The following is a 115343-nucleotide window of genomic DNA, read 5'->3' on the forward strand; positions in this document are numbered from 1 at the left end:
AGCTTGCGGAAAGATATGATGCAGTATGTGTGGAAGATCTGAATCTGAAGGGAATGTCCGGAGGGCTGCACCTTGGGAAAGGTGTGCAGGATAACGGGTACGGGCAGTTTCTGTTCATGTTGGGATACAAGCTGGAAGAATATGGAAAACATCTTATAAAAGTAGACCGTTATTTTGCATCCAGTAAGATCTGCAGTGTATGCGGACATAAGAAAAAGGAACTGGCATTGTCGGACAGAATGTATGTTTGTGAATGTGGAAATAGGATAGACCGGGATGTGAATGCAGCAGTCAACATCCGTGAAGAAGGAAAAAGAATCTATAAAGAATGTGCCTGACGGCACAAGAAAAAAATCCGTAACCGGATAAACATAAAAAACAAAACCGCGGGACACGCGGGGATAGCCTGTTTTAGCTTTGCCCTAAAGGGTAATCGAGCAGGAAGCCCCCACTTCAAAATCGTAAGATTTAAGTGGTGGGAGCATGTCACTTGCTTTGTGGAACAGATTGATATTTACAGGGAGGAATCGTATTTCAGATTCTTCAAGTACATAAGAGTTCACTTTTCGTTGTATTTTAAAGAAAGAGAGACATGGAAACTTTGGAACAACAGCGAAAGTATCTTTGAAAAAGATCAAGGGATTACAATAAAATGATATGTAAATGAAGAGTAAGGGGAAAAATGCTGATTACGGATATTATTAACATTTTGGGGAATGAGTTTAGTAGTATATATTGCGTAAATCGTCAAGATCAGTACATTCAGATTTATAGACATCTAAATGAAAACACAGAGTTAGATGAATTAATGAACGAGAAGAAAACATATGAAACCGTAATACAAAAGTATATAGAGACCAATGTATTTGAAGAAGACAGAAATAAAATGCTGGTTGCTACGGATTTTAATAATATATGCAAACAACTGCAACTGGTCTCACAGTTCACAATACATTACAGGATAAAAAATGGTAATGATATTTTGCGTTATCGTATGAAATGTGCAAGAATTGGAAATGCAGATACATTCGAAAAAATAGTGTTTGCGTTTGCAAGTGAGGATTCAGATATAAGATTAGATGAGTTAGGCATTATGAACTTGAGCAGCACCGGTGAGAAAAGAAAAAGCATCTTTTCTCTGCTTATTAAGTGATGATTGTGAGCTGGATCATCGGAGAATGGACAATGTTATTAATGAGTTTGTAGAGAATGCTCCGATTAAAGGAATAAAGATTAAATATGGTATTTACAAAAATATAGATAAGAATCTTTCAATAGCTACCATATATGATTATGCATCTATGGCGGCAGAAACAGTTATGGAAGATTATAATCATGACTATGCGTATTATACAGATGAACTGGCGCAGAAGAGACTTTATAACCAAATGATAGAAAACGATTTTACAGATGCTTTGAAAAATAAGGAGAGATTGGTATAGACGATATTATTTGGATTATTAATCGGCAGGGATAGTCACTTTCCCTTTATATTCCTGCAGGTTTTACATAAGAAGATGGATTTCGGTCAGCAAAGGCAGCTCCCACAATGCCTTTTGGATATCCGCTTCTGCAAGTTGTAGTAAGTAATTGCTTCCCATCAAAATCATGGGGAAAGCGAACTGGTCTGAAAGACCGCCAGTTAGTGTGATGATGATAAGGAGATTTTGAAACTGATGACAGACAGAGATTATGCAATTAAATCAGTGAAAGAAATTACCTTCCATATGGCAAGTCATGCACAGGATTAAGACATTATACTGATATTAAAGAACTGATGACAAGCTACCAGAAACTGATTTTAGAAAACCAGTTGTATTGGAAGAACTGGATATGGAGTGCCAGGAGAAAATCAATGAAGATATGGCATATGCATTGAGTTATCTGAGCATTTATAACAATCAGCTGAATGTGCCAAAGATGCACCGGGAAATGAATAACCTGATGATCATTTATGGCTTGTCTGATATGATCTATCGTGGAATGACACTGGTGAAGTTCTATGCACCGAATGGTGTGATGCTCAGTGAAATCCTTCATTCCTGTTTTTGCAGTCATTATAATAAGACAGATGTGGAAGTACAGCAGGAGCTAGGAATAGGCAGGACTTCTTTTTATAAAATGAAGAAGCAGGCACTTGGATATTTAGGATTTTATTTTTACGAGATCGTGGTACCGCAGGCAAAGGATAAAAGATTTAAACCGTCACTGGGCGTTGAGGAAGAGTAGGTGAGTAATATGAGATACGAAGATTCGATGAAAGGTGTAGCTGATCAAATAATCAAAGAACAGCAGCGAGCCAGTAAAATTAAAAACAATCCAGAAGAGTTCCATTGGCATGACGAATATGCAACGTTGAATTTCTTTCGGTTTATCTGCAAAAATATCGGTAACTTGAGAAATGGAGAAATTGAAAAAATGGTCACACGTTTAAAGTACATAGATCAGAAAGCAGTGGAAAACCATGTGAATGGTGCTGTTTGGGCATTTGATTATGATAAGATGTTCTGTGTATTGATGGAAAATGAAATTTGTCGAAAGGTGTGTGAAAAGAATAAATATAACAGTTGGATGAATCTGATGGGACAGTATTGTGTTTCAAGGACTTAAAGACGAAGAAAGTTGTTGGAGAGAAATAATTTCCAGCAACTCTGTCTTTAATGAATAGAGTTCATTTTTTTATTCAACTATTCCCATGATATATACAATATGTAAATGTGCAATTCAAATATCAGTTTATGCTAAGTGCAAAAATAATAATAATTACTATTATTGACAAAAGAATAATTATCATGTATAATACAGATATACAAGAAACAAAGTGTTAGAAAAATTGCTAGGAACTTGGTAACAAAAATAAATCGACATTGAAAATGGAAAATGACTATGAAAAAATATGAATGTGAACCATGTGGATATATTTATGATCCGGCAGTAGGAGATCCAGACGCCGGTATCGCTCCAGAAACTGCATTTGAGGATATTCCAGATGACTGGACATGCCCAATCTGCGGATTAGGAAAAGATGTTTTCGTTCCTGTAGAAGACTAAGCAGAAAATGCAGGTACGAAACTGCCAGACATTAAAAGAGCCTAAGAGAACATATAAAAGAAATGGAGGTCAAATTATGACTTACGATTTAAACATTACCTTTGATGACAATTTAGTAACAGGAAATAAAACAATCGATACACAGCACAAAGAATTGATTGACCGTATCCAGAACTTTGTAACTGCCTGTCAAAATGGCGACAGCAAAGTAAAAGCAATCAAAATGCTGGATTATCTGGATGAATATACTGACTTTCATTTCAAAGAAGAGGAAAAGCTTCAGGAAAAATCCGGTTATCCAGAGCGTGAAAAACATTATGAAAAACATGAAGAGTTTAAAAAGACAATTCAAGAACTGTATGAATACCTTCAGGAGTATGAAGGACCAACAGATCGGTTCAGTGAACTTGTACAGAAAAATGTAATCGACTGGCTGTTTGGACACATTAAAACATACGACCGCTCTGTGGCAAAATTTATCTTTATGAAACAAAATCCAGACCGATGCTAAAATAAACCAGGGAACGAGTTCACTCAGAATGTAGACAACGTGATGAAGTAAATTAGGGGCTGTCACAATGCAGCCCCTTTCCTGTTATAGCGATATTCTAGGTAATATATTGCGCTGGCATGACATATTATTTTACTACTACTATATGGGAAGAGCAAGCAGCTCTTCTTTTTTTTGTCCTTTTTATCCAATTTTAAGTTGTAAAGTCTCTTTTCATTCGACAAAATTCTCCACAGACAGAGGATATGCGACGAGCATTGATATGAACATCTATTTATGGAAAGAGGATATTGAAGACGGGGAATCGGTAATGACAGCCGAATATAGACCTGTAGAATACGGAAAGGACTATGATGTTGTCAATAATCCTGATAAATTTCAACTATATATAGATGGAAAAGAGATTAAATAGTAATCTCCTGAAAGCAAGCTTTTTGTCAATTATTTCAAAGAAAAATTAAAGGATAACAATACATAGTTTTGACAATGATATTTTGAAAAAATTTATAGGAATGCTCTATTATCAAATTGACATAGGAATATGGTAGCGTATAATTAGAATTGAATACACTGAAAAAATGGAGGAATTACATGAAAGCACATAAATATTGGTCAGTAGGAGCATTGATCACAATGCTTGGGACTTTTTACACTGGATATAAAAAGCAAAAATCAAGTCACAAATACTTTGCTTTAAGTTCTATGTTATGTATGGTAATGGCGATATATACAGGTCATAAAATGATTACCGGGAATAGGAAGAAAAAGGCGAATAAAGAGAAAGATACAGAAAGGGAGGGATAAATAATGTTGGAAGTAGGGGTTAAGGCACCGGATTTTGAGTTGCCAGATCAAAATGGGAAAATACATAGATTATCGGATTATACAGGAAAAAAAGTGATTTTATATTTCTATCCCAAGGATAATACAGCGGGATGCACGAAACAGGCATGTGGGTTTTCTGAGCGATACCCTCAGTTTACCGAAAAAGGAGCAGTTATTCTTGGAGTCAGTAAGGATTCTGTATCCTCTCATAAGAGATTTGAGGAAAAATATGGATTGACATTTACACTTTTAGCAGATCCAGAGCGGAAAGTTATTGAAGCATATGATGTATGGAAAGAAAAGAAAAATTATGGCAAAGTCTCTATGGGAGTAGTAAGAACCACATATCTTATTGATGAACAGGGGATTATTATAAAGGCAAATGATAAAGTCAAGGCTGCAGATGATCCTGAAAATATGCTCAAGGAATTAGATTAATGAAGATAATATTATCCCCTGCTAAAAAGATGATTACAGATACTGACAGCATAGCGCCGGATGGATTGCCTGAATTTATTGAAAAGACGACAGAGATACAAAGTTGGTTGAAAAGTAAGTCAAAAGAAGAACTGAAGACTATCTGGAAATGTAATGACAAAATTACAGAACAGAACTTCAATAGATTGGAAAACATGGATCTTTATCATTTACTTACCCCAGCTGTCTTATCATATGAAGGAATTGCTTTTCAATATATGGCTCCATCCGTGTTTGAGGACAGTCAATTCGAGTATGTACAAAATCATTTGAGAATAATATCTGCATTTTATGGTGTGCTAAAACCAAGGGATGGTGTGACACCTTATCGTTTGGAAATGCAGGCGAAGGTTGGAATAGGAGAAACAAAAAATCTGTATGAGTACTGGGGAGATTTATTATACCGCTCAGTGATTGATAACAGCAGGATTATAATCAATCTGGCATCGAAAGAATACTCTAAGTGCATAGAAAAATATCTGACACGACAGGATAGATACATTACGATTACATTTTGTGAGTTATCAGGAGATAAACTGGTGACAAAAGGTACATATGCTAAGATGGCCCGTGGTGAAATGGTTAGGTTCATGGCTGAAAACAGAATTGAAAATCCTGAGGATATTAAGAAATTTGATAGACTAGGCTATTCATTCCGCTCTGATTTATCATCAGATGCAGAATATGTTTTTGAACGGAAAAAATGATGATTGAATGATTATTTTAAATAAAAGGTAATCAGTAATATTGATTATTATAATAATAGTAATTATTACTATTATCTATTGACAATAAACAGATTGAGATGCACCACGAAGAGAGATATCGTGCACTTCTTAAGAATATTGAAACTGCACAGGTGTTTGAAAAGAGTGAAGTTAAGGTATGGGAATGCCGTAACTGTGGACATGTTGTGGTAGGAACAAAGGCACCTGAGATATGTCCAGTATGTAACCATCCACAGAGTTATTTCGAAATACGTGAAGAGAACTATTAAAGAGAAGGAGATTATTACAAAGAAGAAAGTGATTATTAAAAAAAGCAGTAATGATAGGCTGTGGCTTTGTTGGTTCTGCATCGGTTGGTAAAGAAGCATTAAAGTTTAAGAATCGACGGATGCTTTGAAGAAAGTTATAGAAACAATTGGATTTTAAATTTTAAACATAGGAAGATAAAAAAGATGGAAGTAAAATATTATGTATGCAATCATTGTGGAAACATTATTGAAATGTTAAAGGATCAAGGCGTACCAGTAATGTGTTGCGGAGAGGCTATGCATGAGTTAAAAGCTGGAGTGACAGATGCTGCTGTTGAGAAGCATGTACCTGTATATACAGTGGACAAACAGCATGTACATGTTGTGGTCGGTGAAATAAAACATCCAATGCTTGATAATCATTTCATTGAATGGATTACACTAAATACAAATCAGGGTATTTATAGAAAACAGCTAATTCCAGGACAGGAACCTATTGCGGATTTCTGCCTCTGTGATGGAGAATATGTAGAAGAAGTATACGCATACTGCAATCTTCATGGACTCTGGAAATGCTAAAAACACTTGACTTTCGTGCTAAGATTACAAAATAATTCAGATACAACAGTAATATATGCTGTGTATTAATATATTTATAAGGAGGAATAAACTAATGAAATATGTATGTGACGTTTGCGGATGGGAATATGATGAAGAGGAAGGTTATCCTGAAGGTGGTATTGCACCAGGAACAAAGTGGGAGGATGTTCCAGAAGATTTTGAATGCCCATTATGTAATGTTGGAAAAGATCAGTTTTCAGAAGTTGAATAGAAGCCTAATCTTGTGTTAAATACAGATGGATAAACCAAAACCCTGGTGCGTGAGCAACAGGGTTTTTTATTGCGATATTTTGTGATGATATCACAGAAAATAATCTACCTTTTGCTTATAATGTAGTTAGAAACTAAGTAAGGAGGTAGTCTAAATGAGATTAAAAGATAAAGTTGCAATCATTACGGGTGGAAGCCGTGGTATAGGATTTGCTACAGCTGATAAATTCTTGAAGGAAGGTGCTTCAGTTGTGTTGGCAGCAAGTTCACAGGAATCGGCAGATGTTGCTGTAGATAAATTAAAAGAAAAATATCCCAATGCAATAGTTGCTGGAATTAGTCCAAATCTGGCAAGCATGGAGTCTGTCAGAAAGGCTTTTAAAGAGGCAACTGAAAAATATGGATGTGTCGACATACTGGTAAATAATGCAGGGATTTCAGAAAACACCTCATTTATGGATTATACAGAGGAGACTTTTGATAAAGTCATGGATCTAAATGTAAAAGGAGTATTTAATACTACTCGTGTAGCAGCAGAATGTATGGTGGCAAGAGGCAAGGGGGTCATTCTCTCAACTTCTTCCATGGTGAGTATTTCGGGACAGCCAAGTGGGTTTGCTTATCCGGCATCGAAGTTTGCAGTAAACGGATTGACTGTATCATTAGCAAGAGAACTAGGACCTAAAGGTATTCGTGTTAATGCTGTTGCACCTGGAATTACAGAAACTGATATGATGAAGGCCGTGCCAAAGGAAGTTATCGAACCTATGATTGAAAGAATTCCATTGCGTCGTCTTGGACAGCCAGAAGATATTGCCAACGCGTTTGTGTTTCTTGCTTCAGATGAGGCGAGTTACATTACAGGTGTTATATTAAGTGTAGATGGTATGGCAAGAAGTTAAGTTAATGAGGTATGGTGATGTAATCACGGAAAATAAATGAAATTAAGACTATAATAAATCTACAAAAAGAGAAAGATAAGGAGGACTGTAAAATGTCTGCTATTAATATCAATAAAAATAATTTTCAGAACGAAGTACTGAATTCCGATAAACCCGTTCTTTTAGATTTTTGGGCATCTTGGTGTGCGCCTTGCCGTATGGTAGTACCTATTGTAGAGGAGATTGCAAGTGAGCGTAGAGATATTAAAGTTGGAAAGATTAATGTAGATGAAGAGCCTGAACTGGCAAATAAGTTCAGTATTATGAGCATTCCAACTTTAGTGGTTATGAAGAATGGGAAGATTGTACAGCAGGTTTCAGGGGCGAGACCTAAGAATGCGATTTTAGAAATGCTTTAGGGGGGGTGTGCTAATGGGATTTTTTGATCTCTTTAAACAGTCGAATATTAATCAAGGCATAGAAGAATATAAAAGGACTGATGATGCAGTTCTGCTGGATGTACGTACACCGCAGGAATATCAGGAAGGACATATACCAGAAAGTAAAAATGTGCCGTTGCAGCAACTTGACAATATTGCTTCTGTAGCGAAGAATAAGGATATCCCACTGTTTGTATACTGTTATTCCGGTTCACGAAGCCGCCAGGCAACTGGGATACTGCAACGAATGGGATATTCTAAAGTAAATAATATCGGTGGCATTGTAGCTTACTCAGGAAAGGTGGAAAAATAAGATGAAGGTAATAATTGTAGGAGGTGTAGCCGGAGGAGCTACAGCCGCAGCAAGAATACGCAGACTGAATGAACATGCTGAAATTACTGTGTTTGAAAGATTCGGATACATATCCTATGCAAATTGTGGACTTCCATATTATATTGGAGACGTGATCACAGACCCGGAAGAACTTACACTACAGACACCAGAGAGTTTTTTTAAACGCTTCCGTATTAACATGAAAATTCATCATGAAGTTATCTCCATACATCCGGAACGTAAAACGGTTTCAGTGAAAAATTTAGAGAATGGTGAGATATTTGAAGAAAAATATGATAAGCTGATCCTCTCTCCAGGTGCAAAGCCAACACAGCCGAGACTTCCCGGAGTAGGTATTGATAAACTTTTTACACTTCGTACTGTAGAAGACACTTTTCGGATAAAGGAATATATAAATAAGAATCATCCAAAATCGGCTGTATTGGCAGGTGGTGGTTTTATTGGTCTGGAACTGGCAGAAAATTTGAGGGAGCTTGGCATGGATGTTACGATTGTCCAGCGGCCTAAGCAGCTGATGAACCCTTTTGACCCGGATATGGCATCCATGATCCATAATGAAATGAGAAAACATGGGATAAAACTGGTACTGGGCTATACAGTAGAAGGATTTAAAGAAAAAGACACCGGAGTGGAGGTCCTGTTGAAAGATAATCCATCCCTTCAGGCTGATATGGTAGTTCTGGCAATCGGAGTCACACCAGACACAGTATTAGCAAAAGAAGCCGGTCTGGAACTTGGCATCAAGGAAAGTATTGTAGTGAATGACAGAATGGAAACCTCTGTACCGGATATTTATGCTGCAGGTGATGCAGTTCAGGTAAAACATTATGTTACGGGTAATGATGCGCTGATTTCTTTGGCAGGACCAGCCAATAAACAGGGCAGAATCATCGCTGATAATATTTGTGGCGGTGATAGTCGTTACCTGGGCAGTCAGGGAAGCTCCGTTATAAAAGTGTTTGATATGACAGCAGCCACTACAGGTATCAATGAAACCAATGCCAAAAAGTCAGGATTAGAGGTAGATACAGTAATTCTTTCTCCTATGAGTCATGCCGGTTACTATCCTGGTGGAAAAGTGATGACCATGAAGGTGGTTTTTGAAAAAGAGACCTATCGTTTGCTTGGTGCTCAGATTATTGGATATGAAGGAGTTGATAAACGTATTGATGTGCTGGCAACAGCAATTCATGCAGGGCTGAAGGCAACCCAGCTGAAGGATTTGGATCTCGCATATGCACCGCCTTATTCCTCTGCCAAGGATCCTGTAAATATGGCAGGATTCATGATAGACAATATAGCAAAAGGTACCTTAAAACAATGGCATCTGGAAGATATGGATAAGATTTCTAGAGATAAAAGTGTTGTGTTGCTGGATGTGAGAACTGTAGGTGAATTTAACAGGGGGCATATGGATGGATTCAAAAACATTCCTGTAGATGAACTGAGGGAACGTATCAATGAAGTTGAGAAGGGAAAGCCTGTTTACCTGATATGCCAGAGTGGGCTACGCAGTTATATTGCAAGCCGTATTTTGGAAGGAAATGGATATGAAACATACAACTTTTCAGGTGGATTCCGCTTTTATGATGCAGTGGCTAATGACCATGCACTGATTGAAAGATCATATGCATGTGGTATGGATTATTAGAAATAAATAAAATATTTTTATAGTTTGATTGTAATATAAAAAGATCCCCCATTTATTAGAATGACTTCCATAATTCTGATAAATGGAGGATTCTTCTTTATATGTTACAGAAAAACAATTTTATGACCTTTGGAGTGTTTCCAGTCTTTTTGGATCAAGGATTGTGATTTTGCCGCGGGAGAGTTTGACGAGACCCTCGCCTTGAAAGTATCGAAGCATTCGAGTGATAACTTCCCTGTGGGAACCAAGATGATTAGCAATCGTCTCATGAGTGATTTTCAGCTCGTTTGTTCCTTCGATAGAGGTCTCTTCTAAAAGAAATGAAGCAACACGCTTATCCAAACTCTTCCACATGATTTGTTCAATCAGCCACATGACATCAGAAAAACGGGTGGCCATTAACTCATTGGTATAGTTTGCGACGGGAGCAGATTCCTTCATAATGTCCTTATAGATTTCAGCAGGGATGATCCAAAGATCAGTATCTTTTTCTGCTTCAATGGTTACTTCAAATTGAATGGAGCGTATGATACATGAGGCGGATAAAAGACACATATCCATATCGAACAGACGGTAAAGTGTAATCTCCCGTCCTTCATCTGAAAGTATGTAAGTTCGAAGCTGCCCGGATTTAACCAGTAATAATCCAGTACAGTCCAGGTTTCCATTGTGAATGATTGTCCCTTTTTTTACATACTGTGTGATTAAATTGTCTGAAATTATTTTTTTCTGTGTTGTATTTAAGTCATTCCATAGTGGAAAACAATTTTCGAAGTTCATAACCGTTATCTCCTTTACGAACATAGTATACTTGCTTTTTTTAGATGCGTCAATTATGTAACTGGCATATGCCATAAATAGAAATAAAAAGAAGTGTAATAAAGTAAATTATCTTTTCTGTGATATCATCACAGAAGCAAGATCTTTTATGCGATATATTAAGTTCAAATAGGAGAAGGAGTTGAAAAATATGACATCTATAAATATAAATAAAGAAAAGTTTGGACAATTAATTCATAAGGAAAAACCGGTTTTGGTTGATTTCTGGGCACCGTGGTGTGGTTATTGCCGTAGAATTGGAGCGGCTTATGAAAAAATAAGTGAAGAATACAGCGATATTCTTATTGCTGGAAAAGTAAATATTGATGAAGAACCACAGATTGCAGAAGCTGAAAAGATTGAGATAATTCCTACGCTGGTTTTATATCGGGATGGAAAGGCAATAGATTCTATTGTTGCACCTGAATCAAAAATAATGATAGAGAATTTTATTAATGAAGCATTGGAAAAATAAAAGGAGGACTGCTGTATGAATGAAAATCATGTTTACGATATGATTATCGTGGGTGGAGGACCTGGAGGGTATACTTCAGCATTATACGCAGCCAGAGCAGGACTTGATACAATTGTTATAGAAAAATTATCTGCAGGTGGTCAGATGTCATTGACCTGGCAGATTGATAACTATCCTGGTTTTGAAAATGGAATTGACGGATTTTCATTGGCAGAGAAAATGCAAAAACAGGCGGAAAAATTTGGCGCTAAAAGTGAATATGCTGAAGTTTATAATATGGATTTAACAGGAAAGCTTAAGAGAGTAGAAACTAGTTCGGGAATTTATATTGGGAAAACAGTAGTGATTGCTACTGGAGCAAATCCAAGAGAACTTGGTCTTGCTAAAGAAAAAGAATTGATAGGTCATGGGGTTGCTTATTGTGCCTCCTGTGATGGTATGTTTTATAAAGATAAGATCGTGGTGGTTGTTGGTGGTGGAAATTCTGCTGTATCAGATGCTGTTCTTTTAAGTCGAATTGCTAAGAAAGTCATCATTGTTCATCGAAGAGATACATTACGTGCAACGAAAATCTACCATGACCAGCTGATGAAAACTGAAAATATAGAGTTTCGATGGAACAATACAGTAAATGAACTGATTTATGGAGAACGATTGACTGGTGTGCGGTTGAAAGATACAGTTACAGGAGAAGAAAACATTATAGAATGTGACGGCCTGTTTGTGAGTATAGGAAGAAAACCGACAACAGATTTTTTAGATAATCAGATAGAACTGGATAATAAAGGATATATTGTGGCAGGTGAAAACACTGAAACGAGTATTCCGGGTGTTTATGCTGTAGGAGATGTCAGAACAAAGTTACTTCGTCAGATAGTAACAGCAGTGGCAGATGGTGCTATGGCAGTACATATGGCAGAAGAGTATGTGGAGAAATAACAATCAGAATTTAATTGTTTAAGAAATTGTTCTTTGGTTAATGGCATTTTTATGTATCCTCTAGTTTTACTAAAATTCAATATGTATTATGTATATAAATAACAGATAATCAGGTATTATCCTTCAGCTATTTGAAAAAATATATATCTACTGCAACTGTTCCGTAATATCTATAGTTTAAAAATGTACAAGAAGCTCGGTTGTCTTATTGGGGACGATTAAGAGGAAGAAATAAACACTATATAATGAAACAATTACATATGAGATGGAATTTTCTATAAGGACACAGGAATCTGGCAGTTCTTAGTGTTACCAAATCCTTCTGTCGTACAGGCTTCATAAAAGGAACTAATATGCGACACTATTGCAATCGAGGTAATATTGACATAGAATTCCATGTATTATAGAATGGTATCTGTAAAAAGAAGGCATGAAGAAAGCAGCTTTAAACGGGCTGCTTTTTTTGTGTCTTCTTTTGTCTTTCCTGAGTACCGGAGGAAAAGGAGTTTTCTGGATGGAGCAGAGAAGACAAAAATAAATAAGAACAGGAGGAAGTATATGGAGGATACCAAAAAAACAGTTTTGGCGGGAAACGGGGAAAAAGATGTTCCGCGTGCGGTCTACGATGGTGTTTTGACAATCGATGTAGACGCGCAGGTTGAAAGCATGGAGGAACAGGAAGAAGCCAGATGGCATCAGCTTTTGAATGCACATCGTACCAGAAAGATCCTGACGGGCCAGCTCGGGGGCATTGAAAAACTGGAGAGTGGATGGATGGTTGCTGTTACATACTTTAATGGTTTCCGGATCATTATCCCAATGAATGAAATGATGATCAACCTTCAGGGAGACGGGCGTGAAAACGCGGATACCTTAAACCGTCAGGTCCGTATTGCTAACAACATGCTCGGCTGTGATATTGATTTCATCATCAAAGATCTGGATAACAAGAGCCGGAGCGTTGTAGCATCCAGAAAAGATGCAATGCTTAAAAAGAGACAGACTTTTTACCTTGGGGAAGATACAGAAAAACCAATGCTCTATGAAGGCAGGATCGTAGAAGCAAGGGTGATCGCGGTAGCTCCCAAAGCAGTCCGCCTGGAAGTCTTTGGTGTAGAAGTATCTGTCCGGGCCAGGGACATGGCCTGGGAGTGGATGGTAGATGCCGGAGAAAAATTCCAGGTAGGTGATCTGGTGCTGGTCATGGTCAATAAGGTGGAAGCAAGCTCTGTTGACCAGATCATTATAGAAGTGGATGCAAAGAGTCCGACAGCCAATATCAATAAAGATAACCTCCGGAAATGCCATAAACAGGGAAAATATACAGGGATCATTACGGAAGTCTATAAGGGAACCTATTTTATCCGCCTTGATATCGGAGTCAATGCCGTGGCACATTCCTGCAATATGTCCGCACTTCCGGGAAAGAAAGATAAGATTGGATTTGTGGTGACCCGCATCAACGACAACTATGAAGTGGCAGAAGGCATTATCACAAGGCTTATCAAAAGAGCTTCCTGAAAATGTTTTTATGATTTTCAAAGAATTCTGTTGACACAGAAAAAGGGATTTCTTTAACATCGGAGATAAAGATGGAAAGGAGTGACGTCAGATGGCAAAAAAGAAGAAAAAACAGATACGGGAAACCTTGTACTGCCCATATTGCAAAAGACCCGGGGTACTTAGGCCTGCAGCTTATGTCTATGGAGATAACAACCTGGATCCGGAGAAATACCTGTATGTATGCAGCGGCTATCCTTCCTGTGATTCATACATTGGGGCACACAAAAAAAGTATGCGTCCCATGGGAACCATGGCTGACAGCAATCTGCGTAATAAGCGGATCGAAGCACACAGAGCTTTGGATGCAATCTGGAAAAATGGTTATATGACCAAACATAGCACGTATATCTGGCTTCAGAACCGTTTGAATCTCCGGGAAAAGGACACACATATCGGGAAATTTTCTTATTACCTGTGTGAACAGACCATCCGGGAATGTACAGACTATATAAAAAGCCGAGAGGAGAAAAAGAAATCCCCGGATAAAATAAGCGTGGCATGACGGAAAGGATGGATGCCCTTGAGACTACAGGCGACAGAAGATGATGTATATCATCTGATGGACCTTAAAGAACAGTATTTTATTATGACAGCAATATGCAGTGTGGCAGAGGGAATCAGCGCATACTTTTTCATATACCAGAAAAGATGCTGGGATCTTGTATATTTGTGTACTGCACTGGCGCTTGCGATAATCCTGCTTCTTCGTCAGGCCATAAAAATCAGCCGGAGGATCATGGAGGCAGAAAACTGTTATATGGCACTTGAAGAGGACAGCCTGGCAGTCTGCCAGCCGGAAAAGAACGGAAAATATGAGTCCTGCAGGATCTTTTACGATGAGATGGACAAGATCGTAGAAGGAACCAGGCGGGGAGTTCCGGAATTTTATATCGTGATCCGAAAAGAAGGGAAAGAACAGAAAAGCTTTTTCCTTTTGGATGAAGAAGAACAGGAACGGGATGTTTTCTGTGTACGATCCTTTGGCTTTGACAATCAGGGATTCATGGAGTTTTATCGGAAACTCAGGTGGATCGTACCGGGAAGAACAAGGATTATCGGGACCAAAACACAGGAAGTATGGAAACTGCGGCGGCCGAATATCGGAATCTGTACGGCAGCAGGCATGCTTTTGGGGTATGTACTTCCAAAACTCCTGGAAATGATGTATGGGTAACAAGTTATATGAAAGAAAACAGATCAGAAGCAGAGATTAGAAAGAGTGAAAATGACAAGGAGGAAATGTCATGAGATGGTATACAGCAATCGGAATGAAAAAAGATGATGCAGATGGAAGGTTTTGTGTCTGGGTAGATGGGGAAGAAAAAGTACTTACAGAAATGGAAACTATTTTGTGGGCTGCGCTCACCTGGTCTTTCTGTGAAGAGGATAAGGTCCATTCCCAGATGCATCGTCTTCTTGTATTTAGCCTTGGAGAAAAACAGGCACAGGAATGGGCGGACAAAGAGGATTTTCAGTTTTGCCTGAACCGTCTGGTAAAGCGGGGCCTGGTTGTGCTGACAGAAGGATGTACCAGAGAGGAAGCTGTATACAGCATTATCAGCCGGTCAGTCATGGCTCCCATGATCTTTTCACCGGCGGAACGCATGAAACATTTTATGGAATCCCTTTCCATGGGAAAAGGACTGAAGTTTTCACTGAGGGCCTTTAAAAAGCCGCTGCTTACAGAAGAGGAATACCAGCTACTTTCCTATCTTCAAAGAGAAGGGGATGTTTCCTGCCACCTGAAATGTTTAAAGGAAGAGGCAAAAAGCAGGGAACCCCATTTAGCAGATTCCCTCCAGGAACAGATACAACGGGAATTTATAAGCCGCGTAGCGCAGCTTTACTATAAGAAACAGCTTGTGATCGACAACATAAGAAGGGAGGACTGCCTTGAAGCAAACGGAACATCCGTATTGGCACAGGCTGTATAGATGCTTGGAAGATTTTGGCACACGTTATCAGAATATACCGGATTTTTTTAAGGACAGGATCCAGCGATATGGTATCCTGTCTCTTTTTATCCTGCTTTTCGGATCATTTATGGGAACATGGATGAAAGATAAAACTTTTATTTTCTGGTCTTTCCTGCTTGGGATTATCGGATTTATAAGAACATATCTTATTTTCCGCACCGCGGATAAAAAGACCTATGAAATCGTGGAAGGGCTGGTAACCGGGATAGACGGGAAAAATCCCTTTGCAAGATTACGGAAGATCCGGGTAAGTGATCCGGCCGGACGGCAGAGTGAACTTTTGCTGGATAAAAACGTAAAAGTTTTGGAGGGAAAACGTTACCGGTTTTATTTTGGCATAAATGAAAAGAAGCTGGTAGGAATTCGCCGGGTGGATGCAGCACTCAATAACGGTACTTTTTTGGGAAACGAAGAAATATAAGAGGAAGAGATTCCTTTTATAGCAGGGAGGGGAGCACCAGGCATGGTTCGATTCCATGCTGCCCTGTTTCCGCAAAAGACTATTGCGGGAAATACAGCAAAGGAGAGAAGGATATGTCAGAAACACTACAGGGAACCGTGAAATGGTTCAGCGCACAGAAAGGATACGGCTTTATCACCGGTGAAGACGGGATTGATTATTTCGCCCACTTTTCGGAGATCCAGATGGATGGATACCGGAAATTAAGCGGTGGCCAGCCGGTCCTTTTTGAAGCAGGGACGGATGCCAATGGGCGAAGCCTTGCCAAAAATATTTCCCCGGCGGATCCAAACGCTGAGTAAGACGTTTTCATAGTGCATGCACAGATTACCTATTCCCCTCAGATACATGCACTTATGCAGACGGATGAAAAGACAGGCGGTATCATGCCGCCTGTCACAACATGTAGCAGAATAATAAAGATAACTCACACAATAACACAATATATAGTTAAAATTAATTGACAACCACAAAATGTTGTGGTAGTCTTTAAATGAAAAATAATTTAACAGTCTATAAAAGACTGTGGTTATTCTTTAGTTCCGGACATTCCGGAAGAAACACTTTGGGGCGGTCTTGCCCTTAATGAGAAAAAATGGATATGCAAAATATAAGGAAGATGCAAGAAGGAAAGAAGATTCTTTTTGTGTCTTTTTTTATTGCATAAAAAGCAGAAAGGAGGAGCACGAATGAAACTGGCAGTTAAGGAAACTGCAAAAAGAAATACCTTAAAAACATCAAAAAAAGAAAACACATTGTAAAATCAGGAGGGTCGATTATGGAGACAATTAAATGGGAAAACGCAAATGCACTGGAAATTGGAATGCTTATGGAGATGGCAGAAGACGGCTATGTGTTTTGCATCGAAGATGGAAAGATACAGGCTGTTGAAGTCCGGATTTTCAGCTAGCGTGGAAAGGCGGACATTATGTATTATAAAGATGACTTTTATAAGGAGTTCCGGACAGAAAAGGAACTGTGCGAGTATCTGGAAGAGATAGACAGCCGGGCAGAATGGATCCGGATCACCAGTAAGAAATTAAAGGTGGCAGCAGCAGGAGAGGAAACCTGCACAGAGGTTCCGGGCATTTCCCTGGAAGCACTGGAAAAAGATACTTTATCTCATTCCAGGCTGGTTCTTATCCTGCCCGAGAGGATCTGTTATATAGGAAATTCAGCAATCAAATCGTTGAAAGGACGGGCCAGGATTGATGGCAAAGCCCTGGCAGATGTCGATAAGAAAACACTGGCAGAGATCTTGAATAAATGCCTGAAGGTTGCAAGAGGAAGAGCACTGATCCGTTTCTGTGAAGGAAAAATAAGGGCAGTCCTGTCTGGTGATGAAAAAGATTATGCCATCATATCCATGCCGGATATGTACATGGTTACCTCGGCATATATCCATGGGGACTATGAGAAGGCAACGTTTTTAAACGGCTATGCAGATCATTATTCTGTTACGGCGTCCTGGCAGCTGGAAGATACGAAACTTACAGATGTTTATAAGGAACTGATGCAGAATTATGGAAGAAAGACCGATAAGGACATAAAAGCAGTTGTACGGATCACTACGTCAGACGTTGGTGTGTCCGGAGCGAATATTTTTTATTCCCTGCAGGAGCCGACAAGAAATGTGATCCTTGGCAATGCCCTGAAGGTTACGCACAAAAACTGTAAAGGAATGGAAGATTTCACGGAAAACATAGAGTCGATCTTTGATTACTACCGGGAAGTCTTAAAAGGGGTCATGCGGCTGTGTGATATCTGGATCGAGCATCCGGCAAATGCCATGGCTGGGATCATGAAGCAGGCGGGATTTGGAAAAAAACTGCTTGCAGAAACCGTGGAGCAGTTTAAGGCTACTACCGGGAATGAGCCATGCAGCGCATACGAGATCTACTGCGGGATCTGTGAATCCATTATCATTGCAAGGCAGGAAAAGACGAATGAGAGAGGACTTTTAGCTCTGGAAGAAAAAATTGCCGGCTGTGTGTCAAAACGCTGGCATGAATATGATATTCCTGGCACTGTAAAATACTAACAGGATTTAAAAGAATGGAGACAGCATGGACTGTCTTTTTTTGATGGGAGGAAAACATGAAGGTTACGAATGGAAAAGATGTGGCAAGGCTGCTGGTAGATGAATACTTGAACTGCCATCCCACCGGACACAAAAAATTTATGGAGTCCATGGCAAAAGAGCAGCAGGAAATAAAAGACAATTACACGTATCTTGGCTTTGCCTGGCTAAAAGGTCTTTCAGAGGTCAGATATTACGACCTTCGAAACGAAGCATCGAAACTGATGGCCGATGATCTGTGTCTGCATGTAAAGGAACAGCCAGAAAGGGTGCGCCTGGTGTATGAAGGTGCAGAGGAAATGGAAATCAATCCTTCAGATGAAGAGCAGATGGCAAAAATGTTTACCTGCTACCTGCTTGCAGGAAGTATGGACGGATATGGGGAATTTGTGGATTATGCCCTTGATACCCACCGGACACTGCAGCAGAACCTGACACGGTTTTTCGTGGAATGGTTTGCAAAGGCAGAAAAAGGCTCTGCATTTTTAAAACAGGCAAAGATGGTGTATTCCAGGTATTCCCTGCCATATATCTAAATTACGGAGGTATGTGATGGATAGAAAACTTCCGGACTGGTTAAAAGAGAGCAGGGAGGCAGAAAAACTGATCGCATGGCTGAAATCGCCGGATTGTGAAGTAAAAGAATTTTCCGGACAGCTGTTTATAAAGGCAAGATATGGAAACTGTTTCTTTTTCTTTGACTGTTTAAAGGAAAACAGAAAAACAGACCGGAACTGGTGTGCCGTGATCCACATGCCGGAGTATTCCCTTTATGAAGCAGAAGATCTTTTTCTGAAGCCGATCGGGATACCGGATGATTTTGGTTTTCCTGTGCGTGAGGATCTGATCCCGAAACTGGAAACACAGATAAGCCGCATTGGAAAGAAACTTATCCGGGAACAATGGGATGAACTTTTGTTAAAAGGCGGGTATGCAGCTGCACAGATGATCCCGGAGATCAGCAGGGTTTATATCCAGCTAAATGCAGACCGTTTTATTAAAAAAGGAAAGCGGCCGGAGGATCTGATCTATCAGCCGCAGTTTCATTTTGCGGATATGAAGTGGGAATTTTCTGACTGGATGTTTCTGGAATATTTAAGCAACCCACAGCGGGCAGCAGAGCTTTTCGCCCAGAAGTGGCTGCTTGAAAAACTTCCGGAGATTTCAAAAAAGAAGATCTGTATCGGATGTATCCGGGAGGAAATGGAAGAAATGTTAAAAAAGACTGGGACAGGGCCAGAGGTAAGCCTTCCGCGTTCTGCTTAGTATAAAAAATGAAAAAATCAGGAGGAAACGAATAATATGGGTAAATACAATTACATGAATCTGAACCAGAAGATGATCAGGATTAGAAGAAAGGTGCCGAAGCTGATCCGCAAACGGTACAGTGAGGACGTTACTTATGATTTTGTAAAACTGGATGATATCTATGAATGCCTGACACCGGCCCTTAATAAATACGGGGTCGATTTTGACATCTTAAGTGAAAGGCCGACACAGATGGACGAACAGGGCAATTCCGTGTTTTTAAAGGAAATGGGAGCACTCTGGAGATATGAGGCTGACCTGGAGCTGTGCTGGACCAATGCTGACCGTCCGGGAGACAAGGTACGGAGCTTTTTGCATGTCATTGGAACCAATGAAGCACCGGATAAAGCAAAAGGTGCGGCATGGACGTATGGCCTGAAGTATTATTTCTTAAATAAATTCAACATCATGCAGGCATCTGGAATAGACGATCCGGACATGCGTGGGACGGAAAAAGAAGAAATGCCGAAGCAGGAAGCTTCCGTAAAACCGGAAAAGCCGAAAAAGAAACAGGAAAAGACAGAAAGAAAAGAAACCACAGCAAAGCAGGAGCAAACGGAATCGGTCAGGGAAAAGAAAACGGACCGTAAAAAACTGCGTGATGGAAATGCCATATCAGAAGGTACTGTAAAAGTGGAATATGCAGTGACGGATACAGAAGAAAACCTTCCTGGACAGATGACTTTTGGAATGGAAGAAAGTGAAAGCGGACTGGAAGAATTTTCCGCTGAAGAAACCAAAGCGGAAAATCCGGTTCAGACCGAGGAAATCTCCGTAGATGAGGAAATTACTGCCGAGACGGATGCAGACGGTTTCCGTGCAGTAGAAGAAACGGATGAAGTTCCATTTGACGAAGATGATGAGATTTCTTTTGATGCAGAAGAAGAGGAAGAAACACCAGAAGAGACTGCAGAGGAAGTGTTGGAGGATATGGCTCACGAAGAGGATGCAGAGGATGAAGTGAAATGGGCAGAAAAGGTTATCTGCAATTTTGGTGTCTATGCCGGGACCCCTCTTGGGGAAATGATGCAGGATGCCAGAGGTTACCAGACGATCAAATGGCTGGTACAGCGTTACAAAGGCCAGAATCAGGAAATACAGAAAGCTGCGAAGATTCTTTTGGATCATGAAAAGGAAATGCAAAAAGCAGCCTGAAAACAGAGAAATAGTTTGAGGTGGCTCCGGGAACGGGGCCATCTTTTATGAAGAGGAGGAAGGCATGTATGCCAGAGAATCGTTTACGATCGCAGAAGTAGCAGATCTTTTGTCAATCCGAAGACTGAGTGATTCTTACCAGGACGAATTTCCGGTGGAATGTCCTTTTTGCGGGGATTTAAGAGGAAAATGCAGTTTTTGCATCCGCAAAAATGGAGAACTGAAGAATGTTTACCATTGCTATCATTGCGGGGCAGCCGGAAACATGCTGACACTGTATGCGGAACTATCCGGCATTTACGGGAGAAACCGGTATAAAGAAGCCTACCGGGAGATAAAGCAGGCACTTTCTTTTTCTGGAACGGATAAAAGACAGCAGTCCACGACACGAAATGGGTTCGCTTCTATCGTTTCTAAAAAGAAACGCATTTCCCTTACGGAAGAGGAATGGGATTACCGGGACCATGTATATAAGGAAATGCTCACTTTTCTTAAGCTTAAGGAAACACACCGGAGGAACCTTCTCCTGCGTGGGCTGACGTTAAATGAGGTCAGACAGATGGAAGAACGAGGTTTTTTAAGTACGGATGAGGAGAATTCCGTGGCCATTGCCAGAAAGCTCTTAAAAAAGGGATTTCGCCTGGATGGGGTTCCTGGATTTTTCATCAACCGGGATGGTGACTGGGAAGCTGCTTTTTATAGGAAGAATAACGGGTATCTTTGCCCGGTCCGGGATGGGAAGGAACGGATCATAGGATTCCAGATCCGGCTGGATGTTCCTTTAAAAGAACGGAAGTACCTCTGGTTTACCAGCAGCGGCTTAGAAAAAGGCACATCAAGCGGCAGCCCGGCAGGAATGTTTGGGAAAATAAAGGATGGCACGGTTTACGTAACGGAAGGTATCTTAAAGGCAGAGATCGCATGGATGTGTACAGGAAATCCTTATATCGGAGTCCCTGGAGTCTCCAATCATAAAGGACTGGAAACTGTCTTGCGAAACCTGAAAGAGCAGGGGTTAAAAAGAGTTTACGAATGTTACGACATGGATAAAATGATGGAATTGTCCTGTAAGCACGATGAAAAAAGTGCGTGCCGGCAATGTGAACATGGAATTTATCTGTATCATGGAGAATGCCCCAAAAAGCGCAGAAAGCGGGACATGATCCGAAAAGGCTGTATAAAACTATATGAGATCTGTGAGGAACTGAATGTATCCTGCAAAAGAGTCACCTGGGATACCGATGCATCCGGTACCTGGATGGAACACTACAAAGGCGTGGATGACTGGATCCTTCAAAAAGAGGAAAAAGAACACAGGAAGACGGCATAAAATGTTTGGTCAGATAAAAGGGAAACTGGAATTTTTTTCAGTTTCCTTTTTATCTGGCTGAAAAAGCCGGAAGAAAGGAGAAAGCGATGCAAATAAGAGACGGACCAAAAGAAAACTGCAGGGAAAAAAGCGATCATGAAAGGAGAACGTGCACTTGGAAAAAAACTGGAAGAAAAGATGGATGGCGGGTGCGATGGCTTTTGCTCTGTGCTGCACTACGCTCTTGCAGACGGGAGCTTCTGCAGTATCCGCCGCTGAGGTGGGAGGCGTTTCCGCACAGAGCGAGACGCAGATCGAGGTACAGACAGAAACACGGCCAGAAACGCAGACGGAGAAAAACGAGGAGGAACTGATAGAGGAAACCGTTGCTGATCCGGAACTTGCGCTTATGGTTACCGAAGGGGAAGCCTTTGATATCCAGAATGATTTTACAGGACTGAAACTCTCTGACGGAGACCATGTGGAACTGAAAAAAGCAGCAATGGAAGACGGGACTGTATTTGATTATAACCATGCGGGAACCTATAAATGCGTATATCTTGTTACACCCGCATCCGGGGAAGCCTATCTGGTTGCCAGAAACATTACGGTGACACCAAGGGAAGCAGAAACAGACGGATCCAATGGCGGTCAGGAACAGGAAAGCGGCGATGACGAACCGGAGGCAGACCCCGTCCTCCCGACCATAAGCCCGGAAGATGCCCCGGAAACCCTGGAAGAGCCGGAAGAAACGGAGGAGCCAGAAGAAGAGGAAGCAGAAGAATTTTCCGATGAGGAACCAGAGGATGGAAGCCATCAGGTTGGCATCGTACAGGGAAATGAATTCAATATTGAACTGGACCACGAGGACGGACGTTACCAGACGGGGGAGACGGTCAACTTTTCCGGTGATATCCCGCAGGGAAGCCTGATCGCAGTGGGAACAAGTCTTGTCGAAGCAAACCAGACAGAGAATACCGAAGATCTTCTGTATGCAGAAGTAAGCTACGATGAGGGAACAAATTCCTTCAGCTTTGAGATGCCGGAAGATGATGTTGCATTAAGTGTGGTATATGACCAGGCTGAGGGCGGTATTAGTACCATGGCAGCTTCCGATGGAGACTTGTGGGATGATTCAACAGACATTGAAGCTAATACCTATTACTATTATTCAGATGGAAAACTGCATCCTTTTGATTCTGTTATGGGACAGGGCGGAAATGATTCCTATAAGTATATCCGTTACAAAGCAGGCGGAAAGACTTATACCGTCTATGCATACTGCATGCAGCACAGTAAACAGTCCCCGCCAAGTGGAACGACTTATAAAAATATGGTCGAACTGGATGAGGGCGGCGATGACCGTTATTTAAGGAAGGCCATGTTTTACGGATATGGCGGTCCCGGATGGGGCGGCACATTCAACGGCTATAATATCAAATCCATCATGGAAAAATACGGCTGTTCCTCCGAGACCCGTGCAATGCAGCATTATCTGGTCGATTATTTATATGACGGGGAATCCGGATTTGGAGGATCCCTTTCGACAACTGCCAAAAACATGTTAAAAGAGATCAAGGCAGCCCTTGCAAAGATGCCGGATCCAACGACCATGGAGCTGACACCTGGGCTCAGTGCTTCTGCAAATGGAAACCAGAGCCCGACCTTCACATGGAAGGCAAACGCAGCTTTTGTGATCACGATCCATCTGGAAAACGGGGTCTCCCTTGTAAATGAGACGACAGGAAAAACCGGGACCGGAAATGTGAGCGTAAAGGGCGGTGAAAAATTCCATCTGGAAGCAACCACCCAGAATATTGGAAGCCTGAAAGGAAAATATGCGATCACATCCAACTATCCGCTTAATTTCCATGCCATGCTCTTAAAGCTGGCGAACAGCCAGGATATCGGCTTTGGATATTATACCGATACACTGGAGCTGAATCTGGAGGTAGACTGGCCGGATGAAGCAACGGTCAAGATCATCAAAAAAGATAAGGGAAGCAACGCGCTCCTTGCAGGTGCCGTTTACGGCATCTATGCAGATGAAGCCTGCACGAAACTTATCAAAAAAATGCCGGCAACAAATGCAAAAGGGGAATCCGAAGTAAAGATCACCAAAACACAGGATACCGTTTACCTTCGTGAAATCTCAGGCCCATCCGGATATGTGCTGGATACGAAAGCCTATGGGGTAAAACTGGTCGTGGGGCAGACCGCTTCCAAGAACTTAACGGATAAAGAGCAAAAAGGTGCACTCACCATTTATAAAGAAGGAGAAGTGCTTACTGGAGCGACCGTCACGGAAGATGGTGTGACCTTTGCCTACGAAAAACGGAAATTGAAAGGAGCCGTTTACAGTGTTTATGCAGGTGCAGATATCAAGGCGGCAGATGGCACCCTCATCTATAAAAAAGGTGCACTTGTCAAGGATAATCTGGTTACCGGAGATGACGGAAGCGTTACGTTAAAGGATCTCTATCTTGGCACCTACACAGTAACCGAGACGAAAGCTCCGGATAATTATGTATGCAAAGGAGAGTCTAAGACTGTTGAGCTTGTGTATGCAGGCCAGACCGTAGAAGTGCAGACTGTCAGTGCAACATTTTTAAATGAACGCCAGAAGGCTGCAGTCCGTGTGGAAAAGCAGGACGAAGAGACAAAAAATCCGCTCTCCGGAGGCATCTACGGGCTGTATGCAGCAGAAGATATCAAAGTTGATGGTAAGACCGTTGTTCCCAAAGGAACCCTGATCGAAAAAGCAACGACCGGAGCCGATGGAAAAGCTTCTTATAAAGCGGAACTTCCGATTAATTACAGCTACAGCATCCGGGAGATCCAGGCACCGGAACTTTACCTTAGAAACAGTGAGGATACTTACACCTTCACTTTTAAGTTCACCAATGATAAGGAAGAAAAGGTAAACTTTAGCCATACCTTTACAAATAAGCGTGTAAATGCAACAATCGACCTGGTAAAAGAAGACAGCGAGACAGGAAACAGCGCACAGGGAGATGCCGTATTTGAAGGAGCCATTTACGGGCTCTATGCAAGGGAAGACATTAACCATCCGGATGGCAGGAGCGGAGTCCTTTATAAAAAGGACGAACAGGTAGCTACCCTGACGACCGATAAAGAGGGAAAAGCAAGCGTAAGCAATCTGTATCTTGGAAAGTATTATTTGAAGGAGATCACGCCTCCAGTAGGTTATCTTCTGGACGAAGAGGAGCATGATGTAAACTGTAACTACGAAGGAGACCAGGTAGAGACGGTAAAACGAAATACCGTTTCCAAAGAAGACGTGATCAAACAGCCATTCCAGTTGATTAAAGCAGCGGATAATGATAAGACCGATGCGGACCTTTTAAAAGGTGCCGGATTCTCTGCTTATCTGATCAGCAGCCTGACTGTAAAGGACGATGGAAGCTATGACTTTACAAATGCGACCCCGATCGTTCTTACGGAAGATGGAAAAACAGAAATGTTTACCGATGAACGCGGCTATGCGTGCAGCATCCCGATTCCTTATGGACGCTACATTGTCCGTGAGACCACAACACCGCATAATTTCATGCCGGTAGATGATTTTATCGTAACCGTAACCGAGAACAGCAGCACACCGCAGGTATGGAGAGTCCTTTTGGACGATGAGTTCAAAGCAAAGCTTAAGATCGTGAAACAGGATGATGAGACCAAACAGCCGGTCCTCCTTGCCAATACAGAATTCAAAGTGTACGACCTGGATGCGAAAAAGTACGTGGAACAGGTAACGACCTATCCAAATACGGTTGTCCATAAATCCTATTTTACGGACGAAAATGGTTACCTGATTCTTCCGGAATCCTTAAAATGCGGAAATTACAGGATTGAGGAAGTGAGAGCGCCTGATGGCTACACCCAGAATACCCAGTATGTGGAGATCAAAGTTGATAAGAATACAGCTTATCAGATGGATTCCGTCAGCGGGGATGCCATCATTACCGTGACCTATGAAAACCATCCGGTCAAGGGCAAACTGGTGATCCATAAATCCGGTGAAACCTTAAAATCCTTTAAAAAGGATTTTGTATACGAAGAAGCTTCCCTGGAAGGGGCAGAATTTGAAATCTACGCAGCAGAAGATATTTTCACACCGGATCATCAGGTGGACGAGCAGGGAAACCGTCACGTGATCTATGCAAAGGATACCCTGGTAAAAACAGTGACCACTAATAAAAATGGGGAAGCTGTTATCAAAGACCTTCCGCTTGGAAAATACCGTGTGAAAGAAACAAAAGCACCGGCCGGATTTGTCTTAAATCCAGACAGTCAGGAAGTAGCCTTTATCTATAAGGATCAGAACACACCGGAGATCGAAGAAAAACTGGAATTTTCCAATGAACGCCAGAAAGTAGAGCTGAGTGTGGAAAAACGGGATGCTGAGACCGGAAAGGCTTTAAAAGGTGCAACCTTTGGATTATACAATAAAGAAGCAATTTCTTCCGGCGACAAGGTGATTGTAAAAGCAGATACACTGCTTCAGGAGATCACAAGCAACGAAAAAGGTAAGGCAGCGTTTACGCTGGATCTTCCGCTTGGCAGATACTATGTGAAAGAGCTGCAGGCACCGGCGGGTTATGTATCTTCTGATGAGATCCTGGAATTTGATGCCACATACCAGGGCCAGGACGTAAAAACGATCAAATTAAAATCCGTGAAGAAAAACCAGCCGACAACGGTAGAAGTAACAAAAGCAGATATCACGACCGGAACAGAACTTGACGGGGCTTCCATGAGTGTACTGGATAAGGATGGCAACGTGATCGATTCCTGGACATCCGTAAAGGATTCCCCACATGTGATCAAGAGACTTCAGGTTGGAAAAACTTACATTCTGCGTGAAGAGCTTGCACCATATGGCTACTTACGTGCAACAGACGTAGAGTTTACGATCTCTGATACTGCAGAAGTACAGAAAGTCAAAATGGAAGATGAAGTCCCGGTAGCAAGACTTCTGGTAAACAAGAAAGGGGAATTCTTAGACAGCGTATCCCTTCTTGACAATGCAAAAGGCATGATCGAGCACCTGTTCAACTATGTGACCGGAAACCTGACTGATGTAACCTTCAATGTTTACGCGGCAGAAGCCATCCGTGCAGCAGACGGGGTAAGTGCAGATTATTATGCGGCAGATGAACTGGTCGGCTCCATTACAACAGATGGAAATGGTATCGCCCAGATGGATAACCTCCCGCTTGGACGTTATTACATCGTGGAAAAAGAGACCGCACATGGCTACGTTCTGGATAATGAACCAAGATATGTGGATCTTACATACCGTGACCAGGATACACCTCTGGTTACTTATAGTGCCGACTGGCAGAATGCGCGCCAGAGGGTACAGGTGGAAGTCCTGAAAAAAGAAAAGGACAGTGACAAAGTACTTTCCGGGGCAATCTTTGGCCTCTATGCAGCAGACGACATCGTATCTTCAAAAGGAAAAGTACTCCTTGCGAAAGACACTCTGATCGAACTGAAGACCACAGATGAGGATGGAAAGATCCAGTTTGTTGCAGATCTCCCGATTGACAGCAGGTACTACATTAAGGAACTTGCCGCCCCGGATGGCTATGTGACAGACCAGGAACCGCAGGAATTCACTTTTGAGTACCAGGGCAGTGGAACCAGTGTTGCAGAGTATGCGTTCACCTTTGAAGATGAACAGACTACGGTAGAACTTTCCAAAGCAGACCTGACGGACAAAAAAGAACTTCCGGGAGCATCCTTAAAGGTAACAGATGAGGATGGAAATACGGTGGATGAATGGGTATCCAAAGAGGAAGCACATATCATCAAGGGCCTTATCGTAGGAAAGAAATACAAGATGACAGAAACAAAGCCGGCAGATGGTTATGTGACTGCGGAAAGTATTGAATTTACCGTCGAAAACACAAAAGAAGTACAGAAACACCAGATGCTTGATGATGTGACCAAAGTGGAAATCAGCAAGAAAGACATTACGGATTCCAGTGAGGTACCGGGAGCAAAACTGATCATCCTGGATAAAGATGGAAAGAAAGTTGAAAGCTGGACGTCCACGGATAAACCGCATATGGTCGAAAAACTTCCGGTAGGCGAATATACCCTTCGTGAAGAGCAGGCTCCGGATGGATACCTCATTGCGGAAGATGTGAAATTTACGGTAAAAGATACCGGAAAAGTCCAGAAAGTCAAAATGAAGGACGCACATCCATATGGAAAACTGGTCATCAAAAAGACCGATTCCACCAGTAAGGCAGCCCTTTCAGGAGCAGAATTTGAACTGCGTGAAAAGGAAAGCGGAAAAGTCGTAGAAAAACTGGTAACGGATAAGACCGGAACAGCGACAAGCGGCAAGCTTCCGATTGCTACTTATAAAAATGGAAAAGTAGAGAAAACCGTGGAATATATCCTGGTAGAGACCAAAGCACCAAATGGTTATGAATTAAGCAGCAAAAAAGAAGAGATCCGCTTTGAATACAAAGACGGAAAAACCAAGGTGATCGAGATCGTAAAAGAGATCAAAAACACCAAATCCCCTTCCGGTAGCACACCGACAGGAAACAGCCCGAAAACAGGGGACAGCACCAACATCTGGCTTCCGATCCTTCTGGCAGTCCTTTCTGCCTGCGGCATTGGCGGCGTGATCTGGTATAAGAAGAAAAAAGGAAATTAAGGAATACGGTTCAGGGCTGCTCGATTTACCGGCAGCCCTTTTTCCAGGAAGAATAATCGGAGGTTTGTATGAGATACATAAAAGAAATCATGATCGTGGCAGTCTGCCTGATGGTACTCAGTTTTTGCGTATGTACCGGTTTTGGCATTTACTTTATGTACCGGGAAGGTGTGCAGGAATATGAAGACCTGCGTACATACGTCAAGGAAACAGATGAGGATGACCACACAGAAGGAACAGACGGAAGCGATGGGAAACAGACCGTGGTTGATTTTAAGGCATTAAAAAAGATCAATCCGGATATCGTTGCATGGATCCGGATCCCAGATACCAGCATTGATTACCCGGTAGTTCAGGGAAACGATGACTCCTATTACCTGACACATACTTTTAAGAAGACAGAACATGTGGCAGGGGCCATTTTCCTGGATTCCGATAACAATGCCGATTTTTCTGATGACAAGAACATCATTTATGGTCACAATATGAAAGATGGCAGCATGTTCCGCGGACTTCGAAATTTCCTTGGCGATAAATTTTTAAAAGAACACCATATCCTCTATCTGTATCTTCCGGATGAAGGGGTATGGATCTTTGTGATCGTAAAATGCGAGTATACACCGGCAGATGGAGATGCTTTTTTACTTGGAACGCAGGAAGAAGTCCCGACGCTTCTGCTTTCCACCTGTGGAACAGATGCCTCCAAACGTCTGGTCATATGGTGTGAAAGGCAGGAAGAGAAAGGTGGGCAGATAGAATATTCTGACGAGGAAGCAGAAGTACAGGAAGCTACGGATGATCTTGCTTTCTTAGATGGGGAGTTTGTAGAAAACGAAACCCATGATTTTATTTAAATGTTTGCAGAAATTTAATGGATAATTTCTAAAAAATATAACATTTTAATTTTCAGGTCTTTCTGGATGGACAGGAACAATAATAGTCTATCCGGGAGGACCTTTTTTTTATTGCAAGAATGGCGTAAAATGGCACTTTTGATGGAAATACGATTGCAGAAAAATGAAAAAAGAAATATTAGTTCTGACTATCATGTCCAGTATGCCGCAAATCATTTGGAGAAGGCGAAGGACGTGTTTATGAAAGCGATGAAGATCCTCTGGATTTATATAGCCCAGTGGAAGGAAAAATAGAAATTAAACTGAGATGATAAAAAAATATAGAAAAAAGAATTGACAATTGTATTCTACAGTTGTAGAATACAATTAACTTCTACAGATGTAGAAAATAAAATTCTAGGAGAATCCACGATGAAGACAAAATTTATGACACTTATGACGGTAGCAACACTTGGGATTTTTTCAGCTGCAACGGTTATGGCAGCAGGAAATAACGATTTCTATACACAGCCGCCGGCTGGATCTGAATGGGAAAAAGCAGATACGGAAGGTACCTATGCAAGCTATACGAACGGAAATGATTATGTAAATATCTATAAATATTCACTGGAGGATGTCAAAACAGGGATTGCCAAATGCAATGACACATACGATGCCTGCTATCAGACAATTTATTCAGAGGGAAACAGCCTGTATATGGCAGTGGGATATGCAAAAGATGCAGATGACATCAGTGACGTCAGAAAATTTGTAGAATATATTTCGTATCCTGGAAATCCTTCACTTACCAGACAGGAGAATGAAAACCAGACCGATGATTCTTCTGATGATTCTGATAAGGCAACTACAGATACTGCCAGTCAGAAGTCAGGAGGAGATTCAGATTCCTCCGATACAGAAGAAAATGCTTCTGCAAAATCCTCGGACAGCAATGATGATTCCGATATCCTTTCTACCTCACCAATGACATTAGTTGACAGTGATGGAAATACCATTGAGATTAATTACATTCTTCACAAAGATTATTCTTGTGAATATCGTGGAGATGATGGAATGAACTATACCGATAATGGGGATGAGACTTATACCGACGAAAATGGAAATACCTACTCAGCTCTGAATGATGATACTCATCATCTGGGACATACGTTGGAACAGCATGACCTTCAGGATGCAAACGGTAATACTGTGACGGTTACGGAAACTACAAATGGTGATTATTATTTCCAGGACGAAAATGGTACAGGATTTACGGACAATGGAGACGGGACATGGAGTGATGAAAATGGCAGCAGTTATACAGAAATAGACTGATAGTGGTCAGTAGCTGCAGGAATGGCAAGGGCATTTGCAAATTGTGCAAAAGCCCTTGCCATTTCCGTGAACCGTGGTAAAATAGAGTTATTCCTACATTTGTAGAAAATATGTAACAGGAGGTATGAAAAAGTGAAAAAAACTTACCAGAGACTTCCGGAATCAGAGCTGGATATTATGCTCGTTCTTTGGAATAATACTCCGCCGATGACCAGACCGGAGATTGAGAAAGTGATCACTATGAAGAAAAAACTTGCATCAACAACAATTTTGTCATTGCTGACCAGATTGGAGAACAAAAATTTCGTGGAAGTGACGAAACAGGGAAAAATGAATCTGTATACACCCCTGGTTTCGCAGTCAGATTATCAGGCACATGAAAGCCAGAGTGTTCTTGAGAAACTTTATGGGAATTCACTAAAAAAGTTTGTAACTTCACTTTATCATGGAAAGAAGATCAGCTCGGAAGAAGTCCAGGATCTCAGTGAATTTCTTAAGAACCTGGAGGACAGGGAGGAATAGCGAATTATGGAGGTTTTCATTCTACACATTCTGAAACTGAATGTTATTGCAGCAGTAGTAATTTTACTGGTAAAAGTGCTTGCGACTCTGTTTAAAGGACGTGTATCAGCGAGATGGAAGTACCTTATCTGGCTGTTGATTACGATAAGCCTTTGTGTTCCGGTGCGCCTTCCGGCGAATCTGGCACTGGTGGATTTCAAAGTACTTAGAAGCAGTCAACAGAATACGCAAAGCCCGAAGATAACGGATTACGCAGTCAGACCAGAGGAAAGTCAGAAGATAACAGAAAACGTATCATCTGCGAGCAAAGACATGAAAAATCTGACAGAAATCCCGGAACAAAAGAGAACTGTCAGGTACGAATCAGATAAATGGCTGGGAATTGTGGCTTTGATTTTTGCTGCTGTCTGGCTGAGCGTAGCGGTACTTAAACTGACGGGAGAATTGCTGGCATATTATTTTTCTATAAGGAATCTGGAACGGATGAGTCTGCAGGTAAGTGATACGGTGAGTATTCAGATGTACCGTGCAGCGTGTCAAAAGAAGCACGTACGCAGAATACCGGAACTCAGGCAAAACGCAGGTCTTACCACACCGCTTCTTGCAGGACTTTTACATACAAAATTGTATCTACCAGCAACCGGGTATTCAGCAGAAGAAAGAAAACTTATCTTTTACCATGAACTTACACATTATTGCCATCGGGATCTCTGGTATAAGATGCTCCTTCGAATCTGTGCATCGATATACTGGTTCAATCCCTTTCTTCTTATCATGCTGAAAGAAGCGGATAAGGATATTGAGAATCTGTGTGATACAGCAGTTGTTCGCAGAGTTAATAAAAAGGAACATAAATTATATCGACAGCTGCTTCTCAGGACAGTAGCCATGGAAAATCAGATTCCATATGTGACAGCAAGTCTTAATGACAGCGAAATGGTGTTTAAAGATCGGATTCTGTATATGGTGAACATTCGGAAACTCCGCAAAGGAATTCTTCCGGGAATTCTTGTGACGCTGCTGCTTGCAGGCGGTAATCTGGTATTTAATGTCTCTGCCGGGACAGATACAGTTTCAGTAGAGACGGAGAAGTCTGGTATTGAAAAAAATGCAGATCCAGAGAAAAATAATGTACCGGATTATGCACCATTTTCTGAAATGGTAACTATGCAGAAAGCTGCTGAAACCCAGGACGAAGGAGGAGTGACAGAGAATACAGATACAGAGGATTCTGTAGACGAAGAGGAAAAAGCAGATGCGGAAACAAACGATGAACCTGCCATGGAAAACAGCGGACAGGTAAGTGAAACGACCGATGATGGAATTACCTCTGACAACAACGGGTCTGTTTCATCTTATGAAAATCTGCCAGCAGGCGTACCATATACCAGTGGATTCAGTACTACTTCCGGTGTAGCATCAATTGTAGCACCGGGTGGAGGAGATGAAGAATCCAGAGTTCTTTACGATAACGGAGATGGGACCTATTCTGATTATTATGGGAGCCGATACAGTTATCAGGGAGATGGAAACTGGGCAGATGCCAATGGAAATTCATATCGTACCTGGAATGACGAAGGTTATCATTTCGGAAACCAACTGGAACAGCATGAACTCCAGGGCAGTAACGGTACTGTTAATGTAATAGAAACAACAAACGGAGATTATTATTATTGTGACGCAGATGGGGTCGGATACACAGACAATGGTGACGGTACCTGGACGGATGAGAATGGGAACATCTATACAGAATAAAGGATTTGTCCGATCGATGCATATTCAAATGATATTATTTCAGAAGAGGTATTGTATATGACCTACAATTTAGTAGAAATTCAGAAAAGACAGGAATCTACTGACAAATTTGTTCAGAAAGTTGGTAAAACTTTATGGCATTACACTTCTTTTCCAGCCTTGGATGGAATTTTAAGGAAAAAAGAGATTTGGTTTGGCAGCGCAACGAATGTGAATGATGCAAAAGAAGTGATTGGGTTTATTGATAACCTGAAGCAGAACATTGAGAACGGTCTTACCCAAAATAATATAAAACCCAAATGTGATGTTGATAAAATATTTAAAGAAATATATGACAGAACATCGCAAAAACACCTTTTTATGTTCTGTTTGTCACAGGCATTAGACGATGCAGCTCAATGGGACCGCTATGCCGATTATGGACGTGGTGTTGCAATAGAATTCAATACCGAAGCATTGCACAACTTGTTATATTATCATGGGATGATCATTGGCGAACAGTATTATACTCAGGAGACCAGGGATCATGAATTATACAAATTATTGTCTTCATATATTTCCACTGGAATTCTGGAAGGATTTTCCAACTTAGATGGATTCATTGATAATTTAGCATTATGTGCCCTTATTCACAAACATCCTACATTTACTGCTGAAAAGGAAATCCGAATCGCACCATATTTTGTAACGGACAACGATTCTCATATCGAATACAAAACATTCAATATAATAAAAGAGTTCTACATTTTAGATTTACAAAAAGTCTTAGAAACAGAAAATATGCACAGGGAAGATATTATCAATTCAATTATTATCGGACCACGTTCATCCCAGAATCCAAAAGATTTGGAAAACTACTGCAGACATCTTGGATTGCATAAACTGGCTCAAAATATAAAAGTATCTGATTGTCCATTGCGTTAATAGATAAGAGGTTCCACTTACAGTGTGGAATCTCTTTTTCTGTCGAAACTCATCTATCGATTTTTGTTGTTGTCGGTTGCTTCATATAGTACACTGTCGTTATAATTATTAACCGGCAATGGAAAGAATGAGGAAATCGTATTGGATACCACAGATTACACTTCATGTGCAGAGATTGAAGAAGCAAATAAAGCGTTTTTCGAAACCAAAAGGAATCGAAAAACGCTTTTTCATATATGACATATAAAAAAATGGAATCATAAACGATAGCATATTATTTGCGAATATCTACCAGTCCCTTTTTCAGTATATATTCCGAGAACTCATATGAAGCTCCGTCTCCAGTCACATTCAGATACAGATTTTTGAGGTCACTTTCATTTACGATCCAGGCCATGTTCAGCTGTACACTTTCGCCTGGTTTTATAGAGGAAATGTAGTTTCCACCATTGCCATAATTTTCAGAGACACTATAATATACCATTCCTCCAGTCTTTGCCACGCCGTCCCAGCTAATGTAGTCATAGCCATCGCCGGCCTGTTCTGTTGGAATGTAAAGCTGTACTTTTCCATTTTCCTTAGTCAGGGTCAGTAAAGCACCAAGATAAAGCATATGGTCGATTTCCTCATTTGAATGATTGGTATAGGTAACTGTAACATAGACCAGTTTCTGATTCACTTCCTCTGACTTCACAATTTCATCCAGGGAATCGATTCCGTCGCCAGATTTCACATAATTCAATGTGTTTGTAGATAGCTTTCCATCAGCATCAATGGCTTCCGCCCATTCTTGTGGTATTTTGTCCGGATCGAGAAGCTGAAGATCATCAGAAATTTGAACAGAATCTACCTTTACAGAAATCGTTTTTTCCAGATATTCACCATTTGTGTTTTCACCAATCACATCCAGATCAAAGGTGTCACCAATTTGGTAAATGGGTAGTTTTTTCTCATTTACAGAAGTACTTATTTCATCATTATCATCTTCTGTCTTTTCAGATATCATCTCTCCGCTCCATGTAGGTAATCCGGCGGTCTTTACCATAGTCGTGTTTCCCTCAATCACCAGATTTTCTGCAACTTTTATGGCTTCATCCTTTGACACATCATCTCCGATGTAGATCATAAGCACACGATATAAATCCGGGCAGATAAGATAAATTCTCTGGTTAAGAGCCCCGTTTTCGGTAATGCTATTATATTTGAGATATATCCCCTGGTATTTTCCAAATGTACGCTCTTCACTATCAATAACATTCTGATCCTGTACTACCTGTCCCAGATCATTTTTATCCAACAGGACAAATGAAAAACTGAACCCGCCAGTCATGTCATGCTCAGGATATTGGAGATGGTACTCGTCAATCCAGCTCATGCCCTCCGGAACATATTTAGTAGACAGATCTACCTCTGGGACCTCATCTGGAAGTACGGTCTTCTTTGCTGCATCACCAGCATCAATTTTGACTGAAACACCATAAGAACCCTGTTTTTCCAAAAACCAGTGATACAGATTTACTCCTGCATATACTGCCGTGGAAACTGCCAGCACACACGCAGCTGCCACTGCGGCAACTTTCGGAGCTGTCCATCGTTTTCTTCTTCGCAGATTCGCCACTTTATTATCCGCCAGCTGCTTTGCCACCTCATTTTGAATCATATTATGGATAAAATCCGGTGTTTCGGGAATATCGTTTTTCATATCTTCTAATCTCATATTGACACCTCCTGTAATTCCTGCCTTAATTTTCCTCTTGCCCTTGCAAGTCTCTTTTGAACGGCACCTTCCGATATTTCAAGGATCTGGGCGATTTCTTTTACACTGAAATCTTCTATATAGTATAGAATAACGGGTAAACGCAGTTCCTCTTTTAAGGAATTTACGGCTGTATATAATTCACTGTAATTCTTTGTTTTTTCTAATTCCAGTTCCTGTCTGTCAGCTAGATTTTCCAATGGGATAAATTTACTGGATTTACGCACAAGACTGTAACATTCGTTGATTAAGATACGGATTAACCAGGTCCGGGCATAGTTATCGTTTTTTAATGTACCGACGTTGGAAAAAGCCTTCACAATTGTTTCCTGAATAGCATCTGCACAGTCATAGTCACTAAATAAAATTGTTTTTGCAGTTGAGTATAATTGTCTTTCTGAATCTAGGATCAGAGATCCAAGTTGTTCCTTTGTCATTTAAACACCACCTCTTTTTTTGCCAGCCAGCATTTTCTTTACATCTATTAGACGTGCAGAAATCAAAAATATCCCTAATAATTTATTCTTTTTCTTATAAATGGACAAGTTCGTGGTTTTGCACAAAAAAATGTCTACTTTCAATAGTATTCCATAATGAATGAGATAACTACCAAAAAGATTAATCATTTGTTGGACATTCTTTCGCTCTCCGATGTGAAAAAGAAAAAAATCTCCAATCTGTCAAGCGGATTGAGGGCAAGGTTTGGAACTGCATAATTCCGACCTCAAAGCTGCCGGAATGTGAAATGCGGCTGCGCATTATCAATCAGCGAGGCGAAGATCACAATCAGGTTTCTATTCGTTATCTGTCCGAACACTTGGAAATTGATGAATCTGTTACAACGGAACCACGATTGGAAGATCTGTATCTGTGGTTGTTTCCGCAGACAGATTTGGAAAAGGAGGACAGATAATATGCGACCCCGGATAGGATCAAATCGGCTTTGGAAACTTATCAAAGCTGCGGTCGAGAATATGGGCCGGTCGAGGAAGATGGCTTTCATCTGGCTGTATATATTGAAAAAATCGTCCCGATCCGTCCTTTACTGAACGGTCTGTCCGAAGCGTTTGCTGATCCATTAACAGACATTGGTGCTGATTTAATGGATATTGACCCGAATGACATTAACGGAGCCTATTATGAAAAGTGCGCAAAACATTTACAGGATGTCATGCGGAACGAGCAAAGAGAAAACGAAACCGCACAGCAGAAAGCTCTTGAAAAATATTCAGAACTTGATACGCCATTTTATCTTCATTCTGGAATTTCTAAAGATGCCTTTGATTATATTGAGTTTTATATTTTGTTCCTTGCTATTTTGTGCGTGGCAATCGCAGTACCTACTTTCGCTGGAGAATATCAAACGGGCGGTGACAGCATCCTGCGAACCACCGAATACGGGCGTAAACAATTAGCAATTACCAAGATTCTGGCGGCATTTACACTTTGCGTTTACACAAACCTATGATGAATTTTACGGAAATATTGTAGCTAATAGCATTGTTTATGCGTTGAAAATATCTGAAAAATTGATGATAGTAGAAATATAATATTAAAATAAAAAATTGTTTTACTATAGAGAAATATATAGTATAATACAACCATAAGAAGTGATAAAAAAATAACAAGTTGACCTAGCCAAACATAATAAGTTTTACTGTTGTGTTTGGCTTTTTTTATTTGATAGCCAGAGCGGGAAGTGAGGTGTCTGCAATGCTAATTTGTGTTATCTTTGATTTGGGAATGGCAGTGATTATGTTTTTATTCGGAATCTGCTTTGTAAAATCAAATGGAAAGGCCGCTGCATTTTTGTCTGGCTATAATATGAAATCTAAGGAAGAACGAAAACAGTATGATGAAAAAGAAATGTGCAGAGTATATGGAAATCGGATGATGTGGATGGCACTGCCATTTGTAGCCGGGGCAGCCATAGATTTATTATACAGTGGAATCGGGTGTCTGGCAGCGTGTGTAATATGGACCGTTCAATTTGTTTTATTGATGAAAGAACGTATGAAACGAGAAAAAATAGAAAAGAACATTTAGGCAAAAATTATATGCGAAAGAAGATATACAAGCTATCCAGGAACAGGATAATTCTCGGGAACAAGAGGAACTTTAATTACTTAAAGGAGATGACGTGAATATGAGATGTCCATATTGTGAAGGAAAAATGCGAAAGGGTCAGTTGCATGCGGTTGGTGCAGGGGCAGGACTGGAGTGGAAAGAAGGCTCTGAGAGTTTGCGGTTAAATACGGATCCAGAGTTGGCAGCAAGGATATCTGGAGACCGCATAGCTGCCTATAATTGTGATTTTTGCAGAAAGATTATTGTCCCTTACGAATATTGAGATTTTCAATTCTTTGAAAAATATGCTTTAAGTAGAGATGGGAACCAATTGAATTCGAATACGATTAATTGCGAGGAATCAGGCGATGAAGATAAAACGTGGAGATATTTACTATATAGAGTTGTATCTGGAACCTGGAAAAATTTCTGACCACAATAAAAGAAGCAATGGAACATTGTCATTTACCGGAGTGGAACTAATGGATGCTATTGTGTCAGCTGGGATGCCAGATATATATTTGAACAAGGCGAACAAAAGAAATCGTAAAGAGGAGATATATTTCAAAATTAAATTGTTTGAAACATATGTTGCTTTATTGCCAAACGGAGAACTTTTATTCGATCCTGCAAGAAAAGTCTATTTGGATAGTACAGAAATTGGTGCAATTAATTATTGGATTGGAATGATACTTATCACTGTACTGGGAAAGAAAAAATATGGTTATGAGTATATGGTTCACTTATCGATGATATCAAACTTTAGTTCACATCCACGTATAAAAAAACATCGATTTTTTTCAGTTAATGGCAAAACTACATACAAATCACCGGATCTAATAGCAATAAACAATTCGAACCGTTATTATGGTGTTTTCGAATCAAAAGGTTATAGCGCTTATGATTCAAATGCTATGGAACGTGGTTATATTCAAGCAAAATCAATAGATAAGATAAATGGAAAACCTCCAAAAAATTCTTTAGTTGTAATGACCGTAACAGGAAAGAGAATAGAGATAACGGAAAAAGACCCAGAGGGTGGAATGGAACAGATTGAAGTCAATTTAAGTTTCCTGCAAATATATCATTATTTGCCGATTGTTGAGTTGATTGTGGAATTAGGCCCAGAGGAACAGGAAGACTGGACATTTGGTTCTCTCGTATATGAGGAAGAAAAGTATTCTATTGGAATTCCTACGGTTTTGTATAAGGAACTTCTGCCAATAGCAGAAGGTAAGGAAGAAAATTTACTGGATGAGTTTCTTGAAAAAATTTCTTCTAAGGAAACATATTTATTAGATATCGTTCCGGATGAGGCAAGGCAGCATATTCTTCATGTAAAATAGAAATATGGAACCTTAAATCTTTATCAACAAATTAATGTAGATGTGGGAGGAAAGGGATATGAAAAAAGAATATAAGGTACTTATTTGTATTCTGGCTTTGATATTCAGCATAGGTGCGACTTGCATAGGTTTTGGATTGATTGGGAGCTCTTCTATGAAATTTGGAATGAAATAAGTGTGTGATTTCGTTTTTCTGATGCAAACAATAGCTACATGCTGGGTTGTTATAGAATTGCTCAAAAAGTAAGCTTATTAGAGGGCTTTGAGTAAGTACCAGTATCTGACATATGAGAGGAAGGCACTGTTATGGATGGTATAAGCAGCAGGAAATTAACATGGGGAATTTGCATCGTTGGAATTGCGATTGCGATAATAAGCTTCTTTTTCTTACCGGAGATTATTCCCGTTCACTTTGCTGGGAATGGAGTCGCAGATGACTTTGGCAATAAGATAGAAATTTTTTTAATGCCGATACTCCTTCTGGCTGTTACAATCTTGAGTGGTATAAAAAGTATAAAGTATGTTCTGATGCATTCGAAGACTTGGCTAACAGTTGGTCAATATAACCTGATGATTGATTGTATTTTAGGAATTATATTGATCGCAGAAATTTTTATGATTTATGCTTCGTTTGTTTAAAGGCTGATCTATAAATAAAGAAGCAGATATATGGCAGTTTCTGGTTCATTGGGCAGGCTGTTTTATATCAAAGTGTGAAGAGGAGCTGGTTCATGATGAAAAAAGTAATTCCAATTATTTTATTTACGGTATCAGCAATATTGCTTTCTGCATGTGGCAGAAAAGAAGAACTGTACGAGATTCCTGACCTGTCACAGTACAAGACAGATTATGTAGGAGATTCTTCGAATGTTATAAATATTGTAAGTGGGCAAGAGTATCCGGAAGGATATTCTTATGATAGCATACAGATACAGTCTGAAACGAAGCCTTATGGATTAACAGTATTTCTAAAAGTTGAGCCGTCTGCAGTTAAGATTGAAGATGAATTGCAAGTTAATGCGGATATGACATTTGATTTGATTGGTAATTTGGAAACACTTGATTATAAAATAGCGGATAGCAAGGAAATCATTGCATCGTATGAACGGTAGATCATTCAGGGTTAATATTTTGTCTGCTATTATGTAGTAAGAAAAATAGGAAAGCGAAATATATATTTGGAGGACAGCAATGAGAAAATGCGAAAAGTGTGGAACAGTCATGAGAGCGGATTTAAGACTTAAAGTTAATGGCGGTGGCTATGGGATCATTGTAGATGTAGATGAAAAACAAAAAACGACAACTATAGATGATGTTAAAGTTGCAGTCTGTCCAGAGTGTGGACATACAGAAATGTATTTAGAGGATTTAACTAAATTGAAGTAAAATTAGATATGATTGAAACAGGATAAAAAATTTTGATGGAATGCTTGTGGAGAAAATAAATATGAAAAAACTTAATTATACAGAAGATTTATTGAGAGTTATCTTCTTTTGGATAGGAATATTCTTTCTTGTTTCCGGTGTCTTAAGTTTTCTTGGAATATCAAAACCAGCAGTAAACTCAGGCATTCAGAATCCAGACATGTTGGGAACTGTGTTTTCTATAACGGGAGTGCTTTTGTGTATAATAAGTGCTGCTCTGGGAATTTATACTGCAAAGCTTGATAAATTACATTTACAATTAATCGAAAATGGTACAAAAGTGAAGGGCTTGGTAGAAAAAGTATATTTGCAAAAATACACAAGATATAGAAGACAGATTCCATACAGGATTTTATATAGTTTTACATATCATGATAAAGTGTATTATCACAAAAGCCGTTTGGTATGGGAAAAGCCGGATCTTAAAAAAGGTGACTTGATTACCGTATATGTAAATAATCTTGGTAAATCAACAGTTTATAATTGCAATGAAGCGGTCTGATATCTAGCCTCTATATTTCGGAAAATACTGCACGATCTGTGGTTTACAGAAGAGCAGCTTCAAAGAATGCTGAGGATGAAAAATGCAAATCCATCAGATGTATGGAAATTCAGAGATTATTAATGGACAAATTGAAAGCTGAAAGGAAAACGGCCTATCCGTTTTCAACATTGGCGGATCCGTCTGCTAATAAGTGGTTTACAAATCAAAAAACATGGTAAGAGTATTTTCATAATTCTGTTCAATTTTGTCTATGTTTTCGAGAATTCTGTTCATGTACAAATGCAACTAAATTAGAGTATAATAAGGGAAACCATTAAAACTGGGTTTTCCGTATTGGACATTCCTGTGATGGCAGGAGTGTCCTTTACATATAGCGGTAAATTCTGAAGTAGTTGGCATAGAAGTTCATAAGGTAGTTGATATATGCTTTAAATCTTTTCATTTCGTTTTCCTCCTTTCTTTATCTTACAAGCATATTATAATATCAGAAGACGTATATTACTTGCCAAATGGGAAGAAAAAGTAGACAAAACTTGCAGGAGATTAATTGGAATGTACTGGTAAGAGTATCACAGACATTTGCCTAGATGCAGGAGTTGAGAGCCAAAGGACATTTAACCGGGTATCTCGTGAAAGATATAAAGTAACGTCAAGGGAATACCGGAATCTTTATCGTGAACAATATATAAGTCAGACCCAGGATGAAATATCTGGAATGGAGAAATAGGATGGCATTTATAATCTGTATAGCAGCACTCATAATCATGATGTTTGTATTTACCAAAATGTTGTTAAGTTTTGGCAATAACAGCAGTGCGGCAGTTGAATCTGTTGATGCGACTGTAGTTGAAAAGAAGCAAGGAATCTATACCCATATGCAGTCTGAATCACATGTACCTTGGTTTCGCGTTGTATTTGAGATGACAGATGGAAGTTTGATGGAATTTCAAATGCAACAGGGAGATTTTCGTGAATTGGAAAAAGGCGATCGAGGTATGCTGACTTATCAGGGAAATCGGTATATATGTTACCAAAAATATAAATTTAAAAGTGAAGCACAGGAGGAAGAAAAATGTTAAGTGAAAGCATTGCAAAACTGGTACAGTATGGGATTACAACAGGTCTGACACCAGAATGTGAAAGAAATTACACAACAAATCTTCTGCTGGACGTTTTTCATGAGGATGACTATGAGAAACCGGACAGCATTGAGGAACCTGTTAATCTTGAAGCAACATTGGGCGAATTGCTGGACGAAGCTGTAAAAAGAGGACTGATCGAAGACAGTATTGTATACCGGGATCTATTTGATACCAGATTAATGAACTGTCTGATGCCGCGTCCGGGCCAGGTGCAAAAAGAATTCTGGGATAAATATAAAAAAAGCCCAAAGGAAGCAACCGATTATTTTTATAAACTGAGTCAGGATAGCAATTATATCCGCAGATATCGCGTAGAGAAGGATCAAAAGTGGAAGGTAGACAGTCCATACGGTGAGATTGACATTACCATCAATTTGTCCAAACCGGAAAAAGATCCAAAAGCAATTGCCGCGGCAAGGAATGTAAAATCCGGAAGCTATCCGAAATGTCTTCTTTGCCCGGAAAATGAAGGATATGCAGGACGTGTTAATCATCCGGCAAGGCAGAACCACAGGATTATTCCGATCACAATCAATGATACTCCTTGGGGATTCCAGTATTCTCCGTATGTGTATTACAATGAGCATTGCATTGTGTTTAACGGCCAGCATACTCCAATGAAAATCGAGAGAAATGCATTCATTAAACTGTTTGATTTTGTAAAACTGTTTCCGCATTATTTCCTTGGATCTAATGCAGATCTGCCGATCGTAGGCGGCTCGATCTTAAGCCATGATCATTTCCAGGGTGGACATTATACATTTGCAATGGCAAAAGCACCAATTGAGCAGCACGTGGTACTTCCGGGATTTGAAGATGTAGAGGCTGGAATTGTAAAATGGCCGTTATCTGTACTTCGTATTCGTCATAAAGACTCTAACCGTTTGGTAGATCTGGCAACACATGTGCTGGAAGTATGGAGAGGTTATACGGATGAAGCAGCATTTATTTATGCTGAAACCAATGGAGAGCCTCATAATACAATTACACCAATTGCACGTAAAGTAGGGGATATCTACGAATTGGATCTGACATTAAGAAACAACATTACAACAGAAGAACATCCGCTGGGTGTGTATCATCCGCATGCAGAATATCATCATATTAAGAAAGAGAATATCGGCCTGATCGAAGTTATGGGCCTTGCAGTTCTTCCGGCCAGATTAAAAGGTGAGATGGAACTTTTGGAAGAGTATATTCTTGAAGGCAAAGATATTTCTTCAAATGAGCAGATTGAGAAACATGCAGAGTGGGTTAAGAAGTTCCTTCCGAAATATCCGGAAATCACAAAAGAAAACATCCATGGCATTCTTCAGAAAGAGATTGGAATCGTATTTACCCATGTTCTGGAAGATGCAGGAGTATACAAATGTACGACCGAGGGAAGAGAAGCATTCATGCGTTTTCTTGAAACATTATAAAAATTGAAATAAAAGGATTCTTTGGGAAATGGGAGGTAAGTGAAACCTCCCATTTTTTTTTAAGGAAGATGATGAAAATAGAATATTTTTTATAAGGTGTGAAACCTTCCTAGGCTTTTCTTTTAGATGTAAGAAGAAGTAGCAGTGGAACAAAAATAAAGATCCTCCATAGTGCAGGAATGGTGATATTGTTTCGGAATGCAAATGCACTGCCAGAAGAATCTGCCGGTATGTAAATGCGAAGATCTACAGTACAGGATGAACTTTCATCTCGTATATCTAAAGGAAGCTGAGAATGATATACTTTGCCTTCATGGGTGAATTTAACAGGCAGTGCCCAGTAATAATGACGCGGACTACCAAAATTATAAAGATAATATCCGTCTGCTTTGATTAAATTTGGATTTTCATGGTAAAGAAAATAGTTTTTATTGGCATAAAAGAATGTCCCGCCCATTAATAGAAGCCAGATCAGCACCAGTGCAGCTTTATTCAAAAAAGGACTATCAAATACTCTTTTCAAAAAATCACCTCCTGTTAGATAAGGACATTTTATCAAATGAACCAGGAAAATTCGATAGAAAGAAAAAATTTATTATTATGAGAACCGATTTGCTTGTATCTGCATCTGATTAGTGTAAAACAAACACGTGTATAATCCGGCCGGACAGAAGGAGAAAACAGAGAAGCGATTTTGTATAGAAGAAAATAAGTGAGATCTGATTAGGTGCTGTCGTGAATCAGTCAAGGATGAAAAATCCCTGACCGGTCATGGCAGCCCTTTTTTTCCTGTTTTCAGGGTTCTGTTCACAGAGAAAAAGGAAAGTGTCTGAAAGTACCCCAAAAGTGCTAAATGTGAGATAAATGATGATGCGGTGTTCCTATCCGTAAAAGAGCAGGGGAAAAATGTTTTGTAGAAATCAGCTTACTGTTTGTAAAAGAAAATGTTTTTTCCAGCAGCCTTGGTTATTTTTTATTAAATCGGAGATATTAAAATCAGACGATTTAAAAAGTTTGTCTGAATGCTGTTTATCGTTAAAAACAGGGGGCATGGATGGGAAAAAGAAAAGAGATAACCGGTAAGGATAATGGAAAGCAAAAAATGTGGATAATGATCACTGTCATCATAGTGTTCTTTGCTATGGCTGGCTATGCAGGAATGTCTTATTACTATTCAGACAGATTTTTTCGGGGAACAACGATCAATGGAATTAACTGTTCTGGAAAAACATCGGAAGAGGCAGAACAGGCGGTTGCTAAAAAAGCAGAGGATTATCTGCTGGAAGTAAAGGCAAGAAATCTGAAATCACAGAGTATCAATGGAAAATTGATCGGATATCGTTATGTTTCGGATGGCAGTATTTCCCAATATCTGGATGAACAAAAACCATATAAATGGGTTCGGGGATTTTGGAAAAAGCAAAATTATACAGCCAAGGAAAACATGACCTATGATAAAGTGAAGTTAAAAGAACAGATGGAAAAACTGGAATGTGTAAAAAAAGAGAATCAGACAGCACCAGAAGATGCTTATGTAGCTTATAAAGATTCGAAGTTTGAAATCGTACCGGAAACAGAAGGGAATACCCTGGATTTCAATGGAGCTTATCAGGCACTGTCAGAAGCGATTACTGACAAAAAAAGAACGATTGACCTGAATAGCTGTCCGGCTGTTTATGTAAAAGCGGCAGTAATGAAAGATGATCCAGATCTTAAAAATTCATTGGAAGAATGCCAAAATCTGATCCGGACCAAAATCGTATATATATTTGGAGAAGAAACGGTAACATTGGAGGGGGACGAGATCAGAAACTGGCTCATTTTTGATGAGAGAGGACGGCTGCAAAAAAATGAGGATGAACTGAGACAGTACGTGGCAGAATATGTGGCAAAGCTGGCTGCCACACATGATACCGTAAATACAGAGAGGGAATTTTGTACAACAAGCGGACGTACTGTTCAGGTGTATAGTTCCGTTTATGGATGGAAGATCGATCAGGAAAAGGAAATAGAAACCATTATGCAGGAAATGATTGCAGGAGTACAGATAAACCGGGAACCGGTATACGCTATGCGGGCAAATGCACGGGGTATGAATGATATAGGCAGCACGTATATTGAAGTGGACCTGTCTGCACAGCATTTATATTACTATCAGGATGGTTCGATCATTTTGGAATCGGATATTGTGTCAGGAGATATGCAGTATGCAGAACGGCAGACACCACCGGGAATTTTTCAACTGTATTACAAGAAAAGTCCATCTGTGCTGAAAGGAAAGATGTTGGAAAATGGGAAATATGAATATGAAAGACCAGTAACTTACTGGATGCCTTTTAATGGGGGGATTGGATTTCATGATGCTTCATGGCAGCCATACTTTGGAGGAAATCGTTTCCGAGAAGGTGGTGGATCCCATGGATGCATTAATCTTCCGGCGGACAAAGCGGCAGAACTTTATAATAGGATAGACGAAAGTGTGCCGATTGTCTGTTTTTATTAAAAATGGGCAGGATATATAGTTTTATATAGAGGTTTGTTTATAAAATGGAAGATCTTAATTGGTCTTCTGTTTTTTTATAATTATCAGCAATAGTTTCATGGAAGAAAAGTGTGTATGTTCCATCCAGATATGGAAAGAAGTCTTTGACCATTTTGACCGGCAACCGAAAAAAATCGAGATAAATGAGAACTATTCGATTGATGATGATGCAAAGGAAACCTTGCAGGAGAAAAGCAAGAGGATGCTGGTTACAGAAGCAAGCCAACGGGAAATGTAGCTGAGCGAAGTGACTTGCCTAAGTAAATTGAAATGGAAATATGGCTGATAGTGTGATATGATTTGAATGGCAAAAGATATTTTAAGGAACAGACATATTAGCGTTAAGTTTGCTAAGGAGAATAATATGGAATGGTTTGGAATTGCAGCATTATTGCTGCTACTTTGTTATTCGGCGTATCCGGGAAAAGTAAAGCGTTTGGAAACGAAAGTAAAACGGTTAGAGAAAAAGCAGAGAGGAGTGGCATATATGTCAAAGCTGATTAATGATCTTGTAGGAAAACAGTGTATTATCAGATCAGAGTTCATTTTTAGTTTTGCGGGAAAAACTGAATTATCCTGCAAGATAATAGACGCAGATGATGAATGGATAAAAATTTGTTATACAGAGAAAAAAGATAAGCAGGTAGTTAAGCTGATGCGGATTGAAAATATTGAATCAATAGAAGAACAGTAAGTTCTATTTTGGAAATTCAGAGGAGTAAAGAGCATGGATTATAATTTACAAAAAAATCAAAATGCAGAACAGACTTATCATTCTATTCGTAATTCTATTGTGTCTGCACAACATCGTTTAAGCACAGCGGTAAATTCTGCTATGGTAACAACTTATTGGGAAATTGGAGAACAGATTTTTAAAGCATGTGGAGAAAATGATCGCGCAGAATACGGAAAGAAATTATTGGAATATCTTTCTGAGCAGCTGACCGCAGAGTTCGGAAAAGGTTTTGATAAATCGAATCTTCGTAAGATGAGGCAGTTTTATTGCACTTTTCCAATTCGAGACACACTGTGTCCTGAATTGAGCTGGTCACATTATCGTGTCTTGATGCGTATAAATGATGAACAGGCAAGAAGATTTTATATGGAAGAATGTGCAAAAGCAGCATGGAGTGTTCGTCAACTGGAACGGCAGATCAACACGATGTATTATCAGCGTATTTTAGCAAGCCAGGATAAGATAGCGGTTGCAAATGAAATTCAAATAACAGAGCCAAAACCAGAATATGAGAAAATAGTGAAAGATCCTTATGTTATGGAATTTCTGCAGATTCAGCCTGACACACATGTATATGAAGGAGATTTGGAACAGGCATTGATTGATCATCTTCAACATTTCCTTTTGGAACTTGGAAGAGGATTTTCATTTGTAGCACGCCAGAAAAGATTTACATTGGATGGACAGGACTTTTTTATTGATCTGGTATTTTACAACTATATTTTAAAATGTTTCGTTCTCATTGACTTGAAAATGGGTAAACTGACCCATCAGGATCTAGGACAAATGCAGATGTATGTGAATTACTATACTCGTGAAATGATGAATGAAGGAGACACGCAGCCTATTGGAATTGTACTTTGTGCAGATAAGGGAGATTCTATTGTAAAATATACGCTTCCTGAAGATAATCACCAGATATTTGCATCGAAATATTTCACCTATCTGCCGTCAGAGGAAGAATTGAAACGTGAATTAAATTTGAAAGAATTTTACAAAAAAGAATAAAAACGAAAATACAAAGCGGAAGTTATAGTAAAGGAGATTCACAATGAAGTTTTGGATTTTTATGTTGATTATGGATTTGCTTCTTCCATTTACGATGATTGGTTTTGGAAGATATTTTATGAAAAAGGCTCCAAAGGAAATAAATTCAGTATTTGGATATCGAACTTCGATGTCTATGAAGAATAAAGACACATGGGAATTTGCTCATAAATATTGTGGTAAAGTCTGGTATGTCTGTGGAATGGTTATGTTGCCGATAACAGTAATATTCATGCTTTTAGTAATTGGAAAAAATGAAGATTGTGTTGGGAGTATGGGAGGAATTATTTGTGGTGTTCAACTTATTCCTTTAATTGGGTCTATTCTCCCAACAGAAATAGCATTAAAAAAGAATTTTGATAAGAATGGAACAAGACGATAAAGTTTGCAGAATCAAGAAAATCGGAATTTATAGGAGAACATAGATATGAATATAGAATTAAGAAAGTGGTCGGTTGAAGATAAAGAAGTATTAATAAAAATGTGTAATTCAATTGATAGAAGTTTTTTATCTGATAGATTACCTAATCCATATACAAATGCATCTGCTGAGTGGTGGTTAACCATGGTAAAAGACAACGAAGGTAAAAAAGGTGTCTTTCGAGAGATTGTTGTTGATGGTAAAATTGTAGGAACGATATCTGTTGAACAGAAGGACGATGTGTATCGCAAGGATTCTGAAATTGGTTATTATTTATTGCAGGAAGTATATTCAAAAGGCATTATGAGTGAAGCAGTAAGACAGATTTGTGAAATTGCATTTGAAACATTAGACATTATCCGTATTACAGGGCTTGTATATGAAGCAAATATCGCATCAAGAAAAGTGTTAGAAAGAAATGGCTTTTTACTTGAAGGAAAAATGGAAAAAGCAGTTATTAAGAATAACAATATTTTTGATTTATGTATTTATGGGAAAGTAAGATAAATTTAGAATTTGAGGAGGTGGAAAATGTATTTCACGGATGAGAAAGATTACATTATGCGAATGATAAAAGAAATGGTGAGAATATTATTCTCTTTAATATATGGGAAAAAGTATGTTTCTGTTGAGCTTGAAAAAGAAAACAAATATGAAGTGTCAGGGAAAAATTTGAAAAGTTTTCTTGATATGATTGATTCAGGGCAAATTAACGAAGCAGAGAATATACTTTTAGATAACATTGATTATGCAAATAATGATGAAGTGATGGCGGCAGCTCTTTTCTATCAATACCTTAGTGAGAAAGATAGTGAGTTTTTGATTAACAACAATTATACAAAAGAAGAAGTGCTTTCTGGCTTTAAGCAATTACTTGTGCAGTCAGGATATAATAATTTGTTATATATGATTAAGGATGATGAGTAATGCAGAAAATCCAGTTTGTAGAATTCAAAAATTTAATATGAAATATGAGATAGAGCGTATGGAAATAATCTATACGTTCTATTTTTTTTTGCCTTTTTGAAAAAAGTGATTAAAAAACTATTGACATTTTGTTACCGGAAGAACTAGCCAATCAGTTGGGCGTATCCAGACAGGCAGTATCTAAGTGGGAAAGTGCAGGAGCTGTTCCAGATTTGCAAAGAATTTTACAGATGTATCTTTTTGACGAACCGGAAGCTGCATTATCCCCACAGAGACAGCTTACATTGTTGATGCAAATATATAGTTGTGCAAAAGAGGGAGCACAGTTTATTATAGTTACGCATTCGCCAATTTTGTTAGGAATACCTGATGCAGATATCTATTGTTTTGATGATGGACGAATACATTTATGCGAATATGAAGAAACAGAGAGCTATCGGGTAACAGAAATGTTCATAAATAACAGGCAGATGCTGTTGGATAAATTGCTAACAGATTAGACAAGAAAGGAATCGACGGATTCAAGTTTGTGAAATTAAGAAAATCAGGATTGTAGAGGAAAATATTACATGAAGAAATTAGGACAATAAGCGGGAATCCTCGGCAATTCAATTACCGAGATGAAAGCGCAGGAGTGTGCATGGCTGCACATTGAAATAATCTGATAATATAATAATCTCCCTTGATATTAATGCCATAACTGGCATATAATCAATCGAAAATATGTTTGATTTTTTGTTGCGTATTTCCGCTCATCATGTTATACTATATGTATGAAAGAAAATCTAATACATTACAGGACTTGTGTATGTAATATCAACTACCATATGGTGTGGTCGGTGAAATACCGGCGGAAGATATTAAACCCAGAAATTGAGGAATACCTTCAGGAACTGGTGCAGCAGATTGCTGAGGATAAGGGGTTTACCGTTCATCTATTCGAATGTGGTGAAGGTGACCATGTCCATTGCTTTGTATCAGCTCCGCCAAAGCTGTCCATAACAGCAATTGTCAAGTATCTGAAGGGGATCACCGGCAGAAAACTGTTCGAACGTTTTCCGGAAATAAGAAACCAGCTATGGAAGGGAGAGCTGTGGAATCATTCCTATTATGTGGAAACAATCGGATCTGTATCTGAGGAAAATATCCGCCGTTATATTGAACATCAGAGCAAGTCGTATTGATTTAAGACGGACTGTGAATAGCGGTCCGCATAACTGTCTGAAGGGGGAAGAGGAATGCTGCTGTCACACAGAACATCTGTAAAAATCCGGCCGGAATATTCCAATATCATAGGGCATATGTGTTATGCAGCATCCAAACTCTGGAATATCTGTAACTACGAACGTCACCATTATAAAGAACTGGGACTGGAAAAGTATCCTGACTGGTATTACCAGAAAAAAGCACATAAAGGAAATCTGTGGTATAAACAGCTTCCGTCACAGACAGCACAGGAGACCTGCAAGCAGCTGGACAAAGCATGGAGATCCTTTTATGTCCTTAAAAAGACCGGAGGGATCAAAGATCCAAATCCACCTCATTTTAAACAGGGAAATATACCGGTCACATACATGCAGATGGGGCTCCGGCATGAGAAAGGTTCGGACCAGCTGCGGCTGTCTCTGCCAAAGGATCTGAAAAGCTACATGGAAGAAACATATGGGATCCATGAAAAATTTCTATATCTTGAAAATAAGATTTTCAGGGACATGGATCATATAAAACAGCTGCGGATTTATCCACCGGAAAACGGAAAATGCGACCTTATTGTTATCTATGAGATTGAAGAACCAGAGCAGCTCTCTCAGAATGAACATTATTTATCTGTTGATCTGGGACTTCATAATCTGATGACCTGTTATGATTCCGAAAATGGCAGGACTTTTATCCTTGGAAGAAAATATCTTTCATTGGAAAGGTATTTTAATAAAGAAATCGCCAGAGTGCAGTCAGTATGGTATGCGCAGCAATCGGAAAGAGGAATAAAATATCCAAAATCATCGAAACATATCCGGAGATTTTACAGGAAAAAGCAGAATGCAGTAAAGGATTATCTTCACAAAGTGACCAGATGGATTGCAGAATACTGCAGAAAAGAAGATATCCGCTGTGTGGTTGTGGGAGACATGCGAAATATCCGCAAAGAAAAAGATATGGGGCATAAGACCAACCAGAAGCTTCACAGCCTGCCGTATAATAAGCTGTATATCATGCTGGAATATAAGCTGAAACTGTATGGGATTCCATTGATAAAACAAGAGGAAAGCTATACCAGCCAGTGCAGCCCATTATCACCGGAAGTATCAAAAAGATATGCAGAAGCATCAAACCGAAAAGAACGGGGCATGTATATAACTGATGGAGTAAGATACAATGCAGATGCAGTAGGAGCATTTAATATCCTGCGGAAATATCTTTCCGTATCCGGAAAGCAGAAAGAACTGTCCGTAACCGGACTAAAAAATCCAGAAATAATAAAAGTAGCTGCATAGCCGAAAGGCAAGCAGTATTGGTGTCATGGACGCACCCTGAAAAAAGGCAGTATCCCGCCAGATTTCAGATGCTCTGATAACTCAGTTGCCGAGTAGTTCACTATTGGTATCATTAAAAACGTTTGCCTTTTTTGTAGGCTGGGCTATATGTGTTTCAATTTTGCCTATACCAGATACAAAAAGTGCGGCAGTCTGGAGATTTTGGGCAGAATTGATTCCATTATTGTCAGTTATTGGTTTTACAATTATTTTCTGGTTAATAGATAAAAGAAACATACGATTATATCTGACTGGAAAACCTGTTTATAATATCGTACTTGGGTGTATCACAGGAGCTATTTGGTTAGGAGTATCTGTTGTGATATTATCTTTAACAGGGGTCATACATATTGATGGCAGAAACCAAATTTCTATGCTTTGGTTATGGTTATTTTCAGCTTTTATCAATAGCGTTATGCAGGAAGTGTTAGTTCGTGGTTACTTGTATCAGATGATAAAAAATAATTACAACATCGTTGTCGCTGTCCTTATATCTACCGGATTATTTACATTTGCACATGGTGGGGCTTTTGAGGCAGGAATACTTCCTGTACTAAACGTTATAACGATGAGTCTTTTCGTGACAGCAGTTTTGGAATATACGGAATCCTTAGTTGCTCCGATTGTAATCCATTTTTTATGGAATGGAGTTGGTGCAATTATTTTGGGTGGAGTATCATTAGCAGAAGATTATCCGCATTTGTTCAACATGGTAATTAGTGGAAATTCAATTTTGTCGGGTGGCAGCTGTAAAATTGAAGGTAGCATAGTTGTACTGTTTATGAACTTGATTTTAATGTTAGGATTCGTAATGGCAAAAAAGAAAAGAGACAAAAATCTATAATTTCAGTTTTATTGTACTTTTCTAATTCGAGACACACTGTGCCCTGAATTGAGCTGGTCACATTATCGTGCCCTGATGCGTATAAATGATGAGAAAGCAAGATCAAATGCAATGTAGACTTGGGATATAAAAAACTATACTATAGAAAAACGTTAGAGGTGGCAGCGGGAATGAAAAATAAAATTTTGGTGATAGAAGATGACCGTGCAATTTCAGAATTGCTGTGCATGAACCTGGAGGCAGCAGGGTATGAGACTGTGGCAGCGTATGATGGGGAAGAAGCCCAGAGGCTGCTCTTATGGCAGGAGGACGCGGACCTGGCAGTGGTGGATATCATGCTGCCGGGAAAAGACGGATTTGCACTGATGGAGGATTTCAAAAAGAAGGAGCTTCCGGTGCTCTACCTGACTGCAAAGGATGATGTGGCTTCCAAGGTAAAGGGGCTGAAACTGGGTGCAGAAGATTATATGGTAAAACCTTTTGAGATGCTGGAACTTCTGGTACGCATTGAGAAGGTGCTGGAGAGGACGGGACGGGCCAAGAAAGTCTTAACGGTCCGGAACATCCTGGTGGACATGCAAAGCCATCAGGTCTACAAAGACGGGCTTCCGGTAAGCCTAAAGCCAATGGAATATGACCTCTTTGTGCTGCTCCTGCAAAATAAGAACATTGCGCTTGGAAGGGAAGAACTGTTAAAACGGGTCTGGGGAGAAAACTACCTGGGAGAAAGCAGGACGGTGGATGTCCATATCGGACAGCTCAGAAAAAAGCTGGAACTTTATGATGAGATCAGGACGATCCCGAAACTTGGATACCGTCTGGAGGAATAAGGATGAAGCTGTGGAAACGAACGGTACTTCTTATGCTGGTAACGCTATTATGTGCCCTGATTCCAGTGGGAACGCTAAGTCTTTATATCACAGGAAAACGAAGCCTCAATAATGCTGCAGAGACCTACGGAAGACAGCTGGAAAATGGTAAGATACTCCTGGAACAATTTTGGGATAACAGCAAATATGAGCAGATGTCCGAGACTGGAAAGCAGGCTTATATGGGCTTTCAGTTCCAGCGATGCTGTGGGGAAGGCATGGCCCTGATCGACCGAAAAAGCAATGCCGTCATTGAAAACCTGACAGATTATAAAGTGGTGGGGCTCGAAAACTTAGGCTTTAAGGATGAAGGAGATCCGTATGCCTACAAGATACAGAAACTGGGACAGAAATACCTCCTTCTCCAGCTGGAACCATTATCCAGACCGGAAGGATACGAAGTCCTCTCTGTCCGGGAAGTCACAGGGCTTTTTGCAGAGCTGAGACAGACCGCTGTCTGGTTTTTTGGAATTTATCTGGCTGTGTTCCTGATCGCCGGCCTTTTTATTTATATGATGATGCGAAGAACTGTGGAACAGATGGAGAAGCTACAGGAAGTGGCAGAGAAACAGGAGCTGCTCATGGGGGCACTTTCCCATGAAATGCGTACCCCGTTAACGTCCATTATCGGGTATTCGGATACCCTGCGCCATGTAAAGCTGAAAGACGAACAGAAAGACCGGGCACTGGAACATATCAACCGGGAGGGAAAACGCCTGGAGGCTCTTTCTGGGAAGATGCTGCAGATGCTGGGGCTTTATCAGAACCATGCCATACAGATGGAAATGACCATGGCAGGTGACCTTTTAAACCATGTCATAGACATGGAAAAAGAACAGGCAGAAAAGAAAGCGGTACACCTCAAGATGGAATGTGAAGCCTTTTCCATGAAAATGGATCCGGCCTTGATGGAAAGCCTTCTGATAAACCTGATCGACAATGCCCTAAAGGCTACGGATGCCGGTGGAAGCATTTGGGTAAAGGCTTATGAGAAAGCTGGAAAAAAGATCTTTGAGGTGTCGGATACCGGAATGGGGATCCCGGAGGAAGAACTGGGAAAGATCACAGATGCATTCTATATGGTGGACAAATCACGAAGTCGAAAAGAAGGCGGATCCGGACTTGGGCTGGCACTCTGTGTGAAGGTGGCTGAAATCCATGGCGGATGCTTGAAAATCGAAAGCAGACAGAGAGAGGGGACCACGGTAAGAGCCATCTTCTGATTTACAATTTGTTTACATCTTAATGAATACATCGGCAAAGCAATATGGTACTCTTTTCTCATAAGAAAAGGGTACCTTTTTTAATACCGAAAGGAAAGGATGGAAAAAGGATGAAGAAAATAAAAATGTTTATGGGAGCCGTTCTGTGTATGAATCTTTTGACATTATCCGGATGTGACCGTATTGTCCAGTCTGCTGTTGTGGAAGAAAAGGATCAGACAGAACAGAAAAAAGAAGAGAAAAAGGAGACAGTTCAGAAAACCGTTGCCGAACAGGTACAGGCACCGGAAATATACCAGACAACGATCCAGGCAGATCTAAGATCAGCGGACCGGGAGGATAAAGAAACCCCAATGAATTTTACCCTGACAGCGGATGCACCGGTAAAAGTGCCGGATGTAGATGCAATCTGTTTAAAAAAAGTAAAAAGATTGGCGATTCCTGAAGAAGAACAGAATAAAATAAAAGACACATTCGGAAAAGGACAGCCCATGCAGGAAGAGAAGAATGAGAACGAACAGGCGGGGACATATACAGTAGATGGACTGACCTATCGGTATTCTTATACACAGAGTGAACAGGTATCGGATGTGGAGGAACTCGGATGTGGGATAGCGAAGTTTATCTTTGACGATTGTGGAGACATGACCCTGGAATCGAGCGAGAAAAAAGAAAGGGAAGAACGCTTTCAAAATTATATAAAGGCAGGAAGCGGGAAAGTGTCTGAAAAGGAAGCAAAGGAGAAGGTTTCAGGTCTTGTGTCCGGAGACTGGGAGATATTTGAAAGTTCCTCAAAAGCACTTACTGAAGGAAGCACTACCCTGGAAAAAGATGATTTCATTTTTGAACGGATGATAGACGGGGTTCCGGTTAATTATGTGAGGGAAACCTCTCTGCCTGTTAATGAACAGGCTCTTGAATGGGAAAACGAAGATGGAACCCTTCATGAAGGACAGTCTGAAGGATGGGAAAATGAAGTACTGACGATGGACTTTTGCAGTGGGACACTTCAGAGTTTTCTGCACCGAAATCCCATAGAAGCATCGAATGCTTCCGATGAGAGGCTGTTCTTACTTCCTTTTGATGAGGTCAAGGATATCTTTGAAAAAACGATCACTTTGCAGGTCATGACAGAAGACAAGAATCGGCTGATCTCTGTCGATGGAGGAAGCCACTACCGTTATCCGTCCATTGATGCACAGAGTGCGGAGATAGCCATAACAAAGGTACAGCTGGGTTATATGTGCATGCCAGACAGTGAAGGCAGCGATACCGAAGCAGTCCTGATCCCGGTGTGGGATTTTTATGGAACCTGGACATCCAAAGAGCCAGAGTATGAGTACGGAAATGGGGAGGATGGACCGGTCATGGGAGACGTGACGATGGATGATGCAGGTGTTCCACTCCTTACGATTGATGCACGGGATGGAAGCGTAATACAAAGGATTCAGGCTGGATGGGCGGCTTCTATGGGTTCCAAGGATATAAAATAGAGTGTCAATTTCAATTTCTAATCAATGATGACAGAAAGACCTGGAATTTCAGGTCTTTCTGCTTTACAGGAAAAAGAAAAATACGTTATACTTTTCCTATAGAAAAAGGTTGGAGGAATATGTATGGCAGAAAAAATGGCAGAGCGGATCGCAGAGATTTTAAAAGGACCTAATTTTCAAACGGCAGAGAAAGCACTGACAGATTTCTGCGGAACGATGGATGGGGAATTCAGGAATCTTCTGGTGGATATTATTGTGGAACGATGGATTGATACGCCTAAAGACGTACCGTTTTCCTATGCCCGCAGCATTTGGAATCGGAAAGATATAAATAGAGAAGAGTATCAGGCATTGCTGGAGGAAATCCGAAGCTATCCCATCGCACCGATCAACAAGGCAAAGATATCGGATTTTTTATGGGTTGTGGAAAATGATTTTTCAAATGCTAAAATAGCAGAAACGGCTTATTGCGAACACTTGAAGAACACCGGTGCATTTGCAGATCATATCATGGCTATAAACCGGATCTTGTTTATCTCTAAAAAAATCCGAAGCAAGGAAATCAATGAAGAGGTGCGAAAGAATCTGCTGATAAAAGTATTAGAAGAGTATGATAACAGCAGCCACGCAAAAATTGGATATTTGATAAAAACTGCCATGGAGGAAAAAGTGGATACAGGATATCTGATCCCTTATGTGGAAAATATCTTGAAAACTTACGATGATAATAGCTGCGATGCACTGCTCATTGGTAAGTTTTGTGATCTGTTGGAAGAACTCTATTGCAGAAAAAATAACTGGCTGAAGAAAAAGTGTATTACTGAACCTAAACTGATTGCGATACGAAGACGTAAGATTCAGGCTGTCCGGATGGAGGCTGAATATGCCGGGGCCTCTTCCAAAGGAAATTTAATGAGAAAGATTCACAATTTGAAAGAGGTTATTCAGTTGTTAAAGACCATACAAGGTACGGAAGAAGAAAGAAAGGCACTGTTGCAGGAAATAGCACAGATAGAAGAAGCTTCCCTTTCGGAGATGATGGTATGGAGTGATAAACAGGATGCCAGCGGCATTGTAAAAGAACTGTTCCGCCAACTGGAAGATCTTGATAAAGAAGAGGCATTATGTTATTTTGCTTCATTTATTCCGATTCCGGAAAGAGAAAGGGTAAAGAATCAGGTATTAAATAGGACTGGGATCCTGCACACGATATTTCCAGCGGCAATCCTTGGAAAAGGAGGAAAATTAATTGCTAAAAGCGGGCCTGTGAAAAAGCCCGATGGAACAATCGATGAAGGTGCGCTTAAGGATAATATGGAGCGGACAGCAACCATGGAGATGGATTATTTTGCACAGATCCTGGTGAGCAATACGTTTGAATATATTCGTTCCAAATTTTTGATCGAAGAGAGTGATATAAAAAAGATTGTAGATGTAAGTTGTGCGATTCCGGAGGGGAGAAAAGAATCGTATACCAAGGGTCTCATGTTTGGCTTTTCTGGAGATTTCTTGACGGCGCTCAGTATCCTGATTCCACAGATAGAAAATGCAGTAAGATATCTGGCAGTGGAATGTGGAGAACCTGTTTATAACATGAATGAAGAAGGGATTGAAGAAATAAAATCAATGCACGCTGTCTTAGAATTGGAAGGAGTAAAAGAAAGTCTGGATGAAGACCTTATATTTGCTTTAAATACGATTTTTTGTTCAAAATTTGGATTTAACATGCGCAACAATGTGGCACATGGAATGCTGGATGATCAGGCATTCCAGAGCTTTAAGGCTTTGTATATCTGGTGGTTTGCACTGAAATTTTGCTATCTATTCTGCGGAAAATTACAGGAAGAGAATAGAAGTAAAATAAATAAAAAGCTGAAACAGCTGATGGAGAAGAAAGATAATATGGATGAGAATTAATATAAAATGGTTGGACGGATGGTATGGTTTCCTTAAAAAGTGTTCGGAAGTACCTGGCAAACATAGCGTTTGGATATCAAAACGCACTTTGGGGACGGCCTCAACCCCCGGAATGTGTAGCACTGAGAGTAAATCTATAAATATAATATGAATTATAAAAACACTCCAACTTATTAGTAGTCAGAGTGTTTTTCAGTTCAAATATCCTTGCAGATAACAATATCATCAGAAAAAGTGTATAATTACAAGGAAAGAATTGATGAAAAAATTTATCTATGCAGAAAAATGTTGATGGATTGAGAGGTGATAAGTGTGAGAATTGATAAGATTTGTAAAACGTGTGGATTTGACTCCAATGGTGTGTGTGGCATGTATACCACATGCAAGGAAGGCGAAGAGTGCGATGACTGGGAAGCTTCTTTGGAGTATTATACCGAGATTACGAAAAAAGCACCTTGGTATATTAAGAAACCTTATGATCAATGTAAAATAAGTTATGAAAAATTTCTGGATCTTTTACAACAGGATGAACAGGGAGTCGGTGTAGAAATAAATATTTATGATGCGATTGAAAAAGTATATGAATTAAATTCGGTAGAACTAGCAGGGGTGTTAGATGTGTCTATGGGAGTGTTGGGATATGCCAGCACTCAAAGAACGATACCAAAGAGAAAAAGACAATTTTCAAGCAGGCTACATATTCCGGAAAGCTTCTTTGATGAGTTTTTATCTACACAGCTGGATGCATTAAAGAAATGTAGAGAAGAATTTCGTGATTGTTATGGGGACGAGCTGATAGAAAAATTTAAGCAAAATGGTTATGCTGCAATGGAAGCAAAGATAGAAAAACAAAATGCAGTCGATAAAATAAAAAATGAAAAGTATAGGGAAGAAAACCAGAACAGATATCAGTATAAGGAGAAGACAAAAATGTACCATGATCTATCTGATGATTACAAATCCAGGGACTATGTGATTGCGATAACCTTAAAATAAGGCGATTATTATGGAAATATATTCTATGAATACAGCTCTGGAGGATATGGCTTGTCTGTGGACATAATGGAAGATATTTTGCAATTTATTGAAAATCTGGATTGTGAAGAAATCAATGAGTTAAACGAGGAAGGTCTCTTAAATAATAATATAGCCTTGCAAGCAGACATAAATGGCAAGGATATTCATTTTGAACTGAGAAATGATGCAGGGGAAAAGCTCGAAAAGACAATCCCGGAAGATGAATTGCAAAAATACATTGTTGGTTATGAAATGATCCGGTGCGATGGACGTGGAATGAAAAAGGAACGCAGAAAATGTGGTTCCTGCGAAAATTTTACACCGATAGAAGGCTGTGCAAAAGGAAACTGTTCTGTTAGAGGTGATATCATTCAGAGAAGCAGAATTATATGTTCCCATGATTATGTGTTGAAAGCAGATAAAGTATTATGTTAAAATCGTCTCGTACTATCAATGGAAAAGATGATTGTATAGATTTACTATAGAAATTAGAATATATAAATTGTAAGGATATATTGTGTGATATTGCACTTTATATGATAAAAACAAGATAAAAACGCAATGCATATTTTTAAGATATGCTAGAGCTGGTAGGTAGCCCAGCCGTCCTATGTAAATAGGGTAAGTAACCTGCCCCTCCGGGTTGTCCATTCTTTGTTCAATTCATTTTAGGAGGGATTTTTATGGACAAAACAAATGGAAAACTGACGGTATATTTTGAAGAACCATTTTGGGTAGGCGTATTCGAGCGTATTGAGGATGGTAAATTATCTGTAGCGAAGGTAATATTTGGTGCAGAACCAAAAGATTACGAAGTGCAGGAATATATTCAACAATACTATTTCAGTTTGAAATTCAGTCCGGCTGTTGAAACTGTTGTAAAGGATATAAAAAGAAATCCGAAACGGATGCATCGAGAAGTAAAAAAGCAGACAATAGGGACAGGTATTGGCACAAAATCGCAGCAAGCATTGAAGTTACAGCAGGAACATAACAAACAGGAGCGTAAAGAGAGAAATCGCAAGAAAAAAGAGGCGAAAGAACAGCGAATGTTTGAATTGAAACAGCAAAAGAAAAGAGAAAAGCATAAGGGGCATTAAAAGCCTCTTGGGCTTTAACTCAAATCGGGATTGACCGAGCGCATTGGGCGAGAGATACTTCTTGTTTGAATGGCAAGAAGATGGAATTGAGAGTTTAGAAAATTGGAATTCAAGGAGCATATAGATGAAATTAGCAGATTTAGCAACAGGTTCTGATTGGATAGTGTGGATTGTCTTTGTAATATTTGCTGCACTTTCTATAACTTTACTTTCTGGACACGGAAGCTGGTTTATTTCTGGATATAATACAGCTACAAAAGAAGAAAAGGAAAAATATGATGAAAAGAAGTTATGCAGAACAATGGGAATTGGAATGTCTATTATAGCAATTCTTGCATTAATTATGGGCGTGCTTGAAAATATTTTGCCTGCATTTTTTGTATATATTGCATTGGGAATTATTTTGATTGATGTCGCGGTAATTATCATTTTGGGAAACACGCTATGCAGAAAGTAATAACTTCCAGTTAGTTGAGATGTTGCAAAATTTGGAATCAGGAGAGAATAAGAATGATTAACAATTTGATGTATATTGAATTAAAAACGGGATATTCTGATGATGGTCCGGCATGGATTGGATATGTCAAAACTTCAAAAAGTAAGAAAACAATCTATTTTAATGACCATGCCTTTCAGAAAAATATCGGTAACTATGCAAATTATATAGATATTGAGAATGGTGATAAATATTGGATTTCCGGACTGAAAAAGGAAGAGAGCAATCGTCATTGGGCAGGACATGGAAAGATTATGGTTGATCGTAGAGCTGTTAATGAATACCTTTCCCTGATTGGTGAAAAGGAATTGCCATTAAATCTGTTTGAAGTAGTTGATATTGAAGATAGATTTCCGGTTAAAAGAGTAAAAGAATTATTGAATGAGAAGAAATAACAATGCCAGCAGTCTTGCAATATTGAGTTTAAAAAAATTGTGACATTCTCACATATGACCGAGCGCATTGGGCGAGAGATACTTCTTGTTTGAATGTTGGAATGATTATAGGTATTTGTTTTCGGTATGAAAATACCGTTTATTTATTCCAGACATAAGATGTCCGGTTGAAAATTAACGGATTCTCGTTTTATGTCGTGGTAATTTTGGTGCATATTGGTAAGCTGTAAGTGGAAGAGAGGTAGAGATATGGATACAAAAAAGATTGGAGCTTTTTTAAAGCAATGTCGTAAAGAAAAGAATCTTACGCAAGAACAGCTTGCCGAGAAGTTTGGGGTATCTGCAAGAACAGTTTCCAGATGGGAAACAGGAATAAATATGCCAGATCTCAGTGTACTTGTTCAACTTGCTGAATATTACGATGTTGAGATGAGAGAGCTCCTGGATGGAGAAAGGAGCCAGACTATGAATAAAGATATGAAAGAAACACTGGACAAAGTTGCGGTGTATGAAGAATGGGTGAAACAAAAAGCATTAAAGGCTGGAAATCTTGCATTTGCATCAATGTTTGTGATTGGTGTGTTAGCGATTATTATTCAGATGCTATTAATGGTGGATACTCGTTTGGTTTTGGGAGAGATAGTAACTGTCTTAGTAGGAGGAATCCTATATGTAGCTATTATGGTGTATAATGGAATATGGGATAAATGCCTGCCAAAAAGTGCTGCTATATGGCGAAATTTTCTCACCAGTGTAATATGTGCAGGAATTTTTACAGTCATCTATGGTATATGTTTATTTAGAATGGGAGCTACAGAAACACAGATAACACGATTGGCATTGGGATTTCTGATAGGTATTACTATTGTGTCATTTATTATTCTTAGGACCTTAGCATTTATTAATCGAAAAAGAAATCAGAATTCACCAAATGTTCAGGAGAGAAAAGAAACTTCCCAATCTAAGACAGAATGGACAAAGATTTATAATGCACAGAATATAGTAGAGACAGAACAGCTCGTAGAAATGTTAAAGCAAAGTGGAATAGAAGCTTTTTCCCAGGAAGCAGGTGCGAATGTTGCAATGCATGGAGCACCTGGATTTGGAATATATGGTGTGGATATATTCGTGAAAACCGATGATGCAAAGAAGGCAGTACAGCTGATCAAGGAGATTAATAACCAAGAGAATGAAGAAATTTTTTGACATTGTCACATATGCGTGCTAATATGATTATAGAAAAAGTGTGCTGCCGATAGACGGTTAGTCCACATACTTAATTGATTGAAAATAACCGTTCAGTTTTGCTGGGGCGGTTATTTTTGTGTCTTGTTATTAACTTTGCCGAATACCTTTGAGTAACGAGGGAGTGAGATATATGGAGCAATTATTGATTGTTGAAGATGATATTGGTTTGAATCAAGGTTTATGCAAAGCACTGAAAGTAGATGATCGGAAGATTATTTCCTGCCAAGACCTGAAAACGGCGAAGGAGCAGCTGCTTTGCGGCGGTGTATCCCTGATCCTGTTGGATATCAATCTACCGGATGGCAGTGGGCTTGAGCTGCTCCGGGAGGTCAAGGAAAACACACCCGGGATTCCTGTTATTCTGCTGACTGCCAATGATACCGATCTGGACATCGTGGACGGACTGGAGAGGGGCGCTGATGATTACATTACCAAGCCCTTTTCTCTTTCGGTTTTGCGGGCAAGAGTGAATACCCAACTGCGAAAGCAAGCGTCAAGCCATAAAAATGCACCGATCCATATTGATCTATTTCACTTTGACTTTGAAGCAATGACCTTTTATGTGGGAGATTCAAAAGTGGAATTAAGTAAAACAGAGCAAAAATTACTGCGTCTGCTTGTTGAAAACCGTGGTCAGACCATGACGCGTGGAAACCTTATAGACAGGATCTGGACAGATGGTGCAGAATATGTGGATGAAAATGCTTTGTCTGTTACGATCAAACGTTTGAGGGATAAGCTTGGGGCACAGAAATACATTAAAACCATCTATGGAATCGGTTATAGCTGGGTGACAAAAGATGAATAAAAGCGGCATCGTGATCATACTGCTGTGTTCTCTGGCGGCGGTAGCTGTTGTATTATGGGAGCGGAGAAAGGTCAGAAAAACGATGGAAGAAATCGAAAGAATGCTGGACGCCGCCATGACCGGCTCCTTTTCTGAAACCAATTTTGATGAAAGCCAACTGTCTGCTTTGGAAACAAAGTTTGCACACTATCTTTCTGCCGCAGAAGCATCTTCTCAAAATATGGCACAGGAAAAAGACAAAATCAAATCCTTGATTGCGGACATTTCCCACCAGACGAAAACGCCGATTGCAAACCTGCTGTTATACAGCGAGCTTTTGATGGAGGAAACTCTGTCTGCATCGGCAAAGGAAAATGTGGAGGCACTGTACAAACAATCGGAAAAGCTACGATTTCTGATTGATTCTCTCGTAAAACTTTCCAGACTGGAAAATGGGATCATTTCACTTTCCCCTCAGCAAGCATCACTTCAGCCGCTGCTTGAAAGCGTAGTAGAACAATATGCCTCCAAGGCTTCTGGAAAAGGATTATCCATATATCTGTACGATACAGATATTTCCGCTACATTTGACTTCAAATGGACAGCGGAAGCACTGGCTAATATCGTAGACAACGCCATCAAATATACGGAGCATGGAACAATCACGATTTCTACCGTAAGTTACGAAATGTTTACAAGGATCGATATATCGGATACCGGTTCAGGTATCCCGGAAAACGAGCAGGCAAAGATATTTTCCCGTTTTTATCGTTCAAATGCTGTTCAGGAACAAGAAGGGGTTGGCATCGGCTTATACCTTGCCCGACAGATCATATCCGGCGAGGGCGGCTATATCAAAGTCGCCTCTGTCCCCGGCAAAGGAAGCACGTTTTCCGTGTTTCTGCCGAAATAGCATCCATTCTTTCAAAATTGTTAGATTTCATTTTCCGCCGGAAAGAATGTGGAAAGAATCCTATGCGATAATCTGTATGTATCAAAGGATCGTTTCCTTTCATACATACAGATTTTTTCATGGAGGTACTCATTTATGGAGGTTTTACAGGCAAAAGACCTGAAAAAGATTTATGGCTCCGGCAATAACGCCGTTCATGCGTTGGATGGAGTTGATTTAAGTGTAAAAAAGGGCGAATTTGTTGCAATTGTCGGCACATCCGGATCCGGCAAATCCACGCTGCTGCATATGCTGGGCGGTCTGGATCGCCCTACAAGCGGCACGGTCATGGTGGACGGACAGGATATTTTCTCCCTGAAGGAGGAAGCTCTGACTATTTTCCGCCGCAGAAAAATCGGTTTTGTATTTCAGAGCTACAATCTTGTTCCGGTGCTGAATGTATATGAAAACATCATTCTACCCATTGAACTGGATGGTGGAAAGGTAAATAAATCTTTTGTGAAGCAGATCGTGCAGACGCTTGGACTGAACGACCGTCTGGATGCACTGCCCAATCAGCTCTCAGGTGGTCAACAGCAGCGGGTAGCCATTGCCCGTGCACTGGCAGCAGCACCCGCTATCATTCTGGCAGATGAACCGACCGGCAATCTGGATTCCAAGACCAGCCAGGATGTATTGAGCCTTATGAAAGTCACCAGTCAAAAGTTCGCCCAGACCATCGTGATGATCACCCACAACGAAGAGATTGCCCAACTATCTGACCGGATCATCCGCATAGAAGATGGCCGCATTGTCACGGGCCGATGAGGAGGTGACCGTGATGAAGGTAAGAAATCAAAAATGTATTCGAAAGCTCAGCTTAAAATCTCTTTATGCGAACCGCCGCCGCAATCTGATCGCTATTTTTGCCATTGCGCTGACAACGCTGCTATTTACGTCCATGTTCACCATTGTCTTGTCGTTGAACGCCAGTTATGAAACCTACCAGTTTCGGCAGGTAGGCGGCTATGCACACGGTACCTTTAAAGATGTTTCCCCCGAGCAGGCGGAACGTATCGCTGCCCACCCAAAGGTGAAGGCTGCTGGGGCACGGAAGGTGATCGGCATCACAGTGGATGGTGTCTTTTCCAAAACCCCTGCAGAGATCAGCTACATGGATGCCAACTGCACCAAATGGAGCTATGCCACCCCCACTACCGGGCGGATGCCCGAAAGCGGCAAAGAGGCGGCCATGGATACGGCAGCATTGCAGCTACTTGGCGTAACGCCGGAGCTGGGCGCAGAGGTCACGGTTTCCTATTCCATCACGGACAAGGATCAAACTGCCTTTACTGTAACAGATACCTTTACGCTGGTGGGCTATTGGGACTATGATGAACTAATGCCTGTTCACTACATCAACATCAGCCGTGATTACGCAGATGACATCGAAGCGCAGGCAGTGAAAACAGGGTTACAGCCCTTCCGCACCGATTTGAATGTCATGCTGGCTTCCGGCACAAACATTCAAGGGCAGATGGAGCAGGTGGATACCGATCTTGGCTACACATGGGACAGCTATACCGATCCCAACAGCGTCCGAATCGGCGTCAATTGGGGATATACCTCATCCCAGCTGGAGTCGCAGCTCGATCCAGAGCTGATGGTCGCCATAGCAGCTTTTTTGCTACTGGTGATTTTCACCGGGTATCTTATCATCTATAACATTTTCCAGATCTCTGTTGCGGGGGATATCCGGTTTTACGGACTTTTGAAAACCATTGGCACAACGCCCCGGCAGCTCAAACGCATCATTCGCCAGCAGGCACTTCTGCTTTGTCTGATCGGCATTCCGGCAGGACTGTTGCTGGGCTACGGCATCGGCGCTGTTCTGGTACCTGTTGTCTTGCGCTCCACCCAGTTGGATGCAGGCATCACTACCATCAGCACTTCGCCTGTGATCTTCCTTGGTTCCATGCTGTTTGCCCTGTTGACGGTGCTCTTGTCCTGTTCCAAGCCCGGAAAAATGGCAGCCAGGGTCTCTCCGGTGGAGGCTGCCAAATATACGGATGTGATGCAGACTAAGAAAAAACAGCGCAGCACCCGGGGAGCCAAGCTCCATCAGATGGCCTTTGCCAATCTGGGACGAAACAAGAAAAAGACGGTGCTGGTGGTGTTGTCTCTGGCACTGTCGGTGACACTGTTCAATGCGCTGTGTGCCTTTGTGGGAGGCTTCAGCATGGAGAAGTATGTATCCTCCATGACCTGTGCCGATTTTATCGTCAGCACTCCCGACTATTTCCGTTACAACCCGGCAGATGAATTCATCACGCCAGAACAGATCGAGGAGATCGCAGCAAACACAAAGGCCAGTCTTTCCGGCACGGGATATGCTGTGCGAAAAACCGCATACCTGTGGATGACGGAAGATGCTCTGCGGCAGGACTATGCAAGGTACGAAAGCGCCGAGCAGTTGGACAGCCATATGAGCCGTCTGGAGCACCGGGGCAATATGGTGATGGGAGATACCAGAATCGAGGCTCTGGATAACAGCCTGTTTGACAAGCTGCAAGTGTTCGACGGAGATATTTCTCCCATGTTGGAACCGGACAATAACGCCATTGCCATTGCGGTTTCTTTGGATGATTACGGCAATCTGCCCAATCCTGAATACTACCCCAAGGTGGGAGATACGATCACGGCTACCTATGCGGATGATGTGAAATATATCGACAGCCGCACAGGGGAACTGTGCAACGAAGACACACCGGAGGAATACCTTCAGGCAAAATTGTATGGGGCCAGAGATGTAGAGTACACGGTCTGCGCCTTGGTAGAACTTCCGTACTCCATGGGTTATCGTTATGGTGGTATTGGATATAACGCAGTTTTGCCTGTGGACACCGCACAGAGGGACAGCGGTGGTGCGGTCGTTCCGATGCTCTACCTGTTCGACACAGCGGACGACGCTGACGAGACCGAAGCAGAGCAATATCTATCGAAGCTTACTGCCGGTGAGTTTTCGCCCTTGATGTATGAAAGCAAAGCCACGGTTCGCTCTGAGTTTGCTCAGTTCCGGCAGATGTTCCTTCTGATAGGCGGTATCCTCTGTGCTATCATTGGGCTGGTGGGACTCTTAAATTTCTTCAACGCCATGATGACCGGTATTCTTTCCCGCCGCCGTGAATTTGCTGTGCTTCAGGCTGTAGGAATGACGCCCCGACAGCTCAAAACCATGTTGATCTACGAGGGGTTGTTTTACGCAATGTCTTCCGTAGTGCTGGCCTTTGTGCTTTCACTGGCGGTGGGACCTCTTGCGGGGAAAATGCTGGGCAGTATGTTCTGGTTCTTTGAGTATCGGTTCACCGTTCTGCCTGTCCTGCTGACAATTCCGGTATTTCTTCTGCTTGGGTGGCTGATTCCCTGCATGATGTATAATAACGCAGCGAAATGCAGCATTGTAGATCAGTTAAGGGATGCTCAATAATTGTTAAGCCAAAATTAGCCCTCTGTCAATGAAAAGGCTGAGGGCTGGAATTCAAATAATAATCAAAGTGACCATTACACTGGCCAGCGGCAAAAAACAGGTCATTTCCATTACTGTGCAGAAAACAACGGTAAGGACAACAAAGATCACCGGACTGAAATCAAGCGTGACCGTTGCAAGGAATAAAAAAACTTACGTCGAAACCGGTCATCAGCCCGATCACTTCCCAGGAGAAGGTTACCTACAGTTCTTCAAATAAGAAGATCGCAACGGTAAGTTCCAGTGGTGTGATCACTGGAAAGAAAAAGAGAACAGCCTATATCACAGTGAAATCTGGAAAGATCCGCAAAAAAGTAAAAGTAGTAGTTAAATAAAAATGATTTAAGCAGGAGCTGCCTTTCATGAATACACATGGAATGGCAGCTCCTTTTTTCATTTTTTGCATGTAGTTTTATTTGCAGAAGTAGATTACGATATTAATAGTTGACCAAGAGAGAAGAATGTTTAGATAATATGTTATAGTGATAATGGAAGCATGGTAACAAAAAAAATTATAAAAATAGAAAAAAAGTGCAACCAAACAGAAAAAAATACGTTCTATATAATAGAAAACATTAATATGGCACACTGCAAATAACCTATCTGCATAAAAACACTAATATACAGGGGAGAAATGTGATATGGAAGATATACATATTATAAATTTATTTTTAGAAAGATCAGAAGATGCAATTCGCCAGGTAGAAGTAAAGTACGAAAAATTTTGCTTTAAGATTGCATGGAATATTTTATATAACACAGAAGATTCAGAAGAATGCGTAAATGATACGTGGCTGATAACGTGGAATAAGATTCCGCCCAAAACGCCAACAAAATTATCTGCATTTCTTGGAAAAATAACCAGAAATTTGGCATTGGACAATTTCAGAAAGAAAAATGCTTCAAAAAGAGCAGATACACATATGATGGATATTTGTGGTGAAGTGGAAAAACTGGAAAATACAATAAAGGATTATGTGGAAGAGGATATAAAGAAAAAGGAAATTTTGAATATTTTAGAAAAATTTTTAAGTGATTTAAAAGCAGGAGACAGGGATATTTTTGTCAGGCGATATTGGTATATGGATAATATTAAAGACATTGCAAAAAGACATGGATGCTCTGAGACTAAAATTAAATCCAGTCTTTTTCGAAGCAGAAACAGATTATGGGAAGAGGTGAAAGAAATCATATGAAAAAAGAAAACAATTTTTTGGATCTGATGGGAGAAATAGATGAAAAATTTGTTTATGAAGCTTCCTTGCCATGGGAAAAGCGAAATGTTAATTTGAAATTAAAATTAGCAAAGATTGCAGCAGGAGTTGTAATAGCATTATTGATAGGAGGTTTGGGACATCCGCACGAGATAAATGCGGCCTGGGAACAGATTACTTCGTGGATTCAAACTGCATTGGGGATTAATGAAAATGTAGAATCATATATAGATAGTGTTGGAAAAACGATTACTAAAAATGGAATTTCTATTACATTAGATGAAATTGCTGCGGATAAGGAGAATTTATGGGTGGCAATATCTGATAATATAAATGCTTCAAAAGAAAAGGAGACTATTCTACTAACAGAAGTGGAGATAAATGGAAAAGCGGCACAGTTAGATGGAACATATGCTCTGGAGAAAAAGGAGAACGGAACAGATGGTCAGGTTTGTCATTATAGGGTGGAAGATACAACTATTAAAGATAATACAGCAGATATAAAAATGAAAGTATGGTTATTTGATCCAACAGAAATGGATACTGCAGATACAAAAGATACGGATGACTATATTTTTGAATTTTCATCAAATTGGGAAGAACTGGAGAAGAATACAATAAATGTAAATGTGAATAAAAAAATAAAGATATCTCCAAATCAAAATCTGACGATTTCAAAAATGAGCTTAAACGATTTGGCAAGTACAATTTATGGAAATTTGAATAATAAAGAATATGAAGATTATTATTTAATAGGAACCGACGATAAAGGAAATCAGGGGCTTTATAGAATGACAAATTATGGAGACACAGAGACTGTGTTTGAAGAAAGCAGAAATAATACAAAATATAAAGGAATTTCTCCAGATGCTAAAACGGTGACATTAGAATTATATGTAAATAAAGAAGAAAAAAACAGAACAACATATAAAAAATATGAAACAGGAACAGAAGATACTTACGGAGAAGGCGTAGGACGTGTTTATGAAAGTGATGAAGATCCTCTGGATTTATATAGCCTAGTGGAAGGAAAAATAGAAATTAAAATCAGATGACAAAAGAATAATTTAATCGAAGAGAGGAACAGCCAATATCATCTGCCTTCAGATATTGGCTGTAATATATATGATACATAAAAAATACAAGCAGCAGATAACGATAAGATTCTTATATCAGTCAAGGAAGCCTGTGAACGCACAGGTCTTTCAGAGAAAACCATGAGAATTCTTATGAAGAATAATACCTTCATGGTACGAATTGGGCGAAGAACCCTGATTGATAAGAAAAAATTTCAGAAATGGATAGATCGGCAGTCTTGAAAGGTTTTTGGGGTTGTGTTAAAATTAAGTCCAGTGCCATGCATGATCATCTATTGTTATTAGAAAAAGGATGGTAATGTTATGGAAAAAATCTAAGAGGAAAAGAAATAGGTAAGGGAATCCGACAAAGAAAAGATGGGCGGTAAGAAGCCAGAATCACAATTAAGGGATCTGGCAACCGCCTTTTTCTATCTATGGAACAAATCTTCAGCAGGTGAAAAAGCAAAGAAACATGTATTTGGCGGAAGTTCTCCCAGGTATTCCAGGCTTTGATTCGAGTATGTCCGTTTCAAAATGGTATGAGAAATGGATGGAACTTTATAAGGTTCGGAATCTTAAAGCAACCACGATAAGAAATTATGAAGAAAAGTATGGAAAAGAAAGCTAATTTTACTGATAAAATGACAATTTAGGAAGAGGTTTAAATATTTGGAAAAAGCAAGAAACACTGAAGAAGAGAAAAAAATGGGTCAAAAGTGGGTCAAAAAAAAATATAAGGCATCTGAAACCCGCATAAACACTGGGTTTCCGGCTGATACCAGTACATTATCACCGATGATGAAAGAATACGTAAAGACCAAAGAAGAGTACAGCGACTGTATCCTTTTTTACCGTCTGGGCGATTTTTATGAAATGTTCTTTGATGATGCGCTGACTGCATCCAAGGAACTGGAGATCACACTTACAGGAAAAGACTGCGGATTGGAAGAGAGAGCGCCCATGTGTGGCGTTCCTTTTCATGCTGCGGAAACTTATATCAACCGGCTGATCGAAAAGGGCTATAAGGTTGCCATCTGCGAACAGGTAGAAGATCCGAAAAAAGCCAAGGGTCTTGTTAAACGAGAGGTTGTCCGCATTGTCACGCCGGGAACTACTCTGGATACCATGTCACTGGACGAGTCCAAAAACAATTATCTGATGTCCATCGTCTCCATTGGAGAGCATTTTGGCTGTGCAATTGCAGATATCACAACCGGTGACTGTTTTCTCACAGAACTGGATAAACCTCAGAAGCTTCTGGATGAGATCAATAAATTTACACCTGCAGAGATCATCTGCAATGACGCCTTTCTTTTAAGCGGTGTGGATGTAGCGGATCTGAAGGGGCGTCTTGGAATCTGTGTATTTGCTCTGGATCCCTGGTACTTTGACGACCAGCTGTGCCAGAAAACCCTGAAAGAGCATTTTCACGTCGGAAATCTGGAAGGTCTCGGGATCGGAGATTATGACAGCGGGATCATTGCTTCCGGTGCACTGTTCCTGTATCTGAAGGAAACACAGAAAACAGCACTTTCCCATATGGCAAGCATCCGCCCTTACTCTGCTGAAAAATATATGCTCATCGACAGCTCCAGCCGTCGTAACCTGGAGCTTGTGGAAACCATGCGCGAAAAGCAGAAAAGAGGTTCTCTTCTCTGGGTTCTGGATAAAACCAAAACTGCCATGGGTGCAAGAACCCTTCGTTCTTATGTGGAGCAGCCTCTGATCGATGCAGAGGAAATCGAAAAGAGACTTGGTGCCCTGGAAGAACTGAACGCAAAACCTATGGATCGTGATGAGATCCGGGAATACTTAAATCCGATCTACGATCTGGAACGTCTGATAAGCCGTATCAGCTATAAATCTGCCAACCCAAGAGATCTGGTTTCCTTTGCCTCTTCCCTGGAAATGCTGCCTTATATAAAGCAGATCCTTGCAGAATTTAAATCTCCGCTGCTTATGCAGATCAACGAAGACATGGATCCATTGTCAGACATTACCGATCTGATCCGTAATTCCATTGCTGATGATCCGCCCCTTGCCCAAAAGGACGGCGGTATCATTCGGGAAGGTTATAACGAAGATGTGGATAAATTCCGCCGCTCCCGGACAGATGGAAAGAAGTGGTTATCTGAATTGGAAGCAAGAGAGCGGGAACGTACCGGTATTAAGAGCCTGAAGATCAAATATAACCGTGTATTCGGCTATTCCCTGGAAGTTACCAACACCTTCAAGGATCTCGTGCCGGAGGACTATATCCGCAAACAGACCCTTACCAACGCAGAGCGTTACATCACCCAGGAGCTGAAGGATCTGGAGGATCTGATCCTTGGAGCAGAAGATAAGCTTTATGCATTAGAATTTGAACTGTTTTCAGATATCCGTGATCAGGTTGGAGCTGAGGTTGTCCGTATCCAGCGTACTGCAAAGGCAGTAGCTGCTCTGGATGTTTTTGCTTCCCTTGCACTGGTTGCACAGAGGAATAACTTTGTCCGGCCCAAGATCAATGAGACCGGCCTCATTGATATCCGAAATGGCCGCCACCCGGTTGTGGAACAGATGATTGAAAACGATATGTTCATTCCAAATGATACGTATCTTGACAACCACAAAAAACGTATCTCCATTATCACAGGACCGAACATGGCCGGAAAATCCACATACATGCGCCAGACAGCATTGATCGTACTGATGGCACAGATCGGAAGCTTTGTTCCTGCGGACAGTGCGAATATCGGTGTGGTTGACCGGATCTTCACCCGTGTGGGAGCATCCGATGACCTTGCAAGCGGACAGAGTACCTTTATGGTGGAGATGACAGAGGTTGCCAACATTCTTCGTAATGCCACTTCCCGAAGTCTTCTGATCCTGGATGAGATCGGACGTGGAACTAGTACCTTTGACGGCCTTTCCATTGCCTGGGCAGTGATCGAACACATCAGCAACACCAAACTCTGCGGCGCCAAGACCTTATTTGCGACCCATTATCACGAGCTTACCGAACTGGAAGGCAAGCTTTCCGGTGTCAACAACTACTGTATCGCTGTCAAGGAAAAAGGCGACGATATCGTATTCCTGCGTAAGATCGTAAAAGGCGGAGCAGATAAAAGCTATGGTATCCAGGTAGCCAAGCTTGCCGGTGTTCCGGATTCCGTGATCCAGCGTGCCAAGGAACTGGTAGAGGAGCTCAGTGATGCAGATATCACTGCAGCTGTAAAAGATCTAACTGCTCCAAAGAAAAAGCAGAAGATCACCTATGATCAGTTAGATATGGCACAGATGTCACTGTTTGACACGGTACAGGACAATGATATCATTGAAGAGATCAAAAACCTGGAGATCGGGAATCTGACACCAATGGAAGCTTTGAACATTCTCTATAACCTGCAGAACAAAATTAAGAACCGGTGGTGAGACCCTTGAAAAAAATTGCAGTTTTAGACCAGAATACCATTGATAAGATCGCAGCAGGAGAGGTCGTAGAGCGCCCCTCCTCTGTTGTAAAAGAGCTTGTGGAAAATGCCATTGACGCAGGTGCTACCGCTATTACTGTAGAGATCACAGACGGCGGAAAAAAGCTGATCCGTATCACGGACAATGGCTCCGGAATGGATGCAGAGCAGGTTCCGCTTGCTTTTCTCCGCCATGCCACAAGTAAAATTGAAAAAGTAGAAGACCTGACCCACATTGCCTCTCTTGGCTTCCGTGGTGAAGCACTTTCCAGTATTGCCGCCGTCTCCCAGGTGGAGCTGATCACAAAGACTCCTTCCGGGATCAGTGGTACCCGTTATGTGATCGAAGGCGGAAAAGAACAGTCTCTGGAGGAAATGGGGGCACCGGAGGGAACAACATTTCTGATCCGAAACCTCTTTTACAATACACCTGCAAGGAGCAAATTCCTGAAATCCGATATGACAGAAGCCGGTTACATCAATACTCTGATGGAGCAGTTGGCGCTTTCCCATCCGGAAATCTCCTTTAAATATATCCAGAACCGTCAGGTGAAGCTTTCCAGTTCCGGAAACTACAGCGTAAAAGATGTGATCTACAGTGTCTACGGCCGGGAGATCGCCAAGGCGCTTCTGGATGTTTCCTACGAAAATGATTTCATGAAGATCGAGGGCTTTGTGGGGAAACCGGAGATTTCCAGAGGAAACCGTACTTTTGAGAATTATTATATCAATGGCCGATATGTAAAAAACAAGATCATTACCAAGGCCATTGAGGACGGATATAAAGGACTTGTCATGCAGCATAAATTTCCGTTTGTCTCACTTCGGATCGAAATGGACGGCAATGACCTGGATGTTAATGTGCATCCCGCAAAGAGAGAAGTGCGTTTTGCCAGAGAAACCGAAGTTTATACGGCCATTTATGAAACTGTCCGCAAGGTATTGACCCACAGAGAACTGATCCCACAGGTATCTGTTGGAAAAGACGAACCGACATCCCGCACAGAACAGATAAAGCCAGGAAATATTCCGGAGCCTTTTGAAGTAAAACGGCGGCAGGAGATGTACGGTCACCCAAATCGGACGGCAAATATAGCTTCCCATGCTGCACCGACAGCTTCTGAAGTACGTAGTACAGCGCCGGTTCCATCGATACCTTATAATAAGCCAACAAATGGTACCGCCTCCTATGGTTCAGCTGAAACAACTCACAATTCTTCAGCTTCTTCTGCAGATAAATACAAACGTGTGGATTCTCTGCGGGAAAATCCCGTATATGAATCGCAGCCTTTCACAAAAGAAGAAGAGGAAATGTTTTCCGGAACATTAAAAGACGGAAGAAATGAAAATTCCGCTACAGAAACAGCAGATTATGAAGTGATTTCTGAAAAGCCTGCTGAATCGGCACCTCCTGAGGTAGACAACGAGCCGATCAAATCGCAGGAACAGGAACCGCCAAAACAGCTGGAACTGTTCGAAGAACGGCTTCTTGCTCCTGAATCCAGAAGCCGCCACAGACTGATCGGACAGCTGTTTGATACCTACTGGCTGGTACAGTTTGAGGATAATTTTTATATCATTGACCAGCATGCTGCCCATGAAAAAGTATATTATGAGCGATTCGTAAAGCAGTTTCAGTCCCAGAACATCCAGTCCCAGTATGTAAGTCCCCCACTGATCGTTTCACTCAGCCTTGAGGAGGAGAATCTGCTGAAGGCAAACAAAAAGTATTTCCGGGATTTCGGCTTTGAGATCGAACCCTTTGGCGGAAGGGAGTACAGTATCAGTGCGGTTCCCTCCAGCCTTCTGGGAATGACAGAAGAAGAGCTGTTTCTGGAAATGCTGGACCATCTCACTGCAGACGGCTCCAAAGATGCATTTGAACTGTTTACCGCAAGGCTTGCAACTATGGCCTGCAAAGCTGCTGTAAAAGGCAATCATTCCATGTCACCCCAGGAAGCCGACAAGCTGATCGATGAACTTCTGACACTGGAAAATCCTTATAACTGTCCTCATGGAAGGCCAACCATCATTGCCATGAGTAAGACAGAGATTGAAAAAAAATTTAAACGTATCGTGTAAGATACCTATCATAAACGGAGAAAATCTATGAAAAAACCTCTTATCGTCCTTACCGGACCTACTGCCGTGGGAAAAACAAAACTTTCCATTGCCCTTGCAAAAGCAGTAAACGGAGAGATCATCTCCGCAGATTCCATGCAGGTTTACCGCCATATGGATATTGGTTCCGCCAAGATCACACCGGAAGAAATGGATGGCGTCCCTCATCATCTGGTGGATGTGTTGGAGCCCACAGAAGATTTTAATATTGTCCTTTTCCAGCAGATGGCAAAAGAAGCCATGGAAAAAATTTATGATAAAGGCCGGATCCCGATCCTGGTAGGCGGCACGGGATTTTATATTCAGGCCGTAACCAGAGATATTGATTTTACCAGTTCCAACCAGGATGACCATTACCGCAGGGAGCTGGAAGAGCTGGCAGAACAAAAAGGCCCTTCATTTCTTCATGACATGCTTGCTAAGGTCGATCCCAAGTCAGCCGAAGATATCCATGAGAACAATGTCAAGCGGGTGATACGTGCCCTGGAATTTTATAAACAGAACGGTACCAGGATCTCCGAACATAATGAAGAACAGAAGGAGCATACCAGTCCCTATGCACTGGCTTATTTCGTCCTGAACGCACCACGCCCACTTCTCTATGAACGCATTGACACAAGAGTGGACGAAATGCTGAAAAACGGTCTGACAGAAGAAGTTAAAAAGCTTCGGGAGATGGGCTGCCACGGGGGAATGGTTTCCATGCAGGGGCTTGGCTATAAGGAAATCCTGGACTGGATGGGCGGAAACTATTCTTATGAGGAAGCCGTAAGGGTCCTGAAACGTGACACCAGACACTTTGCCAAACGTCAGCTTACCTGGTTCCGCAGAGAAGGCGAAGTAACCTGGGTAGATAAAGATAACTTTGATTACGATGACAGCAGGATCCTTTCCTACATGCTTTCTGTATGCAGGGAAAAGGGAATCCTCCCTGCCAAATAAAATAAAAAAGGAAAAATGATCATGAAAGAATTATATGCACAACTTGGAATCTCTTCTGCAGTTTACGATTTCGGTAAATCTGTGGAAGATTCCCTGAAAGAACGTTTTGAGAAATTTGATAAGACTGCAGAATACAACCAGATGAAGGTTATCCGCGCCATGCAGAAGAACCGTGTCAGTGAGGCTTGTTTCGGAGCTTCCTCCGGTTATGGCTACAACGACCTTGGCCGCGAAACTCTGGAGCAGGTCTATGCCGATACCTTCCACACAGAAGCCTGCCTGGTACGCCCGCAGATCACCTGTGGAACTCATGCACTTGCCATTGCTCTCTTCGGAAACCTGCGCCCCGGTGACGAGCTTCTTTCCCCTGTAGGAAAGCCTTACGATACCCTGGAAGAAGTGATCGGTATCCGCCCGTCCAATGGTTCCCTTGCGGAATATGGCGTAAAATATCGTCAGGTGGATCTTCTCGAGGATGGTACCTTTGATTATGAAAACATCAGAAAAGCAGTCAATGAAAAAACAAAGCTGGTAACCATCCAGCGTTCCAAAGGCTATCAGACCCGTCCTTCTTTCTCCGTAAAACAGATCGGTGAGCTGATCTCTTTTGTAAAAAAGATCAAGCCGGATGTGATCTGCATGGTAGATAACTGCTACGGAGAATTCGTAGATACCATCGAGCCCAGTGATGTAGGTGCAGATATCATGGTCGGCTCCCTGATCAAAAATCCAGGTGGCGGCCTTGCTCCTATCGGTGGTTATATCGCAGGAAGAAAAGACTGTGTGGAAAATGCTTCCTACCGTATGACCTGCCCGGGACTGGGCATGGAAGTTGGTGCAACTCTTGGTGTAAACCGTTCTCTGTATCAGGGATTTTTCCTTGCACCGATGATCACCAAAGGAGCTTTAAAGGGTGCTGTTTTTGCAGCGAACATTTACGAAAAGCTTGGTTTCCCGGTAGTTCCCAACAGCACAGAGCCACGTCAGGATATCATCCAGGCGGTCACTCTCGGAACACCGGAGGGTCTTGTAGCATTCTGCCAGGGTATCCAGGCTGCTGCACCGGTAGACAGCTTTGTAACACCGGAGCCGTGGGATATGCCGGGATATGACAGCCAGGTGATCATGGCAGCAGGTGCTTTTATCCAGGGTTCTTCCATCGAGCTTTCTGCCGATGGTCCTATGAAACCGCCTTATGCAGTTTATTTCCAGGGTGGTCTCACCTGGGAGCATGCAAAGCTGGGAATCCTGAAATCTCTTCAGTATATGGTTGATAAGGAACTTGTAAGCTTATGAAAAAATCCGAAGGACCGGACTTAAAAAAACAGATCTTTGTCATAGGAGCCGGTGCTTCCGGTCTTATGGCAGCTATTCAGGCTGCTGTATACGGAGCTGCAGTTACGGTTCTGGAACAAAATGACCGTCCCGGCAGAAAAATCTGTGCTACGGGAAACGGCCGTTGTAATATGACGAACCTGAATCAGGATAAAAACGCTTACCGGGGATCTCATCCTGAATTTGCCAAAGATGCCCTGGCACAGTTTCCTGTGGAAAAAACTCTGAAATTCTTTCAGGAACTGGGAATCTGTACCACAGACCGTAGCGGATGGATCTATCCCCGAAGCAACCAGGCACAGAGTGTGGTAGATGTTCTTGTCATGAAGGCACGCAGCCTGAAGGTAAAGCTGAAAACCAATCAGACCGTTACCGGCGTGTCTTTTGCAGACGGACAGTGGAAGATCCATACGGACGGATGGACCTACAGTGGTGATGCCGTGATCCTTGCAAATGGTTCCCGTGCGTCTTCCGTTGCAGGTTCCTGCGAAAGCGGATATGAAATTGCAAAAAGTCTCGGACATCATCTGATCGAACCCCTTCCCGCACTGACAGCTCTGAAATGTAGGGGAAATTCTTTTTCCGGCTGGAGTGGTGTACGGACAGAAGGGAAGATAATACTTTATATAGACGGCACACCGACAGTCTCCCAGCAGGGAGAGCTGCAGCTTACCGATTACGGTGTATCCGGGATCCCGGTATTCCAGATTTCCCGCTATGCTATCCGTGCCGTCCATGAAAACAAAAATGTGGAGCTTTCCATAAATTTTTTTCCGGAACTGAACCGGAAAGAGCTGGAAGAATACCTGGAGCACAGAAAAGCAGCCTGCCCTTACAAAACAGAAAAAGAACTTCTCATCGGACTTTTTCCTGAAAAACTGATCCGTGTTTTATGTGCGCAGAAGGATCTTATCCGCGGGATCACCGATTTTCGTCTCCCGGTAAAAAACGGCCTTTCCTTTGAACAGGCACAGGTTTGTTCCGGTGGAGTGGATACGTCTGAAGTTCACAGCAAAACCATGGAGTCCAGACTTCATAAAGGTCTTTATTTTGCCGGAGAGCTCCTTGACATTGACGGTACCTGCGGAGGTTATAACCTGCAGTGGGCGTGGTCAAGCGGAGCTGCCGCCGGTATCTGGGCAGCAAAGGAGGAAGAAAAATGATCCGGATCACACAGCTGAAGCTTCCCATCACTCATACAGAAGAGCAGCTTCACCGAAAAATAGCAAAAATGCTTCGTCTTGGAAATCAACCGTTCACCTATGAGATCCGAAAACAATCTCTGGATGCCCGGCACAAAGAGGACAAAAAATTTGTCTACACTGTAGATATTAAACTGGATAACGAATCCCGTGTTCTCAAAAAGGTTCACGATAAAAATATTATGTTAACCTCTGAGAAAAAATATCATTTTCCCTCATCTGGCTCTGAAACTCTGTCCCATCGTCCTGTAGTGATCGGAAGCGGACCTGCAGGATTATTCTGTGCCTGGTACCTGGCCAAAGCCGGGTACTGTCCACTGGTACTGGAACGGGGAGAAGAAGCAGACAAACGCCAGGAAACCGTGGAAAATTTCTGGAAAAACGGCATCCTGGATCCGGATTCCAATGTACAGTTCGGAGAGGGCGGTGCAGGGACTTTTTCCGATGGAAAGCTGAATACTCTGGTAAAAGATACTTTTGGAAGAGGAAAGGAAGTTCTTTCCCGATTTGTGGAGGCAGGAGCTCCCTCTGAGATCCTTTACCAGCAAAAGCCTCATCTTGGCACAGATCAGCTTGTAGGTATCGTTCAGTTTATGCGTCATCAGATTGAAGAAATGGGCGGGGAATTCCGTTTTCGTTCCACAGTAACTGATCTGATGATTCGTGACCGGAAGCTTAATGCAGTCATTGTCAATGCAAAAGAGGAAATACCGGCAGAAATCTGCATTCTTGCTCCCGGCCACAGCGCCAGAGATACGTTTGCCATGCTGGAAAAACACAATATTAACATGGAGCCGAAATCTTTTGCAGTGGGGGTACGTGTGGAACATCCGCAGACTATGATCAACCAGGATCTTTACGGGGAACCGGAAAACGACCGTCTGGGTGCATCCAGCTACAAGGTTACCCATACACTGGAAAACGGACGTGGCGTTTATTCTTTCTGTATGTGTCCCGGCGGATATGTTGTAAATGCATCTTCTGAAGAAGGTATGCTTGCAGTGAATGGTATGAGCTATCAGGCACGTGACAGCCATAATGCCAACAGTGCTATCATCGTTACGGTAAACCCTTCTGATTTTCCTGAAGAGGGAGTTCTCGGCGGAATCGCTCTGCAGCGAAAACTGGAGCGCGCTGCCTGGGAAGCCGGAAACGGAAAAATTCCGGTACAGCTTTTCAAAGATTACTGTACCCATCAGAAAAGTACCAGGCTTGGAGATGTGATCCCCTGTATCAAAGGAGCTTATACACTTACCGATGTCCGCAGTATTTTCCCGAAAGAGATCGGCGATTCCATTGAAGCAGGAATCCATGCTTTTGGAAAAAAGCTTTCCGGTTTTGACCGACCGGATGCATTGCTGGAAGGAGTAGAAAGCCGTACCTCTTCTCCTGTACGGATCGTTCGGGAACCGAAAAAGCTCACTTCCAATATAGAAGGGATCTACCCCTGCGGAGAGGGCGCCGGTTACGCCGGAGGCATTACATCCGCAGCAATGGACGGGATCAAGGTGGCAGAAGCAGTCGCTTCTGTTTATGCCCTGCCTGTAAACAAAATGTGAAAAAAGTGGAAATTTCCGGGATAGAGTGTACATCCCTGCTTTTTTATGCTAAAATAACTTCTGCAATTTTGCATCCCCTTCTTCGAGAGCGAAAAGGGAAATCATATGAAAGATACTATAATGGAAATGCCAGATTATCAGCGTCCGTATGAAAAATGTCTGCGGGAAGGAGAACAGTCCTTGAGCGATCGAGAGCTTCTTGCCGTGATCCTGCGCTGTGGCGTACAGGGATCCAGTTCCCTGACTCTGGCAGATAAAATCCTGAATTTATCGAAACAGACCGGATACAGTGGCCTGCTTGGACTGTTTCATATTTCCATGCAGGAACTGATGAAGATCCATGGGATCGGTAAGGTAAAAGCCATACAGCTGAAATGTATCGGGGAACTTTCCAAGCGTATGGCAACCGCAGCTGCAAAACCGGAATTGTCTTTTCACCATCCGGTAACCATTGCGAAATATTATATGGAGCGGCTTCGACATGAAGAGCAGGAATTGCTTTACTGCATGATGCTGGACGGACATAACCATTTGTCGGGTGAACAGCTTTTAAGCCGCGGTACAGTCAATGCCACACTGATCACACCAAGAGAAGTCTTTGTAGAAGCTGTAAAATATCGTGCGGTGAACCTGATCCTGGTCCACAATCATCCGGGTGGTGATCCCTCCCCCAGTCAGGCTGATCTGGATGTTACGGAACGGATCTATCATTGCGGTGAACTCCTCGGCATCCATCTTCTGGATCATATCATCATCGGTGATCACAGGTATGTCAGTTTCCGCGAAAAAGGGATTTTTGATGAATATACTTAAGTGAAGGGACAGATTTATGCTTTTTAGAAATAATTACGGAGTAGACCTTGGAAGCAGCTCTGTAAAAGTCTATTCATTTTTCAGAAACAAAAGTTACATAGAAAAGAACATGGTAGCCTACAGAGGACGCCGGATCCTTGCCATAGGGAACGAAGCTTATGAAATGTTTGAAAAATCACCTGCAGATATTTCCGTAAATTCTCCTATGGCTTTCGGTATGCTGGCAAATCTGGAATTGCAGGAGATCGTCCTTTACAGCATGATAAAAAAGATCGATCATACATCCGGTCTCGGAGCAGACATATATTTCTCCGTACCACTTGATATGACTGCTATCGAAAAGAGGGCATACTATCATCTGGTCAATGGTCACTGGCTGCGGAAAAACCGTGTTTTTATGGTGGAGTCCCCTATTGCAGATGCCATTGCCATGGGAATCGACCCTGAAAAGAATCAGGGCAGCATGATCGTAAACATCGGTGCACAGAGTACAGAGTTTTCCATCATAACCGACGGCAAGATCATCATCAGCCGTAAGATCCCCATCGGAGGCAGACAGATGAACGAATCTATCTGCAGCGAGATCCGAAAACATTATAATCTTCAGATTGGAACACGAACTGCAAAACGTCTGAAAGTAGTTATGGGAAGACTGAACGATCAGAAAAAAGAAGCCCGAAAAGTAGTCGGGATCGACAGTATTTCCGGACTTCCACGAGAAGAAGTTATTTCTGCCTACGTTGTTAATGAAGGGATCGCCAACTGTGTGAACCAGATCGCAGCAGAGATGAAATCTTTTCTGGAACGTACCCCGCCACAGATTGCTTATCATATCGCAAAAGAGGGCATTTATCTGACCGGCGGCAGTACACGGCTTCCTTATATAGATAACTATCTGGCTAGCTATACAGGATTTGCCTTTAATCTTTCTGATCTGTATGAAACTTCTGCAGCATACGGCCTGGAAAAGATCATCCGCGACAGAAACCTGCGCAAATGGGCCCAGCCGGTAAAGCAGAAAAAACTGTAAAGGGGCATATATAATGAAAAACATCCGAAAAAAAGTGCGTTTTCATTTTAATTTAAAAAGTAAACATCTTCTGGTAATCATGACATTTTTCTGTGGAAGCTGCATCGTAGCTACAGCAGCCTCCGGAACCTCTTCCGCACCACTTCAGGAGGCAGCCGGTTTTCTTATCGTTCCCTTTGAAAAGGGGATCGCCGGTGTCAGCGATATATTTGGAAATGTAAAAAACAATCTTCGTGATAAACAGGACGTGCTTCAGGAAAACGAAGAGCTGAAAAGTCAGATCAACAGTCTTACGGAACAGAATAACATCCTGATCCAGGACCAGACAGAGCTCACACGCCTGAAGGAACTTTACGATCTTGATCAGGAATATACCGACTATCCCAAGGTTGCCGCAAGGATAATCTCCAAAGATCCCGGAAACTGGTATGATACCTTTATGATCAACAAAGGCAGTAATAACGGGATCCGGGTTGATAACAACGTAATCGCCGGAAAGGGTCTTGTGGGTATCGTTACAGAAGTGGGACCTTCCTGGGCTACTGTCCGTTCCATCATCGATGACAGCAGCAATGTCAGTGCCATGGCAGTCAGTACTTCCGACAACTGCGTTGTCACTGGAGATCTGAAACTGATCGATGAAGGCAAATTAAGCTTTGAGCAGCTTTACGATCAGGATAACAAGGTAACAGTCGGAGAACGTATTGTCACCTCGAACATCAGTGAAAAATATGTGGAAGGACTGTTTATTGGTTATGTCAGTGAGATCCAGCAGGATCCCAATAACCTGACAAAAACAGGTACGATCGTTACACCGGTTGATTTCGGTCATCTGAAAGATGTATTTGTGATCACCACCAATAAACAGGACGCGATAGACAAATCGGAGGATGCGTCCAATGAAAAATAGGATTATATTATTTATCACTATCATTGTCTGTTTTCTCCTTCAGTGCACAGTAATGGACCGTATTTCCATTGGATCCATCACTCCAAATCTGCTTTTGATCCTGTGTGTATCCATGGGACTTATGCGTGGAAGAAAAGTCGGTCTGTGGACTGGATTTTTTTCCGGGCTTTTTGTCGATCTCTTTTATGGATCATTGTTTGGATTTTATGCACTGATCTATATGTATATAGGTTTTATCAGCGGCTATGCATTCCGCAGTTTTTATGATGATGATCTGAAAGTTCCGCTTTTTCTTGTAGCAGGAACAGATCTTCTTTATAATCTGGCTGTGTATGGCCTCCAGTTTCTGCTCAGAGGCCGTCTTGGATTCTGGACCTACATATACAGGATCATTATCCCCGAGATTGTATATACGGTTTTTCTCACCATCATCGTATACCGGGTATTTTACTGGATCAACTACCACTTAATGGATACTGTAAGGAAAGAAAGTGAGTCTATTTGGGAATTAAAATAAAAAAAATCATCAAAAAAATCCGTCTGAAACGTACTACAGTTCTTGTGATCGTATTTATTTTTCTGTCATCTGTCCTGGTCCGGCAGCTTTTCAGTCTGCAGATCATACAAGGAGAGGATTACATCAGTAAATTTCAGACACGTACCACCAAAACACGCGTGATCAAAAGCACCCGTGGTAATATTTATGACCGTAACGGCACAGTTGTCGCCTCCAATGTACTTGCATATTCTGTCACATTCGAAGATAGCGGTACATACAACAGCACCAGAGAAAAGAATCTGACTCTGAACGGTATCGCCTACCAGGTATTACAGATCCTTTCCAAAAACGGGGACAGCTTATCTGATAATTTTCATATTACCGTCAATGATCATGGCGACTATGCTTTTGATGTAGATGAAGGATTTACTCTTAACCGTTTCCGTGCGGATATTTACGGAGAAGCACAGATTGATGATCTCAGTGAGGAGCAGAAAAACGCAACCGCAGCCCAGATCATGGATCATCTTACCGGAAGCAGCGGATTTTCTATCGTTCTTTACGGAAAAGATGCCTACACCCCGGAAGAACTTGCCGCACATTCTCTTCCGGAAGAGCTTACCAAACAGGAAATCCTCGAAATTGCGATCATGCGCTATCAGCTGAACACCAACAGTTTCAAGAAATATATGCCGGTGACCATTGCAACAAATGTCAGTGAAAAATCTGTGGCAGCCATAAAAGAAAATCAGGCCGCTCTCCAGGGTATTGACATTGTAGAAGATTCCACCAGAAAATATGTGGACGATGAGAGTATGGCGCCGATCCTCGGTTACACAGGCCAGGCCTCTTCTGAGGAATTGGAAACCCTTCGTAAGGATAATCCTGATTATTCCAATGATGCGGTTGTTGGAAAAGCCGGAATCGAACAGTATATGGAGCTTGAACTTCAGGGAAAAGACGGAGAAGAAACGGTCACAGTTGATAATCTTGGTAAAGTCCTTGACATCGACAATTCTAAAACTGTTGATCCTGTGGCCGGAAACGATGTTTATCTGACCATTGATTCCGACTGGCAGAAGAGTATTTACCAGATCCTGGAACAGCGTGTTGCTGGTATTGTCCTCTCTAAACTGACACCGAATAAAAGCTTTGATTATGAAGCAGAGAAAGATGCAAGTAAGATCACCATCCCAATCTATGATGTATACAATGCACTGATCGCAAACAGTGTGATCGATATCAATAAATTCAGTGATGCAGATGCTTCCGACACAGAAAAAAATTTATACGTCAAATTTCAGCAAAAACAGCAACAGGTTTTTGATACAATAAGTAACAGGCTGACAGGCGACAATCCTCCAGCCTATAAGGATGAAGATACGCAGATGCAGGAATATCTTACCTATATCTGTGATGATCTTCTTACCAATACCTTGAAGGTACTGAAAAGTGATTCCATTGATACCGCGGATGAAACATACAAAGCCTGGAAAAATGATCAGAGTATCAGTCTGAAGGATTATCTGAACTACGCTGCCAGTCAGAACTGGATCGATATTTCCCAGATCTCAACCTCCGGAGAATATCTGGATTCTGAAGAGATCTATCAGGCTCTTACCGCCTATATCATTGATTACCTGAAAACAGATACAGGCTTTTCAAAGCTTCTGTATAAATATATGCTTCAGGAAGACACCATCAGTGGAGAAGATCTGTGTCTTGTTCTCTATGAACAGGGCGTTCTTTCCAAAGAAGACGAGCTGTATCAGACAATGGCCTCCGGTGGTCTTGATGCCTACACCTTCATGTATCGCAAGATCGCAAATCTTGAGATCACACCGGCCCAGCTTGCGTTGGCTCCGTGCTCTGCATCTGCGGTGATCACAGATACTACAACCGGAAATGTTCTCGCATGTGTTTCCTATCCGGGATATGATAATAATCGTCTGACCAACAATATGGATACTGATTATTATGCAAAGCTTTCCACAGATCTTTCCAGCCCGTTCTTCAACAAGGCAACACAGCAGAAGACGGCTCCAGGATCTACCTTAAAGATCTTATCTACTGTTGCCGGCATGTCTGAGGGCGTAATAGATGATGGCACATATATTGAATGTACAGGAAGCTTTGACCTTGTAACACCTCCGATCAACTGCTGGAATAAACAGGGCCACGGTTCTCTTGATATCCGTGAAGCCATTGAGCAGTCCTGTAACGTATTTTTCACTACGATTGGTTTCGAACTTGGTAAAGATTCCGAAGGTAACTTTTCTGAAGCCAGAAGTCTTGGAATGCTTCAGAAATATGCTTCCCTCATGGGATTGGATCAGAAAACCGGCATTGAAATTTCCGAAGCTTCTCCGCAGGTTTCTGACAAAAACGCCGTCCCTTCCTATATTGGACAGGGTACCAATGCGTTTACGACCAGCCAGCTTGCACGTTATGCGTCAACGATCGCCACTTCCGGTACGATCTATAAGCTTTCCCTTCTGGACCGTGTGACGGATTCCAAAGGAAAACTTATAAAGGAATATCCTTCCGAAACAGCTGGACAGCTGGATCTTTCCAGCAATATCTGGGATGACATCCATGACGGTATGTATCGTGTGGTGCAGACTCATGATCAGTTTAACAGACTTGGAGTTGAAGTAGCAGGAAAAACCGGTACTGCCGAGATTGACTATTATCATCCGAACAATGCACTTTTTATCGGATATGCGCCTGTTTCTGATCCCAAGTACGCAATATCTGTACGAATCGCAAACGGATATGCATCCGGTAATGCCTGCCTTGCAGCTAATGATATCTTTAAATACATTTTCGGACTTGCAGATGAAAGCACCATTCTCACTGGCTATGCAGCAAGCGATACCAGTAATGTATCGAATGACTAAACAAACTTTATGAGGATACCAGAAGTGTGGAACATTTTATAGGAGGAATCAGAAAACATGAGTGAAGTCATTGTCATTACATCTGGAAAAGGCGGTGTTGGAAAAACCACCACCGTGGCAAATATCGGGACCGGACTGGCTGCCATGGGAAAAAGGGTTGCAGTTGTAGATACCGATATCGGACTCCGAAATCTGGATGTTGTCATGGGACTGGAGAACCGTATTGTTTATAATCTGGTTGATGTGATCAATGGGAGCTGCCGCCTGAAACAGGCACTGATCCGGGATCGTCGGCATTCAGAACTGTATCTTCTTCCGTCTGCCCAGACCAAGGACAAAACTGCCGTATCTCCGGAACAGATGATCAAGCTTACCGATGATCTCCGGGAAGAATTCGATTATGTCCTTCTGGATTGTCCGGCAGGAATTGAACAGGGATTCAAAAATGCAGTAGCCGGAGCGGACCGTGCACTGGTCGTGACCACACCGGAAGTTTCCGCGATCCGGGATGCAGACCGTATCATCGGGTTGCTGGAGTCCGGAGGGCTCCGTGATATCCGGCTGATCATCAACCGGCTTCGACCGGAAATGATCGCCAGAGGTGATATGATGTCCGTAGAAGATGTGTTGGAAATCCTGGCTGTAGATCTGATCGGTGCGATCCTGGATGATGAACAGATCGTGATCTCCACAAATCAGGGAGAACCTTTATCCGGAAAAAATTCCCAGGCAGAAGAAGAGTATCGCAATATCTGCCGGAGACTTATGGGCGAAGAGGTCCCTTATGTTACTGTGCGTCGAAAAAATGGTGTATTCCACCGTCTTGGCAGCATTTTTCGAAAATAACAGACGCCTTGCTGTCTGACATTTTTCATCACAGGAGGAATGATTATGGGATTTTTCTCCGGGAAAAACCACTCTGCAGGCTATGCACGCGACAGGATGAAGCTTCTTCTTGTATCGGAACGCATAGACTGTTCTCCACAGATGATGAAGCTTTTACGGAACGATCTGATACATGCCGTAAAAAAATACGTTGTAATTGATGAACCAGGGGTGACCATACAGATCACACAGGAACCACCTGTTCTGCATGCAGTCATACCCGTACTTAAGAAAAGAGATGCATAATTTATGATTAAACAGTATAAGCTGCGGTTTTACAATTTTCGACTGGTGATCTTTCTCCTGGCGATCAGCTTTATTGGAATTCAGCTTGTAGGAACAGCTGCCGACTACCTTCGCACACGTCAGCTTCTGGGTGTGATCATCGGTGTGGTCTTTATGCTGATCCTTTCACTGATGGATTATTCCTGGCTGCTGAATTTTCAATGGATCATGTATGGATTTAATATCGTTATGCTTCTGGCTGTCCGGTTCTTCGGATCCAGCGCCAATGGTGCTGCCAGATGGGTGGATTTAGGTTTTATCCGTTTCCAGCCTACCGAGCTTTCAAAGATCATCATTATCCTGTTTTTTGCCAAATTTTTTATGGATCATGAGGAAGATCTGAATACCTTAAAGACTCTGATACAATCAGCTGTCCTTCTGGTCATCCCACTGATGCTGATCTATGTACAGCCGGATATGAAAAACACCATCACCGTAACAGTCCTGTTCTGTATTCTGATCTACATCGCAGGACTTAGTTATAAGATCATCGGAGGTGTAGCCTTGATCGCGATTCCTCTGGCCATCATCTTTCTGTCCATTATCGTGCAGCCGGATCAGAAACTGATACAGGATTACCAGAGAAACCGTATCATGTCATTCCTGTATCCGGAGAACGAAGAATACGCAGATGATATTGAACAGCAGAACAACTCAAAAACAGCCATCGCCTCCGGAGAGCTTGTGGGACGTGCTTTCAGTAATGACACCAGTGTTACATCCGTAAATGATGGAAACTTTGTTTCTGAGAATCAGACCGACTTTATTTTTGCGGTGGCTGGAGAGCAGTACGGATTTATCGGCTGTACTCTGATCGTACTGCTGCTGTTTCTGATCACCTTTGAATGTATCCGTATGAGCCTGCGGGCCAAGGATCTTGCCGGTAAGGTCATATGCTGCGGTGTTGGAAGCATTGTTTCCATACAGAGCTTCATCAACATCTGTGTTGCTACCGGCCTTGCACCAAACACAGGTACTCCGCTTCCTTTTGTAAGCTATGGTCTTACTTCTCTGATCAGTCTGTTTATGGGTATGGGACTTGTTCTCAATGTAGGACTGCAGAGCAGTGCATATAATAAAGAATTACAGAAAAAAGGTCAGAAATCGGATACCTACTTTCGGAAAGAGGAATACTTATGACACGTAAAGAACCTGTAAAAAATCATGTACGTTCTGGCAATCCTTCCAGAGGTCAGGCTTCCCGGGCTGCATATACAGCTTCCAAGGGGACAAAAAGAACTTCCACGCCGTCTGACGGAACTGTTTCTGCCAGACGTAAAGCTCAAAATACCCGGATAAAACGGATGCGTCGCAAAAGGATTCGCAACACCATTTTTCTCCTTCTTCTGCTGATCGTACTATGCACAGCTGGCGGTTTTGGTGTTTACATGCTGAAGGGCGGAGATTTTTCCACTCCTGCAAATTCTTTCAATGCATTCTCCGAGTTTGATAATACTCTGACTTCCAAAGAAGAGCAGCGCGCGGCAGGTTTCGCCCATGATTTCTGTGTTGTTACAAAAGATGTTGCTCTGGATTCTGTCAGTCTGGATGACAGCCAGTCCGGTGTGCTTCTGAATCTCAGTGATAAAAAGGTACTCTATGCAAAAGGTGCCTACAACAAGGTTTATCCTGCCAGCATCACAAAGATCATGACAGCTATGCTTGCACTGAAATATGGAAACATGGACGATACAGTAACGATCTCACAGGAGAATGTTACCCTGGAATCCGGTTCTCAGGTAGCTGGTTTCCAGGCGGGAGATCAGGTTACCATGGATCAGCTTCTTCATTGTCTTCTTGTTTATTCTGCCAATGATGCAGCATCTGCCATTGCGGAACATATAGGTGGATCAACAGATAAATTTGTAGAGATGATGAACAGCTTTGCTGCAGAACTTGGCTGTACAGGAACTCACTTTACCAATCCCCATGGTCTTCAGGACGAAAATCATTATACAACGCCTTATGACATTTATCTGATGCTGAAAGAAGCCTTGAATTATCCGGAGTTTACAGACATCACACAAATGGCATCTTATACAGTTAGCTATAAGCATTCCGATGGCTCCGATGCAAGTGCTACCTTACCCGCTACAGATCATTATCTTACCGGAGAGGCAGCAACTCCTAAGGATGTCACTATCCTTGGAGGAAAAACAGGAACAACCGATAAAGCCGGTAACTGTCTGGCACTTTTAAGCCAGAATGCTTATGGGAAGCCATTTATTTCCATCGTCATGGGTGCGTCCTCAAAGGATGTTCTTTATCAGGAAATGACATCCTTGCTCCAGAACATCAACTGACAGGATTCCATACAAAAAACAAAAAAGCAGATCTGTTTGAAATTTTATTTCGCAGATCTGCTTTTTTATTCTTTTTTTTACATTCAGTTAATTTCTACTGTATCATCGGTGCCATCACTGCCGGTATCTTCGGTCTCACTGCTATCAAGATCCGTATCCGAAGTACCACTGTAATCATTGTCATCGACCACTTCACCTGAGCCACTGTCCGGATCTTCATAATTGCCTGCGTCTTCACCGGTTCCATCTGAAGATGTATCTGAAGTATCTGCTCCATTGGCTTCACTATCCGTATTGCCGTCGTAAGAATTATCACCTGGATCATAAGTCGGCTCTTCCGTATAGGAATCTCCGTCCCCAGTATCGTCATAAGAATACGAACTCTCGGGCTCACTGCTGTAGCTGTCCTCTGTATAGATTGGAAAATCCGCATCAGCGGTTCCCTCTGATGTAGAATCTGTAACAGGCTCCGCCGCATTATTATCCGGAATAGCAGTAAGATGAGAAACCGTTCCATCCTTTGGGACGACGATATAGATTCCCAGCATCACGATACATAATGCCATGGCTAATCCGGCAATCTTCATTTCTTCCATATGTTTCATCGCTGATGATCTCCCTGTCGTTTTTTTGTATTATAGCACAGAATCACTCATATTTGTAAAACAGCCATGTATTTCTTTTGTTTTTCTGTAACAGTTCCCGAAATTTATTTCGCGATCATATAGACACACTTTCTCTGGGTGTTTATAATAAATAATCATATTTATTCATAAGCTTAAAGAAAGGCGTAACATTTTATGGGCGACTGCATTACCACATACACTGGAAAACATTTTGATCCGACACATCCGGACGAAGAGCTGATCTGCATTGAGGACATTGCACACGCACTTTCTCTTCTATGCCGCGGAAATGGTCATGTAAGGACTTTTTTCTCTGTAGGGCAGCATTGCATCCTCTGTGCCAAAGAAGCCGAAGCACGTGGCTATTCCGGTCGTCTTATACTGGCGTCCCTTCTTCACGATGCCAGCGAATGTTATATGTCCGATGTTCCAAGACCATTTAAGAAAAGTCTTCCTGCGTATCGGAAACAGGAGGAAGCTCTTTTAAACATTATCTATCAGAAATATCTGGGATCCGGACTTTCTGACATAGAAGAGCAGAAGCTGAAGGAGATCGACAATGACCTGCTCTGGTATGACCTGAAATATCTTCTGAATGAAACACCGGACACTCCAAAACCGGTTGTCCATGTTCCGATCCAATACCGGCAATACCCTTTTTCACAGGTAGAAGAGGAATATCGGAACCTTTTTGATCAGCTGTCTGCAAAAATCTGTAAATAGATATAACAGACACACTTTATACAATTGAAAGAAGAACCCTATATGGAACGATTGATTTTTCATGTTGATGTAAACAGTGCTTTTCTTTCCTGGGAAGCAGCAAAAAGAGTAAAGATGGGACTTCCGGATCTGAGAGACATCCCTTCCTGTATTGGCGGAGACCCCAGTAAACGTACCGGCATCGTTGTCGCCAAGTCCATTCCTGCAAAAAAATACGGAATCCAGACAGGAGAGCCTATGGCTATGGCTTTTCGCAAATGTCCGAATCTTGTGGCCGTTCCATCTGACTTTGAATTATACGATAAATGTTCCAGAGCCTTCAAAAAAATCTGTGGGTCCTATGCACCGGTAATGGAATCCTTTTCCATTGATGAGGTTTTTCTGGATATGACCGGAACCTCCTATATTTACCCGGATCCGGTGGCAACTGCCCATGAGCTGAAGGATAAGATCCGTACAGAACTCGGCTTTACCGTAAATATCGGCATCTCCACCAATAAACTTCTTGCAAAAATGGCCTCTGATTTCGAAAAGCCAGATAAGGTGCATACTTTATTTCCGGAAGAAATCCCTGTAAAAATGTGGCCTCTTCCAGTGAGAGAGCTTCTTTTTCTTGGCAGATCCTCTGAAAAAAAACTGCAGGACGCAGGGATCAGAACCATCGGAGATCTGGCTCATGAAAAAAAAGCAAAGATACAGGCACTTCTCGGTGAAAAAGCAGGACAGCAGTTATATCAGTATGCCCGTGGCCTTGATGACTCCCCTGTGAAAGCAAAACCTGATGAAGCAAAAGGATTCAGTCTGGAAACTACATTTAACGATGATCTGGTCTCACTGGAGCAGGCACTTCCAATCCTGCTGGAACAATGCGATATTCTGGCCGCCCGCATGCGCCGCAAAAAGAAAAAATGCACCTGCATTTCTGTAACCTTCCGTACCCTGGATTTTCGAAACAAATCTCATCAGACTAAACTGCCAAATGCCACCGATATCACAGAAGAGATTTACAGAAATGCCCAAAACCTCTTTCAGGAGTCCTGGATGAGACAGCCACTCCGGCTCCTGGGAGTATCACTGACCGGTCTTACGGATGATTCCTTTGAACAGCTGTCCTTTTTTGAGGATACTCACAAGAAGGAACGCCAGCAGAAACTGGATGCAGCACTGGATTCCATCCGTCTGAAGTACGGAAACGACAAGGTTACCCGGGCCAGTATCATGAACAGCACTGCCCGGATCGGAAGGAAAGCAAAAGCACAAATGGAAAATGAAAGAGATCAGTAAAGCTTGATTAAAATTACCAGTTTTTTTCAAAAAGCCCTTGCAATTTTATTCACAATGCACTATAATTTGAAGCATATCAATAGCAATTTTATTCAAAATTATTATATGTGTCTAAGGAGGAAAACAGGATGGTTGAACTGATCGTAGGAAAGAAAGGCAAAGGAAAAACAAAAGTACTATTAGACAAAGTAAACGGAGCTGTTAAGGACGCCAACGGCAGTATTGTTTACTTAGACAAGAGCACCAAGCACATGTATGAGCTGAACAACAAGGTCCGCCTTATCGATGTTTCCGGATTTCCGGTTAAAAATGCGGACGAGTTTGTAGGATTTATCTGTGGTATCCTCTCTCAGGATCATGATCTGGAGCAGGTATATCTGGACAGTTTCCTTACAACAGCCAAGCTTGAAGGAAAGGATGCAACCGAAACACTGGATCAGTTAAGTGCCATCGGTGAGACCTTCAAAGTTTCCTTTATTATCAGTATGTCTCTGGATAAAGAAGAAGTTCCGGAAGCATATCAGGATAAAATTATCTGCGCATTATAATAAAATTGAATATGAACGTCCTATTTTGTACATAAAGCATAAAAGAACGTAAATTTTTAAAGGGATCTGTCCTCAGGACGGATCCCTTTTTAACTGTAGGAAACTTTGTTTATTCTTCATTTCTGTGGTATACTGAAGAGCAGAATAAACACACAGGAGCGTTTCATATGAATCATTTACTGGAAAAAATCAAACAAAAAAATGCATCCGCATTCACCCACAGCGGGAAATTTCACGCAGACGATGTTTTTTCTGCCGCTCTGCTTTTATATCTGAATCCCGAGATCACCATCACACGTGGAAACCAGGTTCCTGAAAACTATGAAGGTCTTGTTTTTGATATTGGCAGAGGACAGTATGATCATCATCAGAAAGACAGCCGTATCCGCGATAATGGCGTCCCATATGCGGCCTTCGGCCTTCTCTGGGAAAAGCTTGGACCGGAAATCCTAGGTGAGGAGCTGGCACTAAAATTCGATGAATCCTTTGTCCAGCCTCTGGATATCAATGATAATACCGGTGAAAAAAATGAACTTGCCACACTGATCGGCAATTTTAATCCGGGATGGGATTCCAAAAGCAGTAATGACGAAGCCTTTTTCCAGGCAGTCAGTGTGGCAGGCATGATCCTGGAAAATAAATTCGAGCGTTACCTTGGAAATGAACGTGCAGACAGACGGGTGGAAGAAGTTCTTACAGAACATGCTGCTTCCCTCGCTTCGGGTGATACCCCGGCAGAAAATACCAATATCCTTATACTTCCGGAATTTATTCCCTGCCAAAAACGCCTTTCGGAAACCAACATTGCTTTTGTGATCTTTCCGTCCAACCGGGGCGGTTACTGTATCCAGCCACAGAAAAAAGAATATTCCATGAATTACAAATGCAGTTTTCCTTCTTCCTGGCTTGGCCTGGAAGGCGAGGAGTTATCTTTGGTAACCGGTCTTAAAAGTGCAGCCTTTTGTCATAAAGGAGGATTTCTCATGACCTGCGGAACCCTTGAGGATTCTGTTCTTGCCTGCAGGAGCAGTCTTGCCGCCTTCCATGAAGAAGCTGTGATCGTAAGCCTTGGCGGAAATAAAGAAACAGACATGCTACTTCAAAAGCTTCCGGATCTTTCTTCTGCCAGGATCATACATTTGCCGGTTCCCCAATTACCGGAGCTGACTCTGAACGGAATCTACGGAGAACTCTCCATGGAAAAGACAGAATGGAAAAGCTTTATAAAAGACAGAATTAAAGAAATCCTCCGCTACAAACCGGAAGCAGTTTTTGCAGATAATGCCATGTTTTCCCTGTATCCCATCGTTCATGCTCTGCGAAAAAAACATATTCCCGTTCTTACAGCAGTAGAAAAAGACGGACAGAAGCTTCTGGTACGGATCCCATCCGGTTCTTAAAGATCTTAAACATGTAATTAATTGTATTTACAGATATATTCACATTGCGTATTTATACAGAAAGAAGGCATGTTTATGCGAGAAGAAAAATTTAAAATGGAAAGACAGGGGCTGATACAGGTGGGCGATAAAGTAAAGATCTCCGAATTTCTCTCTGCCACGAACTACAGCTATATCATTGAGCCTGCAGTAGCCATGTCTGGCTGCTACAGAAACGCAGACCGCATCAGATCCAAAGAGGGCATCATCAAAAGCATTGAGCATACGCCACGCGGCTTTATAGTTACTGCAGAATTTGACGAATAAACATATGTCCATCCGATAAGATCCGGCAATTAGCAATATGCCGGATTTTTCGCTGAAAAACTGGCTGATTTATTCTGGATTATATTATAGGAATCTGGTATTATAGAGAAGATATTTGTGTAATTTCTCTAATTATCAGGAAATTGCAAATTTTTAGAACAGAGGTGTAATATTATGAGCTGGTACAACGAAGCAATCTTCTACCATATTTATCCACTTGGACTTACAGGCGCTCCAAAAGAAAATGATTACGGAACTCCTGTACATCGACTGAACACACTGCTGCCGTGGATCGACCACATCAAAGAGATCGGATGTACTGCCTTATATATAGGGCCGCTTTTTGAAAGTGTCGGACATGGCTATGAGACAACCGATTACAAAAAACTGGATTCCCGTCTTGGAACCAATAAAGATCTCACCAATTTTGTAAAAGCCTGCCATGAAAAAGGCATCCGCGTGATCTTTGATGGTGTATTCAACCATACAGGCCGTGATTTCTTCGCTTTTAAGGATATCCAGAAAAACCGTGAGCATTCCCCTTACGTTAACTGGTACTGTAATGTAAATTTCGGCGGAAATACCGAATATAATGACGGTTTTTCCTATGAAAACTGGGGTGGATACAATCTTCTTGTAAAGCTGAACCAGCGCAATCCGGAAGTACAGAACTATATCTGTGATGTGATCCGTTTCTGGGTTTCCGAATTTGATATTGATGGAATCCGCCTGGATGCCGCTGATGTTCTGGATTTTGATTTCATGCGTATTCTACGTCATACCGCAGATGAGGTTAAGAAAGACTTCTGGCTTATGGGAGAGGTCATTCACGGAGATTACAGCCGTTGGGTAAACGGACAGACTCTTCACAGTGTAACTAACTATGCCCTTCACAAGGCACTTTACAGCGGACATAATGACCACAACTATTTTGAAATTGCTCATACAGTAAAATATCTTCAGAATATGGGAGATCTGGACCTCTACAATTTCGTGGACAACCATGACGTAGAGCGAATTCATACCAAATTGCAGAACAAAGCACATTTTGCTCCTGTACATGTACTTCTTTATACTTTACCTGGCGTTCCAAGCATTTATTACGGCTCAGAATTCGGTATTGACGGAAAAAAAGAAAAATTTTCCGATGCCAGCTTACGTCCGGCACTTGATCTTAACGATTATGCGGATGCTGCAACAAAGAACCCATGTACTGCACTGATCGCAGCCCTCGGAAAGGTCCGCCAGGGAACTCCTGCATTAAGCTACGGTTCCTACGCAGAACTGGCTCTTACAAACCGTCAGTTTGCCTTTGCAAGAGATCTGGAAGGCATACGAGTGATCGTTACTGTGAATAATGATGACAGTGATTCAGAGATGAACCTTCCAACAGGAAGTGCTCCGGAATACGTAGGTGCCCTCACAGGTCAGAAGGTTTCCGCACAGGGCGGACGGATCCGTGTCCGTGTTGCAGCAAACAGCGGTGAGATCTGGCTTCCTGCAGGAGATATGCCGGAATATAAGCCGGTTCAGACTAATGTTCCGGAAACTGCCGCAACAAAAGAGAACGAAAACGCTGCATCTGAGGCAGAAGAGGAGCAGGCGGCTGAAAACAGCACTGTAACAGAAGCTGCCCCGGAAAAAGAAGCTTCAAACGCTGAAAATACAGATAAAGCTTCTGACAATACAGCAAACGCAGCGGATATTCCGTCAACTCCTGAAGCAGAATCCTCCAATACACAGGAAACGGAAACGGTCACTGCGCCAAATCCGCACAAAACACCAGAAGAAATGACAGTAGGCGAACTTCAGGCTGCTATCCTTGCAAAAATGGCAGGAAACGGACCCGTAGATGACCAGATGAAAAAGACCGTATACGACAACATCTGGCATGATTCTCTTGTAAACTGGCTGAAGAGCTTCCGATAGGAAAAGAATAATAAAGTAAGATTCCACAAAAAACAAGGCAATCCGATCATATCTTATGCGGTGAGCCTTGTTTTTTTGTGAAAACAGATATTTATTTTACATAATATATATTATGTATAGTTATGATCCTGTTTTTCTGTAATTTAGGAGAACAAAAAAACAGCAGAGATTTCCAACTTAAATAGGTCAGAAATCCCCACTGCTTTTATCATTCTGTTTATTATCTCTCATCAAAAGGTACAAAATCTGCATGATGCCCCACATACTTATAAGCAGGACGGATGATCTTATTGGCACTGATCAGCTCTTCCAGACGATGTGCACTCCAGCCAGGCATACGTGCGATGGCAAAGATCGGAGTAAAAAGTTCTTCCGGAATACCAAGCATTGAGTAAACGAAGCCACTGTAGAAGTCAACATTTGCGCAAACATTTTTGAACAGCTTTCTGTGTTCCATGACCAGTTTTCCGGCAATACCCTCAACCTTATCATAGAGCTTAAATTCATCTATCATTCCTTTTTCCTCTGCAAGAGCCTGTGCAAAACGTTTCAGGATCACTTCTCGCGGATCGGAGAGTGTATAAACTGCATGTCCCATACCATAGATCAGACCTGCATGATCAAATGCTTCTTTATTCAGTATTTTCTGCAGATATGCTGTGATCTCCTCATCACTTTCCCAGTCCTTTACATTGGCCTTCAGATCTGTAAACATGTTCTGGACCTTCAGGTTGGCACCACCATGACGCGGTCCCTTCAGTGAACCGATGGATGCAGAGGTAGAAGAGTAGCTGTCTGTTCCGGAAGATGTTACTACATGTGTGGTAAAAGTAGAGTTATTACCACCGCCGTGCTCTGCATGAAGTACAAGTGCGATATCAAGGACCTTGGCCTCAAGCTCTGTATAATTGCCGTCCGGACGAAGCATCAGAAGGATATTCTCGGCAAGTGAAAGCCCCTTCTGCGGATTGCGGATAAAAAGTGTCTCGTCTTTACGGAAATGACGGTATGCGTGATAGGAGTAAACCGCGATTTCAGGAAGCTTAGCGATCAGTTCCAGAGACTGGCGGAGTACATTCTCCACAGAAATATCTTCCGGGTTATCATCATATGTATAGAGAGCAAGTACGCAGCGCTCCATAGCATTCATAATATTGGCATTGGTTCCCTTCATGACAACGTCACGGACAAAACGTCCTCCCAGATCCTCCATGTCAGAAAGAAGCTCAAGAAATCTGGAAAGCTCTTCCTTGCTGGGAAGCTTACCGAAAATCAGAAGATAGATCGTCTCCTCAAAACCAAAACGTCTGTCCTTCAGTCCGTTTACGATATCCTGCACATCGATTCCCCGGTAATACAATGCACCGTCTGCAGGAATACGTCTGCCATTGACCAGCTTATAGCCGGTAACATCGGAAATCTCAGTAAGACCTGTGAGAACACCTTTACCTGCGGAATCACGAAGTCCTCTTTTTACATCGTATTCCACATAAAGGTTGGGATCGATGTGATGATTCTCTACCAGTTCCTTTTCAAAGAATTTCATTCTGCCTTTCAGCTGTTCGGAGTCCTCCAGACTCATCATTTCATGCTTTTTTTCCATAATTTTTTCCTCGTTTCCCCATTGTATATTAAAAAACACTGATACAGTTAAGATTGGTTACATCTTTGTAATCAGTGTTCGGGTATGGCATACATTTGTGTTTACCTGGTTAATAATTCTACAGTAAAAGTTTCGAAAATGCAAGAGGGTATTTCTTTTTTTCGTGTATAAATATTCATAATATGACCTAATTCATCTATTATTACATTTATTCATCAAAATCCGTCTGGTTTCCACAACGAATCTATGTTATGATTATTCCGTAATTTTTCTTATAATAGTAGTTTGTTTCACATCGGACTGCTGCCGCCTATCTCTTTCACTTGCTGTCGGAATCGGATTCACCACAGCAAGTGAGAGCGGGATCTGGGATATTTTCCCGTCGATCATACAGTCCGTTTTTGCGCAAAATGTAGTTGCTGTTGTATTTATCATATCCATTGTTTTAAGCTGTATCCTGCCTGAAAACATGGACATTGAAAAGATCAAGGAATAGGGATGTAAAAATGTTTAAAATTCTCATTGCAGAAGATGACCTGGAACTCCGCCAGCTTTTCCGGCATGTCCTCTTAAAAAACGGTTATACAGTAAAAGGGGTCTCTGACGGACAGGAAGCGCTGGATGCCCTGGAAAAAGATTATTACGATCTGATCATTTCGGACATAATGATGCCCAACATGGATGGCTATGAACTGGTCCGCTCACTCAGAGATGCCGGAGATTCCATTCCTGTACTTATGGTCACTGCCAAAGATGCTTTTGATGATATGCGTATGGGATTTCTGTCCGGTACCGATGATTATATGGTGAAACCGGTCAATATCAATGAACTGGTTTTGCGGGTAGGTGCACTTCTCCGCAGAGCACAGATGATCAATGAGCGGAAACAGCGAATCGGAGATACCATTTTGGAGTGCGATTCCCTGACGGTCTCCACCTCCTCGGAAAGTATGGTACTTCCTCAGAAAGAATTCATGCTCTTATATAAGATGGTTTCTTTTCCGGGAAAAATCTTTACCCGGCAACAGCTTATGGATGATATCTGGGGATATGATTCCGCAAGCGATGCCCACACAGTAGATGTCCACATTGGAAGGCTTCGGGAACGCTTTCGCGATAATCCGGATTTTAAGATCGTGACGATCCGTGGAGTTGGATATAAGGTGGTAAAGGCATGAAAAAGAAACTCTTCATAAATTTAAGCATTCGTTTACGTTTTATCTTTATGATCATGTTGGAGCTTGTCTGTGTATCTCTGATATCCTGGCTTGTTATGGATGTACTGCATATTTCAGCTGTTCCGAACATCGTATGGATCATCCTGGCCAGCGTGACCGCAGGGGGTGTCCTTAACAACTTTCTCAGTATCCGGTATTTCGGTCCTGTACTAAAGCTGAAAAAAGCCATGCAACAGGTTGCTGAAGGCGATTTTTCCGTCCGACTGGAAACGGAAAAGCAAATGAAGGAAATCCGGGATATTTATTCTAATTTCAACCTGATGGTCCAGGAACTGGAAGCAACGGAGATTCTGCAGACAGACTTTGTTTCCAATGTTTCCCACGAATTCAAAACTCCCATCAGTGCTATTGAGGGTTATGCAACTCTGCTGCAGGATGATGACATGCCTATATCAGAAGAGCAGGAGCAGTACATCAGCAAAATCCTTTTTAACACCAGAAGGCTTTCCCACCTGGCAGGAAATATCCTGTTGCTGTCCAAGATCGAACACCAGTCGATCCAGACCCGTCAGAACTGGTACCGTCTGGATGAGCAGATCCGACAATCCATTGTTATGATGGAACCGAAATGGTCAGAAAAAGAAATTGAATTTGATGTGGACATGATGGATGTGGAGTATCTTGGAAACGAAAATCTCATCTGTCATGTATGGGACAATCTGCTTTCCAATGCTATCAAATTCAGTCCCTGTGGTGGTACGATCTATATCCGGATGATGCCGGAAGGAGAAAAGATCCGTTTTTCCATAGAAAACGAAGGCCCCCAGATCAGTGAATACTCCATGAAACATATCTTTGACAAATTTTACCAGGGCGACAGTTCCCATAAACAGGAGGGAAACGGTCTTGGACTTGCCCTTGTAAAACAGATCCTGAACCTGTGTAAGGGAACCGTTTCCGTGGAAAATATTCCCGGAAGCGGCTGTCGTTTTACTGTTATACTGTAAAACAAATATTTTACACATATCCATAAAACCAAAAAACAGCGGACACCTTATTTTTCATGAGGTTCTTCCGTTGTTTTTTATTTATATAAACTTTTTCATAAACTTCAACAATTGTTGAGAAACAGTTGATGTTAAGTTGCAGATCATCTTTTAAAGTATAGGATAGTTATTTATGAAAAAATACAGGAGATATGGACTATGTTATTAAAAAAAGCACCTGCCTACCGGAAAGCAGAAAAGGAAGATTTTTCAATAATCCGGGAATTTATCCGAAGAAATTATAAAGACCGCTGGGAGTTTGAGGAAACACATACCGAAAAACGTCTGACCAGACTTTTCTTTTACACCTATATGATATACAGAGATAGCGTTACCGTGGCAACCTACCGTGATCAGGTAGTTGGGGTGCTCATTACCGGTAAAGAATCTCATGGCCATTTTGCCCCGGTTTTCCGTTTGAAAAAAGGCTATCATTTCCTGCGCCTGAAGTTTACTAAGGAAGGCCGGAAGAATCTGGAGCATTTTAACAAACTTCAGGATATGAAAAAACAATTGACTGTTTCCCCGGAGAAACCGACTCCCGGAAATATCCTCTTTCTTTATGTAAGCAAAGATTACCGCAGAAACGGAATCGGTACCGGGCTTCTCAAACAGATTTCAACAGAGAAGGATACGGATTATTCCATATATATGGACCAGCTGGATCAAAGAACCTTTATGGAAAGTCATGGTTTCGTAAAGAAAAACGAGGTTTCCCAGATGCGGGAGCTAAACAAAAAACGCTTCCGGGAAAGTGTAGCTCTTTATAAAAAAGAACCGCGTTGCGAAACACATTCATAAATTACGCAGGAGATAAATGGAAAATGAAAAAAATTGGAATCATGGCTGACAGCCACAGTGGCATTTTAAAACAAGAAGCAGAGGAACTGGATATTCATGTCCTTCCCATGCCTTTTTATCTGAATGGAGAACTGTTTCATGAAGACCTGGATTTTTCCAGAACAGGATTTTATGAGAAGCTGCGTGAAGGAGCAGATGTTTCAACTTCACAGCCTTCCCCACAGGAAGTTATGGAAATGTGGGACGAAATGCTTTTATCTTATGATCAGATCCTCTACATTCCGTTGAGCAGTAGTTTAAGCGGTTCCTGCATGACTGCTGCCGCCTTGTCTCAGGAACCCAAATACGAAAACAAAGTGTTTGTGGTAGACAACGGGCGTGTTTCCACACCCCTTCACCGTTCCATTCTGGATGCGATAGACCTTGTGGAAGATGGATATACAGCACCGCAGATCAAGGATATTCTGGAAGCATCCCGTGAAAAAACCGTGATCTATGTCGGATTAAGCACACTGGAATATCTGAAAAAGGGAGGCCGTATCAATACCACCACAGCACTGGCCGCAAATCTTCTCAATATCAAACCGGTTATGAAATTTGGAACCGGTAAGCTGGATGTTTTCCAGAAATGCAGAGGCATGAAAAAATCAAGAAAAGCCATGATCGATGCTATGCACAGAGAATTGGAAACAACTTTCAAAAAAGAATATGATGCTGGAAAAGTATATCTTATGGCTGCCTCCAGCAGCACTGCGGAAATTACCGCAGACTGGATCTCACAGATCCGGGAAAGCTTTCCGGGAATGGATGTGATGTGTGATGATCTTTCCCTTGGACTTTCCTGCCATATTGGCCCGGACGGACTGGGAATCGGATGTTCCTGCATGCCTTTATAAAAAACGTCTCAATATTTTCTGCAAATAATCCAGGGTTGTGGTATGATATTGTTATCAATACATAACAGGCAGATTTTATCTGTTATTATAGCACTTCCAACCATTCATGTTCTGCACAGCTGAACTTGATGCAGTAATTTCTGGAAGTGCTATGATCAGAAGGGAGAAATTATCATGGCAAAAACAATTAAAGAATTAACACAGGATCTTCTTCAGGCACCATCTGCATGCAAAGAAGTAAAAGAAGCGGCACAGAATTATCTGGATGCGGCAGGAACTGAGAAAGAAGCAGATGCGGCAACTGCTTACGTAAAAGAGCTGGAAGCAGATATCATGCCCATCGACGGACTGATCTCTTTTGCAGGTTCTGACATGGGTGCACAGGTATTTGGCGCAGATGACGCAAAAAAGATCCTGGCTCATGCTGAGGAGATCAAAGCTTCCGGTGCAAAATACTGTGACTGCCCAGCATGTGCAGCCTGCGAAGCACTTCTGAACAAAAAAGCAGAAATTCTGAAGTAATCACATGGCCCAGTTTGAAATTGAGATCAAGCTTCCATTAAAGAATCTTAAGGAAACCCTGAAATTTCTGACAGAGCAGGGATTTCAGGAGACAGCACAGATCCAGGAAGAAGATACCTATTTTAACAGTGTCTATCATGATGTAAAAAAACGTGATGAAGCACTGCGTATCCGAACAAGCACAGACTGCAGATCCGGTATTTCTAAGACTCAGATTAATTTTAAGGGGCCCAAACTGGATAAAATCTCCATGTCCCGAATGGAACTGGAAACAGAAGTATCCGATGCAGAAGTGCTTAAAAATATTCTCATCCATCTGGATTTTTCTCCGGTAGCGTCGGTCATGAAAATGCGAAAGTATATGAAATGTGGCAGATTTACCGCCTGTCTGGATCAGGTAGAGGGACTTGGAGACTTTCTGGAGCTTGAGGTGATCACAGAGCAGGAAAGTGAGCGGAAAGAAATTTTATCCAAAATGGAAGATCTGCTTGCCATATTGGGATATCACATGTCGGACACTGTACAGACTTCTTATCTCAGTATGCTTCCGAAAAAAATTAAATAAAAATCTTTTTTAAACCAGCAGGAATATTTTCGTGTGAGTATCTAAGGTACAGAATACGGAAATGTTCCTGTTTTTTCTTTTCTTACAATTCTTCGGCGTTCCAAGTTTATCTACCATACTATAAATCCCATATCACAAAGCAACATCAAACCACATTCAATGTACATGTCATTACTATTGACCAATTGTGTTTTTTGTTGTTTTGTGTTTATTTTTATGTGGTTTATTGAATGTTTACAAGATTTTTCGTATTTTATATGTGGATTTATTGATATTTTTTCAAAAAAGCCCTTTACAAATCCACACAATCGGGCATATAATGAAGTCACAAACAACAAGAAAGCATATTAAAGCAATCGTAAACACAACAACAAACCACATTTAAACACGGAGGGAATATATTATGAAAATTCTTGAATCTAAATTCGTACAGGGTTTTATCAAAATGGCAGACGATGGATATCAGCAGGGATGGCACGAGAGAAACGGTGGAAACTTAAGCTATCGTCTGAAAGCAGAAGAAGTAGAGATGATCCGTCCACGACTGAACGCACCTGGAGAATGGACCCCTATCGGTGTTGAGGTTCCGGGACTGGCAGGAGAGTTTTTCCTGGTAACAGGAAGTGGAAAATACTTCCGTAATATCATCGTTGACCCGGAAGTATGTCTTGCGATCATTGAGCTTGACGAGACAGGAACCAATTACCGTATCCGCTGGGGTCTTGTAGAGGGAGGAAGACCGACCAGCGAGCTCCCGACACATCTTATGAACCATGAAGTAAAGAAAAAGCTTACCAACGGAAGACATCGTGTTATTTATCATGCACATACCACCAATACCATTGCACTTACCTTTGTTCTTCCTCTGGATGACAAAGTATTCACCCGTGAACTCTGGGAATCTGCAACAGAGTGTCCGGTAGTATTTCCGGATGGTGTGGGAGTTATCGGATGGATGGTTCCAGGCGGAAGAGAAATCGCGATCAAAACTGCTGAACTGATGAAAAAATATGATGTGGTTATCTGGGCGCATCATGGTATGTTCTGCTCAGGCGAGGATTTCGACCTGACCTTCGGACTTCTTCATACCGTTGAAAAATCCGCAGAGATCCTGGTTAAGATCTTATCCATGGCTCCGCAGAAACTGCAGACCATCACACCGAATGACTTCCGTGCTCTTGCAAAAGATTTCAAAGTAACTTTGCCGGAAGAATTCCTTTACGAAAAGAAATAAAATCCTTCATATGCAGCAAATCCTATAATCGGTATCTCTATCTGAAACTTTATCAGAAACAACCAAATATTTGCTGATTTTTGCCGATAAATCTGGTATGATAAAAACATATCTGGTTTATCAGCAAATTAATATCAGAAAGGATATGGGATAAAGTATGGAAGAATTATATAAAGCGATCGAAGAGAAGATCAAAGCAAGCGGATACCCGCGAAAGATTTCCGGAGAGGACGTTTACGACGACATCTGCGATCAGATCGATGGGAAAGAGAATGGAAGCTATGTGCTGCTTTCCAAATTTGATGATGATGTGATCTTTGAATATCATATCTCAATTATGGACAGTGAATTTAATCTGGGTGTTCTTACCATGCGTACTCCGGAGGGTGTATTCGAGACAGATTTTGATAAATAAGTTAAGTACGGATTTTGATTTTGGGTCATGGATATAATACAGATGTCCATAATCACTGCTTAAGGTTTTTTGAACCCTACAGGGAATTTGAGATTTTCTTGATCTGATTAAATATATAGAGGCAGTTGATTTACATAATTTATATTATGTGAACTAACTGTCTCTATATTTATATGCAATGCATGTCAAACGAATCAGTTGCTCCGCAGTCCCATTATTCATCAGTCCTCGCGAAGACGTACCGCCTTGGCCGCCTGACGCCGTCTAGCATCATCCAGAGCCGCATAATGCTTCTTAGTAGTATTGACATCCTTATGACCCAAAACATCCGCTACAAGGTAAATATCACCGGTTTCCTGGTACAGGGCAGTACCATAGGTGCTGCGAAGCTTATGCGGGGTGATCTTTTTTGTAGTTGTGATCTCCCTGGCATATTTTTTAACCAGATTCTCGATAGCCTGAACACCGATCCGGCGGCGTTGGGTAGAATAGAAGAGAGCGTGCTCATGGCCTGCCAGAGGCGTAATATTCTCCCTGACTTCCAGATATTTCTTCAACGCTTTTTCTACTTCAGGACCAAAGTATACAACCATTTCATTTCCGCCTTTTCGGGTAACTTTGATTCCATTGTTTTTGAAGTCTACATCCTCAACATCCAGTCCGACACATTCCGATACTCGAATCCCGGTACCAAGAAGGAGAGTAACAATAGCAAGATCTCTGTCCTTCGTTTTTTCATGGTACATCCGTTTCTGCCCGGTCAGCGTATCTCCGCAATGCTCAATATAATCCAGCAGCATGGCAACCTCATCTGTATCCAGACGAATAATATTCTTATCATGGATCTTGGGCACATCGATCAGAACAGACGGATTGGTGGTAATCATTTCATGTTTATAATAATAAGCATAAAAACTTCTTAAAGCAGAAATTTTACGTTTGACGCCACGTTCACCATTTGTTTCCGTTTTGGAAGAGTCCGCGGATTTATAAACTTTGAGAAATTCTTCATATTCCTCAAGATCAACAGCTTTGACCTGATCCAGAACATCAACTGTAAAATCCGACATGGTTTTGTCTTTGAACATTGGATTTTGCTCCAGTAAAAACTGGAAAAATATACGAATGTCATATGCATAGGAAATTCTGGTCTTGGTTGTAGTCGTTGCATCAATAGCCCGGAAATAATCCCTGCAAAATGGCGGAAGCGTTTTTAAAACCTCACGGAGTTTTAAAGTATTGTCAATGTCATTTTGTTCGTGGTAAGTAATTTTGTTATCCATAAAAACTCCTTAATATATAAATTTTACATAATTTGCAGGAAATACCTGAAACATCTGTTAAAAGAAGTGGTTTTACACTCATCTATATCTATACGACAAACCCGAGTTTTTCAAATAGATGGGTAGTGCAAACGGCTACTTCCGTAGATTTTCATCAAAAATAACGGTAAACGGCCCGTCATTTTCCAAAGATACTTTCATATCTGCACCAAAAATTCCGTGTTCCACAACCGGAACCTGTTTACTGGCTTCCGAAATAATATATTCATATAATTTATTTGCTTCATCCGGTGCACCGGCTTCTATAAAGCTTGGACGGTTTCCCTTACGGCAGTTTGCATATAAGGTAAACTGTGAAACCAAAAGCAATTCCCCGTTTACATCCGCCAGGGACAAATTGGTCTTTCCATTTTCATCCTCAAAAATACGAAGTCCCAGAAGCTTTTTCAGATACCAGTCTGCATCCTCTTTGGTGTCCTCACGGCCAACGCCGATCAGAACAAGAAACCCTTTTCCAATTTTTCCGACAATTTCTCCGTCTACTTTGACTTCTGCATGATTTACACGCTGAATTACAAATTTCATAACCTGTTCTTCCTCCGTCTCCGTCTGTTTTTCTGCTTCAATCGAAAGCCTATATATTTCGCCTGAATAAATTTAACTAAAAATGTAAACATTCGTTTAATTTCATCCCAAGCCCCGGACCAGATTCTGTTTTTTTCCGCTTTTACTGTAACTTCCTGTGCTTTTGATACGGATTTTTTCACCGGCATTGGCAGGACCTTTCCGGAAACGGGGTCTACACAATCAATATCTCTATAAAACTCAGCATCTGCAGACATATCTTTTTCATCAAGACTACGTCCGATCAGCTTCCATACGGCAGCATTCAGCACAGCAAATACAGGAACTCCAACGATCATTCCCGGAACTCCAAATAAACCACCACCGACCATGATTGCAACAATAACCATAAAGCTGGACAGTCCGGTCGACTCACCCAGGATCTTTGGTCCAAGGATATTTCCGTCAAACTGCTGAAGGATCAGAATAAAGATCAGGAAATACAGGCTCTGAATGGGATCTACCAGCAAAATAAGAAGAATACATGGAACTGCTCCCAGATATGGCCCGAAAAACGGAATAACATTTGTAACACCAACGATCACACTGACCAGAATCGCATATGGGGTTCCGATGATCGATGTTCCAACATAACACAATACACCGATAATTGCGGAATCCAGGATCTTTCCGCTGATAAATCCACCAAAGGTTTTATGCGTAAAACGCATGGAATGAACAAGAAAGGTTGCCCATTTGGTTGGAAGAACTGCATAAACAGCCATTTTTGCCTTGGCAACAAATCCCTCTTTATCCGCCAGTATATAAAGAGATACGATCGCTCCAATAAGGAAATTCTTCAGAAAAACAAGAAGATCCAGAAAGCTTGCGGATATATTTTTCATCATAAACTGCATCTGGGGAAGGATCGTATTTGTCAGATACTCCTGTAATCTACTGGAATATTGATTGATCTGGCTGATCATATCCGGATTCAGTTTCCATCCCTTTTCCACGACGGAGTTTAACCAGTTTTCCACTACACTTACGTAATGAGGAAAACTGTAAATAATATTCATGATGCTTCGAATCAATTGAGGAAGGATCATCATGACAAGGGCATAAATGACCAGAAACATAAGAAATACAGAAAGGATCACACAGATCCAGCGTACTACTTTCCTCCCCTTTTTCTGAAGTGCTTTATTCCTTTTTTCAAAAATCGGAAAAATGATCTTCCTCTCCAAAAAATTAACAATGGGAGTTAGCAGATATGCTATGGCAGCTCCGTAAATGATCGGCGCCATAATACCGAAAAATGTTTTAATTCCGGTGATCAGAGATTTCATATGGAAAATCCCGTAATAAAATAAAATACTGGCAGCAATAACCAGAAATGCAGTCACACCTAACTGCACATAGCGATGGTTCCAACGAATTTTCATAGTAATTTCCTCCACCAGGTGATTATAACATAGCATCTCTGGTTTGTGTCTAAAAAAAACATAAACATTATTTTCCAATAACCTGCAAAGATAAATTCCGACTTCAGGGTATCGCGCTGATACAGAAAACACCCCGCCATAAAATGGCAGGGTGCCTAAAAATCTGATGTTTATTTTTTCAGGCTGTCATAAATGTGAATGGCTTCGATAATTGCCTTCGCAGTTCCATCAATGCCAAGCTTGCTGCTATCCAGACAAAGATTATAGCTGTCCGCAGATCCCCATTTCTTGTTGGTATAATAATTATAGTAGCTGGAACGGCTTTTGTCTGTCTTGTTGATCATGTCCTTGGCCTCTTTGGCATTTTTATTGTATTTCTGAGCAATACGGTTGATACGCCAGTCAAGGTTTGCATGAACAAATACACTGAAACAATCCGGATTATCTGCAAGTGCATAATCCGCACATCTGCCGACCATTACACAGGGACCTTCTGAAGCCAGCTTCTTGATTGCCTCAAACTGTGCAAGAAAAATCTTATGGTTCATAGGCATGTCTGTAAATCCGGCTGAGGAATACCCAAATGAATAAGTATCCATTACAAGAGAATAAAGAAAACTGTTTGTTGGCTTCTCATCATGATGCTCAAACAGCTCCTTGCAGATCCCACTGTCATTGGCTGCGTGCTCCAGCAGCTCTTTATCATAGCATTTGATTCCAAAATATTTAGCAACTTCCTGGCCGATCTGTCTTCCGGCGCTGCCATATTTACGACCGATAGTAATAATAGAACTTGTTGTATTGTTACTCATAACAGCCACATCCTTTCTGCTCAGATTCAGCGAATTTGCAAATATTAACTCCGCTTCCTCTTTAATATAGTTATTATACACTATATTCCACAAGTTTTCCAGCTATTTTCGCAATTTTGTCAGCAATTTAACAAAATATTCCGGAAGTGGGGCTGTAAATTCCATATATTCCCCGGTACGTGGATGAACAAATCCAAGGATCATTGCATGAAGTGCCTGTCCCTCCAGATGATAGGGATTTCTGGATGAACCATACACCGTGTCCCCAAGAAGCGGATGTCCGATACTGGCCATGTGCACACGGATCTGGTGGGTACGTCCTGTTTCAAGACGACATTCCACATACGTGGCCTCGCCAAAACGTTCCAGCACTTTGTAATGTGTTATTGCATCTTTACCATTTTTATGATTGATGGCCATTTTTTTACGATCTGTCGGATGCCGTCCAATAGGTCCCTCTATGGTTCCCTCATCCTCTTTCAGATTTCCCTGCACAACTGCCCGGTAGCGTCTGCGGATACTGTGACGTTTCAGCTGTTCTGCCAGATCCCGGTGAGCAATATCATTTTTGCATACCAATAGTGCCCCAGTGGTATCCTTATCAATTCTGTGGACAATTCCAGGCCGCATCACTCCGTTAATACCGGAAAGGCTGTCACCACAATGTGCCATAACTGCATTGACCAGTGTTCCCTGATAATGCCCGGCTGCAGGATGTACAACCATCCCTTTGGGCTTATTAACGATCAGTACATCTTCATCCTCGTAAAGAATATCCAGCGGAATATCCTCCGGAACGATATCCGGCTCACTGGAATCCGGGATCTCCAGATGGATCCTGTCATTTTCACGGACCTTATAATTAGATTTGGCAGCCTTCTCTCCCACGGTAATCTGTCCTTCTTTCAGAAGTTTCTGAAGGAAAGACCTGGAAAGACCGCTGTCTTTCTCAGCAAGATAGCGGTCGATTCGTATACCTGATTCTTCTTTTTCTACTGTATAATCATATATTTCCATTTATATCTCCTACAAGAACAGACAAATGCATTATATCTCTGCCCGGATCACTGTTTGATATTCAGAAACGCAAAATCATCATCTCTGTATTTCGTGCATACAAACAGGATCAGAAAAATTCCACTTACAACCACATAAACATCCGCAAGATTAAATACCGGAAAATCGATCAGGGAGAAATAGATAAAATCGATCACATACCCTCTGAAAAAACGATCGATAAAATTTCCCAGTGCACCAGCTGCAAGTACTGTAGCAATGGTGAGCAACGGCAGATAAAACCGCTCTTTCGGAATACGGATCCATGCATAGAGGATCACTCCCAGAAACAGTACACTCACAATGGCAAAAAAGAGTACACTTCCCTGAAACATTCCAAACGCAATTCCCCTGTTTTCCGGATAGAGATAATGGAGTTCAAGTACGCCAGGAATCAGCGAAACCGATGGTTGTCCTTTCAGATACAGATATGACAGCCATTTTGCTCCCTGATCCGCAGCCACGAGTAAGATCAGCAAAAAAATGTCCCCCGACATACACTTACTAAAAGACATTTTCTGATGATGGTTAACACGACTGATCATAGAGTTATCTCCTGAATACAGGAAAGCATTTCTTCATCGGTAACTGTTTTGTCGATCAAGCTTTTTCCGATACCATCCATCAGGATAAACCTGATATGTCCCTGTTCCATTTTTTTGTCTTTCTTTGTTGCGGAAAGAACTTCTTCCGGGATAAGACCATCTACATGCACCGGAAGATCGTAATCCGAACATCCCTGGCAGATTTCCTGATATTCTTCTTTGGTCAGAAGTCCTCGTTTCATGGAAAGATATGCCGCAGCTACCAGTCCGACTCCCACACACTGTCCGTGGAGCAGGGTGAAATTCTTAAGTTTTTCTACTGCATGCCCCACAGTATGTCCCAGGTTAAGAAGCGCACGCTCTCCCTGTTCCTTAGGATCACGCTCCACAACGCCTGCTTTGATCTCACAGCATCTGCGTACCATTCTGGCAATCCGTTCCATATCCAGCTTTTTGATCCCTTTCTGCTCACAGCATACATAGCGGAAAAAATCTCCATCACAGATCAATCCTGTTTTTAAAATCTCACCCATTCCGCAGGCAAACTGTTCTGCCGGAAGCGAAGAAAGAGTGCTTAGATTCATATATACAAGACGTGGCTGGTGAAAAGCTCCTACCATGTTTTTGTATTGCTGAAAATCTACGCCGGTTTTTCCGCCAACGCTGCTGTCTACCTGTGCAAGCAGTGTTGTCGGTACCTGAATGAAGTCAATCCCCCTGAGATAAGTTGCCGCGCCAAATCCGGTAAGGTCGCCTACCACACCACCGCCTAATGCAACAAGCAGACTTTTTCGGTCAAGACCATTTTGGATCAGGGCCTGATACAATGCCGAAACGGTATTAAGGTTTTTGTTTTTTTCTCCTGCCTCAAAGGTGAACACAGAAATATCGGAACTTACCTCACTTAAAACCTGTTTTACAGATTCTTCATACAGTGGTCCCACATTAGAATCTGTTACAATGCAGATTTTTCTGTCAACAAGTCCTTCTTCCTTCATAACCTGTGCCAGATTAGAAAAATCTTCTTCAAAACAGATGGGATAATGAAAATCACCTTCTCGTTTTACAAGTAATTTTGATGCTGTCATTGCGTTTTCCTCCTAGCTGTTCAGATATAAAGCAGAATCCGTACCCCAAGACGTCCTTTTTTTGTCTGACGGGATACCCCATCATAAATAAAACGTCCCTTTTTCCGAACGGATATGATGTCTCCCTCTTTGGGCTCATAACCATTGGATGTGATCAGTTTTCCATTTACAAAAACAAGCCCTTCTTCAATACAATGCACAATACTGCTTCTGGAAGTCCCAAAAGCCAGTGCGATCAGAGAATCCAGGCGTACGGACGCACAGGTTCCACTAACTGGTTTCAGTTCCGGCCTCGGAAGATCACCCGGATCTTCTATCTTCGACGCCACAACTGTGGTATGTCTTACACGACACAGATTCTCCAGAAAAAAATCTGTCATCTGACGCAGACAGAAAAAGCTCGCAGTATGATCTTCTATAAGAATATCCCCAACAACACTCCTGTCAACCCCAAGATTCAGGATCGCTCCCAAATAATCCCGATGTGTCAGATCTTCTGAAAATTTCACTGCTTTTGGCTCAAGCCGGATACAATCAATGGGATAATCCCATGTAAAAGCAAGAGCATCAGGGTGAAAGGCTACCATCTGACGCTCTGCATTCTCATATCCGCCAAAACCTTCCGCTGTAACACCCAGCTTATGAAAATTCTGACTGTTTAAAATATTCCGTTCATTTAAATTAAGAAAATCCGTAAATGTGGTAATATCTCTCTGATAGGCCAGATTTGCCAGTTCACGGATTCTCTTAACAAAAAGTTCTTCTTTATCCATGAGGTTAATAACCCACTCTAACAGACGGCACAGAACCGCCAAGGATATTCTGAAGATCACCTGTAATATCTACATTATATGGTCCAAGTACAAAAATATAGCTGGATACCTGCTGAAGGCTTCCTCCAAGTGAATAACATGCACCGGAAGTAAAATCGATGATCCTCTGTGCAAGCTCCACATCGATTCCTTCAAGATTCAGGATCACGGTAGAATTATCGACCAGTGTATCCGCAATTTCTCTTGCTTCCTCCATGGTTGTAGGCTTGATCACACAAACTTCCATATTTGCAGCCTGGGAAGAACGCTTGCTTGTACGCATTGGGGTGATCTTGGAAGAAGGTGCCGGTCTGGAAATACGTTCCTGCCTTGCCGGGGCCTTGGCTGCAGCTGTCTTTGCAGATGACTTAGCAACAGGTGCCTTAACCGTTTCATCTTCCGGCTCATCCTCCAGAAAATCCTCTTCCTCGTCATTTTTTTTCTTGGAAAATTTCTCAAAAAATTTCTTCTTTGGTTTCTCTTCCATATCATCATCTTCATCGAGGAAATCGTCATCATAATCGTCCTCATCCTCAAGAAGGCTATCATCTAACAATTCGTCATCGTCATAATCGTCGTTCAGTTTGATGGCATCTAAAAACTTGTCTAAAACGCCCATTTTAAATCTCCAATCTTATTAGTCTTATAATGCGTAATTTCTTGCACCAAAAATACCAGTGCCTACACGCACCATCGTAGCGCCCTCCTGCACGGCAACCATGTAATCTCCGGTCATTCCCATACTCAGAACACTCATAGTAACATTATTAATGTTTTTAGCAGCAATGTCAACACTTAATTTCTTAAGTTCACGGAAAATTTCGCGATTTTCCTCTGCATTATCAACATAGGGAGCAATTGTCATGAGCCCCTTTATCCGAATGTGTGAAAAATCTGCGATCTGTTCTATAAGCGGTAAAACTTCTTCCGGTTTCAGACCAAATTTACTTTCTTCCTGCGCTACATTTACTTCTATAAGGATCGGAACAATAACCGCTTTTTTCGCTGCTTCTTTTTCAATCGTCTCGGCCAAGCGAAGCGAATCTACAGAATGGATCATTGCAACTTTATCCACAATATATTTTACTTTATTACGCTGAAGATGTCCGATCATATGCCATTTGACATCTGAAGGCATCTGATCATATTTATCCACGATCTCCTGCACTTTGTTCTCTCCAAAGACACGTGCTCCGGCATCATAAGCCTCCTTCAGCATTTCCACCGGTTTGGTTTTGCTTACTGCGATCAGTGTGACTTCATTCGGATCTCTGTTAATTTTATTGCAGGATTCATTAATATTTTTCTGCACCTGTGCCAAATTTTCCGCTACCATGATATAAATCCTCCTTTAATTAGTAAAGTATATCCTGTTCACTTACTTTATCTGCATTTTTCACAATACGGTCATATCGGACAAGCCCATTATAGGTTTCCTTTGATACAACCGCATATTCCTCATTTTCATCCAGGATCTCGATCCGGCGGAATACCGCATATCCCTGATTGACACAGAAAACTCCCTCCAAAACTTCTGTATCTCCGATGATAAACTTCTCTCCACTATCCGGCTCAACAAGAGCATCACCTTCTTTAAATTTATTCTTGTCTACGTAATAAATATAGCTTGTTTCCTGTGTTTCTTTGTCTGTGATCTCATCACGGCCATAGATACCGGCACTGACAAAGGTTGTCGTACTGTCGCCTTTTTTATTTCTTCCGGAAAGCATAAATCCGGATTGCTGTGTTTCATCATCCGTCGTAAGATATTTGGAAGGTATTGCATAAAACTCCTTCGTTACGATAGAAGATAACGGGATCTTTAAACCTGTCACATTGTTCGTGACAAGTTCTATTTCCAGAAACCGGTCTGACGCATATCGGATCAGTCCCTTATTAAAATCAATCTTACCGTATTTAGCCCCATCGATCTCCATGATCGAAAAGTCTCCTGTCTGCGTCAGATCATCTTTCAGGAACTTGACACGGATCGATGTACGCTCCTTCAGATTAGCAGCCTGCTTCTCACTTAAAGGAATCAAAAGACTCCAGCGTTCATCTGTAATGATCGTATAAATATCATCTCCGGCCTTTATCTGTCCATCTGTTTTCAGATCCGTTTCCTGATAGGAATTCTGATCAAAATCAGCAGCTGTGACATTATCAACGGTTTTGGTTTCGTAGCCATCTGTAGAATACAGGATGATCCCGTCTGTCTGCGCACGGCGGATATTCGGATCACTGGAAACTATTGTTGTAACTGTGGCTTCCTCTCCATCTTCAGACGTCGTGCTTGCAGAAGAAGCTCCCGA

The 115343-nt window shown here is 41.5% G+C and carries 124 protein-coding genes and 4 pseudogenes (1 of these 128 running past the window's edge); 111 read left to right on the forward strand and 17 right to left on the reverse strand.

Annotated features, from left to right (window positions below; translation table 11 throughout):
• From DMI82_RS08720 to DMI82_RS08800, 18 genes and pseudogenes are all read left to right on the forward strand, one after another.
• The coding region (locus DMI82_RS08720; RefSeq protein WP_110103099.1) for an RNA-guided endonuclease InsQ/TnpB family protein at positions 1 to 338 on the forward strand (338 nt) is incomplete at its 5' end.
• 344 nt (positions 339 to 682) lie between these two features.
• On the forward strand, positions 683 to 1153 hold the full coding sequence (locus tag DMI82_RS08725) for a hypothetical protein (RefSeq protein WP_015524970.1): 471 nt from the start codon (positions 683 to 685) through the stop codon (positions 1151 to 1153).
• A gap of 25 nt (positions 1154 to 1178) precedes the next feature.
• Positions 1179 to 1442 carry a hypothetical protein gene (locus DMI82_RS08730; RefSeq protein WP_015524971.1) on the forward strand — a complete coding sequence of 88 codons (264 nt, stop codon included), beginning with the start codon at positions 1179 to 1181 and terminating at the stop codon, positions 1440 to 1442.
• Between the two features lie 391 nt (positions 1443 to 1833).
• The gene (locus DMI82_RS08735; RefSeq protein WP_015524973.1) at positions 1834 to 2229 is read left to right on the forward strand and encodes a hypothetical protein; all 396 of its coding nucleotides are present in this window, start codon (positions 1834 to 1836) and stop codon (positions 2227 to 2229) included.
• 9 nt (positions 2230 to 2238) lie between these two features.
• Entirely contained in the window at positions 2239 to 2610 is a 372-nt protein-coding gene (locus DMI82_RS08740; RefSeq protein ID WP_059086885.1) for a hypothetical protein, read from the forward strand.
• A gap of 276 nt (positions 2611 to 2886) precedes the next feature.
• Complete coding sequence (gene rd, locus DMI82_RS08745) at positions 2887 to 3051, forward strand: rubredoxin (RefSeq protein ID WP_015524975.1); 165 nt, start codon at positions 2887 to 2889, stop codon at positions 3049 to 3051.
• Positions 3052 to 3127: 76 nt separating this feature from the next.
• Positions 3128 to 3562, forward strand: a complete 435-nt coding sequence (locus DMI82_RS08750; RefSeq protein WP_015524976.1) for a bacteriohemerythrin — start codon at positions 3128 to 3130, stop codon at positions 3560 to 3562.
• Between the two features lie 262 nt (positions 3563 to 3824).
• Positions 3825 to 3974: a hypothetical protein gene (locus DMI82_RS20070; RefSeq protein WP_015524977.1), complete on the forward strand. Its 150-nt coding sequence runs from the start codon at positions 3825 to 3827 to the stop codon at positions 3972 to 3974.
• A gap of 179 nt (positions 3975 to 4153) precedes the next feature.
• On the forward strand, positions 4154 to 4366 hold the full coding sequence (locus DMI82_RS08755) for a DUF6219 family protein (protein WP_005421604.1): 213 nt from the start codon (positions 4154 to 4156) through the stop codon (positions 4364 to 4366).
• A gap of 3 nt (positions 4367 to 4369) precedes the next feature.
• Complete coding sequence (gene bcp, locus DMI82_RS08760; protein WP_005421605.1) at positions 4370 to 4825, forward strand: thioredoxin-dependent thiol peroxidase; 456 nt, start codon at positions 4370 to 4372, stop codon at positions 4823 to 4825.
• The gene (gene yaaA / locus DMI82_RS08765) at positions 4825 to 5571 is read left to right on the forward strand and encodes a peroxide stress protein YaaA (protein ID WP_005421606.1); all 747 of its coding nucleotides are present in this window, start codon (positions 4825 to 4827) and stop codon (positions 5569 to 5571) included. Before bcp ends, yaaA begins: the two co-directional genes overlap by 1 nt.
• Before the next feature lie 89 nt (positions 5572 to 5660).
• Positions 5661 to 5861: pseudogene (locus tag DMI82_RS08770) on the forward strand (rubrerythrin family protein); the annotation flags it as partial.
• 183 nt (positions 5862 to 6044) lie between these two features.
• Entirely contained in the window at positions 6045 to 6419 is a 375-nt protein-coding gene (locus tag DMI82_RS08775) for a desulfoferrodoxin family protein (protein WP_015524981.1), read from the forward strand.
• Positions 6420 to 6513: 94 nt separating this feature from the next.
• Complete coding sequence (locus DMI82_RS08780; protein ID WP_005339874.1) at positions 6514 to 6672, forward strand: rubredoxin; 159 nt, start codon at positions 6514 to 6516, stop codon at positions 6670 to 6672.
• Positions 6673 to 6826: 154 nt separating this feature from the next.
• The gene (locus tag DMI82_RS08785; protein ID WP_005421611.1) at positions 6827 to 7573 is read left to right on the forward strand and encodes an SDR family NAD(P)-dependent oxidoreductase; all 747 of its coding nucleotides are present in this window, start codon (positions 6827 to 6829) and stop codon (positions 7571 to 7573) included.
• 92 nt (positions 7574 to 7665) lie between these two features.
• Positions 7666 to 7971, forward strand: coding sequence for a thioredoxin (gene trxA, locus DMI82_RS08790; RefSeq protein WP_005421612.1), 306 nt, complete (start codon positions 7666 to 7668; stop codon positions 7969 to 7971).
• Between the two features lie 13 nt (positions 7972 to 7984).
• Positions 7985 to 8305 carry a rhodanese-like domain-containing protein gene (locus DMI82_RS08795; protein WP_015524982.1) on the forward strand — a complete coding sequence of 107 codons (321 nt, stop codon included), beginning with the start codon at positions 7985 to 7987 and terminating at the stop codon, positions 8303 to 8305.
• A 1-nt stretch (position 8306) separates the two neighbouring features.
• The gene (locus DMI82_RS08800; protein WP_110103100.1) at positions 8307 to 9998 is read left to right on the forward strand and encodes an FAD-dependent oxidoreductase; all 1692 of its coding nucleotides are present in this window, start codon (positions 8307 to 8309) and stop codon (positions 9996 to 9998) included.
• Between the two features lie 120 nt (positions 9999 to 10118).
• Here DMI82_RS08800 and DMI82_RS08805 read toward each other — a convergent pair whose 3' ends face one another.
• Positions 10119 to 10802 (reverse strand): Crp/Fnr family transcriptional regulator, encoded by a 684-nt coding sequence (locus tag DMI82_RS08805; protein ID WP_059085770.1) that lies wholly within the window; start codon positions 10800 to 10802, stop codon positions 10119 to 10121.
• 166 nt (positions 10803 to 10968) lie between these two features.
• On the opposite strand from DMI82_RS08805, the gene DMI82_RS08810 reads away from it, so the two are divergent.
• The 21 genes from DMI82_RS08810 (at position 10969) to DMI82_RS08905 (ending at position 34145) form a co-directional block, all read left to right on the forward strand.
• Positions 10969 to 11292: a thioredoxin family protein gene (locus DMI82_RS08810; protein WP_005330449.1), complete on the forward strand. Its 324-nt coding sequence runs from the start codon at positions 10969 to 10971 to the stop codon at positions 11290 to 11292.
• A 15-nt stretch (positions 11293 to 11307) separates the two neighbouring features.
• Positions 11308 to 12231: a thioredoxin-disulfide reductase gene (trxB, locus tag DMI82_RS08815; protein ID WP_059085771.1), complete on the forward strand. Its 924-nt coding sequence runs from the start codon at positions 11308 to 11310 to the stop codon at positions 12229 to 12231.
• A 558-nt stretch (positions 12232 to 12789) separates the two neighbouring features.
• Entirely contained in the window at positions 12790 to 13752 is a 963-nt protein-coding gene (locus DMI82_RS08820; RefSeq protein ID WP_110925766.1) for a S1 RNA-binding domain-containing protein, read from the forward strand.
• Positions 13753 to 13843: 91 nt separating this feature from the next.
• Positions 13844 to 14296 (forward strand): zinc-finger-containing protein, encoded by a 453-nt coding sequence (locus tag DMI82_RS08825; protein WP_110103101.1) that lies wholly within the window; start codon positions 13844 to 13846, stop codon positions 14294 to 14296.
• 18 nt (positions 14297 to 14314) lie between these two features.
• The gene (locus DMI82_RS08830; protein WP_110103102.1) at positions 14315 to 14968 is read left to right on the forward strand and encodes a hypothetical protein; all 654 of its coding nucleotides are present in this window, start codon (positions 14315 to 14317) and stop codon (positions 14966 to 14968) included.
• A 70-nt stretch (positions 14969 to 15038) separates the two neighbouring features.
• The gene (locus DMI82_RS08835) at positions 15039 to 15728 is read left to right on the forward strand and encodes a hypothetical protein (RefSeq protein WP_110103103.1); all 690 of its coding nucleotides are present in this window, start codon (positions 15039 to 15041) and stop codon (positions 15726 to 15728) included.
• Positions 15688 to 16191, forward strand: a complete 504-nt coding sequence (locus tag DMI82_RS08840; protein ID WP_118050886.1) for a hypothetical protein — start codon at positions 15688 to 15690, stop codon at positions 16189 to 16191. Before DMI82_RS08835 ends, DMI82_RS08840 begins: the two co-directional genes overlap by 41 nt.
• 113 nt (positions 16192 to 16304) lie before the next feature.
• Positions 16305 to 16532 (forward strand): cold-shock protein, encoded by a 228-nt coding sequence (locus DMI82_RS08845; RefSeq protein WP_005423033.1) that lies wholly within the window; start codon positions 16305 to 16307, stop codon positions 16530 to 16532.
• Between the two features lie 476 nt (positions 16533 to 17008).
• Positions 17009 to 17140, forward strand: a complete 132-nt coding sequence (locus tag DMI82_RS20455) for a hypothetical protein (RefSeq protein WP_005423021.1) — start codon at positions 17009 to 17011, stop codon at positions 17138 to 17140.
• Between the two features lie 18 nt (positions 17141 to 17158).
• Positions 17159 to 18271, forward strand: coding sequence for a hypothetical protein (locus tag DMI82_RS08850; protein ID WP_110103105.1), 1113 nt, complete (start codon positions 17159 to 17161; stop codon positions 18269 to 18271).
• A gap of 56 nt (positions 18272 to 18327) precedes the next feature.
• Positions 18328 to 18846 carry a hypothetical protein gene (locus DMI82_RS08855; RefSeq protein WP_110103106.1) on the forward strand — a complete coding sequence of 173 codons (519 nt, stop codon included), beginning with the start codon at positions 18328 to 18330 and terminating at the stop codon, positions 18844 to 18846.
• Positions 18847 to 18862: 16 nt separating this feature from the next.
• Positions 18863 to 19576, forward strand: a complete 714-nt coding sequence (locus DMI82_RS08860) for a hypothetical protein (protein ID WP_110103107.1) — start codon at positions 18863 to 18865, stop codon at positions 19574 to 19576.
• A gap of 36 nt (positions 19577 to 19612) precedes the next feature.
• The gene (locus tag DMI82_RS08865) at positions 19613 to 20773 is read left to right on the forward strand and encodes an ERF family protein (RefSeq protein ID WP_110103108.1); all 1161 of its coding nucleotides are present in this window, start codon (positions 19613 to 19615) and stop codon (positions 20771 to 20773) included.
• A 64-nt stretch (positions 20774 to 20837) separates the two neighbouring features.
• Entirely contained in the window at positions 20838 to 22103 is a 1266-nt protein-coding gene (locus DMI82_RS08870; RefSeq protein ID WP_110103109.1) for a hypothetical protein, read from the forward strand.
• 154 nt (positions 22104 to 22257) lie between these two features.
• Complete coding sequence (locus DMI82_RS08875) at positions 22258 to 28776, forward strand: SpaA isopeptide-forming pilin-related protein (protein ID WP_330409231.1); 6519 nt, start codon at positions 22258 to 22260, stop codon at positions 28774 to 28776.
• A gap of 68 nt (positions 28777 to 28844) precedes the next feature.
• Positions 28845 to 29630 carry a class B sortase gene (srtB, locus tag DMI82_RS08880; protein ID WP_059085779.1) on the forward strand — a complete coding sequence of 262 codons (786 nt, stop codon included), beginning with the start codon at positions 28845 to 28847 and terminating at the stop codon, positions 29628 to 29630.
• A gap of 111 nt (positions 29631 to 29741) precedes the next feature.
• On the forward strand, positions 29742 to 29924 hold the full coding sequence (locus DMI82_RS19755; RefSeq protein WP_059085780.1) for a hypothetical protein: 183 nt from the start codon (positions 29742 to 29744) through the stop codon (positions 29922 to 29924).
• A gap of 117 nt (positions 29925 to 30041) precedes the next feature.
• Positions 30042 to 30944 (forward strand): hypothetical protein, encoded by a 903-nt coding sequence (locus DMI82_RS08890; protein ID WP_015542765.1) that lies wholly within the window; start codon positions 30042 to 30044, stop codon positions 30942 to 30944.
• Between the two features lie 132 nt (positions 30945 to 31076).
• Positions 31077 to 31466: a BlaI/MecI/CopY family transcriptional regulator gene (locus tag DMI82_RS08895; RefSeq protein WP_059085781.1), complete on the forward strand. Its 390-nt coding sequence runs from the start codon at positions 31077 to 31079 to the stop codon at positions 31464 to 31466.
• Between the two features lie 6 nt (positions 31467 to 31472).
• The gene (locus DMI82_RS08900; protein ID WP_015542764.1) at positions 31473 to 33221 is read left to right on the forward strand and encodes a M56 family metallopeptidase; all 1749 of its coding nucleotides are present in this window, start codon (positions 31473 to 31475) and stop codon (positions 33219 to 33221) included.
• Positions 33222 to 33278: 57 nt separating this feature from the next.
• The gene (locus tag DMI82_RS08905; protein ID WP_055056206.1) at positions 33279 to 34145 is read left to right on the forward strand and encodes a DUF2971 domain-containing protein; all 867 of its coding nucleotides are present in this window, start codon (positions 33279 to 33281) and stop codon (positions 34143 to 34145) included.
• Positions 34146 to 34419: 274 nt separating this feature from the next.
• On the opposite strand, the gene DMI82_RS08910 is transcribed toward DMI82_RS08905, so the two are convergent.
• On the reverse strand, positions 34420 to 35862 hold the full coding sequence (locus tag DMI82_RS08910) for a DUF4367 domain-containing protein (protein ID WP_110103110.1): 1443 nt from the start codon (positions 35860 to 35862) through the stop codon (positions 34420 to 34422).
• Positions 35859 to 36338, reverse strand: a complete 480-nt coding sequence (locus tag DMI82_RS08915; protein ID WP_110103111.1) for a sigma-70 family RNA polymerase sigma factor — start codon at positions 36336 to 36338, stop codon at positions 35859 to 35861. Before DMI82_RS08915 ends, DMI82_RS08910 begins: the two co-directional genes overlap by 4 nt.
• 506 nt (positions 36339 to 36844) lie before the next feature.
• Here DMI82_RS08915 and DMI82_RS08925 point away from each other — a divergent pair.
• From DMI82_RS08925 to galT, 12 genes are all read left to right on the forward strand, one after another.
• A complete protein-coding gene (locus tag DMI82_RS08925; RefSeq protein WP_226844624.1) occupies positions 36845 to 37369 on the forward strand; it encodes a hypothetical protein in 525 nt (174 codons plus the stop codon).
• A 245-nt stretch (positions 37370 to 37614) separates the two neighbouring features.
• Positions 37615 to 37947, forward strand: coding sequence for a DUF3784 domain-containing protein (locus tag DMI82_RS08930; RefSeq protein WP_055056119.1), 333 nt, complete (start codon positions 37615 to 37617; stop codon positions 37945 to 37947).
• A 100-nt stretch (positions 37948 to 38047) separates the two neighbouring features.
• Positions 38048 to 38251, forward strand: a complete 204-nt coding sequence (locus DMI82_RS20775) for a PF20097 family protein (protein ID WP_055056118.1) — start codon at positions 38048 to 38050, stop codon at positions 38249 to 38251.
• Positions 38252 to 38336: 85 nt separating this feature from the next.
• Entirely contained in the window at positions 38337 to 39314 is a 978-nt protein-coding gene (locus DMI82_RS08940; RefSeq protein ID WP_055056117.1) for a hypothetical protein, read from the forward strand.
• A 306-nt stretch (positions 39315 to 39620) separates the two neighbouring features.
• The gene (locus DMI82_RS08945; RefSeq protein ID WP_110103112.1) at positions 39621 to 39953 is read left to right on the forward strand and encodes a DUF1648 domain-containing protein; all 333 of its coding nucleotides are present in this window, start codon (positions 39621 to 39623) and stop codon (positions 39951 to 39953) included.
• A 92-nt stretch (positions 39954 to 40045) separates the two neighbouring features.
• Entirely contained in the window at positions 40046 to 40426 is a 381-nt protein-coding gene (locus DMI82_RS08950) for a DUF4825 domain-containing protein (RefSeq protein WP_055056114.1), read from the forward strand.
• Positions 40427 to 40505: 79 nt separating this feature from the next.
• Positions 40506 to 40700 carry a zinc ribbon domain-containing protein gene (locus tag DMI82_RS08955; RefSeq protein WP_110103113.1) on the forward strand — a complete coding sequence of 65 codons (195 nt, stop codon included), beginning with the start codon at positions 40506 to 40508 and terminating at the stop codon, positions 40698 to 40700.
• 61 nt (positions 40701 to 40761) lie between these two features.
• Positions 40762 to 41241 carry a hypothetical protein gene (locus tag DMI82_RS08960; RefSeq protein ID WP_110103114.1) on the forward strand — a complete coding sequence of 160 codons (480 nt, stop codon included), beginning with the start codon at positions 40762 to 40764 and terminating at the stop codon, positions 41239 to 41241.
• A gap of 27 nt (positions 41242 to 41268) precedes the next feature.
• The gene (locus DMI82_RS20780; protein WP_179963059.1) at positions 41269 to 41364 is read left to right on the forward strand and encodes a hypothetical protein; all 96 of its coding nucleotides are present in this window, start codon (positions 41269 to 41271) and stop codon (positions 41362 to 41364) included.
• Positions 41365 to 41791: 427 nt separating this feature from the next.
• The gene (locus tag DMI82_RS20675; protein WP_110103116.1) at positions 41792 to 41971 is read left to right on the forward strand and encodes an AraC family transcriptional regulator; all 180 of its coding nucleotides are present in this window, start codon (positions 41792 to 41794) and stop codon (positions 41969 to 41971) included.
• A gap of 1 nt (position 41972) precedes the next feature.
• The gene (locus DMI82_RS08975; RefSeq protein WP_158526443.1) at positions 41973 to 42323 is read left to right on the forward strand and encodes a DUF2500 domain-containing protein; all 351 of its coding nucleotides are present in this window, start codon (positions 41973 to 41975) and stop codon (positions 42321 to 42323) included.
• Positions 42317 to 43807 (forward strand): UDP-glucose--hexose-1-phosphate uridylyltransferase, encoded by a 1491-nt coding sequence (gene galT / locus DMI82_RS08980; protein ID WP_110103117.1) that lies wholly within the window; start codon positions 42317 to 42319, stop codon positions 43805 to 43807. The genes DMI82_RS08975 and galT overlap by 7 nt, the downstream gene beginning before the upstream one ends.
• A 109-nt stretch (positions 43808 to 43916) precedes the next feature.
• On the opposite strand, the gene DMI82_RS08985 is transcribed toward galT, so the two are convergent.
• Positions 43917 to 44330 carry a hypothetical protein gene (locus tag DMI82_RS08985; RefSeq protein WP_044961941.1) on the reverse strand — a complete coding sequence of 138 codons (414 nt, stop codon included), beginning with the start codon at positions 44328 to 44330 and terminating at the stop codon, positions 43917 to 43919.
• A gap of 531 nt (positions 44331 to 44861) precedes the next feature.
• Here DMI82_RS08985 and DMI82_RS08990 point away from each other — a divergent pair.
• The 45 genes and pseudogenes from DMI82_RS08990 to DMI82_RS09210 all read left to right on the forward strand — a co-directional run bounded on the left by DMI82_RS08990 (position 44862) and on the right by DMI82_RS09210 (position 90350).
• Positions 44862 to 46310 carry a L,D-transpeptidase family protein gene (locus tag DMI82_RS08990; RefSeq protein ID WP_021652238.1) on the forward strand — a complete coding sequence of 483 codons (1449 nt, stop codon included), beginning with the start codon at positions 44862 to 44864 and terminating at the stop codon, positions 46308 to 46310.
• 97 nt (positions 46311 to 46407) lie between these two features.
• Entirely contained in the window at positions 46408 to 46587 is a 180-nt protein-coding gene (locus DMI82_RS08995) for a hypothetical protein (RefSeq protein ID WP_015525005.1), read from the forward strand.
• A 66-nt stretch (positions 46588 to 46653) separates the two neighbouring features.
• On the forward strand, positions 46654 to 47043 hold the full coding sequence (locus DMI82_RS09000) for a hypothetical protein (protein WP_242981826.1): 390 nt from the start codon (positions 46654 to 46656) through the stop codon (positions 47041 to 47043).
• Positions 47044 to 47076: 33 nt separating this feature from the next.
• Positions 47077 to 48093, forward strand: a complete 1017-nt coding sequence (locus tag DMI82_RS09005) for a PDDEXK nuclease domain-containing protein (RefSeq protein ID WP_110103119.1) — start codon at positions 47077 to 47079, stop codon at positions 48091 to 48093.
• Between the two features lie 43 nt (positions 48094 to 48136).
• The gene (locus tag DMI82_RS09010; protein ID WP_015525008.1) at positions 48137 to 48514 is read left to right on the forward strand and encodes an SdpI family protein; all 378 of its coding nucleotides are present in this window, start codon (positions 48137 to 48139) and stop codon (positions 48512 to 48514) included.
• A gap of 45 nt (positions 48515 to 48559) precedes the next feature.
• Positions 48560 to 49060 carry a GNAT family N-acetyltransferase gene (locus tag DMI82_RS09015; RefSeq protein WP_110103120.1) on the forward strand — a complete coding sequence of 167 codons (501 nt, stop codon included), beginning with the start codon at positions 48560 to 48562 and terminating at the stop codon, positions 49058 to 49060.
• Positions 49061 to 49084: 24 nt separating this feature from the next.
• Entirely contained in the window at positions 49085 to 49480 is a 396-nt protein-coding gene (locus tag DMI82_RS09020) for a DUF6483 family protein (RefSeq protein ID WP_015525010.1), read from the forward strand.
• Between the two features lie 119 nt (positions 49481 to 49599).
• Positions 49600 to 49713: pseudogene (locus DMI82_RS20785) on the forward strand (helix-turn-helix domain-containing protein); the annotation flags it as partial.
• Positions 49711 to 49980: pseudogene (locus DMI82_RS09025) on the forward strand (AAA family ATPase); the annotation flags it as partial. The pseudogenes DMI82_RS20785 and DMI82_RS09025, both read left to right, overlap by 3 nt.
• A 273-nt stretch (positions 49981 to 50253) precedes the next feature.
• Positions 50254 to 50664 carry an IS200/IS605 family transposase gene (gene tnpA / locus DMI82_RS09030; RefSeq protein ID WP_192925805.1) on the forward strand — a complete coding sequence of 137 codons (411 nt, stop codon included), beginning with the start codon at positions 50254 to 50256 and terminating at the stop codon, positions 50662 to 50664.
• A 54-nt stretch (positions 50665 to 50718) separates the two neighbouring features.
• The gene (locus DMI82_RS09035) at positions 50719 to 51975 is read left to right on the forward strand and encodes an RNA-guided endonuclease InsQ/TnpB family protein (RefSeq protein WP_015525011.1); all 1257 of its coding nucleotides are present in this window, start codon (positions 50719 to 50721) and stop codon (positions 51973 to 51975) included.
• Between the two features lie 103 nt (positions 51976 to 52078).
• On the forward strand, positions 52079 to 52858 hold the full coding sequence (locus tag DMI82_RS09040; RefSeq protein ID WP_242981827.1) for a CPBP family intramembrane glutamic endopeptidase: 780 nt from the start codon (positions 52079 to 52081) through the stop codon (positions 52856 to 52858).
• 170 nt (positions 52859 to 53028) lie between these two features.
• Entirely contained in the window at positions 53029 to 53688 is a 660-nt protein-coding gene (locus DMI82_RS09050) for a response regulator transcription factor (RefSeq protein ID WP_015525013.1), read from the forward strand.
• A 2-nt stretch (positions 53689 to 53690) separates the two neighbouring features.
• Positions 53691 to 54950, forward strand: a complete 1260-nt coding sequence (locus DMI82_RS09055; RefSeq protein WP_015525014.1) for a sensor histidine kinase — start codon at positions 53691 to 53693, stop codon at positions 54948 to 54950.
• Positions 54951 to 55060: 110 nt separating this feature from the next.
• Positions 55061 to 56443 (forward strand): DUF6034 family protein, encoded by a 1383-nt coding sequence (locus DMI82_RS09060; RefSeq protein ID WP_110103124.1) that lies wholly within the window; start codon positions 55061 to 55063, stop codon positions 56441 to 56443.
• 123 nt (positions 56444 to 56566) lie between these two features.
• Positions 56567 to 58360 carry a DUF4209 domain-containing protein gene (locus tag DMI82_RS09065; RefSeq protein WP_059085801.1) on the forward strand — a complete coding sequence of 598 codons (1794 nt, stop codon included), beginning with the start codon at positions 56567 to 56569 and terminating at the stop codon, positions 58358 to 58360.
• Positions 58361 to 58672: 312 nt separating this feature from the next.
• The gene (locus tag DMI82_RS09070; RefSeq protein WP_110103125.1) at positions 58673 to 59356 is read left to right on the forward strand and encodes a hypothetical protein; all 684 of its coding nucleotides are present in this window, start codon (positions 58673 to 58675) and stop codon (positions 59354 to 59356) included.
• 51 nt (positions 59357 to 59407) lie between these two features.
• Positions 59408 to 59812 (forward strand): hypothetical protein, encoded by a 405-nt coding sequence (locus DMI82_RS09075; RefSeq protein WP_110103126.1) that lies wholly within the window; start codon positions 59408 to 59410, stop codon positions 59810 to 59812.
• A 248-nt stretch (positions 59813 to 60060) separates the two neighbouring features.
• Positions 60061 to 60477, forward strand: coding sequence for a YjdF family protein (locus DMI82_RS09080; protein ID WP_015525019.1), 417 nt, complete (start codon positions 60061 to 60063; stop codon positions 60475 to 60477).
• Between the two features lie 124 nt (positions 60478 to 60601).
• Positions 60602 to 60934, forward strand: coding sequence for a DUF3784 domain-containing protein (locus DMI82_RS09085; RefSeq protein WP_059085803.1), 333 nt, complete (start codon positions 60602 to 60604; stop codon positions 60932 to 60934).
• A 53-nt stretch (positions 60935 to 60987) separates the two neighbouring features.
• Positions 60988 to 61368, forward strand: coding sequence for a hypothetical protein (locus DMI82_RS09090; protein ID WP_059085804.1), 381 nt, complete (start codon positions 60988 to 60990; stop codon positions 61366 to 61368).
• Between the two features lie 249 nt (positions 61369 to 61617).
• The gene (locus DMI82_RS09095; RefSeq protein ID WP_110103127.1) at positions 61618 to 62574 is read left to right on the forward strand and encodes a helix-turn-helix domain-containing protein; all 957 of its coding nucleotides are present in this window, start codon (positions 61618 to 61620) and stop codon (positions 62572 to 62574) included.
• 172 nt (positions 62575 to 62746) lie between these two features.
• Positions 62747 to 63424 (forward strand): response regulator transcription factor, encoded by a 678-nt coding sequence (locus tag DMI82_RS09100; RefSeq protein WP_110103128.1) that lies wholly within the window; start codon positions 62747 to 62749, stop codon positions 63422 to 63424.
• On the forward strand, positions 63417 to 64316 hold the full coding sequence (locus tag DMI82_RS09105; protein WP_110103129.1) for a sensor histidine kinase: 900 nt from the start codon (positions 63417 to 63419) through the stop codon (positions 64314 to 64316). The genes DMI82_RS09100 and DMI82_RS09105 overlap by 8 nt, the downstream gene beginning before the upstream one ends.
• Positions 64317 to 64451: 135 nt before the next feature.
• Positions 64452 to 65123, forward strand: a complete 672-nt coding sequence (locus DMI82_RS09110) for an ABC transporter ATP-binding protein (RefSeq protein WP_110103130.1) — start codon at positions 64452 to 64454, stop codon at positions 65121 to 65123.
• 13 nt (positions 65124 to 65136) lie between these two features.
• Positions 65137 to 67782, forward strand: coding sequence for an ABC transporter permease (locus DMI82_RS09115; RefSeq protein ID WP_110103131.1), 2646 nt, complete (start codon positions 65137 to 65139; stop codon positions 67780 to 67782).
• A 173-nt stretch (positions 67783 to 67955) separates the two neighbouring features.
• Positions 67956 to 68156, forward strand: coding sequence for an Ig-like domain-containing protein (locus tag DMI82_RS09120; RefSeq protein ID WP_110103132.1), 201 nt, complete (start codon positions 67956 to 67958; stop codon positions 68154 to 68156).
• Positions 68157 to 68462: 306 nt separating this feature from the next.
• Complete coding sequence (locus DMI82_RS09125) at positions 68463 to 69017, forward strand: RNA polymerase sigma factor (protein ID WP_015525029.1); 555 nt, start codon at positions 68463 to 68465, stop codon at positions 69015 to 69017.
• Positions 68990 to 70090 carry a DUF4179 domain-containing protein gene (locus DMI82_RS09130; protein WP_110103133.1) on the forward strand — a complete coding sequence of 367 codons (1101 nt, stop codon included), beginning with the start codon at positions 68990 to 68992 and terminating at the stop codon, positions 70088 to 70090. Before DMI82_RS09125 ends, DMI82_RS09130 begins: the two co-directional genes overlap by 28 nt.
• Before the next feature lie 114 nt (positions 70091 to 70204).
• Positions 70205 to 70354 carry a helix-turn-helix domain-containing protein gene (locus DMI82_RS20790; RefSeq protein WP_227588800.1) on the forward strand — a complete coding sequence of 50 codons (150 nt, stop codon included), beginning with the start codon at positions 70205 to 70207 and terminating at the stop codon, positions 70352 to 70354.
• 555 nt (positions 70355 to 70909) lie between these two features.
• Positions 70910 to 73528, forward strand: a complete 2619-nt coding sequence (gene mutS, locus DMI82_RS09140; RefSeq protein WP_015525114.1) for a DNA mismatch repair protein MutS — start codon at positions 70910 to 70912, stop codon at positions 73526 to 73528.
• 5 nt (positions 73529 to 73533) lie between these two features.
• Positions 73534 to 75648: a DNA mismatch repair endonuclease MutL gene (gene mutL, locus DMI82_RS09145; protein WP_044961807.1), complete on the forward strand. Its 2115-nt coding sequence runs from the start codon at positions 73534 to 73536 to the stop codon at positions 75646 to 75648.
• A gap of 27 nt (positions 75649 to 75675) precedes the next feature.
• On the forward strand, positions 75676 to 76629 hold the full coding sequence (miaA, locus tag DMI82_RS09150; RefSeq protein WP_110103135.1) for a tRNA (adenosine(37)-N6)-dimethylallyltransferase MiaA: 954 nt from the start codon (positions 75676 to 75678) through the stop codon (positions 76627 to 76629).
• 21 nt (positions 76630 to 76650) lie between these two features.
• Positions 76651 to 77925 (forward strand): methionine gamma-lyase family protein, encoded by a 1275-nt coding sequence (locus tag DMI82_RS09155; RefSeq protein ID WP_092070035.1) that lies wholly within the window; start codon positions 76651 to 76653, stop codon positions 77923 to 77925.
• The gene (locus DMI82_RS09160; protein WP_110103136.1) at positions 77922 to 79127 is read left to right on the forward strand and encodes an NAD(P)/FAD-dependent oxidoreductase; all 1206 of its coding nucleotides are present in this window, start codon (positions 77922 to 77924) and stop codon (positions 79125 to 79127) included. The genes DMI82_RS09155 and DMI82_RS09160 overlap by 4 nt, the downstream gene beginning before the upstream one ends.
• Positions 79124 to 80725 carry an NAD(P)/FAD-dependent oxidoreductase gene (locus DMI82_RS09165; protein WP_110103137.1) on the forward strand — a complete coding sequence of 534 codons (1602 nt, stop codon included), beginning with the start codon at positions 79124 to 79126 and terminating at the stop codon, positions 80723 to 80725. The genes DMI82_RS09160 and DMI82_RS09165 overlap by 4 nt, the downstream gene beginning before the upstream one ends.
• A gap of 105 nt (positions 80726 to 80830) precedes the next feature.
• The gene (gene radC / locus DMI82_RS09170) at positions 80831 to 81538 is read left to right on the forward strand and encodes a RadC family protein (RefSeq protein ID WP_022427291.1); all 708 of its coding nucleotides are present in this window, start codon (positions 80831 to 80833) and stop codon (positions 81536 to 81538) included.
• 16 nt (positions 81539 to 81554) lie between these two features.
• Complete coding sequence (locus DMI82_RS09175) at positions 81555 to 82568, forward strand: rod shape-determining protein (RefSeq protein ID WP_110103138.1); 1014 nt, start codon at positions 81555 to 81557, stop codon at positions 82566 to 82568.
• 13 nt (positions 82569 to 82581) lie between these two features.
• On the forward strand, positions 82582 to 83478 hold the full coding sequence (gene mreC, locus DMI82_RS09180) for a rod shape-determining protein MreC (protein ID WP_022427290.1): 897 nt from the start codon (positions 82582 to 82584) through the stop codon (positions 83476 to 83478).
• A complete protein-coding gene (mreD, locus tag DMI82_RS09185) occupies positions 83468 to 83995 on the forward strand; it encodes a rod shape-determining protein MreD (protein WP_021652034.1) in 528 nt (175 codons plus the stop codon). The genes mreC and mreD overlap by 11 nt, the downstream gene beginning before the upstream one ends.
• Positions 83980 to 86877, forward strand: coding sequence for a penicillin-binding transpeptidase domain-containing protein (locus DMI82_RS09190; RefSeq protein ID WP_110103139.1), 2898 nt, complete (start codon positions 83980 to 83982; stop codon positions 86875 to 86877). The genes mreD and DMI82_RS09190 overlap by 16 nt, the downstream gene beginning before the upstream one ends.
• 57 nt (positions 86878 to 86934) lie before the next feature.
• Entirely contained in the window at positions 86935 to 87723 is a 789-nt protein-coding gene (gene minD / locus DMI82_RS09195; protein ID WP_015525126.1) for a septum site-determining protein MinD, read from the forward strand.
• A gap of 45 nt (positions 87724 to 87768) precedes the next feature.
• Complete coding sequence (gene minE / locus DMI82_RS09200) at positions 87769 to 88008, forward strand: cell division topological specificity factor MinE (protein WP_015525127.1); 240 nt, start codon at positions 87769 to 87771, stop codon at positions 88006 to 88008.
• A gap of 3 nt (positions 88009 to 88011) precedes the next feature.
• A complete protein-coding gene (locus DMI82_RS09205; protein ID WP_092070019.1) occupies positions 88012 to 89187 on the forward strand; it encodes an FtsW/RodA/SpoVE family cell cycle protein in 1176 nt (391 codons plus the stop codon).
• Positions 89184 to 90350 (forward strand): D-alanyl-D-alanine carboxypeptidase family protein, encoded by a 1167-nt coding sequence (locus DMI82_RS09210; RefSeq protein WP_110103140.1) that lies wholly within the window; start codon positions 89184 to 89186, stop codon positions 90348 to 90350. Before DMI82_RS09205 ends, DMI82_RS09210 begins: the two co-directional genes overlap by 4 nt.
• 83 nt (positions 90351 to 90433) lie before the next feature.
• Here the strand turns inward: DMI82_RS09210 and DMI82_RS09215 are convergent, their stop codons facing one another.
• Positions 90434 to 90955, reverse strand: coding sequence for a hypothetical protein (locus DMI82_RS09215; RefSeq protein WP_059085850.1), 522 nt, complete (start codon positions 90953 to 90955; stop codon positions 90434 to 90436).
• Between the two features lie 195 nt (positions 90956 to 91150).
• On the opposite strand from DMI82_RS09215, the gene DMI82_RS09220 reads away from it, so the two are divergent.
• The 6 genes from DMI82_RS09220 to DMI82_RS09245 all read left to right on the forward strand — a co-directional run bounded on the left by DMI82_RS09220 (position 91151) and on the right by DMI82_RS09245 (position 97166).
• Positions 91151 to 91699, forward strand: coding sequence for a hypothetical protein (locus tag DMI82_RS09220; protein WP_059085851.1), 549 nt, complete (start codon positions 91151 to 91153; stop codon positions 91697 to 91699).
• A 42-nt stretch (positions 91700 to 91741) separates the two neighbouring features.
• Complete coding sequence (locus DMI82_RS09225) at positions 91742 to 92983, forward strand: DNA polymerase Y family protein (RefSeq protein ID WP_059085852.1); 1242 nt, start codon at positions 91742 to 91744, stop codon at positions 92981 to 92983.
• A gap of 128 nt (positions 92984 to 93111) precedes the next feature.
• Positions 93112 to 93531, forward strand: a complete 420-nt coding sequence (locus DMI82_RS09230; protein ID WP_021652042.1) for a hypothetical protein — start codon at positions 93112 to 93114, stop codon at positions 93529 to 93531.
• A gap of 167 nt (positions 93532 to 93698) precedes the next feature.
• Positions 93699 to 94931, forward strand: a complete 1233-nt coding sequence (locus DMI82_RS09235; protein WP_110103141.1) for an MYG1 family protein — start codon at positions 93699 to 93701, stop codon at positions 94929 to 94931.
• A gap of 75 nt (positions 94932 to 95006) precedes the next feature.
• Positions 95007 to 95237, forward strand: a complete 231-nt coding sequence (locus DMI82_RS09240; protein ID WP_015525138.1) for a hypothetical protein — start codon at positions 95007 to 95009, stop codon at positions 95235 to 95237.
• A gap of 174 nt (positions 95238 to 95411) precedes the next feature.
• Positions 95412 to 97166: an alpha-amylase family glycosyl hydrolase gene (locus tag DMI82_RS09245; RefSeq protein ID WP_110103142.1), complete on the forward strand. Its 1755-nt coding sequence runs from the start codon at positions 95412 to 95414 to the stop codon at positions 97164 to 97166.
• Between the two features lie 220 nt (positions 97167 to 97386).
• Here the strand turns inward: DMI82_RS09245 and DMI82_RS09250 are convergent, their stop codons facing one another.
• Positions 97387 to 98769 carry a citrate/2-methylcitrate synthase gene (locus DMI82_RS09250; RefSeq protein WP_022427281.1) on the reverse strand — a complete coding sequence of 461 codons (1383 nt, stop codon included), beginning with the start codon at positions 98767 to 98769 and terminating at the stop codon, positions 97387 to 97389.
• Positions 98770 to 99079: 310 nt separating this feature from the next.
• Here DMI82_RS09250 and DMI82_RS20680 point away from each other — a divergent pair.
• The 9 genes and pseudogenes from DMI82_RS20680 to DMI82_RS09295 all read left to right on the forward strand — a co-directional run.
• Positions 99080 to 99265, forward strand: a pseudogene (locus tag DMI82_RS20680) (purine permease); the annotation flags it as partial.
• A 10-nt stretch (positions 99266 to 99275) separates the two neighbouring features.
• Positions 99276 to 99947, forward strand: a complete 672-nt coding sequence (locus DMI82_RS09260) for a response regulator transcription factor (RefSeq protein ID WP_059085856.1) — start codon at positions 99276 to 99278, stop codon at positions 99945 to 99947.
• The gene (locus DMI82_RS09265; RefSeq protein ID WP_059085857.1) at positions 99944 to 100954 is read left to right on the forward strand and encodes a HAMP domain-containing sensor histidine kinase; all 1011 of its coding nucleotides are present in this window, start codon (positions 99944 to 99946) and stop codon (positions 100952 to 100954) included. The genes DMI82_RS09260 and DMI82_RS09265 overlap by 4 nt, the downstream gene beginning before the upstream one ends.
• A 198-nt stretch (positions 100955 to 101152) precedes the next feature.
• Entirely contained in the window at positions 101153 to 101794 is a 642-nt protein-coding gene (locus tag DMI82_RS09270) for a GNAT family N-acetyltransferase (RefSeq protein ID WP_059085858.1), read from the forward strand.
• Positions 101795 to 101817: 23 nt separating this feature from the next.
• A complete protein-coding gene (locus tag DMI82_RS09275; protein ID WP_059085859.1) occupies positions 101818 to 102690 on the forward strand; it encodes a DegV family protein in 873 nt (290 codons plus the stop codon).
• Between the two features lie 174 nt (positions 102691 to 102864).
• On the forward strand, positions 102865 to 103212 hold the full coding sequence (locus DMI82_RS09280; protein ID WP_015525145.1) for a hypothetical protein: 348 nt from the start codon (positions 102865 to 102867) through the stop codon (positions 103210 to 103212).
• Positions 103213 to 103216: 4 nt separating this feature from the next.
• The gene (gene cyaB, locus DMI82_RS09285; protein WP_110103143.1) at positions 103217 to 103777 is read left to right on the forward strand and encodes a class IV adenylate cyclase; all 561 of its coding nucleotides are present in this window, start codon (positions 103217 to 103219) and stop codon (positions 103775 to 103777) included.
• A gap of 403 nt (positions 103778 to 104180) precedes the next feature.
• Complete coding sequence (rhaD, locus tag DMI82_RS09290) at positions 104181 to 105011, forward strand: rhamnulose-1-phosphate aldolase (RefSeq protein WP_110103144.1); 831 nt, start codon at positions 104181 to 104183, stop codon at positions 105009 to 105011.
• Positions 105012 to 105168: 157 nt separating this feature from the next.
• Entirely contained in the window at positions 105169 to 105426 is a 258-nt protein-coding gene (locus DMI82_RS09295) for a hypothetical protein (RefSeq protein ID WP_015525151.1), read from the forward strand.
• Between the two features lie 221 nt (positions 105427 to 105647).
• Here the strand turns inward: DMI82_RS09295 and DMI82_RS09300 are convergent, their stop codons facing one another.
• The 11 genes from DMI82_RS09300 to DMI82_RS09350 all read right to left on the reverse strand — a co-directional run.
• Positions 105648 to 106709, reverse strand: a complete 1062-nt coding sequence (locus tag DMI82_RS09300) for a tyrosine-type recombinase/integrase (RefSeq protein WP_022427274.1) — start codon at positions 106707 to 106709, stop codon at positions 105648 to 105650.
• 135 nt (positions 106710 to 106844) lie between these two features.
• The gene (gene dtd / locus DMI82_RS09305; RefSeq protein WP_092069999.1) at positions 106845 to 107294 is read right to left on the reverse strand and encodes a D-aminoacyl-tRNA deacylase; all 450 of its coding nucleotides are present in this window, start codon (positions 107292 to 107294) and stop codon (positions 106845 to 106847) included.
• On the reverse strand, positions 107291 to 108718 hold the full coding sequence (locus DMI82_RS09310) for an AI-2E family transporter (RefSeq protein WP_110103145.1): 1428 nt from the start codon (positions 108716 to 108718) through the stop codon (positions 107291 to 107293). The genes dtd and DMI82_RS09310 overlap by 4 nt, the downstream gene beginning before the upstream one ends.
• Positions 108719 to 108888: 170 nt before the next feature.
• Complete coding sequence (locus DMI82_RS09315; RefSeq protein WP_022427272.1) at positions 108889 to 109530, reverse strand: cytidylate kinase-like family protein; 642 nt, start codon at positions 109528 to 109530, stop codon at positions 108889 to 108891.
• Positions 109531 to 109632: 102 nt separating this feature from the next.
• On the reverse strand, positions 109633 to 110547 hold the full coding sequence (locus tag DMI82_RS09320) for an RluA family pseudouridine synthase (protein WP_110103146.1): 915 nt from the start codon (positions 110545 to 110547) through the stop codon (positions 109633 to 109635).
• Between the two features lie 47 nt (positions 110548 to 110594).
• On the reverse strand, positions 110595 to 111065 hold the full coding sequence (gene lspA, locus DMI82_RS09325) for a signal peptidase II (RefSeq protein WP_242872557.1): 471 nt from the start codon (positions 111063 to 111065) through the stop codon (positions 110595 to 110597).
• A gap of 62 nt (positions 111066 to 111127) precedes the next feature.
• A complete protein-coding gene (gene aroB, locus DMI82_RS09330) occupies positions 111128 to 112219 on the reverse strand; it encodes a 3-dehydroquinate synthase (protein ID WP_110103147.1) in 1092 nt (363 codons plus the stop codon).
• Positions 112220 to 112239: 20 nt separating this feature from the next.
• The gene (locus DMI82_RS09335) at positions 112240 to 112992 is read right to left on the reverse strand and encodes a YlmH family RNA-binding protein (RefSeq protein WP_021652062.1); all 753 of its coding nucleotides are present in this window, start codon (positions 112990 to 112992) and stop codon (positions 112240 to 112242) included.
• A 4-nt stretch (positions 112993 to 112996) separates the two neighbouring features.
• The gene (locus DMI82_RS09340) at positions 112997 to 113650 is read right to left on the reverse strand and encodes a cell division protein SepF (RefSeq protein ID WP_021652063.1); all 654 of its coding nucleotides are present in this window, start codon (positions 113648 to 113650) and stop codon (positions 112997 to 112999) included.
• A gap of 24 nt (positions 113651 to 113674) precedes the next feature.
• On the reverse strand, positions 113675 to 114367 hold the full coding sequence (locus DMI82_RS09345; RefSeq protein WP_015525161.1) for a YggS family pyridoxal phosphate-dependent enzyme: 693 nt from the start codon (positions 114365 to 114367) through the stop codon (positions 113675 to 113677).
• Between the two features lie 19 nt (positions 114368 to 114386).
• Positions 114387 to 115343, reverse strand: the 3' portion of a protein-coding gene (locus DMI82_RS09350; RefSeq protein ID WP_022427267.1) for an HlyD family efflux transporter periplasmic adaptor subunit. 486 nt of this gene lie beyond the right edge of the window; the window shows 957 of its 1443 coding nt (coding positions 487–1443); its start codon lies off the right edge, out of view — the gene reads right to left on this strand; its stop codon occupies positions 114387 to 114389.

This window comes from Blautia sp. BCRC 81119, assembly GCF_003184505.1.
Taxonomy (GTDB): domain Bacteria; phylum Bacillota; class Clostridia; order Lachnospirales; family Lachnospiraceae; genus Blautia_A; species Blautia_A fusiformis.

Excerpts from the sequence above, each read along its gene's own strand:
- minE (WP_015525127.1), top strand. The coding sequence starts at position 87,769 with ATGGGATTTTTCTCCGGGAAAAACCACTCTGCAGGCTATGCACGCGAC.
- DMI82_RS08845 (WP_005423033.1), top strand. The coding sequence starts at position 16,305 with ATGTCAGAAACACTACAGGGAACCGTGAAATGGTTCAGCGCACAGAAA.
- yaaA (WP_005421606.1), top strand. The coding sequence starts at position 4,825 with ATGAAGATAATATTATCCCCTGCTAAAAAGATGATTACAGATACTGAC.
- DMI82_RS09300 (WP_022427274.1), bottom strand. The coding sequence starts at position 106,709 with ATGGATAACAAAATTACTTACCACGAACAAAATGACATTGACAATACT.
- DMI82_RS08995 (WP_015525005.1), top strand. The coding sequence starts at position 46,408 with ATGGAAGAAAAGTGTGTATGTTCCATCCAGATATGGAAAGAAGTCTTT.
- bcp (WP_005421605.1), top strand. The coding sequence starts at position 4,370 with ATGTTGGAAGTAGGGGTTAAGGCACCGGATTTTGAGTTGCCAGATCAA.
- DMI82_RS09265 (WP_059085857.1), top strand. The coding sequence starts at position 99,944 with ATGAAAAAGAAACTCTTCATAAATTTAAGCATTCGTTTACGTTTTATC.
- DMI82_RS09055 (WP_015525014.1), top strand. The coding sequence starts at position 53,691 with ATGAAGCTGTGGAAACGAACGGTACTTCTTATGCTGGTAACGCTATTA.
- DMI82_RS09060 (WP_110103124.1), top strand. The coding sequence starts at position 55,061 with ATGAAGAAAATAAAAATGTTTATGGGAGCCGTTCTGTGTATGAATCTT.
- DMI82_RS09125 (WP_015525029.1), top strand. The coding sequence starts at position 68,463 with ATGGAAGATATACATATTATAAATTTATTTTTAGAAAGATCAGAAGAT.
- DMI82_RS09280 (WP_015525145.1), top strand. The coding sequence starts at position 102,865 with ATGGCAAAAACAATTAAAGAATTAACACAGGATCTTCTTCAGGCACCA.
- cyaB (WP_110103143.1), top strand. The coding sequence starts at position 103,217 with ATGGCCCAGTTTGAAATTGAGATCAAGCTTCCATTAAAGAATCTTAAG.
- DMI82_RS08800 (WP_110103100.1), top strand. The coding sequence starts at position 8,307 with ATGAAGGTAATAATTGTAGGAGGTGTAGCCGGAGGAGCTACAGCCGCA.
- DMI82_RS09220 (WP_059085851.1), top strand. The coding sequence starts at position 91,151 with ATGGGCGACTGCATTACCACATACACTGGAAAACATTTTGATCCGACA.
- DMI82_RS08820 (WP_110925766.1), top strand. The coding sequence starts at position 12,790 with ATGGAGGATACCAAAAAAACAGTTTTGGCGGGAAACGGGGAAAAAGAT.
- DMI82_RS09275 (WP_059085859.1), top strand. The coding sequence starts at position 101,818 with ATGAAAAAAATTGGAATCATGGCTGACAGCCACAGTGGCATTTTAAAA.
- DMI82_RS20070 (WP_015524977.1), top strand. The coding sequence starts at position 3,825 with ATGAACATCTATTTATGGAAAGAGGATATTGAAGACGGGGAATCGGTA.
- galT (WP_110103117.1), top strand. The coding sequence starts at position 42,317 with ATGTTAAGTGAAAGCATTGCAAAACTGGTACAGTATGGGATTACAACA.
- DMI82_RS09205 (WP_092070019.1), top strand. The coding sequence starts at position 88,012 with ATGATTAAACAGTATAAGCTGCGGTTTTACAATTTTCGACTGGTGATC.
- mreC (WP_022427290.1), top strand. The coding sequence starts at position 82,582 with ATGAAAAACATCCGAAAAAAAGTGCGTTTTCATTTTAATTTAAAAAGT.
- DMI82_RS09270 (WP_059085858.1), top strand. The coding sequence starts at position 101,153 with ATGTTATTAAAAAAAGCACCTGCCTACCGGAAAGCAGAAAAGGAAGAT.
- DMI82_RS20455 (WP_005423021.1), top strand. The coding sequence starts at position 17,009 with ATGGAGACAATTAAATGGGAAAACGCAAATGCACTGGAAATTGGAATG.
- DMI82_RS08810 (WP_005330449.1), top strand. The coding sequence starts at position 10,969 with ATGACATCTATAAATATAAATAAAGAAAAGTTTGGACAATTAATTCAT.
- DMI82_RS09110 (WP_110103130.1), top strand. The coding sequence starts at position 64,452 with ATGGAGGTTTTACAGGCAAAAGACCTGAAAAAGATTTATGGCTCCGGC.
- DMI82_RS08960 (WP_110103114.1), top strand. The coding sequence starts at position 40,762 with ATGAAAAAACTTAATTATACAGAAGATTTATTGAGAGTTATCTTCTTT.
- DMI82_RS09320 (WP_110103146.1), bottom strand. The coding sequence starts at position 110,547 with ATGGAAATATATGATTATACAGTAGAAAAAGAAGAATCAGGTATACGA.
- DMI82_RS09335 (WP_021652062.1), bottom strand. The coding sequence starts at position 112,992 with ATGGATAAAGAAGAACTTTTTGTTAAGAGAATCCGTGAACTGGCAAAT.
- DMI82_RS09250 (WP_022427281.1), bottom strand. The coding sequence starts at position 98,769 with ATGGAAAAAAAGCATGAAATGATGAGTCTGGAGGACTCCGAACAGCTG.
- DMI82_RS09015 (WP_110103120.1), top strand. The coding sequence starts at position 48,560 with ATGAATATAGAATTAAGAAAGTGGTCGGTTGAAGATAAAGAAGTATTA.
- miaA (WP_110103135.1), top strand. The coding sequence starts at position 75,676 with ATGAAAAAACCTCTTATCGTCCTTACCGGACCTACTGCCGTGGGAAAA.
- DMI82_RS08890 (WP_015542765.1), top strand. The coding sequence starts at position 30,042 with ATGAAGACAAAATTTATGACACTTATGACGGTAGCAACACTTGGGATT.
- DMI82_RS08945 (WP_110103112.1), top strand. The coding sequence starts at position 39,621 with ATGGATGGTATAAGCAGCAGGAAATTAACATGGGGAATTTGCATCGTT.
- DMI82_RS08950 (WP_055056114.1), top strand. The coding sequence starts at position 40,046 with ATGATGAAAAAAGTAATTCCAATTATTTTATTTACGGTATCAGCAATA.
- DMI82_RS08775 (WP_015524981.1), top strand. The coding sequence starts at position 6,045 with ATGGAAGTAAAATATTATGTATGCAATCATTGTGGAAACATTATTGAA.
- DMI82_RS09115 (WP_110103131.1), top strand. The coding sequence starts at position 65,137 with ATGAAGGTAAGAAATCAAAAATGTATTCGAAAGCTCAGCTTAAAATCT.
- aroB (WP_110103147.1), bottom strand. The coding sequence starts at position 112,219 with ATGACAGCATCAAAATTACTTGTAAAACGAGAAGGTGATTTTCATTAT.
- trxA (WP_005421612.1), top strand. The coding sequence starts at position 7,666 with ATGTCTGCTATTAATATCAATAAAAATAATTTTCAGAACGAAGTACTG.
- DMI82_RS09000 (WP_242981826.1), top strand. The coding sequence starts at position 46,654 with ATGGCAAAAGATATTTTAAGGAACAGACATATTAGCGTTAAGTTTGCT.
- DMI82_RS09155 (WP_092070035.1), top strand. The coding sequence starts at position 76,651 with ATGAAAGAATTATATGCACAACTTGGAATCTCTTCTGCAGTTTACGAT.
- DMI82_RS09345 (WP_015525161.1), bottom strand. The coding sequence starts at position 114,367 with ATGGTAGCGGAAAATTTGGCACAGGTGCAGAAAAATATTAATGAATCC.
- DMI82_RS08865 (WP_110103108.1), top strand. The coding sequence starts at position 19,613 with ATGGGTAAATACAATTACATGAATCTGAACCAGAAGATGATCAGGATT.
- mutS (WP_015525114.1), top strand. The coding sequence starts at position 70,910 with ATGATGAAAGAATACGTAAAGACCAAAGAAGAGTACAGCGACTGTATC.
- DMI82_RS08975 (WP_158526443.1), top strand. The coding sequence starts at position 41,973 with ATGGCATTTATAATCTGTATAGCAGCACTCATAATCATGATGTTTGTA.
- DMI82_RS08930 (WP_055056119.1), top strand. The coding sequence starts at position 37,615 with ATGCTAATTTGTGTTATCTTTGATTTGGGAATGGCAGTGATTATGTTT.
- DMI82_RS09240 (WP_015525138.1), top strand. The coding sequence starts at position 95,007 with ATGCGAGAAGAAAAATTTAAAATGGAAAGACAGGGGCTGATACAGGTG.
- DMI82_RS09085 (WP_059085803.1), top strand. The coding sequence starts at position 60,602 with ATGAAATTAGCAGATTTAGCAACAGGTTCTGATTGGATAGTGTGGATT.
- mreD (WP_021652034.1), top strand. The coding sequence starts at position 83,468 with ATGAAAAATAGGATTATATTATTTATCACTATCATTGTCTGTTTTCTC.
- DMI82_RS09340 (WP_021652063.1), bottom strand. The coding sequence starts at position 113,650 with ATGGGCGTTTTAGACAAGTTTTTAGATGCCATCAAACTGAACGACGAT.
- DMI82_RS08740 (WP_059086885.1), top strand. The coding sequence starts at position 2,239 with ATGAGATACGAAGATTCGATGAAAGGTGTAGCTGATCAAATAATCAAA.
- DMI82_RS09050 (WP_015525013.1), top strand. The coding sequence starts at position 53,029 with ATGAAAAATAAAATTTTGGTGATAGAAGATGACCGTGCAATTTCAGAA.
- DMI82_RS20775 (WP_055056118.1), top strand. The coding sequence starts at position 38,048 with ATGAGATGTCCATATTGTGAAGGAAAAATGCGAAAGGGTCAGTTGCAT.
- DMI82_RS09230 (WP_021652042.1), top strand. The coding sequence starts at position 93,112 with ATGGTTGAACTGATCGTAGGAAAGAAAGGCAAAGGAAAAACAAAAGTA.
- DMI82_RS08955 (WP_110103113.1), top strand. The coding sequence starts at position 40,506 with ATGAGAAAATGCGAAAAGTGTGGAACAGTCATGAGAGCGGATTTAAGA.
- radC (WP_022427291.1), top strand. The coding sequence starts at position 80,831 with ATGAAAGATACTATAATGGAAATGCCAGATTATCAGCGTCCGTATGAA.
- rd (WP_015524975.1), top strand. The coding sequence starts at position 2,887 with ATGAAAAAATATGAATGTGAACCATGTGGATATATTTATGATCCGGCA.
- DMI82_RS09210 (WP_110103140.1), top strand. The coding sequence starts at position 89,184 with ATGACACGTAAAGAACCTGTAAAAAATCATGTACGTTCTGGCAATCCT.
- DMI82_RS09245 (WP_110103142.1), top strand. The coding sequence starts at position 95,412 with ATGAGCTGGTACAACGAAGCAATCTTCTACCATATTTATCCACTTGGA.
- DMI82_RS08850 (WP_110103105.1), top strand. The coding sequence starts at position 17,159 with ATGTATTATAAAGATGACTTTTATAAGGAGTTCCGGACAGAAAAGGAA.
- DMI82_RS09065 (WP_059085801.1), top strand. The coding sequence starts at position 56,567 with ATGGCAGAAAAAATGGCAGAGCGGATCGCAGAGATTTTAAAAGGACCT.
- DMI82_RS09295 (WP_015525151.1), top strand. The coding sequence starts at position 105,169 with ATGGAAGAATTATATAAAGCGATCGAAGAGAAGATCAAAGCAAGCGGA.
- DMI82_RS09100 (WP_110103128.1), top strand. The coding sequence starts at position 62,747 with ATGGAGCAATTATTGATTGTTGAAGATGATATTGGTTTGAATCAAGGT.
- DMI82_RS09315 (WP_022427272.1), bottom strand. The coding sequence starts at position 109,530 with ATGAGTAACAATACAACAAGTTCTATTATTACTATCGGTCGTAAATAT.
- DMI82_RS09020 (WP_015525010.1), top strand. The coding sequence starts at position 49,085 with ATGTATTTCACGGATGAGAAAGATTACATTATGCGAATGATAAAAGAA.
- rhaD (WP_110103144.1), top strand. The coding sequence starts at position 104,181 with ATGAAAATTCTTGAATCTAAATTCGTACAGGGTTTTATCAAAATGGCA.
- DMI82_RS08900 (WP_015542764.1), top strand. The coding sequence starts at position 31,473 with ATGGAGGTTTTCATTCTACACATTCTGAAACTGAATGTTATTGCAGCA.
- DMI82_RS08835 (WP_110103103.1), top strand. The coding sequence starts at position 15,039 with ATGAGATGGTATACAGCAATCGGAATGAAAAAAGATGATGCAGATGGA.
- dtd (WP_092069999.1), bottom strand. The coding sequence starts at position 107,294 with ATGAAATTTGTAATTCAGCGTGTAAATCATGCAGAAGTCAAAGTAGAC.
- trxB (WP_059085771.1), top strand. The coding sequence starts at position 11,308 with ATGAATGAAAATCATGTTTACGATATGATTATCGTGGGTGGAGGACCT.
- DMI82_RS09165 (WP_110103137.1), top strand. The coding sequence starts at position 79,124 with ATGATCCGGATCACACAGCTGAAGCTTCCCATCACTCATACAGAAGAG.
- DMI82_RS08750 (WP_015524976.1), top strand. The coding sequence starts at position 3,128 with ATGACTTACGATTTAAACATTACCTTTGATGACAATTTAGTAACAGGA.
- DMI82_RS09225 (WP_059085852.1), top strand. The coding sequence starts at position 91,742 with ATGGAACGATTGATTTTTCATGTTGATGTAAACAGTGCTTTTCTTTCC.
- DMI82_RS09080 (WP_015525019.1), top strand. The coding sequence starts at position 60,061 with ATGGACAAAACAAATGGAAAACTGACGGTATATTTTGAAGAACCATTT.
- DMI82_RS09235 (WP_110103141.1), top strand. The coding sequence starts at position 93,699 with ATGAATCATTTACTGGAAAAAATCAAACAAAAAAATGCATCCGCATTC.
- DMI82_RS08730 (WP_015524971.1), top strand. The coding sequence starts at position 1,179 with ATGGACAATGTTATTAATGAGTTTGTAGAGAATGCTCCGATTAAAGGA.
- DMI82_RS09035 (WP_015525011.1), top strand. The coding sequence starts at position 50,719 with ATGCTGCTGTCACACAGAACATCTGTAAAAATCCGGCCGGAATATTCC.
- DMI82_RS09175 (WP_110103138.1), top strand. The coding sequence starts at position 81,555 with ATGCTTTTTAGAAATAATTACGGAGTAGACCTTGGAAGCAGCTCTGTA.
- DMI82_RS08940 (WP_055056117.1), top strand. The coding sequence starts at position 38,337 with ATGAAGATAAAACGTGGAGATATTTACTATATAGAGTTGTATCTGGAA.
- DMI82_RS08990 (WP_021652238.1), top strand. The coding sequence starts at position 44,862 with ATGGGAAAAAGAAAAGAGATAACCGGTAAGGATAATGGAAAGCAAAAA.
- DMI82_RS09160 (WP_110103136.1), top strand. The coding sequence starts at position 77,922 with ATGAAAAAATCCGAAGGACCGGACTTAAAAAAACAGATCTTTGTCATA.
- DMI82_RS08735 (WP_015524973.1), top strand. The coding sequence starts at position 1,834 with ATGGAGTGCCAGGAGAAAATCAATGAAGATATGGCATATGCATTGAGT.
- DMI82_RS08915 (WP_110103111.1), bottom strand. The coding sequence starts at position 36,338 with ATGACAAAGGAACAACTTGGATCTCTGATCCTAGATTCAGAAAGACAA.
- DMI82_RS09260 (WP_059085856.1), top strand. The coding sequence starts at position 99,276 with ATGTTTAAAATTCTCATTGCAGAAGATGACCTGGAACTCCGCCAGCTT.
- tnpA (WP_192925805.1), top strand. The coding sequence starts at position 50,254 with ATGAAAGAAAATCTAATACATTACAGGACTTGTGTATGTAATATCAAC.
- DMI82_RS08855 (WP_110103106.1), top strand. The coding sequence starts at position 18,328 with ATGAAGGTTACGAATGGAAAAGATGTGGCAAGGCTGCTGGTAGATGAA.
- DMI82_RS09310 (WP_110103145.1), bottom strand. The coding sequence starts at position 108,718 with ATGAAAATTCGTTGGAACCATCGCTATGTGCAGTTAGGTGTGACTGCA.
- DMI82_RS08805 (WP_059085770.1), bottom strand. The coding sequence starts at position 10,802 with ATGTTCGTAAAGGAGATAACGGTTATGAACTTCGAAAATTGTTTTCCA.
- DMI82_RS08910 (WP_110103110.1), bottom strand. The coding sequence starts at position 35,862 with ATGAGATTAGAAGATATGAAAAACGATATTCCCGAAACACCGGATTTT.
- DMI82_RS08825 (WP_110103101.1), top strand. The coding sequence starts at position 13,844 with ATGGCAAAAAAGAAGAAAAAACAGATACGGGAAACCTTGTACTGCCCA.
- DMI82_RS08785 (WP_005421611.1), top strand. The coding sequence starts at position 6,827 with ATGAGATTAAAAGATAAAGTTGCAATCATTACGGGTGGAAGCCGTGGT.
- DMI82_RS09095 (WP_110103127.1), top strand. The coding sequence starts at position 61,618 with ATGGATACAAAAAAGATTGGAGCTTTTTTAAAGCAATGTCGTAAAGAA.
- DMI82_RS08755 (WP_005421604.1), top strand. The coding sequence starts at position 4,154 with ATGAAAGCACATAAATATTGGTCAGTAGGAGCATTGATCACAATGCTT.
- DMI82_RS08870 (WP_110103109.1), top strand. The coding sequence starts at position 20,838 with ATGTATGCCAGAGAATCGTTTACGATCGCAGAAGTAGCAGATCTTTTG.
- DMI82_RS09005 (WP_110103119.1), top strand. The coding sequence starts at position 47,077 with ATGGATTATAATTTACAAAAAAATCAAAATGCAGAACAGACTTATCAT.
- minD (WP_015525126.1), top strand. The coding sequence starts at position 86,935 with ATGAGTGAAGTCATTGTCATTACATCTGGAAAAGGCGGTGTTGGAAAA.
- DMI82_RS09130 (WP_110103133.1), top strand. The coding sequence starts at position 68,990 with ATGGGAAGAGGTGAAAGAAATCATATGAAAAAAGAAAACAATTTTTTG.
- srtB (WP_059085779.1), top strand. The coding sequence starts at position 28,845 with ATGAGATACATAAAAGAAATCATGATCGTGGCAGTCTGCCTGATGGTA.
- DMI82_RS08725 (WP_015524970.1), top strand. The coding sequence starts at position 683 with ATGCTGATTACGGATATTATTAACATTTTGGGGAATGAGTTTAGTAGT.
- DMI82_RS08795 (WP_015524982.1), top strand. The coding sequence starts at position 7,985 with ATGGGATTTTTTGATCTCTTTAAACAGTCGAATATTAATCAAGGCATA.
- DMI82_RS08905 (WP_055056206.1), top strand. The coding sequence starts at position 33,279 with ATGACCTACAATTTAGTAGAAATTCAGAAAAGACAGGAATCTACTGAC.
- DMI82_RS09105 (WP_110103129.1), top strand. The coding sequence starts at position 63,417 with ATGAATAAAAGCGGCATCGTGATCATACTGCTGTGTTCTCTGGCGGCG.
- DMI82_RS08780 (WP_005339874.1), top strand. The coding sequence starts at position 6,514 with ATGAAATATGTATGTGACGTTTGCGGATGGGAATATGATGAAGAGGAA.
- DMI82_RS09010 (WP_015525008.1), top strand. The coding sequence starts at position 48,137 with ATGAAGTTTTGGATTTTTATGTTGATTATGGATTTGCTTCTTCCATTT.
- DMI82_RS08860 (WP_110103107.1), top strand. The coding sequence starts at position 18,863 with ATGGATAGAAAACTTCCGGACTGGTTAAAAGAGAGCAGGGAGGCAGAA.
- DMI82_RS09090 (WP_059085804.1), top strand. The coding sequence starts at position 60,988 with ATGATTAACAATTTGATGTATATTGAATTAAAAACGGGATATTCTGAT.
- DMI82_RS09215 (WP_059085850.1), bottom strand. The coding sequence starts at position 90,955 with ATGAAACATATGGAAGAAATGAAGATTGCCGGATTAGCCATGGCATTA.